The sequence below is a fragment of the Streptomyces sp. Ag109_O5-10 genome (assembly GCF_900105755.1).
Classification (GTDB): Bacteria; Actinomycetota; Actinomycetes; order Streptomycetales; family Streptomycetaceae; genus Streptomyces.
In genome coordinates this window covers 2,386,951-2,500,925 of record NZ_FNTQ01000001.1, presented here as the reverse complement: position 1 = coordinate 2,500,925, position 113,975 = coordinate 2,386,951, and the positions used below count along the sequence as shown (strand labels likewise).

The following is a 113,975-nucleotide window of genomic DNA, read 5'->3' as shown; positions in this document are numbered from 1 at the left end:
CACGTGCACGTGCAGCTCCTCCTTCGCCCGGCTCAGGCTCCCGCCGCAGTCGAAGTAGGCGCGCAGCGTGCGCACCAGATGGGTGCCGCGCTGGGCGTCGTACTCCAGCAGCGGTCCCAAAGTGGCCGTGACGAAGCCGTCCACGTCGTGCATGTCACCCAGCAACACGCCCAGAAAGCCCAGTTCGGTGACACTCGCCCCGTGCCCGTCGCGGCCGAGGACGTGCAGCGCCCGCAGGCAGCGCAGGGCCTCGGCGTGCCCGTCGGCGATGGCCCGCGGCCCGGCAGCCGGCCCGGCGCCGGCCACCGTGACCGGTGCGCCGGCCAGCTGGCCGAGCTGCCCGGCCGCGATGCGGGCCGCCTCACCCGGACCGGTACCGTCGCACGGGAGCAGCAGCACCACGTCGCCCTCGTGCTCCGCGCTGCCCCCGCCGCACCCGAACAGGTACTGCACGGCGGCGTCGGCGAGGCGTTCCCGGACCGCGTCGCCGGTCCGGGCGACGAGCAGCACGTGGGGCCGGTCGAGGTCGAAGCCGAGGCGGCGGCCGCGGGCCACCAGGCCGGCCGGGTCGCGGCCGGGCGCGGTGAGCAGATCGGTGATCAGATCGCCGCGTACGCGGTTCTCGGTCTCCGCGACCGAACGCCTCAGCAGGAGCAGCAGCGAGGTCACTACGCTGCTGCGCTCGAACAGGCGCCGGTCGGGACCGTCGAGATCCGGTCGCCCGGACAGCACCAGACAGCCCAGCAGTTCCTGCCCGGCCAGCACCGCGCAGACCCAGCGCCCGTCATGGAACACCGCGTGCGCGGCGGCGCGTGAGCTCTTCGCCGCCTCGACCAGCGCCGCCGCCTCCTCCTCCGTGGCACCGTCGTCCTCCGTACCCCTGGCGACCGCGCCACCTTGCTCGCCGACCGAGGCGAGCGGCCACCCGGAGCCGTCGTGGACCGCGACGTCCCCCTTCAGCAGACCGGCCACGGCGGCGGCCACGTCCGAGACGTCGCCGCCCCGCAGCACCAGATCGGTGAGCCGGTCATGTGATTCCTCGGCACGCTGCATGGCGGCGGAGTGCTCGCGGATCACGGCGTTGGCCTCGGCCAGTTCGGCCACCGCGACACGCGCGTCGGCCATGGCCTTGGCGGTGTCGATGGCGATGGCGGCGTGGTCGGCCAGCGAGCACAGCAGGGCGACCTCCTCCGGGGCGAACATGCGTGGTGTGCGATCTGCGGCGAAGAGCGCCCCGATGACCTGGCCGCCGCTTCCCGATCCCAGCAGCAGCGGCACGCCGAGGATCGCGACCAGGCCCTCGTCCAGGACCCCGGCGTCGATGCTGCCGGTGTGCAGGAAGCGGTCGTCGGTGCGGTAGTCGGGGGAGGCGTAGGGGCGTGCGGTCTGCGCGACCAGGCCGCCGAGTCCCTCCCCGAGCTCGAGGCGCAGGTTCTGGAACAGTTCCGACACCGAGCCGTCGGTGACCCGCATGTAGGTGTCGCCGGCCTCCTCGTCGGGCAGGGTGAGGTAGGCCGTGTCGGTGCCCAGGAGCATCCTGGCGCGCCGGACGATGGAGCGCAGCACAGCGTCGAGGTCGCGCAGGGCCGCCAGGTCGCCGGCGGTGTCGAAGAGCGCGGTCAGCTCCGCTTCCCGGCGCCGGTGCTGCCTGAGCGTGGTCTGGACGCGCAGCGCCGCTTCGGTGGCCTGTTCGACCTCCGAGAGGTCCTGGGCGGTGGCACCGCTGTGCCGGGCCTCGACGGCGACGGCTCCGAGGTCTTCGGCGGGGGCGCCCGCGGCGAGGAGTTCGAGCAGCCTGCGCAGGTGACGGGCGACGGGGGTGGGTGTGTGCGACATGGACGGGCAACCGTTGCGTAGGCGATGGGCACGGGAGGAGTCGGCGCACGGCCGGGGGACGAACGGCCGACGAGGGCCAGTGTCCTCCCCCGAACGGAAAGGACCCTGGCCCTCCGGCCGGGAAGCGGTGCCGGCCGTCAGGTGGACGCGGCGGTCTTCTGGTCCGCGAGGGTCTGCGTCGCGGAGCCGTCCGGCTCGATCGCGGCCAGGTTCCTGCCGCGCGTCTCCCGGGCGGCGACGACGGCGATCACGGTGATCAGGGCGGCCAGTCCCACGTACACCGAGATCGGGGTGGCGTTGCCGTAGGAGCTGAGCAGCGCCGTCGCGATCAGCGGGGCCGGGGCGCCGGCCGCCACCGACGAGAGCTGGGCTCCGATGGAGGCGCCGGTGTAGCGCATCCGGGTGGCGAACAGCTCGGAGAAGAACGCCGCCTGAGGCGCGTACATGGCGCTGTGGAAGACCAGGCCGACGGTGACGGCCAGGACCAGCGCGGGGAAGGACTTGGTGTCGAGCAGAGCGAAGAAGGCCCACGACCACAGGCCCACGCCGACCGCGCCCACCAGGTACACGGGCTTGCGCCCGACCCGGTCGGAGAGCGCGCCGAACAGCGGGATCAGGCAGAACTGCACGGCCGAGCCGATCAGCACCGCGTTCAGAGCCGTCTGCTTGTCGAGCTCGAGATGCTCGACGCAGTAGGTGAGGACGAAAGCGGTGATCACGTAGTACGAGATGTTCTCGGCCATGCGCGCGCCCATCGCGATCAGGATGTCCCGCCAGTGGTTGCGCACGACCGCGACGAACGGCGGCTGCTCGGCCCGCTGCTCCGCCTTGCGGCGCTCGGCCTTGGCCAGGGCCTCCTTGAACAACGGGGTCTCGTCGACGGACAGCCGGATCCACAGACCGATCATGACCAGTACGGCGGAGAGCAGGAACGGCACCCGCCAGCCCCAGGAGTTGAACGCGTCGTCGCTGAGCACGGTGGTCATCAAGGAGAGCACTCCGACGGCGACCAGGTTTCCGGCCGGTGCGCCGCCCTGAGGCCAGGACGCCCAGAAGCCGCGTCGCTCGGCATCGCCGTGTTCGGACACCAACAGCACCGCTCCGCCCCACTCGCCGCCGAGGGCGAAGCCCTGGACGAGGCGCAGGATGGTCAGCAGCACGGGAGCCGCGACACCGATCGTGCCGTAGCCGGGCACACAGCCGATCAGGGCGGTGGAGAGCCCCATCATCAGCAGACTGATCACCAGGAGCTTCTTGCGGCCGAGACGGTCGCCGAAGTGGCCGAAGACCACGGCGCCGATCGGGCGCGCGGCGAAGCCGATGGCGTAGGTGAGGAAGGACAGCAAGGTGCCGGTCAGCGGGTCCGACTCGGGGAAGAACACGCGGCCGAAGACCAGGGCGGCGGCCGAGCCGTAGAGGAAGTAGTCGTACCACTCGATGGTCGTGCCGATCAGGCTGGCAGCGACGATCTTGCGCAGACCGCCCGGTCTTCCCGAGGTGCCTGGGTCGTTCACGGCGTTGTGAGCGCTGGGCATGGTTGTCACCGTTTTCCGGAGTGAGGAGTGAGCGGAACCGCCGGACCCGGTCGCCGCTGTTGGACGAAGGGAAAGGGTCCGGGGGAGTCGGTCGGTGCGGTGCGCCGTGGGAGGCGGCGGGCCGGCGCCGTCTACGTCGGCCTCGGCCGGCCGGAGCCGGCACCCGCACGACGGGTGGGTGGACGGCCCCTCAGCGGGCCGTCCAGCCCCCGTCCAGGGGGATCGAACCGCCGGTGATGTAACCGCTGCGTTCGGTGCACAGCCACAGCGCCGCTTCGGCGACCTCGGCCGGCTCGATCAGGCGCTTGATCGCGGTGCGTTCCAGGAACACCTGGTCCATCACGTCGGCCGCGGGGATGCCGTGGGCGAGCGCCTGGTTGGCGATCTGCTCCTCGACCAGCGGCGTGCGGACGTAGCCGGGGTTAATGCAGTTGCTGGTCACGCCGTGCGCGGCGCCCTCCAGGGCGACCACCTTGCTCAGGCCCTCCAGCGCGTGCTTCGCCGTGACGTACGCCGACTTGTAGGCGCTGGCCCGAAGACCGTGCACCGAGGAGATGTTCACGACCCTGCCCCATGCCTGCGCGTACATGTGGGGCAGGGTGCGGCGGAGGATGCGGAAGGGCGCCTCCACCATGACCCGCTGGATCAGTGCGAAGCGCTCCGGGGGAAACTCGTGCACCGGGGCGATGTGCTGCAGACCCGCGTTGTTGACCACGATGTCGGCGTCGTCCGGCAACGCGTCCACCGCGTCGGCCTCGGAGAGGTCGGCCACGACGGCGATGCCGCCGGTCGACTCGGCCACCTCCTTGGCGGACTTGGCGGCCCGGTCCACCACGTAGACCTCGGCACCGGCCGCGGCGAAGCCCTCGGCGCAGGCCCGGCCGATCCCGCTGGCCGCACCGGTGACCAGAACCTTGCGGCCGGTGAGAAACCGGGTCGAGGCCAGGCCGGAGGCGGTGCTGTCACCGGGGCCGGAACGCTGGGGCAGGCCCTCGTCGGAGCTCTTTGTGCTGTCCATGGCCGAACACGGTAGGGAGGACCTAGGAGAGGAGACATGTGGGGCGTCAACATATTTGCGCGCCATGAGATAGGTGTCACCGCCATGTGCCGACGTCCCGTCGGTCGGCGGGTGTTCCGACAGGCCACGGATGCCGGGAACACCCGGTGTGCGTCGGTGGGCGTGGCCCCGTCACATGTCACAGCGGCACCACCGACACCATGGGTGCGCGAGCCACGCCGGGCACCGCAGTCCTGGTTGTCCCTCACATGTCATGGGCCGGCCGGCCGGTCGTACAGTCCGCTTCCAGCAAGCCGGTACGACAGCGGGCCGGGTGCGGTCAGGTGCCGTACCGGCCGACGCGACGGGCGCGGTCACAGCCGGGCGGGGTGGGACTGCCGGGCGCCGCGCCGCGCCCGCGCTCCCCCTCCCTCCCCACCTTCCAACGGAGTCGCACCATGCTTCACTCCACCTGGCGCGGGTTCCTCCGGCGCACCGCACTGGCTACCGCACTGGGCGCCTTCATCGCGGGCCTGACCGCCCTCACCCCCCTCGCGTCGAGCGCGGCGGCCGCCGGCACCCTCCAGCAGGTCACCAGCTTCGGCTCGAACCCCGGCAACCTGGCGATGTACGAGTACGCGCCCTCCGACCTGCCCGCCGACGCACCGCTGGTCGTCGCCCTGCACGGGTGCACGCAGTCGGCGAGCGACTATCACACGCACTCCGGCTGGCAGAAGTTCGCCGACCAGTGGGGCTTCGCCGTGGTCTACCCGCAGACCAGCTCGGCCAACAACAGCCTGTCCTGCTTCAGTTGGTTCGACTCGACCAAGGACACGCGGGGCAGGGGCGAGGCGGCCTCGATCATGCAGATGGTCGACACCGCCGCGGCGCAGTACGGCTCGGACCGCAGCCGTATCTTCGTCACCGGACTGTCCGCCGGGGGCGGCATGACCGCGGACCTGCTCGCCGACTACCCGGACGTGTTCGCCGGCGGCTCCGTCGACTCGGGCCTCCCCGCACAGTGCGCCACCACGCAGACCGCCGCCTCCGGCTGCCAGTACAGCAACCAGAACCTCACCCCGCAGCAGTGGGGCGACAAGGCTCGCAACTCCCATCCGGGGTACTCGGGCCCATGGCCGCGAGTCGCAGTCTGGCAGGGCAGCTCCGACACCACCGTCGCGCCGGTCAACGGCGCCGAGCTGCGCGATCAGTGGACCGACGTCTGGGGCGTCGGTCAGACGGCCTCCAGCACCCAGAGCCTGACCGGCGGCACCACCGAGAGCATCTACAACGACTCCGCCGGACAGCCCGCCGTCGCCCTGTTCTCGGTCTCCGGCATGGCGCACGGTCTGGCCGTGAACCCAGGTTCGGGCACCGACCAGTGCGGTAGCACGGGCACCTACTACCTCAACTACATCTGCTCCAGCTACTACACCGCGCAGTTCTGGGGTCTGGACGGCAGCGGCAGCCAGGGCGGCACCGGTTCCCTGCCCGCCCCGTCCGGCCTCACGGTGACCGGCACCACGGACACCGGTGCCTCGTTGTCGTGGAACTCCGTCAGCGGCGCCTCCTCGTACAACGTCTACCGCAACGGAACGAAGGTCGGCTCCGCGACGGGCACCACGTACACCGACACCGGCCTGTCCGTCAGCACCCCCTACAGCTACACCGTCGCCGCGGTCGACTCCTCCGGCGCCGTCGGCACGTCGTCCGCACCGGTCACGGCGACAACGACAGGCTCCGCACCCAAGTGCTACACCGACAACAACTACAACCAGGTACAGGCCGGACGCGCCCACCAGAGCGGCGGCTACACCTACGCCAACGGCTCCGGCCAGAACATGGGCCTGTACAACGTCGCCGTCATCCACACGCTGAAGGAGACTTCCGCGGGATACTTCGTCATCGCCGACTCCGGTTGCTGAACCGGCAGGAGCCACCTCGCCTGCGCCGCTCGGACCCAGCTCGGCGCGGGCGAGCCCGACGGCGGATCCGGCCCTCTGATCGAGGAGCACGGTGCCGAGGCCGCTCCGGAGACTCTGCGCCACGACCCGCTCCAGCACGTCAACGGCGCTCCCATGATGCACCCGGGTTTCGGACACCGCGGCCAGGTTGGCGGTGCGTCAGCAGACTCCTCAAGAGCCCAGGCACGTCAATGGGGCCGGCCCAGGGACGGGCCGATGCCACGCTGGGTGTCGGGAAAGTCCACCGACCTGCCGGCCCGTGAGCCGTCGAGGCGATCCTGTGGAAAGCGCGGATGGCGAAGACGTGGAACGAGGCTGCTGCACGGATGGCTCATGGCGTGGGCAAGTCGCTCACCGCCGCTGGACCCGTTGGGACGCGGACGGCACATGGGAGCGCGTGGTGGGGGCGCCGGCGGAGGTTCAGAGGGATTCAGACGGTTCCGGTGCCCGAGCCGTCGAAAGAGGCGCCGTTGCCTGAGATGCTGGTCGAGGGTGTGGTCGCCCCCCGTTTGTTCCAGACCGGCGATGGCGATGATGAGGACGGTGAAACCCGCGATGGAACCGTCGCGTCGAGTACCACCATGAGCTGACAGGCCGCAATCACGGTGAGGGCGATGCCGGGGCGCCCCTGCCGGCGGGCCGCACCTGGTTTCTGCTCCGATATCAGTTGAGAGGTTGTCACTATGGATCCCCCACGAAGGTGTTAGTGAACGCCAGCGTTCACTGTCGGGTCAACGGTAGTGAGTCCTCGGTAGAGAGCACAAGCGTTCACTTAATTGCGCGTCGCGTGCCGCGTCCCCCTTTGTCGTCACGTGTCGTGTCCTCCGCTCCGGAATGCCCGCTTCCCCTCGCTCGCTGGAGAAACATCAGATGGTTACCTCGCGCTGGACTGCCGCTGCCCCGCAGACGGCCTCCCCCCGTCGGCGCGGCGCGGTCCTCGAACGCGCGATCCTGGACGCCGCCCTGGAGCAGCTCAGCACCGTCGGCTGGAACGGCCTCACCATGGAGGGCGTCGCCGCCGGCGCCCAGACCGGCAAGGCGGCGGTCTACCGTCGCTGGCCCTCCAAGGAGGAGCTGGTGGCCGACGCGCTGCAGGCCGGCCTGCCACGTCTGGAGGAGGCCCCCGACCTCGGAAGCGTGCGCGACGACCTGCTGGCCCTGTGCCGCCAGGCCCGGGACGCGATGTTCTCCCGTCCCGGCTTCGCGCTCCGATCCGTCATTCACGAATGCGATCCGCTACAGGTCGAGCGGTTCCATGGCGTGATCTTCGACGGGGTGGTGGGGCCGACGATCCAGCTGATCGGTGACATCGTCACGCGTGGGATCGAGCGGGGAGAGGTGCGTGCTGATGCGGCCAACGGCTACGTCCTGGACGCCATTCCGGCGATGATGATGTACCGAAACAAGATTTCCGGAAGCGAATGGAACGACCAGGAGATCGAGGAGATGATCGACCGGTTCATGCTTCCGCTGCTGCTGTCGCGCGGGGCGTGAGCCGCGCCTTCGGCGGTCTCCGGGGCGGTCCGGGAGGCCGGGGTGTCGCTCGGGGATCAGTGCGGCGTACGCTAAGGGCGCCATGCCGTACGAACCGCCTACTCACACCGTCGAGCGCTCCCTTCGCGCCACGACCGGAGCCAAGGTCATTGCCGGTGTCGACGAGGTGGGGCGCGGTGCCTGGGCCGGGCCCGTCACCGTCTGTGCCGCGGTCACCGGACTTCGTCGACCGCCCGACGGCCTCACCGACTCCAAGCTGCTGACCATCAAGCGGCGTACGGCACTTGCGGAGGCGCTGCGGGGGTGGGTGACGGCCTACGCCCTGGGGCATGCCTCGCCGGAGGAGATCGACGGCCTCGGGATGACGGCCGCACTGCGACTCGCGGCGGTCCGGGCCCTGGAGGCCTTGCCGGTCCGTCCCGACGCGGTCATCCTCGACGGGAAGCACGACTACCTCGGTACTCCGTGGCGGGTGCGCACGGTCATCAAGGGTGACCGATCGTGTGTGGCTGTGGCCGCCGCCTCGGTGATCGCCAAAGTTCAGCGCGACAAAATGATGGCCGAACTGGGTATCGACCATGCAGACTTCGGATTTGCGGACAATGCCGGGTACCCGTCGCCCGTGCACAAGGCCGCACTGGAGGAGCGGGGACCCACCCCGTACCACCGGTTGTCGTGGGCGTATCTTGATGCGCTGCCCCAGTGGCGGCACCTCAAGAAGGTCCGCAGCTGGGCGGAGGGAAGCGTTCCGGAGATCGAGGGTCAGCTCGGCTTCGATTTCTGACGTTCCGGTCGCACAGTTGTGCCACCCGGTTCACGTGACCTGCACCTACGTTTGATAAATATCAGCTCATGCCTCTCATTCCCGAGGAGCCTCAGATTCACGAGAGTGCCCAGGGTCCCCGCGCCACTCCGGCCAGTGGCCGTACCGCGCCGACCCCTCGTCCCGTACCCGGCCCCCGCCCCGCGGCCCCGTCGCGTCCCGGTCGTCCCGGCCCTCTGCGGCCCACGCCGCCGGTGCAGCGCACGCCGCGTGACGCGGCCAAGCCAGGCCAGTCCGGCCCGGCCGTCCCCGCCGCGGCAGCGGCGGCCCCGCAGATCCAGCTGATCCCGGCCACGGCCGAGAGCGCTCTCGACGCGGCCGAGGAAGCAGTGGACCTGCTCCTCGAATCGGGTCGTGCCCCCGGCGACGTGCTGGTGATCACCACCGGCGCGCAGCATCCGTGGGCCGACCACGAGCTGTCCTTCGGCGAAGCCTCCTACTGGGCCCAGCACGACGCGGGCGACGACGTCTTCTACGCGGACGCCGCCGTCGCCTCCCGCGCCGCGACCCGGTCCGTGGTCGTCGTCGCCGTCAACGGCGGCCCCGACACCGCCGCCGCCACCGCGCTGCCACTGGCCCTCTCCCGGGCCGGCGCCCTGCTGATCGTCTGCGGCGACCCGCAGCGCATCAACTCGGTGCTGGGGGCAGGCGTCTGAGCTGCCTCCGGTACCTCCGGTCCTCGCAGGTACCGAAGGGGCCGCGGCGGTGATGCGCACAGTGGTGCCTTCGGCATGCCCGGACGAGGGGAGGGTGCCGCTGCCCGTCGCGGCTGTGGCCGTCGGGCGGGCGGAGGATCGGGCGCGCGGGCACCGGGGCGGTTCCCGCGGATGACCGGACGGCGGAACGTCCGCTCCGGCGCGGAGCGTGGCGTGACCGCCGCGCACCCCGTAGGGCGGGTTCAGGACGCCGTGCCCCCCGGCACATGCCGGGTCGGCGCTCCCGCGCGGGGGCCGCGGTTCAGCGGGCCGCAGCTCGGCGCAGTACTTCGGAGGCGGCGCCGCCGGTACGCGGCGACAGGGGCGGGGCCTCGGACAGGGCGAACGGCTGGGGAGGTGAGTCGGCGTTGGGACGCCGGCCGCCGCGACCCTCGCCGAGCACCTGCCAGCCGTCGTGCGTCAGCGTGATGTACGCCCCGCAGCGCAGTCCGTGGAGCGTGCACGCGTCCCGCAGTCCCCACATCCAGGCACCGTCCTCCTCCGTCCAACGCGCGTCCCCCTCGCGGCAGTAGAGCAGTACGGCGGTCCGCACCGGGGTGCGGCGGCGCAGGTCGTGCGGGATGACCCGGCGCAACTGCGCCAGCAGGGCGTTGCGGAACATCCAGCCGTCGGCCGGGGCCGAGCGCCGGTCGAAGGAGGCGCTGGCACACAGCCGCTCCTCCGGATCGAGAACGGCGACGACCGCGGTGCCCGGACGGGGGCGATGCCGGGTGTGCAGGCCGCTGACGACCTCACGGGGGTTACGCAGCAGCGGTATTCCGGCGTCGGCCCACTCCGCGGGCTCGAGCAGGCGACTCGCGGACACGGCGGACGCGGACGGCGACAACGATGCCGCGGAGGACGGAGCGAATCCGAAGGTCACGTTCCTCCCTTCGGCTACGCGCCCACACTGCGGGCGAGATCGGATTCGGGGCCGCGCGCACCGCAGCAAAGCCCAACCGGATCACGGACGAGCCGTGCGGGGAGCGGACCTCAATTCTTGCTGTCGAACTTGGATGCGGCAACGAGCAAATGGGGCCGCCGACTGTTATCTGGCGGTGCGTGGCTTATATCCCTACCCGTTGAGATGCCGAACGACCCCTGGAACGTTCGAGCACGGCACGCTCGTACGCCGCACCCGGCGCCGGATGCGAACAGCGGCGAGCCGGTCAGCCCTGAACGGCGAGGACCAGCGGCAAGACCCCCCGCACTCCGGACTTGCGGAGCAGGCGTGCCGCCACCGCCAGGGTCCAGCCGGTCTCGGTGAAGTCGTCCACCAGCAGGACCGGTCCCCGGACCTCGGCGAGGGCGGCGGCGAGGCCGGGCGGCACGGTCAGGGCGCCGTCGAGGGCCTTCAGGCGCTGGGCGCTGTTGCTGCGCGAGACCCGGAGCGCATCTCCCGCGTACTCGACGGAACCCAGCAGGGGCAGCCTGCCGACCTCCGCGATCCGTGCGCCCAGGGAGTGGACGAGCCGGGGCCTGGAACGCGAGGCGACGGTGACGACACCCACCGGCCGCGGTTGCGGGTCGGCCGCGTCCGGAGCCCAGCCGCCGGGTCCCTTCGCCCAGTCGGCCAGCACGGCCACCACGGCGCGGGCGACATCGTCCGGCACCGGCGCGTCCGGGGCCTGGGGAGCGAGCAGGGGTCGTAGCCGATTGCCCCAGCCGATGTCCGACAACCGCCCCACGGCCCGTCCCGCCGACGCCTGTTCACCGGCCGGAATGCGTCCCTTGAGATCGATTCCGATCGCCGGCAGCCCGGTCGGCCACATCCGGCGGGGCTCCACCTCGATGCCCGCTCGGCCCAGGTCGACCCGCGCGGCGTCCAGCGCGGCCGAGGTGGTGTCGGCGGTGAAGCGGGGCCGCGCGCAGTTGTCGCAGCGGCCGCACGGCTTGGCGCCCTCGTCGTCCAGTTGGCGCTGCAGAAACTCCATCCGGCACTCGGGCGTGGCCGCGTACTCGCGCATCGCCTGCTGCTCCGCCTCACGCTGCCTGGCCACCCAGGCGTACCGGTCCGCGTCGTACGTCCACGGCTGTCCGGTCGCGACCCAGCCGCCCTTGACCCGCCTGACCGCGCCGTCCACGTCGAGGACCTTGAGCATGGACTCCAGCCGGGATCGGCGCAGTTCCACCTGCGGCTCCAGCGCGGGCAGCGACACGGGGCCGCCGGCCCGGGAGAGAACGTCCAGGGTGCGGCGCACCAGCTCCTCCGACGGGAAGGCGAGCGAGGCGAAGTACTCCCAGATCGCCTCGTCCTCCCTGCCCGGCAGCAGCAGCACCTCGGCGTGCTCGACACCGCGGCCCGCACGGCCCACCTGCTGGTAGTAGGCGATGGGAGAGGAGGGTGAGCCGAGGTGCACCACGAACCCGAGGTCGGGCTTGTCGAAGCCCATACCGAGCGCGGAGGTGGCGATCAGCGCCTTGACCCGGTTGCCGAGCAGGTCGTCCTCGGCCTGCTGCCGGTCGGCGTTCTCCGTCTTCCCCGTGTACGACGCCACGGGGTGCCCGCGCTGCCGGAGGAACGCGGTGACCTCCTCGGCGGCGGCCACGGTGAGCGTGTAGACGATGCCCGAACCCGGCAGTTCGTCCAGGTGGTCCGCGAGCCAGGCCATCCGGTGCGCGGCGTCCGGCAGCCGCAGCACGTTCAGGCTGAGGCTCTCCCGGTCCAGCGGGCCGCGCAGCACGAGCGCGTCCGAGGCGCCGCCGGTGCCGAGCTGCTCGGCCACGTCGGCCGTCACCCGCGCGTTGGCCGTGGCGGTGGTCGCCAGCACCGGCACGCCCGGCGGCAGGTCGGCCAGCATGGTGCGCAGCCGCCGGTAGTCGGGCCGGAAGTCGTGGCCCCAGTCGGAGATGCAGTGGGCCTCGTCCACCACGAGCAGGCCGGTCGCCGCGGCGAGTCTGGGCAGGACCTGGTCGCGGAAGTCCGGGTTGTTGAGCCGCTCCGGGGACACGAGGAGGACATCGACCTCGCCTGCCGCGATCTCCGCCTGGATCGACTCCCATTCCTCCGTGTTGGAGGAGTTGATGGTGCGGGCGTGGATGCCGGCCCGGGCCGCGGCCTCCACCTGGTTGCGCATGAGCGCGAGCAGCGGGGAGACGATCACCGTCGGCCCCGCACCGGAGGCTCTCAGCAGCGAGGTCGCCACGAAGTACACCGCGGACTTGCCCCAGCCCGTGCGCTGGACGACCAGGGCCCGGCGCCGGTCCGCGACCAGCGCCTCGATCGCCCGCCACTGGTCCTCGCGCAGCCGGGCGGTGCCCGTGCCGTCCCCGACGAGACGGGCGAGGACGGCGTCCGCCCGGGTCCGCAGTTCCGCGTTGCTCGTGTGCTCCATGCGTCCCATACAACAGGACGGGACCGACAGCCGGGCGGGCCTGTGGATACCGGAGACGGCTTTGTCGTGTCCCTGATTCGACTTATCCACAGGTCAAACCGGAATCATGGGATCCGCGAGATCGTCTGCGCATGACGAATCACAGCGAAACCGCCGGACCCTCCGAAAACGGCGACATCTCCCGGGACGCGATCCCGCTCGGGCCGTCCGCTCACGACACCCAGGTCACCCTGCGCACCCCGGCCGAACTGGCCGATGCGCTGCCCTATCTGCTCGGTTACCGCCCCGAGGACAGCATGGTGCTGGTGGCCCTTCACGACCGCGCCGGCCGCGGCCGCTTCGGCGGACGCGCCCGGCTCGGCATCCCCGCCCACCAGGACGACTGGGAGTCGGCCGCACGCCAGCTCGCGCAGGGACTGGTGACCGGCGGCGAGCGCCGGGGAGCCCGGCCCGAGCAGATGGTCGCCTACGTCTGCCAGGAACCGGCGCCCGGCGAATCGGGCCGGGACGTGATGCGGCGCCTCGCACCGCTGACCCAGTTGCTGCGTGTGGAGTGCGGCCGGCTCGACGTGCCGGTGATCGAGGCACTGTGTGTCTCGGACGGCCGCTTCTGGTCGTACTGCTGCCCGACCGAAGAATGCTGTCCGCCCGAGGGCGCCCCCATGGGCCTGCCCGGCACCTCGGTGCTCGCGGCCGCTGCCACCTACGCCGGAATCCAGGTCCGAGGGAGCCTGCGCGAGCTGCGGGCCAGGCTGCTGCCCTGGGAGACCGGCGCCGTGCTGGACCAGGAGATCGCCCTGGACGGCGCCGGCATGGCACTGGTGCCCCGCATCCTCGACGACGCGTTCCGCGCGGACGTGGCCGAAGAGACCCTCGCCCTCGCCGGGCACGTCATCGAACGGTACGCCGTGGCCACCCCCGTGTCCGGGACCCACCAGTCGGATGCCCGCGACGACGCCCTGCTCTCCCACGAGGAGGCCGCGACGCTGATTCTCGGACTGCAGGACCGCGTGACCCGCGACCGCGCGGCCGCCTGGATGGAGGGCGACCAGGCGGGACCCGCCCTGCGGCTGTGGCGAGCCCTGGCCCGCCGCTGCGTCGGCCCCTACGGCGAACACGCCGCCGCTCCCCTCACGCTGGCGGGCTGGGTGGCCTGGTCGACCGGTGACGACCTGGAGGCACGGGAGGCCTTCGCGATGGCCCTGGGCGCGGACCCCGGCTACCTCTTCGCGAAGCTGCTCCACCAGGCCTGCAACGAGGGCATCGACCCGGAGTTGATCCGCCGCTGCCTGCGCCCGGAACGCACGGCACCGGCGGAGTGCGCGGAACCCACGGAGCAGACGGAGCACACGCAGCAGACGCAGCACGTGGAGCACGCGGAGCACACGCAGCACACGGAACGGCTGGAGCTCAAGGACCACGTCCGCCGCGGGCCGGCGCACGGCAACGCAGTCGTCGGCACCGCGGCGGCTGCGGACACAGCGGTCGCCGACGCCGGTCCGTCGCATCACGACGACGCCGGCTCGTCCGCCGCCGCTTCCGGCACCCGGCGCGGCCGTCCGCCACGCACCGGAGGGGCCGCCGACGACCGACGGCCGCGGCCGGCCGGTGCCCGGCCGCGACAAATGCGCTCGGCGCGCACCCGCCCCGGCGTCGCCGGTCCGGGCCGCACGCGCACGCGTGGCACGGATAAGGCGGAGCGGAGTGAGACGGGCGGCCGAGCCGCGCAGGAGGGCGGCCGACCTGCGACCGGCCGCAACGAGGGGGACGAATGAAACGAACGAATGAACAGCGAAGGGAAGAGCGAACGGGGGACTGTCATGGGCGGCAGCAGGCCGGATCTCGGCCGGTGATGTCGGCCGCTGCTCCAGGAGTCTCGCCGGAGGGACGCGGGGCTGCACCACGGCCGCCCGCTCTCCGGCAGACGCCCCGTCGGCCCGTCGGACCCGGGATGCGCGCGGCCACAGGCGCCGGCCGGCCGGAGTGAACCACGCGGCACCGCACCGACATCCGATCGGGTTCGGCAGCCGAAGGCGTGACCAGGAGGAGTCCGCCTCCGTTCACCTGAGTGGCGGAACGCCTGGACGGGCCGTGCCGCCGTCCGTCCCTCCGGAGCCCTCCGCCCGGCGCCCGGCACAGCACGGGCGCACAGCGCAAAGAAGAAGCCTCCCCATGCATCAGCCGACTCCGCCCGCCACCGCCACCGACAACCGCCGCCTGCGGGACGGTCCGCCCTGGCCGCCGTCGGCCGACGGCGGCCTCCTCGGCCCCGCACAGCCGCGCGGCCGGGCACCCCGGCCCACCCCCGCCCGCGCGGTTCCCCACGGCCCGGGGTGCGTCGGCGGCCTGCCGCCCACGCACAACGCCCTGATCTGTGTCGCGCTGCCCGGCCTCGCCATCTCCACTGAACACGGTCAGCTGACCGGCCAGGGGCTGGAAGGGTTCTACCGCGCGGGCCGGCGGCTGCTCGCGCGCTGCCAGGTCCGTGTGGCAGGCCGTGAACCGCTCGCCGTGCAGGCCCGGATGACGGGAGCGGACTCCGCCCGCTTCGTCGGCACGCTCCGCGCCTCCCCGGCGGCGGGCCCGGATCCGGACGTCGTCGTGGAACGGGTCCGGCACGCCGACGGCACCGAGCGCATCATCCTGCGCAACTGCGCACCCCACCCCCTCCGCCTGCCCCTGGAGGTGGCCCTCGGCACGGACCTGGCAGACCTGGGCGCCATCGCCTCCGGCGTCCCGGGACCCGAAGTCGCGGCCAGTGTCCACGACTCCGGCCTCCGCTGGACCACCGCCACCGGCAACGCCTCGGTCACGGCGGACCCGCCACCGTCCGACGCGCTGGCCTCGGCGGGACTGCTGCGCTGGGAGTTCGAGCTGCCGCCGGGCGGAACGGAGAGCGTGGAGCTGCGAGTGCGCCCGGACGGCGCGAGTCCCCTGCGCGCCGTGGGACGTGCCGCGACCAGCCCGCTGGCACCGGCCAGAGCGACGGGCGACGACCCGAGGGTCCCCGTCCTGCTGAGGGCGAGCATCGACGATCTCCAGGCGCTGCTGCTCCGCGATCCCGCGCACCCCACCGACAGTTGTCTCGCCGCAGGGGCGCCCTGGCGCTGTGGTCTGGCACCGGCCGAGGCGCTCGCCGCAGCCCGGATGGCGCTGCCCCTCGGTACCCGTCTCGCGGCCGGCACATTGCGCACCCTGGCCCGCACCCAGCTCCGCGGTCCGGGACCCCGGACCGGCATGATCCCCGGCCCGCGCCGCGACGCCGGAGCACATCTGCCACCGGGCTGCACGGGTACGGAGGCCACCCTGCTCTTCCCCGTCCTGCTGGCGGAGGCCCGCCGCTGGGGACTCCCGGACCAGGAGACACGGGAACTGCTGCCCGCCGCCGAGCGTTGCCTGGCCTGGCTGCGTACCACGGTGGGCGACCGGACCTACCTCCGCGACCCGGAGCCCGGCGGCCCCACGCGCGGCGAGACCCAGGCCCACGCCCACCGCGCCGCCCTGCTCGGTGCCGACCTCCTCGACGCCTGCGGGCGGCCCGGAAGCGGCGGGCTGCGGCAGTGGGCTGCGGAGCTGAGGAAGGCGTTCCGCGTGGACTTCTGGGTCGACGACCGGGGTGGCGGCCGTCCTGCCGCGGCCCTGACCCCGGACGGCCGTCCCCTGGCCCACCTGGGCTCCACCGCCGTGCACCTGCTCGACACCGGCCTGCTCGGCGGCGGCGAACTGGCCGCCGGCCTGCTCGACAAGGTGCAGACCGAGCAGCTCGCCCGGCTGCTCGGCGGACCGGCCATGGACTCGGGATGGGGCTTGCGTGGCCTGGGCGCGAAGGAGGCGGGGCACAGTCCGTTCGGGCATCGCTCCGGCGCCGTCCGGGTCCAGGAGACGGCACTCGCCGTCGCCGGGCTGGCTGCCACGGGCTACGAGAAGGAGGCGGGCGGACTGCTGCGCGGCCTGCTCGCGGCGGCCGAGCACTTCGGCCACCGGCTGCCGGAGATGTTCGCCGGAGAGCAGCGCCGCGAGGGAAGTGCTCCCCTTCCGCATCCCGCGGCCTGCCGTCCGGCGGCCACGGCCGCCGCGGCCGGGATCCTGCTCCTCACCACCCTCGCCGGCATCCGCCCCGACGCCCCGGCAGGAACCGTCACCCTCCGCCCGGTCCACAGCGCGCCCCTGGGCGAGCTCGGCCTGACCGGGCTGCGAGTGGCCGGTGCTCCCTTCTCGGTGCGGGTCAGCCGACTCGGTCAGGCCATGGTCGAGGAGGCCGCGGACGGCCTGCAGCTGGGGGTGTGAGCTCCTGTCGGGAGCAGCGCGACCAGGTACGGCGTCACGGCAGCGGCGACAGGACGACGGGGTCGCGCCCGCGTGCCGGAAGGAACGGAGGCGCACGACGGAGGCGCATACCGGAGCGAAGTGGATCAGCCGTCCGAGTGAGTACCGAAGGGAGTGTTTATCGTCAGGCAGACGACTATGATCACCGCATGCCCTACGACCCGTCAGCCTTTCCGCCGTTCGCCGTCACCGTGGACCTGGTCGTGCTGACCGTGCGCCGACATGCCCTGTGCGCGCTGGCGGTGCGCAGAGGCGAGTCGCCGTTCCAGGGGCGCTGGGCGCTGCCGGGCGGCTTCGTGCGGGCCGACGAGGACCTCTCGCAGGCGGCGGCGCGGGAACTCGCGGAGGAGACAGGGCTGCGGGCCCACGACCCCGACGCCCCCGCGCAGGAGGGCGGAGCCCATCTGGAGCAGCTGGCGACCTACGGTGACCCCAAGCGCGACCCGCGGATGCGTGTGGTCAGCGTCGCCCACCTCGCCCTCGCCCCCGACCTCCCCGCACCGCGCGCGGGCGGCGATGCCAGCAACGCTCGCTGGGCGCCGGTGGAGGAGTTGCTCGCGCAAGGCGGCTACGGCCGGGACGGCGAGCCCGTCGCGCCGCTCGCCTTCGACCACGCCCAGATCCTGTCCGACGGGGTGGAGCGGGCTCGGTCCAAGATCGAGTACTCGTCCCTGGCCACCGCGTTCTGCCCGCCCGAGTTCACGGTCGGCGAGCTGCGCCGGGTCTACGAGGCGGTGTGGGGAGTGGCGCTCGACCCGCGGAACTTCCACCGCAAGGTGACCGGAACCCCCGGCTTTCTCGTGCCCACCGGCGGTACGACCACTCGCCAGGGCGGCCGTCCGGCCCAGCTTTTCCGGGCCGGCGGGGCCACTCTGCTCAACCCGCCGATGCTCCGGCCCGAGGTGTGACCGTCCGACAGCGCGAACTTGGGCGAGGTTAAAACCTTCTATACCCGGAAAAACGGTCATTCCGCGCTATCTTCCCTAAGGTGATCCAGGCCTTCGGACTGACCAGCACCCCCCGCAAGGCGCACCCGCCCGCCGTCGACGACGTGACCTTCGAAGCGAGCGCGGGCCGCGTCACCGCGCTCCTGGGCGAGGCGGGCGCGGGCAAGACCACGACGCTCAGACTGATGCTCGAACTCCAACAGGGCCGCGGCCTGACCTACTTCAGGGGCCGCCCCCTGCACCGCATCGCCCACCCCGCGCGCGAGGTCGGCGTGGTCCTGGGCGATGTCCCCGGCCACCCGTCCCGTTCCGTCCGTGGTCATCTGCGCATGCTGTGCGCGGCGGCCGGGGTGCCCGCCCGCCGCGCCGACGAGGTGCTCGAAGCGGTCGGGCTCGTCAGTCTGCGCGAGGAGCGCCTCGGCACGCTGTCGCACGGCATGGACCGCCGACTCGGCCTGGCCTGCGCGCTCCTCGCCGACCCGCACACCCTCGTCCTGGACGAACCCGCGGACGGCCTCCCCACCCGCGAAGCCCACTGGCTGCACCGCATGCTCCGGGCGCACGCGGCACAGGGCGGCACGGTTCTGTTCACCACCGCCGACCCCAAGGAGGCCGCCCGCGCCGCCGACCGCGTCGTCACCCTGGAGGCCGGCAGGCTCGTCGCGGACCAGGAGGCCGGCGAGTTCGCCCGCACCCGGCTCCGCCCACGCGTGGCCGTCCGCAGCCCCCACGCCGCCCGGCTCGCCGCCGCCCTCAGCAAGGAGGCCCGCGCCGCCCACCGCTCGGTGGAGGTCGTACGGGAAGGCGCCAACCGCCTCTCCGTGTACGGCAGTTCGACCGCCGAGGTCGGCGAGACCGCCTTCCGTCACAGCATCCTGGTCCACCAACTCGCCGACGAGATCGGCGACATGGGGGCGGGCGCCGGGGCTGAGCCCCAGGCGGAGGAGGGTCCGGAGGCGGCAGCGACACCGCAGACGACGTGGCCGGAGCCGGATCCCGGTGAACCGGCCGCGGCTGAGGGGGGGCAGCCGACGGGCGAGCGGCGAGGTGCCGAGAGTGCGGGGGAGCGGGCCGCGGCGCACCATGCGCGGCCGGCGTACCCGCAGTCGGCCGAGGAAGCGACCGCCGCAGGTCGGCAGGACGCACCGGCCGCGGACCTGCGCAGGGATGCGGACGCACCCGCGGTCGCACCTCAGCCGAGGACGGAGCTGGGCGGCCCGCAGCCCGCCGTCCCGGGCCTCGCGCGGCAGCCCCGCACCACCGACCAGGAGCAGGGCCGGAGCCGGCCGACGGCCGCAACGGAGCCCTGCGACGCGGCTGAACCCCAGTCCCGCACCACCGTCGCGGGCTGCACCGGCCACCCGCCCGTCACCTCCCCGCCGACGACTGCGGACGCGGAGCAGGCCACCCGTATGCGCACCGCGGGCGAGTTGCGCGCTCCAGGGACAGCAGGGCCGTCGGCCGCTGCCTCGGCCACCCCCTTGCCCGGCAAGCCGTCGGCCCCTGTCGAGTCCGTCGCGGCCTCCGGGCACGCTGGGGCGACCCGGACACTGCCCGCCGTGCCCGTCGTGCCGGCTCAGCCACCGGCCGCCACGCCCGCCCAGCCGCCGAGCCGTCCGGTGTCCGTCCAGGCCCCGACCGCCCGGCCGTCGGCCCATGTCGTCGCCGCCGCGGCCCGGCCGAGGCCCTGCGTAGTGTCCGCCGATGCTCCTGCGGGCCCGCTCCCGGCGGACGCCATGTCCGGTGAGGCCGTCAGCGACGAGCTGTCGATTGGCGCCACATCCGTGCACGCTCCCGCGACCCGGCCCGCCGCCCCAGCGGGAGCCGGTGAAACCTCCGCCGTCCAACGGCCCGCCGGGCATCCGCAGCCGGAACCGGAACCCCGCAAGGCTCCGGCAACCGGAGAGGCGTCCGCCCCGCCGCCGGCCGCCCCCGCGCGCCTCGACTGCGTCGATGGCGAGCCGGACCCTCTCTCCCCGCTTCCGCCCCCCATCTCCGTCCGTCCCGCCCCCGGCCCCCTGCGCCCCCTGCGTTACGAGCTCCGCCGGGCCGCCGGCATCGGCACCGGCTTCCTCACCTGCGGTGTCGTGCTGCTGGTGTCTGCCCTCATCGCCGTCCTGCTGGCCCGGGTGGGACACACGCCGCAGGCCCGGCTGTTCGCCGCCTGGCCGCGGGAGCTGCCGCTGCCCCCGGCGGCGCTCGGTGCGGGACTGCTCGGGGCCCTGGCCTTCGGAGACGAGTTCCGTCACCCCGCGCTGGCTGCGGACCGTGGCACGGTGCCGCGCCGGCTCGGGCTGCTCACCGCGAAACTGCTGGTCTCCGGGGCGACCGCGGTACTGCTCTCGTTCCTCACCCTGGGCTGTGACGCCGAAGTGCTCTACCTCGTCTACGGACGGGAGCTCGCACAGGTTCCCGCCGACTGGATCTCCCTCACCGCGAGTTGGTTCGCGCTGGTCGTCGGCTGCGCCTGGGCCGGCGTACTGGCGGCCGGTGTCTTCCGGTCCACCACGGCCGGGCTCGCCGCGGTGCTCGCCGTGCCCGTGCTCGTCGTCCCCGTCGTACACAGGGCCGTGCACGGGACGGGAGTACGGATGGCCGCCGGGCTCCCGATGCGGATGCGGGAGACGTTCCTGCTGAAGTGGCCCTTCGGGGGAGAGCGGTATCTGGTCGGCGCGGTCCGGGTGCTGGCCCAACCCGTGGGCGCCGCAATGGCGTTGTCGCTGATGGCGCTGGTCTGCGCGTATCTGTTCAGCACCCTGCGGACCAGGGCCCGGTGACCACGGACCGGGCGCTTGCGATCCTCCCGTGTGCACAACTCCGCGCAGAACGGCCATTTCTTTCCGATAAGGCGTCAATTGCGATGGGGTGAGCGATCACCCTTTCGTGTGCTTTTCACCAAAGACCTCAAGGGAGTTGGAGGCAGCGCCGACAAAGGATCCGTGAGTACCCTTGCGCACACCATGATGACCGCCGCCCGCTCCGCAGACTCTGGTCTGGTCGGCCCGGGCGAACTCGACCGCTACCCCTACGCGGAGGTCCCCGCCGTCGATCGGGTCGGAACGCCCGCCTGGGAGGGCGCGGATCCGGAGCTGGGCCGTGTGGGCCGGCGCGCCGCGGGCAGCCGTGGCCGCGGACTGCACGGTCAACTCGTCCAACAGCTGGGTCAGATGATCGTCTCAGGCGACCTGGGCGCGGACCGCCCCCTGGTCCCCGAGGAGATCGGCCAGCGTTTCGAGGTCTCCCGCACCGTCGTCCGCGAGTCCCTCCGGGTCCTGGAGGCCAAGGGCCTGGTCAGTGCCCGCCCGAACGTCGGCACGCGGGTACGTCCCGTCAGCGACTGGAACCTCCTCGACCCGGACATCATCGAATGGCGGGCCTTCGGGCCGCAGCGCGACGACCAGCGTCGCGAGCTCAGCGAGCTGCGCTGGACGATCGAGCCGCTCGCCGCCCGCCTCGCCGCCGGGCACGGGCGGGAGGACGTCCAGCAGCGGCTCTGCGACATGGTGGAGATCATGAGCCACGCGATGGCGCAGGGCGACGCGCTGACCTTCTCGCGCGCAGACGCCGAGTTCCACTCGCTGCTCATCCAGATCGCGGGCAACCGCATGCTGGAGCACCTGTCCGGCATCGTGTCGGCGGCCCTCCAGGTGTCCGGCGGCCCGTTCACCGGCTGCGAGCGGCCGAACGAGACGTCCCTGGCCCAGCACGCGCGGATCGTCGACGCGCTCGGTACCGGCGACGGTACCGCGGCCGAGTCCGCGATGCGTCAGCTGCTGACCGTCCACCCCGAGGTGGAGCGCGTGGTGCCTGCTCCGCGCGAGCACTGACCCGCACCGAGGGCGGTGCGCTCGGTCAGCCCCGCGTTCTCGGGGCGCCGTCGGTTCGGAAACCCGCTTCCGCCGGCCGCCGCCGGACCCCGCCGGATCCTTCAGGGCTCCGGCGGGGCCCGGCGGTACGGCGGGGCTGGGCGCGGCCCGGGCGCGGTGGCCGTTGGCGCGACGGGTCCCGCGGCGCTCGTACGACCGGACCGGTTGTGCGGGGGCCCTGCGGAGGGCTGCGCGGGAGGGGCGTGCGGCGGGCTTCGAAGTGGTCCGAACGGCCCGGAGAGATCATCAACGACAACCTATGCCCATGTCTGACCGTTTTTGAGCACTTACGGGGTGTGACTCGGGCCACGTAGATTGGGCGTAACGCTCTTGCGGACAGCGCGATGACCTAAGAGGTGACAGTCGCGGAGGGAATACGGACGCCATAAGTGGCGCTGTGACTCTCCCCGGCCCCCGCCCGCGCCGTCGGCCCATCCCCAAGCCGGCGGTCGGCTCCAGTCCGTCCCGGACGGGGCCGGAAGCCGTTTTCCAACGTTCCGAGAGGTTGTTCGTGTCGGCCAGCACATCCCGTACGCTCCCGCCGGAGATCGCCGAGTCCGTCTCTGTCATGGCTCTCATTGAGCGGGGAAAGGCTGAGGGGCAGATCGCCGGCGACGATGTGCGTCGGGCCTTCGAAGCTGACCAGATTCCGGCCACTCAGTGGAAGAACGTACTGCGCAGCCTCAACCAGATCCTTGAGGAAGAGGGTGTGACGCTGATGGTCAGTGCCGCGGAGCCCAAGCGCACCCGTAAGAGCGTCGCAGCGAAGAGTCCGGCCAAGCGCACCGCCACCAAGACGGTCGCGGCCAAGACGGTGACCACCAGGAAGGCCACCGCCACGGCCGCCCCCGCCGTGGCGCCGACCGCCGTCGCCGACGACCCGGCCGAGGAGGCGGCGCCCGTGAAGAAGGCCGTTGCCAAGAAGGCCGCCCCCGCCGCCAAGAAGACGGTCGCGAAGAAGACCGCGACCGCCGCCGCCAAGAAGACGGTGGCCAAGAAGACCGCAGCCAAGAAGGACGACGCCGAGATCCTCGAGGACGAGGTCCTCGAGGAGGCCAAGGCGGGCGCCGAGGAGCCGGAGGGCACCGAGAGCGCGGGCTTCGTCCTGTCCGACGAGGACGAGGACGACGCGCCGGCGCAGCAGGTCGCCGCGGCCGGTGCCACCGCCGACCCGGTCAAGGACTACCTCAAGCAGATCGGCAAGGTCCCCCTGCTCAACGCCGAGCAGGAGGTCGAACTCGCCAAGCGCATCGAGGCCGGTCTGTTCGCCGAGGACAAGCTGGCCAACGCCGACAAGCTGGCCCCCAAGCTCAAGCGCGAGCTGGAGATCATCGCCGAGGACGGCCGCCGCGCCAAGAACCACCTCCTGGAGGCCAACCTCCGTCTGGTGGTCTCCCTGGCCAAGCGCTACACCGGCCGCGGCATGCTCTTCCTGGACCTCATCCAGGAGGGCAACCTCGGTCTGATCCGCGCGGTCGAGAAGTTCGACTACACCAAGGGCTACAAGTTCTCCACGTACGCCACCTGGTGGATCCGGCAGGCGATCACCCGCGCCATGGCCGACCAGGCCCGCACCATCCGTATCCCGGTGCACATGGTCGAGGTCATCAACAAGCTCGCGCGCGTGCAGCGCCAGATGCTCCAGGACCTGGGCCGCGAGCCCACCCCGGAGGAGCTGGCCAAGGAACTCGACATGACCCCGGAGAAGGTCATCGAGGTCCAGAAGTACGGCCGTGAGCCCATCTCCCTGCACACCCCGCTGGGCGAGGACGGCGACAGCGAGTTCGGCGACCTCATCGAGGACTCCGAGGCCGTCGTCCCCGCCGACGCCGTCAGCTTCACGCTCCTCCAGGAGCAGCTGCACTCGGTGCTGGACACCCTGTCCGAGCGCGAGGCCGGGGTCGTCTCCATGCGGTTCGGTCTCACCGACGGTCAGCCGAAGACCCTTGACGAGATCGGCAAGGTGTACGGCGTCACGCGTGAGCGCATCCGTCAGATCGAGTCGAAGACCATGTCGAAGCTGCGCCACCCGTCGCGGTCCCAGGTGCTGCGCGACTACCTCGACTAAATCGCCCCGTACGGCGTCGAAGGCCCGGCCTCCCACTGCGGAGGCCGGGTCTTCGTGCTGCGGGGTGCGGTGCGCTGGATGACTCTGGGTGTCCAAGTCCCACCCAGAGTGAGGAGCGTGCATGCGCCGTTCTGTTGCCCCGGCCCTGATCCGGCCGCTGATCCTGGCGGCCGTCAGCACGGCCATACCGCTGGCCACCACGTCTCCCGCCACCGCCGACAGCGTCGTGGTCGGCGGCTTCCCCGTCGACGTCTCCCAGGCCCCGTGGACGGTCGCGCTGTCCAGCCGTGACCGGTTCGGAGGTACGCGGGCCGGTCAGTTCTGCGGCGGGGTGGCGATCGGGCGGACCACCGTGCTGACCGCGGCCCACTGCCTTGCCGACGAGGTCATCGGCGGGCCGGACGACCCGGTCCGCGACCTCAAGGTCATCGCGGGACGCACGGATCTGCTCGCCCCACAGGGCAAGGAGATCCCGGTGACCGTGGCCCGGATCAATCCGGACTACGACCCCGACGCGAACACCGGTGACTTCGCCGTCCTCACCCTTGCCGAGCCCTTGCCGGCCCGCTCGGTCATCGCGATGGCCCCCCGGGGGGACACCGCCTACGCGCCCGGTACCAGTGCCCTGGTCTCCGGCTGGGGCGACGTCACCGGCGGCGGCGACTACTCGCGCCGGCTGTACGCGGCGCGGCTCCACGTGCTGCCGGACGGGACGTGCGAGCGGGCCTATCCCGGCGGCCCCGACGGCACCTACCGGTCGGACTCGATGGTGTGCGCGGGGGAGACCCGGGGTGGCCCTGACGCCTGCCAGGGAGACAGCGGCGGGCCGCTGGTCGCCAAGGGGAAGCTGATCGGGCTCGTGTCATGGGGGAGCGGCTGTGGGCGACCGGGCAGTCCCGGCGTCTACACGCGCGTCTCCGAGGTCGTACGCGCACTTGGTCCCGGAGGGGCGCTCAGCGGTGCGCGAGGGCCTCACGGGCGCTCCTGAGAGCTTTGCCGCGGATACGACGAGGGCGGCCGCTCCCTGAGGAGCGGCCGCCCTTCACCGGCCTGTGCCGGAGCTGGCTCGTCGTGGATGCGAGAGGTCAGCGCTCATCTTCCGAGGCGTTGGCCGGAACGGAGGTCAGCCGTTCCGTCTCGTCCTGTATCTCAGCGGCGATCTTCTTGAGTTCCGGCTCGAACTTGCGGCCGTGGTGGGCGCAGAAGAGCAGTTCTCCGCCGCTGAGCAGCACGACGCGCAGGTATGCCTGGGCGCCGCAGCGGTCGCAGCGATCGGCGGCCGTCAGGTGGCTCGCGGGGGTCAGAACAGTAGTCACGTCGCCTCTTCTCTAGCTCGACGAGCTGTCGTACCAGGGTCAACATCCAACCAGCCCGAAAACGTTCCCGCTCGGGGCTTCTCCTCGAAAAAAATCTTTCGAGGTGGCCGTCTGCTGCCGGTTGGCGGCGAATGTGCCGTATTGCGTCTTCTTAGGTGCTTACGGGTTCGCGCGATTCATCGGTCTCATCCTCCCGGCCGGGTTGCCGGTTGTTTGTGAGGACGTGCCCGGAGCCTAAATGGTTCATGCCTCGAAGGGAACGTGATATGTACTTCACTCCATCGAGGGATCGAACACGCATACGACACTGGACTAGTGTGAGTTCATGACGAGGGTGGCGTTACAACGGCTCTACCAGGCCTCGGTACCCTCTGAGCGGCGACCGAAGCCAGCCCCTTACCCCAAAGGGGCTCCATTGAAATTCAGCGAGGAGCGAACCGCGTGACCGCCGATACGTCCGTGCCGTCCACAGCGCTGCTGGCAGGAGCAGACCGGGACGGTTCCAACTACACCGCGCGGCACCTGCTCGTCCTTGAGGGCCTCGAAGCCGTGCGCAAACGCCCCGGCATGTACATCGGCTCGACCGACAGCCGCGGTCTGATGCACTGCCTGTGGGAGATCATCGACAACGCCGTGGACGAGGCCCTGGGCGGGTACTGCGACCACATCGACGTCGTCCTCCACGACGACGGCTCCGTCGAGGTCCGGGACAACGGCCGCGGCATCCCCGTGGACGTCGAGCCCAAGACCGGCCTGTCCGGCGTCGAGGTCGTCATGACCAAGCTGCACGCCGGCGGCAAGTTCGGCGGCGGCTCCTACGCGGCCTCCGGCGGTCTGCACGGTGTCGGCGCCTCCGTGGTCAACGCGCTGTCCGCGCGTCTCGACGTCGAGGTCGACCGCGGCGGCAGTGTGCACGCCATCAGCTTCCGCCGTGGCGTGCCGGGGGTCTTCGCCGGCGCGGGACCGGACGGCAAGTTCGAGGCCGGGAGCGGGCTGCGCAAGACCAAGCGCGTGCCCAAGACCCGCAGCGGCACGCGCGTGCGCTACTGGGCCGACCGTCAGATCTTCCTCAAGGACGCCAAGCTCTCCCTGGACACGCTGCACCAGCGAGCCCGCCAGACCGCGTTCCTGGTGCCCGGCCTGACCATCGTCGTCCGTGACGAACTCGGCCTCGGCGAGGGCGGCAGCAAGGGCGAGGAGTCGTTCCGCTTCGACGGCGGCATCAGCGAGTTCTGCGAGTACCTGGCCACCGACAAGCCGGTCTGCGACGTCCTCCGTTTCTCCGGACAGGGCACCTTCAAGGAGACCGTCCCGGTCCTGGACGAACACGGCCAGATGACCCCCACCGAGGTCACCCGCGAACTCGGCGTCGACGTGGCGCTGCGCTGGGGAACCGGCTACGACCAGAACCTCAAATCGTTCGTCAACATCATCGCCACGCCCAAGGGCGGCACCCACGTGGCCGGCTTCGAGCAGGCCGTCCGCGAGACCCTCAACGAGGCGCTACGGGCCAAGAAGCTGCTGCGCGTCGCAGAGGACGACATCGTCAAGGACGACGCTCTGGAGGGCCTCACCGCAGTCGTCACCGTCCGGCTCGCCGAGCCGCAGTTCGAGGGCCAGACCAAGGAGGTCCTCGGCACCTCGGCGGCCCGCCGGATCGTGAACACCGTGATCTCCAGGGAACTGAAGGCGTTCCTCACCTCCACCAAGCGCGACGCCGCCGCCCAGGCCCGCGTGGTCATGGAGAAGGTGGTCGCCGCCGCGCGGACCCGCATCGCGGCCCGCCAGCACAAGGACGCGCAGCGCCGCAAGACGGCCCTGGAGTCCTCGTCCCTGCCCGCCAAGCTCGCCGACTGCCGCAGCGACGACGTCGAGCGCAGCGAGCTGTTCATCGTCGAGGGCGACTCCGCGCTCGGTACGGCGAAGCTCGCCCGGAACTCCGAGTTCCAGGCCCTGCTGCCGATCCGCGGCAAGATCCTCAACGTCCAGCGGTCCTCGGTGACGGACATGCTGAAGAACGCCGAGTGCGGAGCGATCATCCAGGTCATAGGGGCGGGCTCAGGCCGCACCTTCGACATCGACGCAGCCCGCTACGGCAAGATCATCATGATGACCGACGCCGACGTCGACGGCTCGCACATCCGCTGCCTGCTGCTGACGCTGTTCCAGCGCTACATGCGGCCCATGGTCGAGGCCGGCCGGGTCTTCGCCGCGGTGCCGCCGCTGCACCGCATCGAGATCGTGCAGCCCAAGAAGGGGCAGGACAAGTACGTGTACACGTACTCGGACCGCGAGCTGCGCGACAAGCTCATGGAGTTGCAGAGCAAGGGCATCCGGTACAAGGACTCCATCCAGCGCTACAAGGGTCTCGGCGAGATGGACGCCGACCAGCTGGCCGAGACGACGATGGACCCCCGCCACCGCACTCTGCGCCGCATCAACCTTGCCGACCTGGAGGCGGCCGAACAGGTCTTCGACCTGCTGATGGGCAACGACGTGGCTCCCCGCAAGGAGTTCATCTCCGGCTCGGCGGCGACGCTGGACAGGTCGCGGATCGACGCGTGACCGCTGCGCTGGGCTGCAGCCGAAGAAGCGACCGGCGGGCCCTGACGCGGCGAGTCCTGATGCGGCGGGTCCTGATGCGGCGGGCCGGGATGCGCTGTGCCGGGGCGCGGTGGACCGGACGGCGGCGGGGTTCGCCGTCCGGCTGGCCTGTCCGGCCTGTCCGGTCCGGCAGGGACGGCGGCGTCGGTTGTCCGGTCGGAGTCCGGTCGGACGCCGAGCGGCGGCCTGCGCGGGTGACGGTCTGCGCGGGGTGGCTGCCGGGGTGCCTGCTGCGTCCCCCGGGGGCGACCGGCTGAAGAGTGTGGGGGCGCCCATCAGGCTTGGCGCGGCGTGCCCGGTGGGTGTCCTGCGGGGACCGCGGGCCCGTCGCTTTCGCGCTTCCCTGTTTCCGTGTTTCCGTTTCCGCGGGGAGCCTGTCGGCTGTGGTGTGCCGAGCCCGCCGGTTGCTCCGGGGAGGTGCCCGGCGCTTCGTGAAGCGCTCGGGGCCTACGTAACCGAAGCGCTCGCGGAGCGCTTGCCGACGCTTGTGGCGCTGGGCGTCAGTTGCGCGGCGCCATGCCTGGGGCAACCGGACGTCGCGTCGCGTTGAGGCGACTGGTGGTCGGCTGTTCTGCGTGTTGCCGGTGCCCGCCGGACGTTCCGCGGGAGTCCCTCGGCGGTCTTCCGTATCCGCTCGTCGGACGTCCACACCCGTTCGAGCCCCACCCACCGGTCCAGCCCGTCGCTCGCCTGCACCGCCGTCGGCCGCCCCTGTGGGCCCGCGTGGGGTTCTCCACCCGGGGGTGGAGGGATCCCGCTCGCTGGAATCCACCCGTGATCCACCCTCGCTCCGATCTGCTGACCTGCGCGTTTCCATAGCGTCGAAGGCGTCGGCAGCTCCCGCTCCCGGCGCCGCCCCTTCCCGCTCACGGAGGCTTTGATGTCCGGGCTCGTCAACGCGTTGCTGATCGTGGCCGTCGTCGTCGTGGTGATCGTGCGCCAGTTCCGCGCCCGTCCGATCGACACCGGCAGGCGCTGGTGGCTGGTCCCCGTGATCCTCGCGGTCGTCGCGCTGCGTGAACCGGGCATACTCGACACCCACCACCGCATCGCCTCAGTCGGGCTGCTCGGCACGGAGCTGCTGGTGGGACTGGTGATGGGTGCCGCCTGGGCCTGGACCACCCGGGTATGGCGGGAAGCCGACGGCGTCGTGTGGACCAAGAGCACCAAGGCCAGCGCGATCGTCTGGTTCGGCGGCATAGCCGTACGTCTAGGGCTCTACGCCCTCGGAGCCGTGGTCGGCGTCCACCAGGACAGTGCGGCCCTCATGCTCGGACTGGCGGTCACCCTGCTGGTGCGGGCCGGCATCCTCGTCTGGCGCGCACAGTCGCTCCCCTCCGCCGCCTCTGCCGCCTCCGCCGGCGGCCCCGCCGGGGCGTACCGTGACGGCATGGCCCGGGTCACCAGGAGGGAAGGCGTGTGACGGAGAACGCCTGGACACGCTGGCCCTCGCGAGAAGCGCTGAGCCGGGAGGGGCTCTCCCGGCCCCGGCAGTTCCTCGCCTGGGGCGTGAGGCTGCTCGTGCTCGTCCTGCTGCTGTGGAGCGCCTTCAGCCAGTCGCACGTCCGCGGCTGGGGAGCGGCCGCGGCCGTGGCGGTGGTCGTCGTGACCGCACTGGTCTCGTGGGGTTTCTTCCGGACCACCTATGCCCACAGGCTCGTGCCGTCCCTGGCGCTCGTCAGCGTCCTCCTCGCCATCGCGGTGGTGGCGGAGACCACCGGCTTCCGGGGACCGGCCCTCGTGATCTGGTGCGGCTGCGGCATCTCCGCCCTGGAGCGGCTGCCGGTCGCGATCGCGCTGCCCCTCACCGCGGTGGCCCTGGCCTCGTACTCCGCGTTCAACAACGACGTCTGGCTGACCACCGCGGCCACCGTCGTCGGAATGGTTCTCGCCGGCTATGTCATGCGACTCGACGCCGAGGCCCGGGGCAGCGCCCAGCGGCTGCTCGCCCAGGAGCGTGCCGCGAGAGCCGCGGAGGCCGAGTCGGCGGCGCTGGCGGAGCGGGCGAGGATCGCACGGGAGATCCACGACGTGCTGGCCCACAGCCTGTCGGCACAGATGGTGCACCTGGAGGCCGCGCGGTTGCTGATCGAGCGCGGAGCCGACCGGGAGCAGATCCTCGAACGGGTGGTGGCCGCCCGGGGAATGGCCCGCGACGGACTCGCGGAGACCCGCCAGGCCCTGTCCGCCCTGCGCGGTGAGCTCAGCCCGCTGGAGGACTTCCTGACCGAACTCGTCGGCTCGACCGACGGCGCCGAGGTCACCGTGACGGGTGAACGCAGATCTCTGCCCGTGGAGGCGTCGCAGACCGTACGGCGCGTCGCCCAGGAGGCGTTGACGAACGTGCGCAAGCACGCCCAGGGCGCCAAGGTCCAGGTGCGGCTGGACTACAGCGAGCACGAAGTGGCGCTGAACGTACGGGACTCGGGCGGTCGTCCCGGCGAGCTCAGCGGCGCCGGCGGCGGGTACGGTCTGCTGGGTATGCGGGAGCGGGCCGAGCTGCTGGGCGGGTCGCTGGAGGCAGGGCGTGACGAGGAGGGGTTCGAGGTGAGGTTGAGGGTGCCCGTATGAGGGAGACGGAAGGGGAGAAGAAGCCCGCGCGGGTCGTGGTCGCCGACGACCAGACGGTGGTCAGGGAGGGGATCGTGATGCTCCTCGGGCTGCTGCCCGGCGTGGAGGTCGTCGGAGCGGCCGGTGACGGCGAGGAGGCGGTCCGGCTGGTCGCGGAACTCTCCCCGGACGTGGTGCTGATGGACCTGAGGATGCCGCGCTGCGACGGCGTGGAGGCGACCCGGCGGATCAGGTCGGAGTACCCCGGGACCCAGGTAGTGGTGCTGACGACGTTCGCGGACGACGAGTCGCTGTTCCCGGCGCTGCGCGCCGGCGCCCGTGGCTACCTGACCAAGGACGCGGGCGGGGACGAGATCGTGCGAGCCGTGGAGAGCGTGCTGTCGGGGGACGCGGGGCTGTCGCCGAGCATCCAGCGGCGGCTGCTGGAGCGGCTGTCGCAGCCCGAACCGGAACCCGTGGCCGCCGAGGCGCCCGACGGGCTGACCGCGCGGGAGACCGAGGTCCTCGTGCTGATCGCGGACGGGTTCACCAACCAGGAGATCGCCCGGAAGCTGCATGTCTCCACCGCGACCGTGAAGACGCACATCAACAACCTGTTCGCCAAGACGGGACTCAAGGACCGGGCCCAGGCGGTGCGTTACGCCTACGGGAAGGGGCTGGTGCGGCCACCAGCGGATTGAGTCACCTGATGGGGTGAAGAGCCGGGGGAAGAAGAGTCGGGGATCTTCCCGATCTGTCCATCCTTGGGCATGCAGTCAAGCAACGGGCGTCGCCGCGACGGCGGAGACGGCTCCGAGAGTTCGGCCGGGCGGCACGAGGACCAGGGCGAGTACGGCACGGCCTCCCGGGAAGTCAGGTACGAGGATCCCTGGTACGACGCACTGGCCTCGGGCTGGGGTGAGCGGGACGGCACCGGGGAGCCGCCGCCGTCCGTACCCGGCGCGCGAACGGAGCGGGACGGGGCGGCTGTTCGCGCCCGTGACGTCTATCTGGAGGTGCAGCGCAGCGCCGCCTTCCAGGAGGTGCGCAGCCGGTACCGAAGATTCGTGGTGCCCGGGGTCGCCGTCTTCCTGACCTGGTACGTGGGGTACGTGGTGGCCGCGACGACGGCGCCCGGGCTGATGGCGCGGCCCGTCGCCGGCGCCGTGAACGTGGCGATGGTGGCGGGGCTCGGGCAGTTCCTCACCACGTTCCTGCTCACCTGGGCCTACGCCCGGCATGCGCGGTTGCGCAGGGACCGTGCCGCGCTGGAGCTGCGCTGGGACACCCAGGAGCTGACCCGGGGCGTCCAGGGTGGTGCGTCATGACGGGTCAGCACCAGACACTGGCGCTGCTGCTGTTCAGCGCGTTCGTCGCCGTGACGCTCGGGATCACGACGTGGGTGAGCCGGAAGCGGCATGGTTCGGCGGAGGAGTTCTATGCCGGCGGTCGTCTCTTCTCCCCGATGGAGAATGGTTTTGCCATCGCGGGTGACTACATGTCGGCGGCCTCCTTCCTCGGCGTGACTGGACTCATCGCGCTGTTCGGCTACGACGGGCTCCTGTACGTGGTCGGGTTCCTGGTCGCTTGGCTTGTCGTGCTGTTCCTGGTGGCCGAACTGGTGCGGAACTGTGGGAAGTTCACGCTGGCCGACGTGGTCGCGGCACGGATGAGCGAGCGGCCGGTGCGGATCGCGGTGGGGACGTCGTCGGTCACCGTGTCCGTTCTCTATTTGGTGGCGCAAATGGTCGGGGCGGGCAGTCTGGTGGCGCTGCTGCTGGGGCGGACCAGCGAGGCGGCGCAGGCGTGGACGGTCATCGGGGTCGGCGCACTGATGGTGATCTACGTGTCGCTGGGCGGAATGCGGGCCACCACCTGGATCCAGATCGTGAAGGCGGTGCTGCTGCTGAGCGGGACGGTGGCGCTGACCGTGCTGGTGCTGCTGCGCTTCCACGGCGACGTCGACCGGCTGCTGCTCACGGCCGCCGACCGCAGCGGGCACGGGAAGTCGTTCCTGGCGCCGGGGCTCAAGTACGGCGGGAACTGGAGCGCGCGGCTGGACTTCATCAGCCTGGGGCTGGCACTGGTCCTGGGCACGGGGGGCCTGCCGCACATCCTGTCCCGCTTCTACACGGTGCCGACCGCGCGGGCGGCGCGGCGTTCGGCGGTCTGGTCGATCGGGCTGATCGGGAGCTTCTACCTGATGACGATCGTGCTCGGCTTCGGGGCGGCGGCCCTGGTCGGGCCGGACGCGGTGCGCTCGTCGAACGCGTCGGGGAACACGGCGGTTCCGCTGCTGGCGCTCGACCTGGGCGGCGGCGCGGGTTCCACCGGCGGAACGGTTCTCTTCGCGGTTGTCGCCGCCGTTGCCTTCGCGACGATCCTCGCCGTGGTCGCGGGGATCACCCTCGCGTCCTCGGCGTCCGTCGCCCATGACCTCTACGCCTCCCTGCGCAGGCCGCACGCCAAGCAGCGCAGCGAGGTCACGGTGGCGCGCACGGCGGCGGTCGGCATCGGTGTCGTGGCGATCGCCCTCGGCCTGCTGGCCCGGGACATGAACGTCGCCTTCCTGGTCGGGCTCGCCTTCGCGGTGGCGGCCTCCGCGAACCTGCCGGCGCTGCTCTACTCGCTGTTCTGGCGGAACTTCACGACACGCGGCGCGGTGTGGGCCGTATACGGCGGGCTCGTGCCCGCGCTGGCGCTGGTCATGCTGTCGCCGGTGGTGTCCGGCAGCCCCGGGGCACTGTTCCCGGGGGTGGACTTCCAGTACTTCCCGTTGCAGAACCCGGGCATCGTCTCCATCCCCCTCGGCTTCCTGGCCGGCTGGCTCGGCACGGTCACCTCGGACGAGGTCCCGGACGAGGCCCGGCACGCGGAGACCGAAGTGCGGTCGCTGACGGGGGCGGGGGCCGTCTAGAACCGCCCAGAGCGGCTAGGGCGCCACCCAGGCGTAGCGGTGTTCCGGGCGGCCCGTGTCGCCGTACTTCAGTGAGAGGCGGAGGCGGCCGGCCTGTTCCAGGTGGCGGAGGTAGCGCTGGGCGGTGGAGCGGCTGAGGCCGGTCTCCGCGGCGACCTCGTGGGCGGAGAGCGGATGGCCGGCGCGGTGCAGGACGCCGCAGATGAGGTCCGTCGTCGGCTCGGACTGGCCGCTGGGCAGGCCGGGTGCGGACGGTGCCGGTGAGGTGCGCAGGGCGCCGAAGATCCGGTCGACCTGCTCCTGGCCCGTCACGCCCCGGCCGCCCACCCGGTCGACGGTGCGGCGCAGGGCCGCATAGGAGTCCAGGCGGGTGCGCAGGGCGGCGAAGGTGAACGGTTTGACCAGATAGTGCAGGGCGCCCAGACGCATCGCCTTCTGGACGGTCGTCACATCACTGGCCGCCGTGATCATGATGACGTCGGTGCCGTGGCCCTGCTCCCGCATCTGGTGGACGAGTTCGAGGCCGGTCCGGTCCGGCAGGTAGTGGTCCAGCAGGACCAGGTCGATGGTGCCGCGGTTCACGGCGGCCAGGGCCTGGGCAGCGCTGTGCGCGCGGGCGGCCACCCGGAATCCGGGAACCTTCCCCACGTACTTGGCGTTTATCTCAGCGACGCGGAAGTCGTCATCGACCACCAGGACGTCAATCATCAGGCCTCTCCTTCAAGGCCGGCGAGCGTTAAGCCCGTGTTTCGTCTGCGCAGTTGTAGCGCGAGCAAAAAGAGCACAACAGGTGCTTGCGAGCAAAAGAACGGCTTGCGCCCAGAAGACTGCTGCCGTGGTCCCGGTCACACCTACCGTCCCGGCCCATGAGCGCAGACACCAGCCCCGCCATCGAGCTGCGGGGCGCGAGCAAGATCTTCAAGACCCCGTCGGGGGGTCTGCACACGGCTGTCCGCGACCTCGACCTCACCGTCGGGCGCGGTGAGTTCGTGGCCGTGGTGGGGCCGACGGGCTGCGGCAAGTCCACCACGCTGACCCTGGTCAGCGGGCTGGAGGAGCCCAGTGAGGGCGAGGTGCTGGTGGCCGGTGCGCCGGTCGCCGGCGTCGGCGACAAGGTCGGCTTCGTCTTCCAGCAGGACGCCACCTTCCCCTGGCGGACCGTGCTCTCCAACGTGATGGCCGGGCCCCGCTTCCGGGGCGTGCCCAAGGCGGAAGCCAAGGAGAAGGCCCGCGCCTGGCTGGCCAAGGTCGGGCTCGCCGCGTTCGAGGACCGCTACCCGCACCAGCTCTCCGGCGGCCAGCGCAAGCGCGTGGCGCTCGCCGCGACCTTCGTCAACGACCCCGAGATCCTGCTCATGGACGAGCCGTTCTCCGCGCTCGACGTGCAGACCCGGGCCCTGATGTCGGACGAACTCCTTGAGCTGTGGGAGGGCACGGGGGCCTCCGTCGTCTTCGTCACGCACGACCTGGAGGAGTCCATCGCGCTTGCCGACAAGGTCGTCGTCATGACCGCCGGGCCCGCGACCGTCAAGCAGGTCTTCGACATCGACCTGCCCCGCCCCCGCAAGGTCGAGTCGGTGCGTCTGGAGCCGCGGTTCATCGAGATCTACCGCGAGATCTGGGAGTCCCTCGGCGAAGAGGTCCGCATCACCCGTGAGAGGGGTGCCGCTCATGTCGCCTGAGGTGCTCAGCACACCGGTCGTCGACACGGTCAAGGCCGGCCCGGACCGCGCCCGGTCCAGGGCCCAGGCCGCCCGCAGACGCAGGGCGATCGTGTTCGCCGTGCGCGTGCTGCTCCTGGTGGCCGTCCTCGGCCTGTGGGAGATCCTGTCCCGGGCCGAGGTCATCGACCCGTTCAACTTCTCGATGCCGTCGAAGATCTGGGACCAGATCTGGACCTGGATGACCCACGGCACCGCGCTCGGCTCCCTGGGCGAGCAGATCTGGTACACGCTCTACGAGGCGCTGCTCGGCTGGGTCATCGGTGTCGTCGCCGGTGTGGTCTTCGGCATCGCCCTCGGGCGGATCGCCTTCCTGGCCGATGTCCTTGGTCCATACATCAAGGTGCTCAACTCGATCCCCAGGATCGTGCTCGCCCCGATCTTCGTGATCTGGTTCGGCCTCGGCGCGTCCTCCAAGGTCGCCTCGGCCGTCGTGCTGGTGTTCTTTCCGGTGTTCTTCAACGCCTTCCAGGGCGCCCGTGAGGTCGACCGGAACCTGGTCGCCAACGCCAGGATCCTCGGCGCGAGCGACCGCAGGGTGACCCTCCAGGTCGTCATCCCGTCGGCCACCTCGTGGATCTTCACCAGCCTCCACGTCAGCTTCGGCTTCGCCCTCATCGGCGCCATCGTCGGCGAGTACATCGGTGCCACCAAGGGCATCGGCCTGCTCGTCGCGCAGTCGCAGGGCACCTTCAACGCGGCCGGTGTGTACGCCGCGATGGTCATCCTCGCCGTCGTCGCGCTCGCCGCCGAAGGGCTGCTCACCTTCGCCGAGCGCCGCATCTTCCGGTGGAAGCCGTCGGACTCCGACAGCTGACCGCCCACCTCCTGCCTCCTCCGCTTCTCCCCGCACCGCCCTCTCACAAGGACGTGAACCGCATGCGCAAGTCCGCCAGATACGGCACCCTGGCCGCCGCCGGCCTGCTCGCCCTCTCCTCCCTCACCGCCTGCGCCAACGACGCGGCGAGCACGGCCGCCACCGGCTCCGGCAAGGGCACGAAGGTCAAGATCATGGTCGGTGGCCTGGACAAGGTCATCTACCTGCCCGCCATGCTCACCCAGCGGCTGGGTTACTTCGACGCCGAGGGCCTGAACGTGGAACTGCTGACCGAGCCGGCCGGTGTACAGGCCGAGACGGCACTCGTGGCCGGGCAGGTGCAGGGGACCGTCGGCTTCTACGACCACACGCTGGACCTGCAGACCAAGGGCAAGGCGGTGGAGTCCGTGGTGCAGTTCTCGCACGCTCCCGGCGAGGTGGAGGTCGTCTCCACCAAGGCGGCCGGGGACATCACCTCGCCCAAGGACTTCAAGGGCAAGAAGCTCGGCATCACCAGCCTCGGGTCGTCGACCGACTTCCTCACCAAGTACCTCGCCGTCAAGAACGGGGTGAAGGTCAGCGACTTCTCACCGGTCGCCGTCGGAGCCGGCGCGACCTTCATCTCGGCGCTCCAGCAGGGCTCCATCGACGGCGGCATGACCACCGACCCGACCGTCGCGAACATCCTGGACAAGAAGGCGGGCAAGGTCCTGGTGGACATGCGGACGCCGGAAGGATCCCAGCAGGCGCTCGGCGGCCCGTACCCGTCGTCGAGCCTGTACATGCAGACGGACTGGGTCAACGGTCACAAGGACACCGTCCAGAAGCTGGTCAATGCATTCGTCAAGACGCTCAAGTGGATGTCCACGCACAGCGCCGCCGAGATCGCGGCCAAGATGCCCGCCGACTACGCCCAGGGCGACAAGGCCCTCTACACGCAGTCCATCAAGAGCACGCTGCCCATGTTCACCGACGACGGGGTGATGCCCGAGAACGGCCCGGAGACCGTGGAGAAGGTGCTCAAGGCGTTCAACACGAACATCCAGAACGCCGACATCGACCTGAGCAAGACGTACACCACGGAGTTCGTCGAGGCGGCCAAGTAGGCGGTCGAGCAGCACGCCTCAAGCACGCCTCAGCCGCGGGTCGCCCACACGTAACGGTGTTCGGGGCGGCCCGCGTCGCCGTACTTGAGGGTCAGCATGGCCCGTCCGGTGCGTTCCAGGAGCTTCAGATAGCGCTGGGCGGTCTGCCGGCTCACCCCCGTCCGCTCGGCGATCTCCTGGGCCGACAACGGGCCCTCCGCGCTCATCAGGGACTGGCGCACCAGCTCGGCGGTGGTGGGGGAGTGCCCCTTGGGCAGCCCTGGTTCGGACGGTGCGGACAGGGCGCCGAAGATGCGGTCCACCTCGGCCTGTTCGGCCTCGCCGCCGCCGTCCAGGGTGCGCCGCAGCCGCGCGTAGGCCTCCAGCTTGGCGCGCAGCCCGGCGAACGCGAACGGCTTGACCAGGTACTGCAGGGCGCCATGGCGCATCGCCGCCTGCACGGTCGACACGTCCCGGGCCGCGGTCACCATGATCACGTCGGTCTGGTGGCCGCGGCGGCGCATCTCCTGGACCACCGCGAGACCCGTGCCGTCGGGCAGGTAGTGGTCCATGAGGACCAGGTCGAGGCGGGGCAGCGTCCTCAACTGGCGCAGGGCCTCCGCCGCGTTGTGGGCCTCACCGGCCACATGGAAGCCGGGCACCTTGCCGACGTAGGCGGCGTTGACCCGGGCGACCCGGATGTCGTCGTCCACGACCAGGACCTCGATCATCGCGCCTCCTCCTCGACCGGGGTGAGCGTCGGCGCCGGCTCCAACGCCGGCTCGGTCAGTGCCTCGGGGAGGACGACCGTGAACTGCGCGCCCCCGCCCTCCGGTCCGCCCACGGACGCGGTGCCGCCCTGCCGTTCGGCGAGCCGGCGCACCAGGGACAGACCGATGCCGCGCTTGCCGTGCGCGGGCGGCTTCTTGGTGGACCAGCCCTCCGTGAACACCAGTTCCCGCTGCTCCGCCGGGATCCCGGGACCCGTGTCACGCACCCTGAGGACCACCGCACGGCCCTCCGCGCACAACTCGACCTCCACGCGCGCGTGCGGGGTGCCGGCGACCGCGTCCAGCGCGTTGTCCACCAGGTTGCCCACCACCGTGACCAGCCCCCTGGGGTCGATCAGCCGGTCCGGGAGCCGGGTACGGTCGGACACCCACAGGGCGACCCCGCGCTCGGCCGCGACGGTCGCCTTGCCGACCAGCAGGGCGGCCAGCAGCGGGTCCTGGATCTTCTCCGTGACCTGCTCGGCGGTGACCCGGTGGTCGCCGACCACCTCGCCGACGAACTCCACGGCGTCGTCGTACATCTCCAGCTCCAGCAGCCCGAGCAGGGTGTGCATGCGGTTGGCGTGCTCGTGGTCCTGGGCGCGCAGGGCGTCGATCAGGCCGCGCGTGGAGTCGAGTTCGCGGCCGAGCTGCTCCAGCTCGGTGCGGTCGCGCAGGGTGGCCACCGCACCGCCGTCGTCGGTGGGCATGCGGTTGGCGACCAGGACCCGCTGGCCGCGCACGGTGAGCAGGTCGGTGCCGGTGACCCGGCCGGCCAGAACGTCGGTCGTACGGCCGGTGCCGAGCGCCTCGTCGGGAGAGCGGCCGACGGCCTCGTCACCGATGCTCAGGAGACGCCGGGCCTCGTCGTTCAGCAGGCGGATGCGGCCGCCGCGGTCGAGGGCGACGACGCCCTCGCGGATGCCGTGCAGCATCGCCTCGCGCTCGGCGAGCAGCGCCGAGATGTCGGAGAAGGCCAGGTCGCGGGTCTGCCGCTGGACCCGCCGGGAGATCAGCCAGGCGGCCAGCGCGCCGGCCGCGAGGGCGCCGCCGGCGTAGGCGAACAGGCCGGGGATCGTGCTGAGCAGCCGGGCCCGCACGCTGTCGTACGCGATGCCGACGGAGACGGCCCCGATGATGCGGTGCCGCGCGTCGTACAGCGGCACCTTGCCGCGTGCGGAACGGCCGAGGGTGCCGTTGTCGATCTGCATGACCTCCTTGCCGTCCAGTGCCTCCTTGGGGGAGGTCGACACATGTCGGCCGACCTCCGAGGGAGTGGTGTGCGACCAGCGGAATCCGCCGAGGTCCATCACCACGATGTACTCGGCGTCGGTGGCCAGCCGGATCCGTTCCGCTTCCTTCTGCACCGGCCCGTTCACGGTGGGCGCGGTGGTCAGCACACCCTGGGCGATCTGCGGGTCCTGCGCCGTGGTCTGGGCGATGGCCAGGGCCCTGCGCATCGCCTCCTGGTCCAGCTGCTTGCTCAGGGGCGCCAGGAAGAGCCCGGTGGCGAGCACCGCGACCCCCGCGGCGATCGCCAGCTGCATCAACAGGACCTGGGAGAACACCTTCCGGGGCAGCCGGGGGCGCAGACGGCGCACGGGGGGTGTGGGGCTCATACCCACGACGGTACGTGCGCGGGTACGCCGTGCTAAGGGGGTTGTGGCGCGGATCTCTTGACCAGTTCTTGGGAAAGTCCGGGTCAGCGCGCCGGTGCCGTGGCCGTCCGCAGCTCCCGCACCGACACCACGTCCATCCGGGCCGGCGACCCCAGCACCGACACCCCGCAGCTCTCCGGGCGCGGCGGCAGCGAGGCACTCTGGGCCACGCCCACCCGCCAGCGGCGCCCGTCGGTGTGGGCGACCGTGACCTCCCAGCGTGAGGCCGTACCCTCGGTCCCCACGACGCTCAGCGCGCCGGCCGTGTACTCGCCCACCGTCTCGCGCACGGCCAGTTCGGCCGCCTGGCCGGGCCGTTCCCAGGCGGAGCAGCCCCGGCACCCGTCCAGCACCACACGGCCCTCGTGGATGCCGTGCAGGACCTCCTTGACGGCATGGGCCTCGGCACGGCCGTAGGCGTAGCCGTACGGCAGGACGAGCACCGTCGGGGAGAAGCGATGACCACCCAGATGGGTGACCTCCCAGATGCCCTCCACCCCGGACGCGGCCAGCTCGGCGGCGAGCGGGCGCCCCAGCAGGGCGCAGCAGCGGTCGCGCCTGCCGTTGGTGCAGACGAGCGCGAGCGGGCTGCCCGGGTGGGGCCGGCCGCCGAGGGCCGCGCCGAACGAACGGTGGTCGCCCGCGCCGAGCGCGGCGAGGTCGAGGTCGAGCAGGCGGGCCGGATCGCGGGTGGTGGCGCTGTGCAGCCAGACGTTGCCGGGGACCGTGTGGGCGACGTACACCTGGCGTACGGCGGGGACGCCCAGGTCGGCGTGGCGACCGGGACGGCGGATGAGCGCGACCCGTACGCCGGTTCCTTCGGCGGCCGCCTCCAGGGCGCGGCCCAGTGCGGGGTCCAGGTGGCTCGAAGTGAGCGCCTTGGGACCCCACGGCCCGGGTTGTTCCAGCAGCAGCCACGTCGTCGCGGTGGCCGCGGTGCCCGAAACGGGCTCGTCGAGCATCCGGGAGACGGTTGCGCACCTACTCACAGAGGTGAGCCTAACCTGACTTCACCCCGGATGTGACTTCCGGCCTCGCCCCCGCATTCCTCCGGTGAGGCTATTCCGGCAGGGGCTGTGGCGGTTTCGGGCCGACGTAGTGGCCGCTGGGGCGCATGCGCAGCGGGCGTTCCCCGTACTCCTCCAGGGCGTGGGCGATCCAGCCCGCCGTCCGGGCGACGGCGAAGATCGTCTCGCCCGCCGTGGCCGGCATCCCGCAGGAGGCCGTGAGCACGGCGAGCGCCAGGTCGACGTTGGCGTGCAGCGGGGCGTGCCGGGCGGTCGTCGCGACGATGTCCCGGGCCGCGAGCAGGGCGGGCTCCGCGCGGGGGACGTCCTCAAGGACTGCGAACAGCGCACGCGCGCGTGGGTCCTCGCCCTGGTAGAGGCGGTGGCCGAGGCCGGGGATGCGGCGGCCCGCGCGGAGTTCGTCCGCGATCACCGTGACCGCGGTGCCCTGGTCGAGGACGTCGAGCAGCATCCGGTGGGCGAGGCCGCTGGAGGCGCCGTGCAAGGGGCCCTCGAGCACGCCGAGCCCTGCCGACACGGCCGCGTACGCGTGCGCGCGGGCGGAGGCGGCGACCCGGACCGCGAGGGTGGAGGCGGCCAGGTCGTGGTCGACGAGCAGCGCGAGCGCGGTGTCCAGCACGCGCAGCTCGGCGTCGCCGGGTTCGATGCCGGACAGACGGCGCCACAGGCGGTGGGCCAGTGGGCCGTCGTCGTGCCGCGGCCGGCGCCGCACCGGGAGGGCGGCGACGAGCGTGGGGATCAGGACGCGCGCGGTGCCGAGAACGGACTCCTCGGACAGGTCGAAGCGCAGCGGGTCCTCGGCGGCCGCGGCGATCGTGGCCACCCGCAGCCGGTCGGTGGGCGAGGTGTGCTCGGGCAGCGCGTCGACGGCCCGGCGGGCGACCGCGACGGTGGCCTCCGGGGCGGTGAGGACCGTGCCCCGGATCATGCGGCCCGTCCACAGCCACTCGGCCACCTCCTCGTAGGAGTGGTGCGCGGCGAGCTCGGTGGCGTCGACACCCCGGAAGAAGTACCGGTCCTGGTCGATCAGCGTGATCCGGGTGCGCACCGACAGATCGCCGCCGGAGCCCGGACTCCCGGCGGCCTCCCGCCTGTTGCGCCGGGCGAGCGCCGCCACCTCCCCGGCGTCGAAGGTGCTGGCACGGCCCCCGGGCTCGCGTCTGCTGCTGAGCTGACCCCGGCTCACGTAGGCGTACACGGTCTCGGGCTTCACGCCGAGCAGTTCGGCGGTCTCCCTGGTGCTCAGCCGCCGCGCGGGACTGCCGGGAACGGGGTGTTGATCGTGCATGGGCGTCACCGTAGCCGCTTCGCCACGGGTTGACTCGATCAATGTTGACGGGGATCGAGTGGCCAGGGTTGACGGGGGCCCAGGGGCGCACCGGTGCCGGAGGCCGGCGGCGGTGTCGGCATGGGTGACGCGGACGACGTCCTGTTCGACGATCGGTCCGGTCGCGGAGCCTGCGCGCCGCCGCCGGTGACGGCGGCGGTCGCCGGGACCATAAGCTCACTGCATGACCGACCACACCCGTACCCTCTCCCTGGTCCTGGGTCTGATCAGGAGCGGAGCGGCCGTGACCAGGCCGGACCTCGGCCGGCAGACCGGGCTGGGCCGGACGATCATCACGCAGCGGGTGGACCACGCGCTCCGGGTCGGCCTGGTGGCCGAGGGCGAGCCGGCCCCCTCCACCGGCGGACGGCCCTCCCGCATCCTGCGGATCGCGTCCGGCCGCGGTGCCGTCCTCGGTGCGGTGTTCGGCGCCACCCATCTGCACGCCGCGGTGACCGACCTCGACGGGACCCTGCTCGCCGACCGGCGGGTGCCGTGGGACATCGAGTCGGGCCCCGAGGCCTCCCTGGCCACGCTCGTCGGGACGGCGGAGCGGCTGCTCAGCCCCGAACTGGGGGAGCGCCTGTGGGGGGTGTGCGTGGGCGTTCCGGGTCCGGTCGACTTCGCGCGCGGGATGCCGGTGCGGCCGCCCATCATGGCCGGCTGGCACGGCTTTCCGCTCCGGGACCGGCTCGAGGCGCACTACGACGTACCGGCCTGGGTCGACAACGACGCCAACCTGATGGCGCTGGGCGCCTGGAGCCGGACCCGGGCGACCGCCGGTGACAACATCCTGCTCGTCAAGGCGAGCACCGGCATCGGCCTGGGCCTGATGTCCAGGGGCCGGCTGCACCGGGGAGCGCGCGGCGCGGCCGGCGACCTCGGGCACACCATCGTCGCCGAGGAGTCCCGGCACCGGTGCCGGTGCGGCAAGTTCGGGTGCCTCGAAGCGTTCGCGGGCGGCTGGGCCCTCAGCCGTGACGCCCGCGCCGCGGCCCTGGAGGGACGCAGCCCCTTCCTGGCCGAGCGGCTGGAGCGCCTGGAGCGGCTGGAGCGCCGGGACGCGCCGCTGTCCGTCACCGACGTGCTCGACGGCTGCCGGTCCGGCGACCGGGTCAGCATCGAGCTCGTCACCAGGGCGGGCGAGCTGGTCGGCGGGCAACTGGCGACGCTCGTCAGCGTCTTCAACCCCTCGACGGTCTACCTCGCCGGAGTGCTGGCCCAGGCCGGCGACGTGTTCCGCGACCCCGTCGCCGAGGTCGTGGCCAGGCGTTCCCTGCCGCTGGCCACCGACGAACTCGTGATCGCCCGGGTCGACCTCGGCCGCGCCGAGGGGGTCGTTGGAGCGGCGACCCTGGCCATCGACGAGCTGCTGCACCCGGACCTGCTCGACCGGTGGCTCCGGGACGGCAGCCCGCGCGGGATCCGCGCCCGCACCGGCGACCTCACCGGGCCGCTTCCCCTCGAGGTGCCGCTGGCGGGGGCGCGGTAGCGACTTACCTGCCCGCGGCCGGTACGTCGACCCAGCCGCCGCCGCGCGCCGAGCCGACGACCGCCGCCGCGAGCTCCGCCGCGCGCAGTCCGTCGGCGAAGGACGGCATGCCGGTGACCTGTTCGCCGCGGATCGCCGCGTAGGCGTCGGCCACGAAGTCGGCGAAGGCCTCGTAGTAGCCCTGCGGATGCCCGGCCGGCAGACCGGCCGCCCGCCCCGTGGGGGCGCCGGGCCGGTTGGGGTCGCGCAACAGCACCTCGTTGGCGGTCCGGCCGCCGACCCACAGCGACTCGGGGGTCTCCTGGCGGAACGCGTAGCTGGCCTCCGGCCCGTCGAAGGAGAACGACAGCGCGTTCTTGTACCCGGCGGAGACCTGGCTGACCACCACCGATCCGATCGCCCCCGCGTCGGTTTCGAGGAGGACGACCGCGCCGTCCTCGGTCTCCACCGGGCGCGGGGTGCCGTCGGGCCCCGGTCGCGCCGGGACCGCGCGGGCGAAGGACGCGTTCACCCGGGTGATCCGCTGCCCGGTCACGAACTCGGCGAGGTCGCACCAGTGGACCCCGATATCCCCGAACGCGCGCGTGGCACCGCCGGCCGCCGGGTCGACCCGCCAGTTGGTGGCCTCGGTGTCGGCGAGCCAGTCCTGCAGATAGCTGCCGTGGATGAGCCACGGCGGCCGGTGCCCGGGCCGCCGGATCCGCTCGCGCGCCTCCCGTACGGACGCGTAGTAGCGGTAGACGAAGGGCACGGCGGTGACCAGCCCCCGCTCCGCCGCCAGTTCGGTCAGCTCGCGTGCGGTCGCGGCGTCGGTGGCCAGCGGCTTCTCGCAGACGACCGGCACCCCGGCCGTGAGGGCCGCACGGCAGAACTCGGCGTGCGTGGCGTTGGGCGTGCACACGTGCAGTACGTCGACTCCGTGCCGCAGCAGGTCCTCGACCGAGTCGAAACCCTGCCCGGCCCGGAGCTGCGCGGCAGCGCGCCGACCTTTCTCGGGCGTCGACCCGACCACGCCCACCACGTCGCCGCCGGCCACGAGCGCGGACCGGGTGTGCACGGCCCCCATGAAGCCGGTACCGATGACACCGACGCGCATGACACGCACCTCTTTCTCTCTCAAGAGCTAACGGAGCTACGGAGCTAACGGAGCTAACGGAGCTAACGCGTGAACAGATCGAAAAAACGGAGAGCAACGATTCCCGCAAGGTCGACTTTTGCTCACCGTAAGCTAAAGTGGCGGGAACGCCAAGGAGGCCGCACATGAACCAGAGCCAGGCACAGAGCCGGGAACCGGCCCGGCAGCCGGTCACCCTCTTCACCGGTCAGTGGGCGGATCTGCCGTTCGAGGAGGTGGCGCGGCTGGCGAGCGAGTGGGGCTACGACGGACTGGAGATCGCGGCCTCCGGCGACCACCTGGACCTGGCCCGTGCCGAGGCCGATCCCGACTACCTGCCCCACCGGCAGGCGATCCTCGAGCGCCACGGGCTGAAGGTCTGGGCGATCTCCCACCACCTCGGCGGCCAGGCCGTCTGTGACGACCCGATCGACTTCCGCCACCAGGCCATCCTGCGCCCGGAGATCTGGGGCGACGGCGACCCGGAGGGCGTCCGGCAGCGCGCGGCCGAGGACATGAAGCGCGCCGCCCGCGTCGCCCGCAGGCTCGGCGCCGACACCGTCGTCGGGTTCACCGGATCGAAGATCTGGAAGTACGTCGCGATGTTCCCACCGGTCTCCCAGGCGGTGATCGACGAGGGGTACGAGGACTTCGCGCGCCGCTGGAACCCGATCCTCGACGTCTTCGACGCCGAGGGCGTGCGCTTCGCCCACGAGGTCCACCCGTCCGAGATCGCCTACGACTACTGGACCAGCGAGCGCACCCTCGAAGCGATCGGCCGCCGCCCCGCTTTCGGCTTCAACTGGGACCCCTCGCACATGATCTGGCAGGGGGTCGACCCCGTCGGCTTCATCACGGACTTCGCCGACCGCATCTACCACGTCGACTGCAAGGACACCCGCCTGCGGCCGCCGTCGGGACGTGCCGGGATCCTCGGCTCCCACCTGCCCTGGGGCGACCCGCGCCGGCGCTGGGACTTCGTCTCCGTCGGCCACGGGGACATGCCCTGGGAGGACGCCTTCCGTGCCCTGGCCGCCATCGGCTACGAGGGCCCCGTCTCGGTGGAGTGGGAGGACGCGGGCATGGACCGACTGCACGGCGCGGCCGAGGCCGTCGGCCGGATCCGCTCCGCCCTGTGGCCGCTGCCCAAGGCGTCCTTCGACTCGGCCTTCAGCAACCAGTGAGCGCGCCGGGCGGGGGGCAGACGACCTTGGGGGAGCGAGCGTCACGCGGGCTTCGCCGGCTTCCCGGTCCGGTGTCTGGCTGAGGTGGAGGAGACCGGCTGCCCGGCCGAGCGCACGTGCGCCGCCGGGATCCTCGGCCTGCTCACCGCGTGGACCAGCAGCGGGAACAGGCCCAGGCCGCCCATCCGGACGCCGGGCTTGCCGTGGTCAACGGCATGGGCTGGGCGCTGCGCCGCCTCACAGCGCCGGGTGGAACACCCCCGGCTGGGAACAGGTAGTCGACGGCGGGTCTGTCCGTTCGCATGGCCGGGCCGCGCCACTGCTTCAGCTGGTCGATGCATCGCTCGACCGCGTTGCGTTGCCGATATGACTCGGCGTCGAAGGCCGGTGGGCGGCCGCCTGGCCTGCGGCCGCCGTCGCGGGCCGATCCTCCGCCGAACCGTCCGAGATCGACCGGGCCACCCGCCTCACTCGTTTGGCAACAGCCCAGCTCGACGCGTGGGCCCGGCCCCGGGTACGGGGAAGACCCACACCGCCAAACCGCGTCCTACGCCGCCAGTACGGCTACCCCGTTTGAGGAATCCAGCACTAGCGCTTGATGCCTACGCCCGCCAGCAGACTGATCTGGGCGTCCGTGGGCTCCGTACCGTCGGCCGGTTTGGCGGGCCGCCAGCGGTGGCAGCACACGATGCCGGGCTCGATCAGGTCGAGTCCGTCGAAGAAACGGCGTACGTCGCTGTGGGAACGGAATTGCACGGGTGCCCCGGACTTGGTGTAGACCTCCGCGACCTTGTTCCAGGTATCGGGATCGAAGTCAGGCGTGCAGTGGTTCATCGCGAGGGCGCTGCCGGCCGGAAGCGGGTCGAGCAGCCGGCGGATGATGGCGTACGGGTCGTGCGGGTCGGTGATGAAGTGCATGAGCGCGTTGAGGGAGAGCACGATGGGCTGGTCGAAGTCCAGGACGTCCGCGTCCTGTACGGCGGCCATCAGCGCGTCGGGGTCTCGGACGTCGGCCTCGACGTAGGCCGTACGTCCCTGCTTCGTGCTGCGCATGAGGCGTTCGGCGTACTTCAGGACGAGGGGGTCGTTGTCGGCGTACACGACGCGGGCGTCGGTCGCGACGGACTGGGCGACCTGGTGCAGGTTCGGTTCGGTCGGGATGCCCGTGCCGATGTCGAGCCACTGGCGGATGCCGTGCTCCTGCGCCAGGACGCGGGTGGCACGGTGCATGAACGCCCGGTTCTCGCGGGCTGTCACGTAGATGCCGGGGTGGGCGGTGGCGGCGACCAGGGCCGCTTCCTTGTCTATCTCGAAGTGGTCCTTCCCGCCCAGGAAGTAGTCGTACATCCGGGCCGAGTGCGCCTTGCTCGTGTCGAGTTCTCGGCCGGCCTGGCTGGTGGTCATGTTCTCCCCTTCGTGCGTGTATGTCTTCAGCCCGCAGGCCAGGAATGGGCCCCGCTGCACTCCCTGCCGTTCACCGCCCGTCACTTTGCGGCCACGGCGCAACGGTCGCCGACGAGCAGGCTCGTCGCGGTGGACGGCCCGCAGTCCGCTCCGCCGCACAAGCGCTTCGTATCCCCTGTCCCAGGCCAGACGACGCGAGCCGCACGCACCGCAGTCGACGTCCGCGCATCTCACGAACGGCCGCTGGTGCGTTGCTGCTGGAACGGGGATCAGTCACGCCCAACCTCCTGGGGAGCTGCCAACGACCCTACCCGCGTGACGACTTGACGTCGTCACCAAGGTGATAACCGCGTTGCTGAAATTATCAGGGCGAAGGCGCAGCCTGTCACTGCCCGGAACGGGTGCGAGACCGGCCGCGCCGAGAGGAACGGTGATGGTCGCCTTCCGCCAGCACCAGCTCGTTCGCGTCCTGTCGCTCTGACCCGCCACACCGCAGGACCGAGCACGCCTCAGGGGTGCCTGACGGCGGGGCGGAGGCCCGGATGCCGGGGCGCCGCTTTCGCAGCCGCCTGGAGGACACAGTCGGCCGGCCCCGCACGAGCGCGCCGCTCCGCTCATCTCCGACCACCCCGACGCCGTCCTCTCCCCGGTACGGCCTGCCGCGCTTCCCCGGCAGGCGCAGTACCAGAACGCTACGGCAGGCACGCGGGCCACGGCAGGTCGTGGCACGGCGGCAATCCCTACGGGTGAACCTGGGTTGACGAAAGCCTGGAGCCTGCCCGGAGGCCGCCTGTACGGGCGCCAACCGCCACCGGGCACGGGTGGGTTCCGGGACGGCCTCAGGCAACGGGCGCCGGCCCCTGGACGGCGAGGTACGAATCGCCGCCGAGGAGTCGGGCGCGGTTGCCCCCGTTGGACTCGTGCGGGACGCCGAGGAGCCGGGCGCGGTTGCCCTCGTTGAACTCGTGCGGGACGCCGAGGGGGACGGCACTGACTTCGGGCAGGCGGGTGTACTGCTCGTCGGTGAGCGCCACTTCGAGAGAGCCGAGGTAGTCGTCGAGGTGACGGGTGGTGCGGGGGCCTATGAGCGGAACGAACGGTGTGACGGAGAGCGCGCCGCGCTCCCGGATCCAGGCCATGGAGACCTCACCGAACGGATCATGTTCTTGCGGTTGTTGCCCGTCTTGGAGACGTCCGCCTGCTGTTCCGTGCCGACGCTGAACTTGCCGGCGAGGACGAAGTGGTTGCGGTCGGACGCGATGAACCCAAGTGCGCCCGGCGAGGCCAGGGTCTGGTGACCTGCCGGCGCACGATGCGGAAGCGCCGTTCGCCGGTGATCGCCGCCGCGCCGCGTCTCACACCGCCTGCGCCTGACGCCGCTCCCACTGCTCCTTCGTGATCTCGTACCGCACACCCCCGTGTTCGGAACCCTCAACCGCCATCATGTCGTCCGGCGTGGGGATGCTCCCCGCGAGCGTCATCCCGAGCTTCTCCATGACGTTGCGCGAAGGGCGGTTCACGGTCATCGTCTCGGCCCAGACCATGCGCATGCCGAGCTCGGCGAACCCCTTCGCCAGCAGCGCCCGCGAGACCTCCGTGGCGTAGCCCCGTCCCCAGGCCGCCCGGCGCAGGCGGTAGCCGAGCTCGGCCTCCTCACGCGGGCCGCTGCGCAGCGGGCGCAGGCAGAACCAGCCGACGAACGCGCCGCCGTCCTTCTCGTGCGCGGCGAACAGGCCGAGGTCGTGATCCCAACGCTCGTAGCCGGCGAGGATGCTGGGGATGACGAGGTCGCGGACCTCCTCCGGCGGGGTCGGAGCGCCGCCGGTCAGGTAGCGCATCACCGCCGGGTCGCTGTCCAGCTCGATCAGCAGGTCCGCGTCCGCGGCGGCGAAGGGGCGCAGGATCAGGCGCTCGGACTCCAGGTAGGTGATCACGTGAGGATCATGGCCGAGACGGGGCGGACGGTCCAGGGAGTTATCGGGCCGCGTCCGTCACCGGGCGGGGTGCCGGAGGAGCGGCGTGGCACGGCCGCCTTCACGGCCACCGCCGAGGACCCGAACCTCTCTCTCGCTCGCCTCGCCGTTGCTCCGCGACCGCCGACGCCGGTGTGCCGGCAGGCCTCGCCGTCGCGGTGACCACTGTGCCGACCACGCTGGGACGGCGTGTGCGCGCACGCATGCTCGCCTCGGTGATCGACGTTCTGCTGCGGCCGCACTCACTGTCCCGACGGCGACACCCTGTGCCGGCCGCCGCGGCGACCGGCATGGAACCGTCGGATTCCCGGCCTCGTCGTTCCGCGGTCGCGCTCCCGCAGCGAGTCGGGGAGCGGCGGTGATCGCAGACTGAGAGGGCGCGGGGCCCGGGATGGCGTCCAGACCGGTCAGCACCCCGGGTCGCGTTCGCCGCGGGCCATGGCCTGAAGCATGTCCAGGGCGGAATTACCGGCGATGTCGTGGTCAGGCCGCTGGTGCGAAGGCCGTGATGGCCTCGACAAGGTCGGACGGGGCTTCCAGCGGGATCAGGTGACCGGCGTGCGGGATCACCACGAAGTCGGCCTGGGAGAGGTAGGGCACCAGGTTGTCGCGGAGCACGTCGACGGGTTCGACCTGATCGTTCTCTCCGGCGACGACGAGGGCGGGAACGCTGACCAGGCGCGTCTGCTCGGTGATGTCCTGCGCGATGCCGCGCAGCGGCCACTCGGCGCGGGCGGCGTCGGTGACGGTCCGCGCATCGGTCACGATCTGCGCCTTGACCGATGCGGGCAGCTCGGTGGCGGTGAGGATGTGGTCCCGTGCCCCGGCTACGGAATCGGCGGAGTCGTAGGCGTGCGACAGGGCTTCCTGGTACTCGGGTGTGATCTGTGCGGCGGGCTTCGCCGGGCCGGAGCCGACCAGGACGATGCCACGCAGGCCGGCGGGCCGGGTGGCCGCGACCAGCTGTGCGACCTTGCCCCCCATCGAATGCCCCACCAGGACGTAGTCGGTGACCCCCGCGTCGCCGAGCACGGCGAGCGTGTCGTCGGCGAGCTGACCGAGCGTGTAGGGGCCGGGCAGAGCGCTCGACCGGCTCCACCCGCGGAAGTCGGCCGTGACCACGTCACGGCCCGCGAGGCGGTCGACAACGAGGTCCCAGGTACGGGCGGAACCACCCCAGTAGTGCAGGAACACCAGGGTCGGTCCGGTCCCCGTCCGGTGGTCGTAAACGGGCAGAAGCGTCTGCTGCGTCATGCTCATGCTGGTCTTGTCCCCATCGGTGTTCTGAGCGATTGTCCTTTGAGTCCATTAGAAGTTCCGCACCTTGACGGGGCATCGGCGTGACTGGTCGCCCGATGGTGAAAACTGGACACGTGACCGTGATCCGGCAGATGACCTACCAGCCCGCAGGGCGCCGTGCCGCCGCGGTCGAGACCATGACGTTCGACCGCCTTCGCGAGCTGAACGACGGCGGCACCCAGCGCGCCGACTTCCACGTCCTCGCCGTCATCGACGCCGGACGCGGCTCGGCCACGGTGGACTTCCTCCACCACCCGCTCACGGAGCGGTCCGCGGTGTGGATTCCACCCGGAGCGGTGCACCGGTGGGACGACATCGGCGATGTGGCGGGGCACCTCGTACTGTTCGTGCCGACAGCGCCGGTCACCCACGCCACCCGGCAGCTTGTCGCCTCCCCGGACCTGGCCGCGCACTGGAGCATCCCCGACGCCGACTGGCTGTTCGTCGACACCGCGCGCAACCATCTCCTCCTCGAAGCGTCCGCCCCACCCGAGGACTTCTCCACGGAGCTGCCCGAAATCCTGCTTTCCGCGCTCATCGCCCGGCTGCGGCCCCCGCACGCCGAAGCGCGGTTCGCACATCCGGTGTTCCGGTTGTTCCGCTCCAGCGTCGAGACGCACTTCCGTAACCATCACGACGCCGGCTACTACGCCCGTGCTCTGGGATACGCGCCCCGCACCCTCTCCCGAGCCGTGCAGCAGGCCACGGGCCGCACCGCGAAGGCGTACATCGTCGACCGGATCATCCTGGAGGCCAAACGGCTCCTCGCGCACGACCGCCTCACCGCGGCCGCCTGCGCCGCCACGCTCGGCTTCCCCGACGCATCCAACTTCTCGGTGTTCTTCCACAAGTCGACAGGCGTGCGCCCGGGCGCGTGGAAGGCGACGGCAGCCGTCGAGTGAGGCGGTGCACTCGAGAACGGCACTCCCGCCCACCATCACGGAGTGTCACAGCCATGATCGCCGACACTCCGTACCCGCCTCGCCGCCTCGCCACCTTGGCGCCGTCGGGCCGGTGGCACGGTACGTGGGACCGCAGCCGGAGGCGGCAGGCGCCGTCACCGCGTAGCCGGAACGGGGCGCGGTGCCGGTCCGGCGGGATTTCCTATCCTGGACCGGCCCGCCACCCGCACCCGCGCGAAAGAGGCCCCCCGTTGGAGCACCACCCCACCTCCCGGCAGATCCCGGTCGTCGTCCTCGCCGGATTCCTGGGGTCCGGGAAGACCACGCTCCTCAACCACCTGCTGCACCGCAGCGGAGGCAGCCGGATCGGGGCGATCGTCAACGACTTCGGGGCCATCGAGATCGACGCGATGGCCGTGGCCGGCGCCCTCGGCGACTCGACCGTCTCCCTCGGCAACGGGTGCCTGTGCTGCGCCGTCGACGCCAGTGAACTGGACGTCTACCTGGAGCGGCTCGCGGGCCCCGGCACCGGCGTCGACGTGATCGTCATCGAGGCCAGCGGTCTCGCCGAACCCCGGGAACTCGTCCGGATGCTGCTCGCCAGCGAGCACCCCGGCATCGTCTACGGCGGCCTCGTCGAGGTCGTCGACGCCGCCGAGTTCGACGACACCCGCGCCCGGCACCCCGAGATCGACCGGCACCTCGCCCTCGCCGACCTGGTCGTCGTCAACAAGCTCGACCGGGCCGCGGAGGGCGGCGAGCGCGTCCTCGGACTGGTGCGGTCGCTCAGCGACCGCGGGGCCGCCGTCGTCCCCGCGACCTACGGCCGTGTCGACCCCGAGTTCCTGTTCGACTGCCGGCCCAGGGAGGAGCGCATCGGGCAACTGTCCTTCGACGACCTGCACGACCATCACGACGGCGGCGCGGACGGCGGCGCGCACGGGGGGCATCTGCACACCGCCTACGACACCCTGTCCTTCGCCACCACGCTGCCCCTCGACCCCCGTCGGCTGATGGCCTTCCTCGACAGCCGTCCCGAGGGGCTCTACCGGATCAAGGGATACGTCGACTTCGGGCCGCACGACACCGGCAACCGGTACGCCGTGCATGCCGTGGGCCGGTTCCTGCGGTTCTATCCGGAGGCCTGGGGAGGCGGCGAGGAACGGCTCACGCAGCTCGTGCTCATCGGCTCCGGCATCGACGCGACCGCGCTCCGCAAGGAGCTGGAGGCGTGCACGAACGACGCCCCACACGCCGACGAACACGGCATGTGGGGCGTCCTGCGCTACGTCCAGGGCCTGGCGGACGGCCCCGACGGCGACGGGTACGAGGCCTAGACCGGGCCCGCCACCACCGACACCGTCTTCGCCAGCGACACGCCGGAGCCGTCGCGGCGCGGGTCGATCTCCGGGAGGTCGACCGGGGTGCCGTTCTTCTGCGCGGCCTTCGCCGGGACCGGGCCCGCCCAGGCGAAGGACAGGCAGTCCTCGCCCTTCAGGAACCGCTGGCAGCGCACGCCGCCGGTGGCCCGGCCCTTGCGGGGGTACTGGTCGAACGGCGTCAGCTTGGCCGTCGTCTGCACCGAGTCGTCGAGGGTGCCGCGCGAGCCGGCCACCGTGAAGACCACGGCGTCGGCGGCCGGGTCGACGGCCGTGAAGGAGATGACCTTCGCGCCCTCGGTGAGCTTGATGCCGGCCATGCCGCCCGCCGGACGGCCCTGCGGGCGCACCTGGGAGGCCTGGTAGCGCAGCAGCTGCGCGTCGTCGGTGATGAAGACCAGGTCCTCCTCGCCGGTGCGCAGCTCCATCGCGCCGACGATCCGGTCGCCCTCCTTGAGGGTGATGACCTCCAACTCGTCCTTGTTGGACGGGTAGTCGGGGACCACGCGCTTGACCACGCCCTGCTCGGTGCCGAGGGCGAGACCCGGCGAGGACTCGTCCAGGGTGGTCAGGCAGACCACCGACTCGCCGTCCTCCAGGGAGAGGAACTCGGAGAGCGGGGCGCCGCCGGCCAGGTTCGGCGCGGTCGCCGTCTCCGGGAGCTGGGGGAGGTCGACGACGTTGACGCGCAGCAGCCGGCCCGCCGAGGTGACCGCGCCGATCTCACCGCGCGCGGTCGCGGGGACCGCCGAGACGATGACGTCGTGCTTGGCGCGCCTGCCGTCGGAGTCCTCCGCGAACGGCTCGCCGTTCATGGTGCGGGCGAGCAGGCCCGTCGAGGACAGCAGCACCCGGCACGGGTCGTCGGCCACCTGGAGGTCCACCACGGCCGCCGGGGCGCCCGAGGCCTCCAGCAGGACGGTGCGCCGCTCGGTGCCGAACTTCTTGGACACCGCGGCCAGTTCGGCCGAGACCAGCTTGCGCAGCTCCGCGTCCGAGTCCAGGATCCGGGTCAGCTCGGCGATCTCCGCGGTGAGCCTCTCCTTCTCCGACTCCAGCTCGATGCGGTCGTACTTGGTCAGACGGCGCAGGGGCGTGTCCAGGATGTACTGCGTCTGGACGTCCGACAGCGAGAAGCGCTCGATCAGGCGCTCCTTGGCCTGCGCGCTGTTCTCGCTGGAGCGGATCAGCCGGATGACCTCGTCGATGTCGACGAGGGCGGTGAGCAGACCCTCCACCAGGTGCAGCCGGTCGCGGCGCTTGCCGCGGCGGAACTCGCTGCGCCGGCGGACCACGTCGAAGCGGTGGTCCAGGTAGACCTCGAGCAGCTCCTTGAGGCCGAGGGTGAGCGGCTGGCCGTCCACCAGGGCCACGTTGTTGATGCCGAAGGACTCCTCCATCGGCGTCAGCTTGTAGAGCTGCTCCAGGACCGCCTCCGGCACGAAGCCGTTCTTGATCTCGACGACCAGGCGCAGCCCGTGCTCGCGGTCGGTGAGGTCCTTGACGTCGGCGATGCCCTGCAGCTTCTTGGCGTTGACCAGATCCTTGATCTTGGCGATGACCTTCTCGGGGCCGACCGTGAAGGGCAGTTCGGTGATGACCAGGCCCTTGCGGCGGGCCGTCACCGTCTCCACCGCCACCGTCGCCCGGATCTTGAAGGTGCCGCGGCCCGTCTCGTAGGCGTCCCGGACGCCCTCGAGGCCGACGATCCGGCCGCCGGTGGGCAGGTCGGGGCCGGGGACGTGCTTCATCAGCGCGTCCAGGTCCGCGTTCGGGTAGCGGATCAGGTGCCGGGCGGCCGCGATCACCTCGCCGAGGTTGTGCGGCGGCATGTTCGTCGCCATGCCGACGGCGATCCCCGACGAGCCGTTCACCAGCAGGTTCGGGAACGCGGCGGGCAGCGCGACCGGCTCCTGCTCCTGGCCGTCGTAGTTGGGCGCGAAGTCGACCGTGTCCTCGTCGATCGACTCGGTCATCAGGCTGGTCGCCTCGGCCATCCGGCACTCGGTGTACCGCATGGCGGCCGGCGGGTCGTCGTTGCCCAGCGAGCCGAAGTTGCCGTGGCCGTCGACCAGCGGGACCCGCATCGAGAACGGCTGGGCCATGCGCACCAGCGCGTCGTAGATCGACGAGTCGCCGTGCGGGTGCAGCTTGCCCATCACCTCGCCGACCACGCGCGCGCACTTCACGTAGGCGCGGTCGGGGCGCACACCCATCTCGTTCATCTGGTAGACGATCCGGCGGTGCACCGGCTTGAGGCCGTCGCGGGCGTCCGGCAGGGCGCGCGAGTAGATGACCGAGTACGCGTACTCGAGGTAGGAGCCGCGCATCTCGTCCACGACGTCGATGTCGAGGATCCTCTCCTCGAACGAGTCGTCGGGCGGCGGGGTCTTCGTGCTGCGGCGGGCCATCGCTGCCGGCTCCTTGCTCATGCGTGAACGGGATCTGACGCGGACCATTGTGGACCGCGGCACTGACAACCCGGGCCAGGACCCGGTCTCCGCGGCCCGCCCCGGTACCGGTGGGCCGCCCGGAGCGCGGCCCGGAGACATTCGAGGCGGGTCGGACGCAGGCTACGCGATCCACTCGCGCGATCCGCTGTGGGCGTACGTCGTGCGGGAACTTCGCCCGGCTCCCGCACGCTTGCATACAGTGGCAGGACCGGTAGAAAAACCGCGGTTCGGGACCGCTTCCGCGAGCGAAGGGACGTACATGCCCATGGGTCACACGACCACGGCCGAGACAGGCTCCGGAGGCCTGGCAGCGACCGAGCACCGCTTGGCCAACGGTCTGCGCGTGGTGCTCTCCGAGGACCACCTGACCCCGGTCGCGGCGGTCTGCCTCTGGTACGACGTCGGTTCCCGGCACGAAGTCAAGGGGCGCACCGGCCTGGCTCACCTTTTCGAGCACCTGATGTTCCAGGGCTCCGCGCAGGTGAAGGGCAACGGCCACTTCGAGCTCGTCCAGGGCGCCGGCGGCTCGCTCAACGGCACCACGAGCTTCGAGCGCACCAACTACTTCGAGACCATGCCCGCCCACCAGCTGGAGCTCGCGCTCTGGCTGGAGGCCGACCGCATGGGCTCGCTGCTCGCCGCCCTGGACGACGAGTCGATGGAGAACCAGCGGGACGTCGTCAAGAACGAGCGCCGCCAGCGCTACGACAACGTCCCCTACGGCACGGCTTTCGAGAAGCTGACCGCGCTCGCCTATCCGGAGGGCCACCCCTACCACCACACGCCGATCGGCTCGATGGCGGACCTGGACGCGGCCACCCTGGAGGACGCGCGCGCGTTCTTCCGCACCTACTACGCGCCCAACAACGCGGTGCTCTCCGTGGTCGGCGACATCGACCCGGAGCAGACCCTCGCCTGGATCGAGAAGTACTTCGGTTCCATCCCGGCGCACGACGGCAAGCCCGCCCCGCGCGACGGCTCGCTGCCCGAGGTCATCGGCGAGCAGCTGCGCGAGGTCGTCGTCGAGGAGGTCCCCGCGCGGGCGCTGATGGCCGCCTACCGGCTCCCGGAGGACGGCACGCGCGCGTCCGACGCGGCCGACCTGGCCCTCACCGTCCTCGGCGGCGGCGAGTCCTCTCGCCTCTACAACCGCCTGGTACGGCGCGACCGTACCGCCGTAGCGGCCGGCTTCGGCCTGCTGCGGCTCGCCGGGGCGCCCTCGCTCGGCTGGCTGGACGTGAAGACCTCCGGTGACGTCGAGGTACCGGTCATTGAGGCCGCCATCGACGAGGAGCTCGCCCGGTTCGCCGAACAGGGCCCGACGCCCGAGGAGATGGAGCGCGCCCAGGCCCAGCTGGAGCGCGAGTGGCTGGACCGGCTGGGCACCGTCGCCGGCCGCGCGGACGAACTGTGCCGCTTCGCCGTCCTGTTCGGCGACCCGCAGCTCGCCCTGACCGCCGTCGAGCGCGTCCTCCAGATCACCCCGGAAGAGGTCCAGGAGGTCGCCAAGGCCCGTCTGCGGCCCGACAACCGCGCGGTACTCGTCTACGAACCGAAGTCCCCGGAGACGGTCGAGGACGCCGACGTACCCGAGGACCCCGAGGCCGAGGCCACGGTAGAAGCCGGCGACAACAACGAGGAGACGGCCAAGTGACCGAGCTCGCCACCATGGACTTCCACCCCCAGCCGCAGCCGGGCGAGGCAAAGCCCTGGGCCTTCCCGGCCCCCGAGCGCGGCACCCTGGACAACGGCCTGACCGTGCTGCGCTGCCACCGCCCCGGCCAGCAGGTCGTCGCCGTCGAGGTGCTCCTGGACGCGCCCCTGGACGCCGAGCCGGCCGGCCTGGACGGCGTCGCCACCATCATGGCGCGGGCCTTCTCCGAGGGCACCGACAAGCACTCCGCCGAGGAGTACGCCGCCGAGCTGGAGCGGGCCGGCGCCACCCTCGACGCGCACGCCGACCACCCCGGCGTCCGGATCAGCCTGGAGGTCCCAGCCTCCCGGCTCGCCAAGGGGCTCGGGCTGCTCTCCGACGCCCTGCGGGCGCCCGCCTTCGCCGAGAGCGAGGTCGAGCGGCTGGTCCGCAACCGCCTCGACGAGATCCCGCACGAGCTGGCCAACCCCAGCCGCCGCGCCGCCAAGGAGCTCTACAAGGAGCTGTTCCCGTCTACCGCACGGATGTCCCGGCCGCGCCAGGGCACCGAGGACACCGTCGAGAAGATCGACGCGGCCGCCGTCCGCGCCTTCTACGACCGGCACGTGCGTCCCGCCACGGCCACCGCGGTCGTCGTCGGCGACCTGACCGGCATCGACCTGGACGAGCTGCTCGGCGAGACCCTGGGCGCCTGGCGCGGCTCCACCGCGCAGCCCCGCCCGGTCCCGGCGGTGACGGCCGACGACACCGGCCGGGTCGTCATCGTGGACCGCCCCGGCGCCGTCCAGACCCAGCTGCTCATCGGCCGCGTCGGCCCCGACCGGCACGACCGGGTCTGGCCCGCCCAGGTGCTCGGCACCTACTGCCTGGGCGGCACCCTCACCTCCCGCCTGGACCGCGTCCTGCGCGAGGAGAAGGGCTACACCTACGGCGTCCGTTCCTTCGGGCAGGTCCTGCGGTCCGCCCCCGACGGCACCGGCGCCTCGATGCTCGCCATCAGCGGCTCCGTGGACACCCCGAACACCGGCCCGGCCCTGTCGGACCTGTGGACGGTGCTGCGCACGCTCGCGGCCGGGGGCCTCACGGACGCCGAGCGTGACGTGGCCGTGCAGAACCTCGTCGGGGTGGCGCCGCTCAAGTACGAGACGGCGGCGGCCGTCGCGGGCACCCTGGCCGACCAGGTCGAGCAGTACCTGCCCGACGACTTCCAGGCCACGCTGTACCGGCAACTGGCCGCTACCGGCACCGTGGAGGCCACCGCGGCGGTCGTGAACGCCTTCCCGGTGGACCGTCTGGTGACGGTCCTCGTCGGGGACGCGGCGCAGATCAAGGAGCCCGTGGAGGCGCTCGGGATCGGCGAAGTCACGGTCGTCGCCGCCGAGTAGCGGCACGCGCGCGTGCGGAGCCCTGGTGACCACCCGGTCACCAGGGCTCTGGAATGTCCGAATTGGGGCGGAGGTTGCCTGTCTGCCCTGTGGGATGCGCGACAAAAACGGTGATCCGTTTGAGCATTGAAGGCAGGCCCTCGTAGGTTCTTCCGGGCTGTCCGTCAGGCATCGCGCCGCGTCCGCGGCACCGGACAGCCATCGCCGAGTCCCCGTACGGCGCGAGCCAGGGGAGCCGGGGACCCACGCAGTCCCTGGGGTGAATCGGGCGCCCGCGCGTGTCGCGAGGGGGCCCGTAGGAGACCTTCCTGCTCCGAACCCGTCAGCTAACCCGGTAGGCGAGAGGGAAGGAAAGGACCAGCCTCTACATGGCGTTCATGTGCGCCTCCGGGAAGCACCGTCGTCCCGGCCGGGTGAAGCGCACCACCGCGCAGGCCGCCGGTATCGCGGCCCTCACCACCACGGGTGTCATCGGCACCGTCTCCGCCGCCCCGGCGCTCGCCGCCGAGAACTCCGTGGAGCAGACCGGCCTCACCCCGGTCATCACGATCAGCGACTCCGTCGCCGAGCAGATCGACGCCCAGGCCGCCGCCCAGAAGGCGGTCGCCGAGCGCAAGGCGGCCGAGGAGGCCGCCCGGAAGAAGGCCGCGGAGCAGGCCGAGAAGGAGCGCGCGGCCAAGGCACGCGCCGCCCGCGAGGCCGAGCGCAAGCGCCTCAACACCTTCGTCGCGCCGATCAGCGACTCCTACGTCTCCACCGGCTACAAGACCGGCGGCTCCCTGTGGTCCTCCGGCGCCCACACCGGTATCGACTTCCACGCCGCGAGCGGCACGGCCGTGCACGCGGTCGGCACCGGCACGGTCGTCTCCACCGGCTGGGGCGGGGCGTACGGCAACGAGATCGTCATCAAGATGGCCGACGGCATGTACACCCAGTACGGTCACCTCTCGTCCATCGGCGTCTCGGTGGGGCAGCAGGTCACCCCGGGCCAGCAGATCGGCCTCTCCGGTGCGACCGGCAACACGACCGGTCCCCACCTCCACTTCGAGGCCCGCACGACCCCCGAGTACGGCTCCGACGTCGACCCGGTCGCCTACCTCCGCAAGCACGGCGTCAGCGTCTGACGGAGGCGTCGCGCCGAGGCCGACGTGGTTGCGCCGTGTGCGAGGGGTACGGGTGCGTCGTGGGTGCTCGCGAGGGTCCCCGCGCCCCTTGCAGGGGCGTCACGCACAGCGCCCCTTCAGGGGCGCGGGGAACCGCGCGAGCAACCCCCCAGCGCGCCGGCAGTCGACCACCGAGGCGAACCGGGGAGAGCACTGCGGAAGCAACCCGTGAGATCTTCCGGAGCCCCGGCCATGTGCCGGGGCTTTCGTCGTTTTCGTGCCACTCCTGTCCAAAATATATCCCTGGATTCCGGCCCCCCTTCGGAAATTCCCGCTCATTGCAATAGAGTCACGGAACGGACGCCACTCGGCGGCGTTTCAGTGGGATTAAGGCGGAGGTCGGACATGCGTATTCCGGCGCACTCGGTATGCACGGCGATCCGGGACGACATCGTCGCGGGTGTCTACGAGCGGGGCAGCCGGCTCACCGAGGAACTCCTGGCCCGTCGTTACGGGGTCTCGCGCGTCCCCGTCCGTGAGGCCCTGCGCACCCTGGAGGCCGAGGGCTTCGTGGTGACGCGTCGGCACGCGGGCGCGTGCGTGGCCGAACCGACCGAGCAGGAGGCCGCCGACCTGCTGGAGATGCGCATGCTCCTGGAGCCGCTCGGCGCCTCCCGGGCCGCCCAGCGCCGCACCGAGGCCCACCTCAAGGTGCTGCGCGGGCTGGTCAGGCTGGGGCAGGAGCGGGCCCGGCGGGGCAACAGCGAGGACCTGCGCTCCCTCGGCGGCTGGTTCCACGAGACCCTCGCGCAGGCCTCCGGCAGCCACGCCCTGACCTCGACGCTCACCCAGCTGCGCCACAAGATCGCCTGGATGTACACCGTGGAGACGCCCGCCAACCCCGTGGAGTCCTGGGCCGAGCACGGCGCCATCGTGGACGCGGTGGCGCGGGGGGACGGCGACCGCGCCCGGGCGATCACGGCCCTGCACACCGAACGCTCGACGGTCTCCCACCGGCTGCGATTTCCCGGCGCCACCGAACGGGCGAACGGTGTGAGGACTTCGCAACATCCCGTAAACATGTCGGGCCTGCGGCATTAACACGCGCGCCGTATACAAAGAGGTGTTATTCGGCGGGGCGTATTTCCGCTGCCCGAATTCGAGCGTGCCGGAAATTCGCGGGCGCGCTCGTTCCGTATGCTCGCGGTAAAGTCGGGTGCCGGGTTTCCGTGAACTCCCGGGCGGGATCGTCGTAAATCCGGGTGCGGTTCCGTATGGGCGGCGGGGAAACGGCGGGGCCGCGCCGACCCCCCATGGGAGTGGCGCGGCCCCGGACGTGCGGGCGCGGGTCGCTCAGACGGTCTCGGGGAGCTCCTCGAGGCCCTCGGCGACCAGCTTGGCCAGGCGGTCGAGGGCGGCGTCCGCGCCCTCGGCGTCGGAGGCGAGGACGATCTCCTCGCCGCCCTGGGCGCCCAGCCCCAGGACAGCCAGCATGGAGGCCGCGTTGACGGGGTTGCCGTCGGCCTTGGCGATCGTCACCGGGATACCTGCGGCCGTGGCGGCCCGGACGAAGATGGAAGCGGGGCGGGCGTGGAGGCCCTCGGCCCAGCCGACGTTGACGCGGCGCTCAGCCATGTGATGCTGCCCTTCGGTGTTCAGGGTTGTCTAGACCAGTTTCCCATATCGTGAAGCATGCCCGGAGGGGGCGTGGGCCCCTTCGGGTGTGTCGTCGGACCGCGGCCTCGGTCCGACGTCCGTCCTCCACAGACTGCCTCGCGCCGTTGTCGGACGCGAGCCGTACTCTGGGGCCCATGCAGACCCCGGCGGACCCGCAGGACCGGCACGAGTACCCGTCCCACTGGGAGGCTGACGTGGTGCTGCGCGACGGGGGTACCGCGCGCGTCCGGCCCATCACCGTCGATGACGCCGAGCGCCTGGTCAGCTTCTACGAGCAGGTCTCGGACGAGTCGAAGTACTACCGCTTCTTCGCGCCCTACCCCAGGCTCTCCGCCAAGGACGTCCACCGCTTCACGCACCACGACTTTGTGGACAGGGTGGGACTCGCGGCCACCGTCGGCGGCGAGTTCATCGCAACCGTACGCTATGACCGCATTGGCGCCGACGGGACGCCCGCCTCCGCCCCCGCCGACGAGGCCGAAGTCGCCTTCCTCGTCCAGGACGCCCACCAGGGCCGGGGCGTCGCCTCCGCCCTCCTCGAGCACATCGCGGCCGTCGCGCGCGAGCGCGGGATCCGCCGCTTCGCCGCCGAGGTGCTGCCCGCCAACACCAAGATGATCAAGGTGTTCATGGACGCGGGCTACACCCAGAAGCGCAGCTTCGAGGACGGTGTCGTCCGCCTGGAGTTCGACCTGAAGCCCACCGACCGCTCCCTCGCCGTGCAGCGCGCCCGCGAGCAGCGCGCGGAGGCCCGTTCGGTACGACGGCTGCTGGCACCGGGGTCCGTGGCCGTGATCGGCGTCGGCCGCACACCCGGCGGGGTCGGCCGCAGCGTCCTGGGCAACGTGCGGGACGCCGGCTTCACCGGCCGCCTGCACGCCGTGAACCGGGCCTTCCCCGACGACCTCAAGGAGGTCGACGGGGTGCCGGCGCACCGCTCCGTGCGGGACATCGACGGGCCCGTCGACCTCGCGGTGGTCGCGGTTCCCGCCGAGCACGTCCCCGAGGTCGTCACCGAGTGCGGCGAGCACGGCGTCCAGGGACTCGTCGTCCTCGCCGCGGGCTACGCGGAGAGCGGCCCCGACGGCCGCGAGCGCCAGCGCGCGCTCGTCCGGCAGGCCCGCACCTACGGCATGCGCATCATCGGCCCCAACGCCTTCGGCATCATCAACACCGCGGACGGCGTCCGGCTGAACGCCTCTCTCGCACCCGAGATGCCCCGCCCCGGCCGCATCGGCCTGTTCGCCCAGTCCGGTGCCATCGGCATCGCCCTGCTCTCCCGGCTGCACCGGCGCGGCGGCGGCGTCACCGGCACCACCGGCGTCTCCACCTTCGTCTCCTCCGGCAACCGCGCGGACGTCTCCGGCAACGACGTCCTGCAGTACTGGTACGACGACCCCGAGACGGACGTCGTCCTCATGTACCTGGAGTCCATCGGCAACCCGCGCAAGTTCACCCGCCTCGCGCGGCGGACGGGGGCGGCGAAGCCGCTCGTCGTGGTGCAGGGCTCGGGGCAGGCGCCGCCGGGCCACGCGGTCCGGGCGACGCGGCTGCCGCGCGCCACGGTGTCCGCGCTGCTCAGGCAGGCCGGGGTGATCCGCGTCGACACGATCACCGAACTGGTCGACGCGGGGCTGCTGCTCGCCAGGCAGCCGCTGCCGGCGGGGCCGCGGGTGGCGATCCTCGGCAACTCCGAGTCGCTCGGGCTGCTGACGTACGACCGGTGCCTGGCCGAGGGGCTGCGGCCGGCCCGGCCGCTGGACCTGACGACGCGGGCGAGTGCCGCGGACTTCCACCGGGCGCTGTCGCGGGCGCTGGCCGACGACTCGTGCGACGCGGTGGTCGTCACGGCCATCCCGACGATCGGGGAGGGGGCGGTGGGGGACGCGGAGCTGGGGGAGGCGCTCAGGTCGGCGGCCGAAGAGGTTCCGGGCAAGCCGGTTCTCGTGGTGCACGTGGAACTCGGAGGGCTTGCGGAGGCGCTTTCGGCCGCGGGCCGTACCGCACCGCACGGGGGTGCACCGGCACCCGGCACTGGTGGGGGTGCACCGGCACCCGGCACTGGTGGCGGTGCCCACCCGTTCCGCCCTGCGGAACGCCTGCCCACCGCGGAGGCCGCGCAAGCGGTGCAGGCCGCGGAGCCCGCGGAGATCGCTGAAGCGGTGGAGATCGCGAAGACCACGGAGGCCGCGGAGCACGCGGGGATCGCGAAGGCCGGGGAGAGCGCACGGGCCGCGGAAGCGGTGGGGCCGTCGGTCGCGCCGCCGCGGTCTCCGAAGCCCTTCGCCCCCGAGATCCCCGAGACCTCCCGGACCCCCCGCCCCCATTCCCGGCTCATCCCCGCCTACCCCGCCGCCGAGCGGGCCGTTCGGGCGCTGGCCGAGGCGGTGAAGTACGCGCAGTGGCAGCGGGAGGCCGCCGATCCCGGGAAGGTGCCCGAGTACGACGACATCGACGAGCGGGGCGCCGCCGAGCTGATCGGAGGGCTGCTCGAACGCGGCCAGGGGCTCACCATCGGCGCCGAGGAGACCTGCCGGCTCCTCGGCAGGTACGGCATCGACGTGCACCGTGCCCTGGCCGCCCCCACTCCCGATGCCGCCGTCGACGCCGCCCGCGCCCTCGGCTACCCCGTCGCCCTCAAGGCGACCGCCCCCCACCTGCGGCACCGCGCCGACCTGGGCGGTGTGCGGCTCGACCTGGCGGACGAGGAGCAACTGCGCCGGGCGTACGACGAGTTGCGCGAGCTGTTCGGGCCGCCCGAGGAGCTGCGGCCGGTGGTGCAGCGGCTGGCGCCCCGGGGCGTGGACACCGTCGTACGGGCCGTGATCGACCCCGCCGCCGGAGCCGTGGTGTCCTTCGGCCTCGCCGGGGCCGCCTCGCAGCTGCTCGGGGACATGGCGCACCGGCTGGTTCCGGTCACCGACCGGGACGCCACCTCACTGGTGCGCTCGATCCGGACCGCGCCCCTGCTGTTCGGCTGGCGCGGCTCGGCCCCCGTCGACACGCCCGCCCTGGAGGAGCTGCTGCTCAGGGTCTCCCGGCTGGTGGACGACCACCCCGAGGTCGTCGCGGTCACCCTGGAACCGGTCGTGGTCGCCCGGCAGGGCGTGAGCGTGCTGGGCGCCACCGTGCGTCTCGCCCCACCGCCGGCCCGCGACGATCTGGGCCCGCGCACCCTGCCCGCCTACTGACCCGCCCGCCCGTCGGCACGAACGCCCGCACGCTCCGGCGCCGTTCGACGGCGCCGCGAGCGACCACGGTGGCGCCGGACGCGGCCGCGCACGACTGGCCCGGGTCCCCTTGCCCACGGATTAGGATGGACGCCATGGCCAAGACCAGTACGACGACCCAGGGGCTGCGTGTCGCGATCGAGCGCAGCGGCTACTACCCGGCCCTCGTGGCCGAGGCGGTGGAGGCCGCCATCGGCGGCGAGCCGATCCGGTCGTACCTGGTCCACCAGGAGACGACGTTCGACCAGAACGAGGTGCGGCGGCACGTGACCGTGCTCGTCCTCACGGGCAACCGCTTCATCGTCAGCCACACCGACGAGCAGGCCGCCGACAGCACCTCCCCGACGCCGTACGCGACCACCTCCACCGAGTCGGTCAAGCTCGGCCGGATCTCGTCCGTGGTGGTGAGCCGGGTCGTGGCTAACCCGGAGCAGTACACGCCGGGCACCCTGCCCCGCGAGATCGTGCTGACCATCGGCTGGGGCGCCGTCTCCCGCATCGACCTGGAGCCCGCCGCCTGCGGCGACCCCAACTGCGAGGCGGACCACGGCTACACCGGCAACTCCACGGCGGACGACCTCAGCCTGCGGGTCAGCGAGGCCGGGGACGGCCCGGAGACGGTGCGCCAGGCGCTCGCCTTCGCGCAGGCCATCTCCGAGGCGACCGCGGACGTCACCCGCTGATGGCGTACGCCGCCTGGGACCATCCCGAACCCCTCGCCCTCGGATCCGCCCCGCTGCCCCAGTACGGCAGCGGTTCCCTCGCCGACCTGCTGCCCACCCTGGCCGCGGGCATGGCCGTACCCGGAATGACCGCCTCGATCACGGAGCTGACGCCCGCCGACCGCAACTGCGTCTTCCTGATCGACGGTCTGGGATGGGAGCAGATCAAGGGGCACCCGGACGAGGCGCCCTTCCTCACCTCGCTGCTCGGCAGCTCGCGCGGCGGCACCGGACGGCCCCTCACCGCCGGCTACCCGGCGACCACCGCGACCTCCCTCGCCTCCGTCGGCACCGGCCTGCCGCCGGGCGCGCACGGCCTGCCCGGCTACACCGTCCGCAACCCGCAGACCCAGGAGCTGATGAACCAGCTCCGCTGGCAGCCCTGGACCGACCCGGTCGCCTGGCAGCCGTACCCCACCGTCTTCCAGCTGGCCCAGGACGCCGGCGTGCACGCCGCCCAGGTGTCCTCCCCGCACTTCGAGCACACCCCGCTCACCAAGGTCGCGCTCAGCGGCGGAACGTTTCACGGGCGGCTGACCGGCGAGGAGCGCATGGACCTCGCGGCGGAGCAGCTCGCCGCCGGAGACCGCTCCCTGGTCTACACGTACTACGCCGAACTGGACGGCGCCGGGCACCGCTACGGCGTGGACTCCGACACCTGGCGCGGCCAGCTCATGCACGTCGACCGGCTGGTGCAGCGGCTCGCCGAACAACTCCCGGCGCGCAGCGCTCTGTACGTCACCGCCGACCACGGCATGGTCGACATCCCGTTCGACGAACAGCACCGCATCGACTTCGACGAGGACTGGGAGCTCAGGGCGGGCGTCGCCCTGCTCGGCGGCGAGGGCAGGGCCCGGCACGTCTACGCGGTGCCCGGCGCCGCGAACGACGTCCTGACCTGCTGGCGCGAGGTGCTCGGCGAGCAGTTCTGGGTGGCCTCCCGGGACGAGGCGATCGCGGCCGGCTGGTTCGGCCCGCAGGACCGGTTCGCGGAGCGGGTGTACGCCCGGATCGGCGACGTGGTCGCGGCCGCACACGACGACGTCCTGATCATCGCCTCGGAGCGGGAGCCCAAGGAGTCGGCGATGGTCGGCAACCACGGCTCGATGACTCCCGCCGAGCAGCTCGTGCCGCTGCTCGAAGTACGCTCCTGACACCCTGCCCCCGCTGTCCCCACCACTGACCGAAAGGTGTTCAACTCCCCATGCCCGAGCTGGTGTTCTTCTCCGGAACGATGGACTGCGGGAAGTCGACGCTGGCGCTGCAGATCGCGCACAACCGGTCGGCGAGGGGGCTGCAGGGTCTGATCTTCACCCGGGACGACCGGGCGGGGGAGGGGAAGCTCTCGTCGCGGCTCGGGCTGGTGACCGACGCGGTCGAGGCGGTGCCGGGCATGGATCTGTACGCCCATGTCGTCGACCGGGTCTCGCAGGGCGGCAGGGTCGACTACCTGATCGTGGACGAGGCACAGTTCCTGGAGCCCGAGCAGATCGACCAACTGGCGCGGGTCGTGGACGACTTGGGCCTCGACGTCTTCTCCTTCGGCATCACCACCGACTTCCGCACGAAGCTCTTCCCCGGCTCGCGGCGGCTGATCGAGCTGGCGGACCGGCTGGAGACGCTCCAGGTGGAGGCGATGTGCTGGTGCGGGGCGCGTGCCACGCACAACGCCCGGACGGTAGGCGGCGAGATGGTGGTGGAGGGAGAGCAGGTCGTCGTCGGTGACGTGAGCAGTCCCGCGGCGGAGGTCGGCTACGAGGTGCTGTGCCGGCGCCACCACCGCCGCCGCATGACGAGCGCGACCGCCCATGCAGGCGCGCTCTCGCCGGACGTCCTGCCGGTGACCTCCGACTGACTACGGCCGACTGACTACGGCCGTCCGATGGCGGCCGGGTGCGAAGGAGTACCCCCATGACCGCCCGCTTCAAGGACAAGGTCGTCGTCGTCACCGGGGCCGGAGCCGGTATCGGCCGCGCCAGCGCCAGGGCCTTCGCCCGTGAGGGTGCCACCGTGGTCGCCGCCGGGGCCCGGCCGGAGTCCGTCGAGGAGACCGCGCGGCTCGTCGCAGCGGACGGCGGCACGGCCGCCGCCGTCGTCGCCGACGTCACCCGGCCCGAGGACATGGAACGCCTGGTGCGCACCACGGTGGAGCGCCATGGCGGCCTGCACGTCGCGCACAACAACGCGGGCGTCTTCGGCAGGCCCACCCCGGTCGCCGACCTGGACCTGTCGGCGTGGCGGTCCGTGCTGGACGTCAACCTGAACGGCGTCCTGCTCAGCATGCAGCAGGAGATCCGGCACATGCGGGCGCACGGCGGCGGTGTCATCGTCAACACCGCGTCCAACATCGGATACCACGGGCGCCGCCCCGGCATGGCCGCCTACGCCGCGTCCAAGGCCGCCGTGAGCACCCTCACCCGGGTCGCCGCCCTGGACCACATCAAGGACAACGTGCGCATCAACGCGGTGAGCCCCGGCGCCACGGACACCGGCATGTCGCTGCGCCCCGGCGAGACCGAAGCCGATCGCGCGGCCCGGCTGGCCACGACGGTTCCGATCGCCCGCGTCGCGACCACGGAGGAGATCGTCAACGCGGTGCTGTGGCTGGCGTCCGACGAATCGAGCTTCGTCGTCGGACACGACCTCGTCGTCGACGGCGGCGTCACCACCTGATCCGGCGGCCGATCACCCCTCCGTTTGATCCGGCGGCCGATCACCCCCCCTCCCGTGCGTCCGCGGTGTGGGACGGGCGGACGCGCGCCGTCCCACACCGGCGCCGGCTCAGCGCGGGCTCTGGACCACCGAGAAGACCGCGCCCTCCGGGTCCGCCACGACCGCGACCCGCCCGTGCGCGCTGTCCCGGGCCGGCCTCAGCACCTGCCCGCCCAGCTCGGCGACCTCCCGCACGGTGGCGTCCGCGTCGGCCACCTCGAAGTACGTCAGCCAGTGCGGCCCTTGGTCCCGGGGCAGCGAGAGGCCGACGCCGTGGATGCCCGCCACCGGGCGGCCCCCGACGTGCAGGGTCACGTAGTCGAACGCGGCGGCGACCACCGGCTCCTCCTCGTAACCGAACACCGCCTCGTAGAACTTGGCGACGCTCGACGTCTCGAAGGTGAGCAGCTCGTCCCAGACCGGTGTGCCCGGGACGCCGGTCAGAGTCGTGCCGAGATGGGCCGATCCCTGCCAGATGCCGAACACCGCGCCCGAGGGGTCGGAGGCGATGGCCATCCGCCCGGCCTCGGCCGCGTCCAGCGGGCCGACGCCCACCGTGCCGCCGCACAGCCGGGCCGTCTCGGCCGTCAGGTCCACGTCGTCCGAGGCGAAGTACGGCGTCCACGCGATCGGCAGATGCAGGTCCGGCGGCAGCTGCCCGATGCCCGCGACCTCCCGCCCGTCGAGCAGCGCCCGGACATAGGGGCCGAGCTGCTGCGGCCCGGGCTCGAACTCCCAGCCGAACAGGGCTCCGTAGAACTCCTCGGTCGCGGTCAAGCCGTGCACCATCAGACTCACCCAGCAGGGGGTGCCGGGCGCGCGCCGAGCGTGCGTGTCGCCGTTCGGGCCGGCCGCTCCCCGTACCTCGGTCATCGTCACTCTCTCCTCGGCCCCTCGCGGTGGCCGTGTCGCTTCCGCTCTCCGGACCGGCTGTGCCGCAGCCGCGGGCACGCCCCGTGCCGATGCTCGCACCCTCCGTGGCGTCCCGCGTCCACGGCCGTGGGGCGGCTCTGCCGCGAGGATGCCTGGTCTGCTGCTTCCCGCCCGTCTCCGGTCGACTGCCGTCGGGTGTCCATCAGCTGTACAGCACGTGCCCGATCCCGTACGCCCGGTGATCGAGCCCGTCCGGCCGAGCAGAGTAGTCGTACCTGGACGATGCGGCCACCCCTGGCGTAAGGATGGGGCCATGGAAGCCATCATCACCGCAAGCGAACTCGCCGACGCCCTGACCGGGCCGAACCCGCCCGTCCTGCTGGACGTCCGCTGGCAGCTGACTCCGCCGGGCACCCCGCCCTTCGACGGCCGGGCGGCCTACGCGGCCGGGCATCTGCCGGGTGCCGTCTACGTGCACCTGGACGGCGAACTCGCCTCCGCACCCGGCGAGAACGGCCGGCATCCGCTGCCCGACCTGGCCGTCTTCGGCGCGGCGATGCGCCGTGCGGGGGTGTCGGCGGGCCGGCCGGTCGTGGTGTACGACGGCGGGCAGGGCTGGGCGGCGGCACGCGCCTGGTGGCTGCTGCGCTGGACGGGTCACCCGGACGTGCGGGTCCTCGACGGCGGGTTGCCGTCCTGGACCGGCGCTCTTTCGGCTGACGTGCCCGAGCCGGCCGAGGGTGACTTCGAACCGGCCCCGGGGGCGGGGCAGTTGCTCGACGCGGACGGGGCGGCGGCGCTGGCCCGCTCGGGTGTGCTGTTCGACGCCCGCGCGGGCGAGCGGTACCGGGGTGACGTGGAGCCGATCGACCGGGTCGGCGGCCACATCCCGGGTGCCGTGTCGGCGCCGACCACCGACAACGTCGGCCCGGACGGCCGCTTCCTGCCCGCCGCCGAACTCCGGGACCGGTTCAAGAGCCTGGGCGCTTCGGCGGGGGCCGAGGTGGGCGTGTACTGCGGTTCGGGTGTCTCCGGCGCCCACGAGGTGCTGGCGCTGGCCGTCGCGGGCATCGAGGCGGCGCTGTACGTCGGTTCCTGGTCGGAGTGGTCCGCCGACCCGTCCCGCCCGGTGGCGGTCGGCCCCGACCCGCAGTAGCGGAACAGGAAGGAGGGGGCACGCGCGCGTGCCCCCTCCTTCCTGTCAGCCTCTCACTCCTGCTTCTTGCGCCGCGTCCCGAAGACGATCTCGTCCCAGCTCGGCACGGCGGCACGGCGGCCGGGGCGGACGCCGTCGGCCTCGGCCTGGCGGTCGGTGGCACCGATCAGCCGGTCCCGGTGGCTGCCGACGGAGCGCGGCATGAGGACGTCCGCGTAGGCGGAGCCGGCCGAGGCGGCGGGGGCCGGGGGCTCCTCCGCGGCCGGTTCCGGAGCGGGCTCCTCCGGGATCTCCGCCGGGCGCTCCGGGACCACCATGTCGCCCCGGAAGCTCGGTACCGCCTCCAGCAGGCTGGTCAGCGAGTCCCGTTCGCCGATCGTCTCCTCGACCGGGTCGGACGACTGCGCGGGCAGGGTCGGCCGCTCGCGGTCCCGGTCGCCGGAACGGTCCAACGGCCGGTCCCGCGGCAGCCGCGCGATGCGCGGCACGAACGGAAAGCTGGGCTCCGGTACGGCGAGGTCCTCGGACTCGCCGATCAGCGAGCGCGCCTCGTCGTCGACCGCCTGGACGAGCCGCCGCGGCGGGTCGTAGGTCCAGCTCGCCGAGTGCGGTTCGCCCGCGACCCGGTAGACGAGCAGGACCTCCCAGGTGCCGTCGTCGCGGCGCCAGGAGTCCCACTGCACGGTGTCCTTCTCGGCGCCGCGCAGCATGAGGCGCTCCTGCACGGCCTCGCCGAGCAGTGGCCCGGCGTTCTCGCCGGGCCGGCGGACCGGTGTCTTGCGGGCCCGCTCGGCCATGAAGGCGCGCTCGGCCAGTACCGGACCCTCGAAGCGCCGCACCCGGTCGACGGGGATCCCGGCGAGCTGCGCGACCTCTTCCGCCGTCGCGCCCGCTCGTATCCGCGCCTGGATGTCCCGTGGCCGGAGATGGCTCTCGACCTCGATCTCGATCTGGCCGAGCCGGGGCCGGTCGCCGCGTACGGCGGCGCGGAGCCGTTCGTCGATCGGAAGGGTGTACTCCGTTGAGTCGGCAGCCTTGAGCACCAGCCGTGTGCCGTCATTGGAGACGGCCACGACACGCAGTTCGGGCATGGGGACCTCCCGGGTGGTGCCTGCCGACGTCACGTGCGTCGCTGCTTCCGCTAGTCGAGTGTGGCCTGCCCGGGTGCAGCCTGCCACAACCTTGCCGAGTTGCCCGGCGTGTCGGGCACGGGCCCTGCACCGCCGTTATGGCACGGTTACCTATTCGCAACGCTAAGTGACCAACTCCGCCACCCTGTGCAACTAGCCCCCTCCCGGCGGTCCTGCAAGGCCTCGGACGCCCTGGCGGGAGACCGGACCCAGGGCTCGCAACAGTACTCCATTCGGGCCACCCGCGTGGATTGGCGCGCCGCCCAACTTCTGGCAACAGCCGCTCCCCGGCCGTTCTTTGCCCGTATCGGGCGATCTTGAACGTGGCGTACTTCACGCAATCCTCAGAAACGGAACTAATGGTTTCGTCCGTACGTCCCTTTCTCATGCAGTCGATCGAACAAGTGCGGGAAAGGCAGGCAAGGTTCGGTAATGCGTGAAAGGCCCGGTTCCGGTGACGAGACCAGTACGGGGGAGGAGGCGAAGGGAAGTTCGAAGCGGATCGACCTCAGCGTGCCCCAGGTCGCGGGCAGCGCGGTGGCCGCGGTGGTGGCCGCCAAACTCGCCTCCTACTTCGGGGTGTACGGGACGATCCTGGGCGCCGGAGTCGTCAGTGTGGTCGCCACCTGCGGCGGCTCGGTGTTCCAGCACTTCTTCCGGCGCACCGGTGAACAGTTCCGCGACGCGACGGCGACCGGACCCGGAGTTCCCCGCCCCCGGAAGCAAGCGCCCCTGGCGCCCGGCGAGTTCACGGCGGGCACCGTCTACCGCGCCCGGGTGCGGACCTGGCGCCGCCCGCTGGTCGCGGCCGCCCTGGTGTTCGGGGTGACCATGGCCGGCATCACGGCCTGTGAACTGGTCGCCGGCGCCAGCTTCAGCGGCGGCCACGGTACGACGGTCAGCGGCGCGGTCACCGGCGGCACCACGTCATCCGGGTCGGCCGGCACCTCCGGCGGCTCCGGCTCCTCCGACGCCACGCACCCGCCGGGTTCCGCGGGGTCTTCCGGCGCCGGCACCGGCTCCGGCGACGGAACGGCCGCCTCGCCCGCCCCGTCGCCGTCGTCCTCCTCGGCGGCGTCCCCCGCCCCGCGGGACACGGAGACCGCGGCACCGGTACCGAGCGGGTCCGCGAGCACGGAGCCGGGCACGGCCCCCACGCCCGACGACCCCGCCGGCGGCTCGCCGGCTACTGACCCAGGACCCTCCGCAGATAGTCGTTCTGGAACAGCCGGTCCGGATCGAGCCGGTCCCGCAGCGCGGTGAACTCGCCGAAGCGCGGGTAGACCCCGGCGAAGTAGTCCGCGTCCCGGGTGTGCACCTTGCCCCAGTGCGGACGGCCCTCGTGCGCGGTGAAGATGCGCTCGGCGGCGGTGAAGTACGCCTGGTACGGCGTGCCCCGGAACATGTGCACGGCGATGTAGGCGCTGTCCCGGGCCGAGGCGGTGGACAGGGCGATGTCGTCGGCGGGGGCGGTGCGGACCTCGATGGGGAAGTTCACCCTGAGACCGGAACGGTCGACCATCGTCCGGAGTTCCCGCACCGTGTCCACCAGCGCCTCGCGGGGCACCGCGTACTCCATCTCCACGAACCGCACCCGGCGCGGGGATGTGAAGACCTTGTAGGGAATGTCCGTGTACGACCGGGCGGACAGCGCAGTACTGGAGATCCGGGCGACCGTCGGGACGACGGCGGGCACCGCGCGGCCGAGCAACTGCGCGGCGTGGAAGACCCCGTTGGAGAGGAACTCGTCCTCGAACCAGCCGGCCAGCTGCCCCACCGGCTGCGGCGGGCCGGCGCTGCGGTTGTTGCGCTTTGTGTTGGTGTTGCCGGTGTGCGGGAACCAGTAGAACTCGAAGTGCTCGTTCTCGGTCCGGAGCTGGTCGAACTCGGCGAGCACGCGGTCCAGGGGCATCGGCTCCTCGCGCGCGGTGAGCAGGAAGACCGGCTCCACCGCGAACGTGATCGCGGTGACGATGCCCAGTGCGCCGAGCCCGACCCGCGCGGCCGCGAATATCTCCGGGTTCTCCTTCTCCGAGCAGGTCAGCACCGAGCCGTCCGCGGTGACCAGTTCCAGTTCCCTGATCTGCGCGGCCAGCGACGCCGACTCGCGTCCGGTGCCGTGGGTGCCGGTGCTGGTGGCCCCGGAGACCGTCTGCTCCATGATGTCGCCCATGTTGGTCAGCGACAGGCCCTCACGGGCCAGGGCCACGTTGAGTCTCTTGAGCGGGGTACCGGCCTCGACCGTGACGGTCATGGCCTTGCGGTCGATGTTGCGTATGCCGGTCAGCAGCTGAGGGCGGATCGAGACACCGTCGGTCGCGGCGATCGCGGTGAAGGAGTGGCCGCTGCCGACCGCCTTCACCTTCAGGCCGTCCTCCGCCGCCTGCCGTACGGCCGCCGCCAGTTCGTCCACGGAGGCGGGCAGGACCTCCCGCGCGGGGCGGACGGTGACATTGCCTCCCCAGTTACGCCACGTGCCGCTCTTCCCGTTCGCTGTACTGCTCAACGGTGCCTCCCCGACCCGTGACCGGCCTGCTGAGCCGGCGGTACCCGAGGAAACCGACCGCGACCGCGACGGCCCCGGACACGGCCGGAACCCCGTACCCGGCACGGGCGCCGGCCGCGTCGATCACCCAGCCGGCGACCGAGGAGCCGAGCGCCACCCCGACCGCGAGGCCGGTGCTCACCCAGGTCATGCCCTCGGTGAGCTTCGCGCGAGGTACGTGCTTTTCGATGAGGGACATCGTCGTGATCATCGTCGGTGCGATGGACAGGCCCGCAACGAACAGCGCCACGGCCAGAAGCGGCAGGTTTCCGACCAGTAGGAGGGGGATCATACTCACGGCCATCGCGCATATGCCCAGCAGCCACCTGCGTTCCGGCTTCCCCGCGAACCGCATGAGCCCGAAGGCCGCGCCGGCCACGCAGGAGCCCGCCGCGTACAGCGCCAGGACGACGCTGGAGGCGGCCTTGTGGCCCTGTTCGTCGGCGAAGGCGACGGTCACCACGTCGACCGCACCGAAGATCGCCCCGGTGGCCACGAAGGTCGCCACCAGCACCTGGAGGCCGGGCGCGCGCAGCGCCGAACCTCCGCCGTGGTGGTCCCGCGGGTGCGGCTCGGGTTCGGTGGCCCGCTGGGCGGTCAGCCAGAAGACGCCGGCGGCGAGGAAGCAGGCGGCCAGCAGCGGGCCCGCCTCCGGGAACCAGGTCGTGGACAGGCCGATCGAGAGGATCGGCCCGAAGATGAAGCACACCTCGTCGACGACGGATTCGAAGGAATACGCGGTATGGAGTTGCGGGGTGCCGCCGTAGAGGGCGGCCCAGCGGGCCCGGATCATCGCGCCCAGACTCGGCACCGCGCCGATCCCGGCGGCGCACACGAACAGCACCCAGTCAGGCCCCTCGTAGTGGGCGGCGAGCAGCAGCCCGGCCGCCGCGGCGAGCGCGAGCAGGGTCGCGGGGCGCAGGACGCGGCGCTGGCCGCGCCGGTCGACCAGCCGGGACACCTGCGGCCCGAGCGCGGCGGCGGACAGCGCCATGGTGGCCGACAGCGCGCCCGCGAGCCCGTACCGGCCGCTGAGCTGGGAGATCATCGTGACCACGCCGATGCCCATCATCGACAGCGGCATCCGGCCGACGAAGCCCGCGGCGGAGAAGCCCCTGCTGCCCGGGGCGGCGAACAGGGCGCGATAGGGGCTGGGCACGGGGCTCTCCGACAGATGTGCGAGTAAGGCGTGATGGCGGCTGATACAGCTTACGAGTGGGGCCGCGGTCCTGCACCCGTCCGGCACCGGGGATAAAACTCTCGAATCCGACTCTTCACGCTCCTGTTTCCGGGCCGTCAGTGCCGGGTGGCAGGATCGGCACATGTCAGACGCGCTCGATGCCACCCCCTACGACGCCCTGCTCCTGCTCTCCTTCGGCGGCCCCGAAGGCCCGGACGACGTGGTCCCGTTCCTGGAGAACGTGACGCGCGGGCGCGGTATCCCGACCGAACGTCTCAAGGAAGTCGGGCAGCACTACTTCCTGTTCGGCGGGGTCAGCCCGATCAACGACCAGAACCGCGCCCTGCTGGACGCCCTGCGCAAGGACTTCGCCGAGCACGGCCTGGACCTGCCGATCTACTGGGGCAACCGGAACTGGGCGCCGTACCTGACGGACACCCTGCGCGAGATGGTCGCCGACGGCCGCCGCCGCATCCTGGTGCTCGCCACCAGCGCCTACGCCTCCTACTCGGGCTGCCGCCAGTACCGCGAGAACCTGGCTGACTCGCTGGCCGCGCTGGCGGCCGAGGGCCTCGAACTCCCCAAGGTCGACAAGCTGCGGCACTACTTCAACCACCCCGGCTTCCTCGACCCGATGATCGACGGGGTGCTGGCATCCCTCGCCGACCTCCCCGAGGACGTCCGCGCGGGCGCCCACATCGCCTTCACCACCCACTCGATCCCGACCGCCTCCGCCGACACCTCCGGCCCGGTGGAGACGCACGGCGAGGGCGGAGCCTACGTCGAGGAGCACCTGGACGTGGCCGAGCTGATCGCCGACGCGGTCCGGGAGCGCACCGGCGTCGACCACCCCTGGCGGCTCGTCTACCAGTCCCGCTCCGGCGCCCCGCAGATCCCCTGGCTGGAGCCGGACATCTGCGACCACCTGGAGGAACTGCACGGCGCCGGCGTCCCGGCCGTCGTGATGGCCCCCATCGGCTTCGTCTCCGACCACATGGAGGTCCTCTACGACCTCGACACGGAGGCCACGGCCAAGGCCGCGGAACTGGGCCTGCCGGTACGCCGGTCCGCGACCGTCGGGGACGACCCGCGGTTCGCCGCCGCGATCCGCGACCTGGTCCTGGAGCGCGCCGCCGTGGAGAGCGGGCGGCAGGTCACGCCGTGCGCCCTGGGCGCGCTGGGCGCGAGCCACAACGTCTGCCCGGTCGGCTGCTGCCCGGCCCGCGCCCCCCGCCCGGCGGCGGCCGGTGCCGACAGCCCCTACGCGTGAGGAAGCCCGTGACCGACGCCCTGCACACCGACCTGCTGGACCTCGCCCAGGAGGCGGCCGCCCGCGCGGGCGAGCTGCTGCGGGACGGCCGCCCGGCCGACCTCGCCGTGGCCCGGACCAAGTCCAGCCCGATCGACGTCGTGACCGAGATGGACATCGCGGCGGAGAAACTGATCACCGACCTGATCGCCGGCCACCGCCCCGACGACGGCTTCCTCGGCGAGGAGGGCGCGTCGACGCAGGGCACGAGCGGCGTCCGCTGGGTGATCGACCCGCTCGACGGCACGGTGAACTACCTGTACGGGCTGCCGACCTGGGCGGTCTCCATCGCCGCCGAGCAGGACGGGGAGACCGTGGTCGGCGTCGTGGCGGCCCCGATGCGCGGCGAGACGTACCACGCGGTGCGCGGGGCAGGGGCGTGGGCGACGGGGGCGTGGGAGGGCGAGCGGGAGCTGCGCTGCCGCCCGGCGCCGCCGCTGGACCAGGCGCTGGTGTCGACCGGCTTCAACTACGTCACCGCCGTCCGCACCCACCAGGCCGAGGTCGCGGCCCGGCTGATCCCGCTCCTGCGCGACATCCGGCGCAGTGGGTCGGCCGCGATCGACCTGTGCGACCTGGCCTTCGGCCGGCTGGACGGCTACTACGAGCGCGGCCTCAACGCCTGGGACTGGGGCGCGGGTGACCTCATCGCCCGTGAGGCCGGCGCCCTGACCGGCGGCCGCCCCGGAGAACGCCCCGCACGCTCCCTGACGGTCGCCGGCACGCCCGGCGTCTTCGAGCCCCTCCAGCGCCTCCTGGAGGACTTCGGCGCCTGGCACGACTGAAGCCCGCCGCCGCGGCCGAGCGCCGGCGGCGGGAGAGGATTCCGGGCACCCGCCTTGCCGAGCGGGTCCGGCGAAGTCCGCCGCGTTGGTGCGCGCCCCGCAGGGGCGGGGAACTGCGCGATCAGCCACGACGGCGCCGCGGTCGGCCGAAGCGCGTCTCGCGGCACCTCCAGCGGAGCTCGGAGCTCTGGGCATCGGTCTCGCACGAGGCCGGGAGTCCAGAACGCCCGTGCCCGAGAGGTCCGGGCGCCCGGACAGCCGGTCCCGGGAAAAAAAGATCCCGTGCCGTGGCGGTCGGCAGGAGTCGAACGCCGATGCGGGGGAAGGGATCAGGCACGGGCAGGGCCCCGGCGCTGGATTCGCCGGGGCCCTGCTCTCGTGGTGCTGTGCTGCGGGACTGTCAGACGCTGGTCGCGCCGACCTCCACACCGTGTTCGGCTGCGAGGCGGCGCAGGTCGTCGAGCTCGGCCTGCTCCACTTCGACGAGGAAGTCGTCACCCTCGTCACGAGCCCGGGTGATGTCGGACTCGGTCGCCTTTATGCGCTGCAGAAGTCCTGCGGTGAATGCGTCCATGCTGCGCCCCCTCGTCCTGGGTCGTGGGTCGGTGGCACGGGGGTGTGCCGTTCGGAAGGGGCGATCACGTCTCTCGCGGGTGCCCAGCGCTGCCCTGCTGGGCGGCGACGGTGCCGGACACCCCCATCGTCCACTCTGCTGTAGCGGCGATGTACGTACCGCATGGTGCTGCGGCACATGCAGAGCGTGATCGCGGGGTGTACATGCCGTCCTCCCCCCGCTCCTCTCCGTGGAAACCTCAACCGCAGGAGAAAATCCCGCATTCCCGCCCGGCCGCCTCGGATCCGGCTGCCCAGGTCCCCGTCTTACTGCCGACTTATGGCCGAAAAGGGCAGGATGGAGGTCACACATCCCATGGAGACCCCTGCCCGGGTGCGCCGGTGCGCGCTGCGCGGGTGGACAGCGGAAGGACAAGCGACGTGCGCGTACTCGTCGTCGAGGACGAGCAACTGCTCGCCGATGCGGTGGCCACCGGACTGCGCCGGGAGGCCATGGCCGTCGACGTCGTGTACGACGGTGCGGCCGCCCTGGAGCGCATCGGCGTCAACGACTACGACGTGGTCGTCCTCGACCGCGACCTCCCCCTCGTGCACGGCGACGACGTCTGCCGCAAGATCGTCGAACTCGGCATGCCCACCCGCGTGCTGATGCTGACCGCCTCCGGTGACGTCAGCGACCGCGTCGAGGGTCTGGAGATCGGCGCCGACGACTACCTCCCCAAGCCCTTCGCCTTCAGTGAGCTCATCGCGCGCGTGCGCGCCCTCGGCCGCCGTACCAGCGTGCCGCTGCCCCCCGTCCTGGAGCGCGCCGGCATCAAGCTGGACCCGAACCGCCGCGAGGTCTTCCGCGACGGCAAGGAGGTCCAGCTCGCGCCGAAGGAGTTCGCGGTGCTCGAGGTGCTGATGCGCAGCGAGGGCGCGGTGGTCTCCGCCGAGCAGCTCCTGGAGAAGGCGTGGGACGAGAACACCGACCCCTTCACCAACGTCGTGCGCGTGACCGTGATGACCCTGCGCCGCAAGCTCGGCGAGCCCCCGGTGATCGTGACCGTCCCCGGCTCGGGTTACCGGATCTGATGACCGTGGCCACCACCCCCGCACCCCCACAGGCACCACCCAAGCCCACCTGGGACCCGAGAAGGCCACAGCCGGTCCTGCCGTGGCTGCGCCCGACCATCCGGATACGGCTCACCCTGCTGTACGGCGGCATGTTCCTGATCGCCGGCATCCTGCTGCTCTCGATCATCTACCTGCTGGCCGCCCAGGCCATCAGCACCGGCAACCAGCCATTCTTCAAGATCATCGACGGCACGAACATCCGGGTCTCCAGTGACAACTGCCCGGCGATCACCGGGACCAACAACCTGCCGATCTCGGACTTCAACGCCGCGATCGCCCAGTGCGTGGACCGCCAGCGCCAGGCGGCTCTGGACAACCTGCTCAGCCGCTCGCTCCTCGCCCTGCTGGGCCTGGCCGTGATCGCCTTCGCGTTCGGCTATGCGATGGCCGGCCGGGTGCTCTCGCCGCTCGGCCGGATCACCCGGACCGCCCGCGCGGTGGCCGGTTCGGACCTGTCCCGACGGATCGAGCTGGACGGCCCGGACGACGAGCTCAAGGAGCTCGCGGACACCTTCGACGACATGCTGGAGCGGCTGCAGCGGGCCTTCACCGCCCAGCAACGCTTCGTCGGCAACGCCTCTCACGAGCTGCGCACGCCCCTGGCGATCAACCGCACGCTCCTGGAGGTGCACCTCTCGGACCCCGGCGCGCCCGTGGAGCTCCAGCAGCTCGGCAAGACGCTGCTGGCCACCAACGAGCGCAGCGAGCAGCTCGTGGAGGGCCTGCTGCTGCTCGCCCGCAGCGACAACCAGATCGTCGAGCGCAAACCGGTCGACCTGGCGGAGGTGGCCTCCCAGGCCGTCGACCAGGTGCACGCCGAGGCCGAGGCCAAGGGCGTGACGATCCGGGGCGCTCGGAAACCGGCCGTGGTCCAGGGCAACGGCGTGCTCCTGGAGCGGATCGCCCTGAACCTGCTGCAGAACGCGGTGCGCTACAACGTGCCCGAGGAGGGCTGGGTGGAGGTCAACACCGACATCGAGCACGGCCAGGCGGTGCTGTACGTCGCGAACACCGGGCCGGTGGTCCCGGCGTACGAGATCGACAACCTCTTCGAGCCCTTCAGGCGGCTCCGTACCGAGCGGACGGGCAGCGACAAGGGGGTGGGCCTCGGCCTGTCCATCGTGCGGTCCGTGGCCCGGGCGCACGGCGGGCACATCGTGGCCCAGCCCCGGGAGGGCGGCGGACTCGTGATGCGGGTCACGCTGCCGGTCTGATGCTGTTACAAGATCGCGACACACGCGGGGGATGTTCGCTTTGCGCTGAAATTTCCAGCGGCGTGGCACGTTCCCCTCTGTGTGATCGATCACAAGGGCGGATTTCCGGCCATCTACTCTCCGTGATCATGGCCAGGGGAATAAAGCCGGGAAAATCCCTGTTTTCAGAGGTCTTGATCACGGGAAGTACAGGGTGAGGCGCCTTTGAAGTGCCTCGACGGGACCGTGTACGGTCCCCATCGCCATTCAACCCGATCGCTCTCGAGGGATCCGGTTGGGTGTCGATTGAGTAACAGACCTTGATGTGAGGCAAAATCTCCGCCTCGGGTCGGGCACAAGTCCGGCCTCTCACGCGTTACGTGCGCTGGAGACACCGCAGACACCCAGAGGGGGAGAGCGACATGGCAACCGATTACGACACTCCACGCAAGACCGACGATGACGTGGACTCGGACAGCCTTGAAGAGCTGAAGGCCAGGCGGAACGACAAGTCAACGTCCTCGGTGGACGTCGACGAGTTCGAGGCTGCCGAAGGCCTGGAGCTGCCCGGCGCGGACCTCTCGAACGAGGAGCTGGCCGTCCGGGTGCTGCCCAAGCAGCAGGACGAGTTCACCTGCATGAGCTGCTTCCTGGTGCACCACCGCAGCCAGCTGGCCCGGGAGAAGAACGGTCAGCCGATCTGCCGCGACTGCGACTGAGGGCGGGTCGGGCATGACTGGCTCGACCCCACCTCGGAAGCGCCGCTTCCCGCTCCCGGGAGCGGACTCTGGGCCGTCCGACGGCCCACGCGCGCGTGATGACGAGCGGGGCTCTCCCGACACGGGAGCCTCGCTCGAACCGGCGGCAGTCCGGGGTGACCTCCCGGCGCCGGCGGACAGCCCCGCGCCCGTCGCACGGCGACGGGCCGCGGCTATCCGGGACAAAGCCGTGGACATGGCCCGGGAAGGGGCCCGTAAGGGCGGCAGCCGGGCGAAAGCCGGGCTGGCGTACCTCGCGGACCGGATCATCGAGATCGCCCCTCGTGTCCCCGTACGTGACCTCGCGACCCTGCGCCGGCAGTTCCCCGGCCTGGGGCCCGAACGGCTCGCCGACAAGCTGGTGGCGGGCGCGGCGGGTGCGACCTCGGCGGTCGGGGCCGGTGTCGGGGCGGCGGCGATGCTGCCGGTGCCGCCGGCGATGCCGACCGAGCTGGCCGCGGAGATCACCGGGGTCGCGGCGATCGAGCTGAAGATGATCGCCGAGCTCCACGAGGTGTACGGCGTGCGGCCGCCGGGGAACCTGAAGGCCCGCAGCACCGCGTACCTGTCCTCCTGGTCGAGGGAGCGCGGGATCGACGTGATGAAACCGTCGACGATCAACAACGCCCTCGGCGGGCAGATGAAGCGCGAGCTGCGCCAGCAGATCATGAAGCGGATGGTGCGGGATCTGCCCAACCTGATGCCGTTCATGGTGGGCGCCGCGGTGGGGGCGGTCATGAACCGCCGGGACACCAGGAAGCTCGCGGAGCGGATCCGGAGGGACCTGAGAAAGATCCAGGTGCCCTGGGACGAGCTGCCGGAGCTGCCGCCGCTGGAGAAGCCGGCGGAGCCGCTGCCGATCGCCGAGCTGCCGGAGGATCTCGGCGGCTGACCCCGGTACCGCCGCGGCGGGAGAAGACAGAGCCGTTACGGCTGCCGGGGACGGACGGCGTCCCGTAGGGGCGCGGGGAACAGCACGACCAGCCACGACGGCGCCGCACTCGGGATCGCGGCATCCCAGCGGCGCGCCTACGCCTTCGTGCCGGCCTTCGCCGCCTCGATCGCCGCCGCCAGGGCCTCCGGCTCCCGGGTCGACAGGTACAGGTACGGGGTCGGGTCGTCCGGGTCCGTGACCTCCACCCGGAGGGCCCTCGGGATGTAGGAGCGCAGCAGCAGGAAGGCGCGCACATCCGCCTTGTACGTGCGCCAGGCGCGCGCCTCGTCCGGCTCCAGGATCTCCGCCTGGCCCAGGGCCGACACCGGGATCTTCGCCTCGCCCGCGATCAGCGAGTCGCCGACGACCCGGATCCGCAGGGAGCCGTACGAACTGGCCACCACCGCTGCCGCCGCGGTGCCGCCGACCAGGCCGCCCAGCATCGGCAGGGTGCCGAACGGCAGCAGGATCAGGGCGAACGAGACGCCGACCAGGAAGCTGATGAACCACCAGGACCGGGGGGCGGTGAGACGTTCTTCGTACGGGGTGGCGGAGAGCTGCATGGAGCCAAGCTTGGCACGGTGTCCGGATTCACTGGACGCGCGGGTAAGGTCTGCGGCTGTGAGTGGTAGTTCCGCAGCTCTTCAGCCTCCTGCCAGTGCCCGGAAACCGGAGCGGCACCCCGACGCGCCCGCGCCCGGCGAGCTCATCGGTGCACACTACGAACACTGTTTCGGGTGTGGGCGCGGGCAGTCCCACGGGCTGCACCTGGAGGTACGGGCCGGCGAGGGCGTGTCCCTGACCGCCGAGTTCACCGTACGCCCCGCCCACCAGGGCGCCCCCGGCCTCGCGCACGGCGGGGTGCTCGCCACCGCCCTGGACGAGACGCTGGGCTCGCTCAACTGGCTGTTGCGGAAGATCGCCGTGACGGGACGGCTGGAGACCGACTTCGTGCGGCCCGTCCCCGTGGGCACCACGCTCCACCTGGCGGCCGAGGTGGTCGCCGTGGCCGGCCGGAAGATCTACTCGACCGCCACCGGACGCGTGGACGGCCCCACGGGCCCTGTCGCCGTCCGCGCCGAAGCCCTCTTCGTCGAGGTTCCGGTCGAACACTTCGTCGACAACGGCCGCGAGGAAGAGATCCGGGCCGCCATGAAGGACCCGGACCAGGCCCGGCGCGCCCGCGCCTTCGAGGTGAATCCGTGAACCCTGCAGAATTCCCGAGCCCGGCCCGTTCGGCGGCCCCGCTCGGCGTCCTCGTCCGCCGCGTCGACCCCGACGTACCGCTTCCGGCGTACGAGCACCCGGGTGACGCGGGAGCCGATCTGCGTACCACCGAGGCGTGCGAGCTGAGGCCCGGGGAACGGGCCGTACTGCCCACGGGGGTGTCGATCGCCCTCCCGGAGGGGTACGCGGCCTTCGTACACCCCCGTTCGGGCCTCGCCGCCCGGTGCGGAGTGGCCCTCGTGAATGCCCCGGGGACGATTGATGCCGGGTACCGTGGGGAGATCAAGGTGATCGTGGTGAATCTCGACCCGCGCGAGGCGGTGCGGTTCGAGCGCTTCGACCGGATCGCCCAACTGGTCGTCCAGCAGGTCGAGAGGGTCCGCTTCCACGAGGTGGCGGAACTTCCCGGCTCGGCGCGGGCCGAGGGGGGCTTCGGGTCCACCGGCGGTCATGCCGCGGTGGGCGATGTGAGCGGCACAAGCGGTCAGGCCGCCGACGGCGGTCGGACGGGTGGGAATCGATACGCTTCGGTCGTATCCGACCGGGAAGGACAGTGACGTGTTCGGACGTCGCAAGAAGAAGGGTGCCGCCGAGGACGCGGCCGGCGAGGCCGAGCAGGTCGTCGACAGCGTCGACACCGAGGCGGACGAGGAAGTGGAGGGCGAGCGCGACCGCGTTCGTCTGGAGCCGGAGCCCCGGCCCGACGGGCCGTGGGACGACACCGAGGTGCGCGAGCCCGGCGAGGGCCGGGTGGACCTGGGCGGTCTGTTCGTGCCCGGCGTGGACGGCATGGAGCTCCGGGTCGAGGTCGCGGGCGACGCGATCGTCGCGGCGACCGTCGTACTGCGCGACAGCGCCATCCAGCTGCAGGCCTTCGCCGCGCCCAAGCGCGAGGGCATCTGGGGCGAGGTCCGCGAGGAGATCGCGACCGGCATCACCCAGCAGGGCGGCATCGTCGACGAGGTCGAGGGTCCGCTGGGCTGGGAGCTGCGCGCCCAGGTGCCGGTGCAGCTGCCGGACGGCACGGGCGGCTTCCAGGTCGTGCGGTTCGTCGGTGTGGACGGCCCCCGCTGGTTCCTGCGCGGGGTGATCTCCGGGCAGGGCGCGGTGCAGCCGCAGGCGGCAGGCCTCCTGGAGCAGATCTTCCGGGACACCGTCGTGGTCCGCGGCGAGGGCCCGATGGCGCCCCGCGACCCGATCGTCCTGAAGCTGCCCAACGACGCCCAGATGGTCCCCGAGGGGGTCCAGCAGGAGGAGTCCTCGCGCTTCTCCGGCGGCATGGGCCAGCTCCAGCGCGGCCCGGAGATCACCGAGGTCCGCTAGCAGAGCCGAGAGCGACAGGGCCGTACCCCGCACCCGGGGTGCGGCTCTTTCACATGCGCGGATGCCCCGGTGTGAACGGCTCCCCCTTACTTCACACCTTGACGGAAGTCTGGTCCGTACCTACGGTCTCGGGTCAACGCCTAAGTTCACAGAGGCGCTCCAAGTTCACATACGAGAACATGCGAGAACGGAGTCGCTGTGCGTCGCATCCCCCTGCTCGCGGCCGTGGGAGCCCTGCTCCTGGGCGTCTTCGCGGCCCCCGCCGCCCACTCCGCCCCGAGCACCTTCGTGCACCCCGGGGTCACTGTCTCCAAGGCCCAGCTGGACTTCGCCCGCGCCGAGGTGCTGGCCGGCGCCCAGCCCTGGAAGGCGGCCTACGACCAGATGATGGCGAGCAAGTACGCCGACCTGAACCGCACCCCCACACCCTGGGCCACGGTCGAGTGCGGCTCGTACTCGAACCCGAACTACGGCTGCACCGACGAGCGCGAGGACGCGATCGCCGCCTACACCGACGCCCTCGCCTGGTACGTCACCAAGGACGCCCGCTACGCCCAGAAGGCCATCCAGATCATGGACGCCTGGTCGGCCACCATCACCGGCCACACCAACAGCAACGCACCGCTGCAGACCGGCTGGGCGGGCTCCTCCTGGCCCAAGGCCGCCGAGATCATCAGGTACACGTACACCGGCACCTGGGCCAACGAGGCCCGCTTCGCCACCATGCTGCGCAACGTCTACCTCCCCACCGTCATCAAGGGCTCCAACTCCAACGGCAACTGGGAGCTGTCGATGATGGAGGCCGCCGTCGGCATCTCCGTCTTCCTGGAGGACAAGACCTCCTACGACACGGCCATGGCGAAGTTCCGCACCCGGACCGCCGCCTACGTCTACCTGGCCTCCGACGGGTCGGTGCCGAAGACCGTGCCCAGCCAGAACCTGGACACCACCGCCAAGATCGTCTCCTACTGGCAGGGTCAGTCCACCTTCGTCACCGGCCTCACCCAGGAGACCTGCCGGGACTTCACCCACACCGGGTACGGCATCTCCGCGATCTCGCACGTCGCCGAGACCAGCCGGATCCAGGGCCAGGACCTGTACGGCACGGACGTCGGCGAGCGGCTGCGGCAGGCGCTCGGCTTCCAGGCCAAGTACCAGCTGGGTACCGCCGTCCCCGGCTGGCTGTGCGGCGGCTCCCTGAACCTGGGACTCGGGCCCGTCACCGAGGTCGGCTACAACGCGCTCCACAACCGCCTCGGCATCGCCATGACCAACACCCAGACGCTCACCCAGAACAACCGCCCCGCCGGCACCAACAACCTCTTCGTGGCCTGGGAGACCCTCACCCACGGCGACAACCCCAACTGAGCCGCAGGTACGGGCGCCGGAGCCGCGGCACCGGCGCCCATCAGGGTTGCGTCAAAGATGCCCGCTGCCAGGGTTTCTGCACCGTTCGCCGGGATTGTTGGCCGTAAGGTCGACGCTGCGTTGACGGCAGTTGCAGGAAGACAATAGGACCATGGCACGCGGCAAGCTTCGGATCTATCTCGGTGCGGCACCGGGCGTGGGCAAGACCTACGCCATGCTCTCCGAGGCGCACCGGCGGGTGGAGCGGGGCACCGACTGCGTGGTCGCCTTCGTCGAGCACCACGACCGGCAGCGCACCGAGGTGATGCTGCACGGCCTGGAGCAGATCCGGCGCAAGGAACTGGACTACCGGGGCGCCGTGTTCACGGAGATGGACGTGGACGCCGTACTGCGCCGGGCCCCCGCGGTCGCCCTGGTGGACGAACTCGCCCACACCAACATCCCCGGCTCCCGCAACGCCAAGCGCTGGCAGGACGTGGAAGAACTGCTGGCCGCCGGGATCGACGTGATCTCGACCGTCAACATCCAGCACCTCGAATCGCTCGGCGACGTCGTCGAGTCCATCACCGGCGTGCGCCAGCGCGAGACGGTGCCCGACGAGGTGGTACGGCGCGCGGACCAGATAGAGCTGGTCGACATGTCGCCCCAGGCGCTGCGCCGGCGTATGGCACACGGCAACGTCTACAAGTCCGACAAGGTCGACGCGGCCCTGTCCAACTACTTCCGGCCGGGCAACCTGACCGCCCTGCGTGAGCTGGCGCTGCTCTGGGTGGCCGACCGGGTCGACGAGTACCTGAAGCAGTACCGCAACGAGCACCAGGTCTCGGCGATCTGGGGCTCGCGGGAGCGGATCGTCGTCGGGCTCACCGGCGGCCCGGAGGGGCGGACGCTGATCCGGCGGGCCGCACGGCTCGCCGAGAAGGGGGCGGGCGGCGAGGTGCTCGCCGTCTACATCTCCCGCAGCGACGGCCTGACGTCGGCCTCCCCGAAGGAACTCGCCGTCCAGCGCACCCTGGTCGAGGACCTCGGCGGCACCTTCCACCACGTCGTCGGCGAGGACATCCCCGCGGCCCTGCTCGACTTCGCGCGCGGCGTCAACGCCACCCAGATCGTCCTCGGCTCCTCCCGCCGCAAGGCCTGGCAGTACGTCCTCGGACCCGGCGTCGGCGCCACCGTCGCCCGCGAGTCCGGGCCCGACCTGGACGTCCACATCGTCACCCACGGCGAGGCCGGCAAGGGCCGCGGGCTGCCGGTGGCCCGGGGTGCCCGGCTCGGCCGGGGCCGGATCATCGCCGGCTGGCTGGTCGGACTGGCCGGCCCGGCCGTCATGGCGGTACTGCTCAACACCGTCGACCTCGGCCTCGCCAACGACATGCTGCTCTTCCTGACCCTCACGGTCGCGGCCGCGCTGCTCGGCGGGCTCTTCCCGGCGCTCGCCTCGGCGGCCTTCGGGTCGCTGCTGCTGAACTACTTCTACACCCCGCCCCTGCACCGGCTGACCATCGCCGACCCGAAGAACATCGTGGCCATCGTGATCTTCTTCGGGGTCGCGCTGTCCGTCGCCTCGGTCGTGGACCTCGCGGCCCGCCGCACCCATCAGGCGGCCCGGCTGCGCGCCGAGTCGCAGATCCTCTCCTTCCTCGCCGGCAACGTGCTGCGCGGCGAGACCAGCCTGGAGGAGCTGCTCGAACGGGTCCGGGAGACCTTCGGCATGGAGTCCGCCGCCCTCCTGGAGCGGGCGAGCGACGTCGAGCCGTGGAGCTGCGCCGGGCGGGCCGGCTTCGGCCCCGCCCTGGAGCGGCCCGAGGACGGCGACGTCGACATGCCGATAGGCGACCACATGGCCCTCGCGCTGACCGGCCGGGTGCTGCCCGCCGAGGACCGCCGGGTGCTGGCCGCCTTCGCCGCCCAGGCGGTCGTCGTCCTGGACCGAAGGCGCCTCCAGGAGGAGGCCGAACAGGCCCGCACCCTCGCCGAGGGCAACCGGATCCGCACCGCCCTGCTCGCCGCCGTCAGCCACGACCTGCGCACCCCGCTGGCCGGCATCAAGGCGGCGGTCACCTCGCTGCGCTCGGACGACGTGGAATGGTCCGAGGAGGACCGGGCCGAACTCCTCGAAGGCATCGAGGAGGGCGCCGACCGCCTGGACCACCTCGTCGGCAACCTGCTCGACATGTCCCGGCTGCAGACCGGCACCGTCACCCCGATCGTCCACGAGACCGACCTCGACGAGGTGGTCCCGATGGCGCTGGTCGGTGTGCCGGACGGCAGCGTGGACCTCGACGTCCCCGAGACCCTGCCGATGGTGGAGGCCGACGCCGGGCTCCTGGAGCGGTCGGTGGCCAACCTGGTCGAGAACGCGGTCAAGTACAGCCCCGCAGACCGGCCCGTGCTGGTCTCCGCCAGCGTCATCGCGGACCGGGTGGAGGTGCGGATCGTGGACCGCGGGCCCGGTGTGCCCGACGAGGCCAAGGAGCGCATATTCGAGCCCTTCCAGCGCTACGGTGACGCTCCGCGCGGCGCCGGGGTCGGGCTCGGGCTCGCGGTCGCCCGGGGCTTCGCGGAGGCGATGGGCGGCACCCTGAACGCGGAGGACACACCCGGCGGCGGGCTCACCATGGTCCTCAGCCTCCGCGCGGCAGGATCGGTCACCGAAGCGGCGCAGGCCGTGGCAGAACCCCTGGCAGAACCGGAAAGGCAGGCCTCATGACCCGTGTGCTCGTGGTCGACGACGAGCCGCAGATCGTGCGCGCCCTCGTGATCAACCTCAAGGCGCGCAAGTACGAGGTCGACGCGGCCCCCGACGGCCGTACCGCCCTGGAACTGGCCGCCTCCCGCCACCCCGACGTGGTCGTCCTCGACCTCGGCCTGCCCGACATGGACGGCGTCGAGGTGATCAAGGGACTGCGCGGCTGGACCCGGGTGCCGATCCTGGTCCTCTCCGCCCGGCACTCCTCCGACGAGAAGGTCGAGGCGCTCGACGCGGGCGCCGACGACTACGTCACCAAGCCCTTCGGCATGGACGAGCTGCTGGCCCGGCTGCGGGCCGCCGTACGCCGGGCCGAGCCCGTCACGGGGGGCGGCGAGGACGACGTCCTGGTGGAGACCGAGGGCTTCACCGTCGACCTGGCGGCGAAGAAGGTCAACCGGGCGGGCCGGGACGTGCGGCTCACCCCGACCGAGTGGCACCTCCTGGAGGTGCTGGTCCGCAACACCGGCCGGCTGGTCAGCCAGAAGCAGCTGCTGCAGGAGGTGTGGGGGCCGTCCTACGGGACGGAGACCAACTACCTGCGCGTGTACATGGCACAGCTGCGCCGGAAGCTGGAGGCGGACCCCTCGCACCCGAAGCACTTCATTACGGAGCCCGGCATGGGGTACCGGTTCGAGAGATAGGGCGGTTCGGGGCGGTTCGGAAAGTGAGGCGGGTCGCGAAGTGAGCTGGACTACGGCGGTGTCGGCGTGCCCCGGTAGGCTTCAGACATGAGTGCTGTTCCTCGTTCCGAGAAGCCGGCCGGCCGGTTCCGGCGCATGCTCGACCGGCTCTCCTCGTCCCAGGAGGACCTGGAGTCGGAGGAGCTGCGCGAGGACGCCGACACCGCGGGCTGCATCCGGATCGGCGACTGCCACGACCGGCAGATCGTCACCGTAACTGGTACCTTGCGCACGGTCACCCTGCGGCCGCGCGCCGGGGTCCCGGCCCTGGAGGCCGAGCTGTTCGACGGCTCGGCCGCGCTGGACGTGGTGTGGCTCGGCAGGCGTTCCATCGTCGGCATAGAACCGGGACGCAGGCTGATCGCATCGGGCCGGATCTCGCTGAGCCGGGGCCGCCGGGTGCTGTTCAATCCCAAGTACGAACTGAGACCCCTCGGTAGGGAGTAGCCGGTGACGTCGCTCGACAAGCCGACCGAAGACACGCAGGCGGAGGACGCCCCGCAGCAAGACGCGCGGGCGGTGACCGAGGCCGCGCTCTTCGAGGCGTTCGGCGGTGTCCGGGGCATGGTCGAGACGGTCCTGCCCGGCCTGCTCTTCGTCACGATCTTCACCATCAACAAGGACCTGCACTGGTCGGCGATCGCCGCCCTCGCGGTCTCCGTGGTGCTCGTCGTGGTCCGCCTCGCCATGCGGGACACCGTCAAGCACGCCTTCAGCGGTGTCTTCGGTGTCGCCTTCGGTGTCGTCTTCGCGATGATGACCGGCAACGCCAAGGACTTCTACCTCCCCGGCATGCTCTACACACTGGGCCTGGCGCTGGCGTACATCGTCACGACCCTGTGCGGGGTCCCGCTGATCGGACTGATCCTCGGCCCGGTCTTCAAGGAGAACCTCTCCTGGCGCACCCGCAACCCCGGCCGCAAGAAGGCGTACGCCAAGGCCAGCTGGGCGTGGGGCCTGATCCTGCTCGCCAAGTGCGCGATCCTCTTCCCGCTGTACTGGTGGGCCGACACCGCCCAGCTCGGCTGGGTGCTGGTCGCCCTCAAGATCCCGCCGTTCCTGCTCGCGGTCTGGCTCACCTGGGTCTTCCTGGCGAAGGCACCGGCGCCGATCGACGTGTTCGCGGAGATGGAGGCGGCGGAGCAGGCGGAGAAGGCCGAGGAGGAGCGCAGGGCGGCGCAGGCCGCGGAGAGCGGTGAGGCCGCCGCGGGCGGACGCCACCGCAAGTAGCCCCGTACGTGAGAAGGGCGCCCTCCGCGGTGGAGGGCGCCCTTCTCACGTCTGTGCCGTCAGCCGTCTTCCCGCCGTACCGACAGCAGGTCCTCCAGCTGCTCCTCGCGGGCCTGGGCCGCCACGAACAGCAGCTCGTCGCCGGCTTCCAGGGAGTCCTCCTTGGACGGGGTGAGGACCCGGGTGCCGCGGATGATCGTGACCAGCGAGGTGTCCTCGGGCCACTCCACGTCACCGACCTGGGTGCCGGCCAGGGCCGACTCCTCGGGCAGCGTCAGCTCCACCAGGTTGGCGTCGCCGTGGCTGAAGCGCAGCAGCCGGACCAGGTCGCCGACCGACACCGCCTCCTCCACCAGGGCCGACATCAGGCGCGGCGTCGAGACGGCGACGTCCACGCCCCAGGCCTCGTTGAACAGCCACTCGTTCTTCGGGTTGTTGACCCGGGCGACGACGCGCGGCACGCCGTACTCCGTCTTCGCGAGCAGCGAGACGACCAGGTTCACCTTGTCGTCGCCCGTCGCGGCGATCACGACGTTGCAGCGCTGCAACGCGGCCTCGTCGAGCGAGGTGATCTCGCAGGCGTCGGCCAGCAGCCACTCCGCCTGCGGGACCCGCTCCACCGAGATGGCGGTCGGGGCCTTGTCGATCAGCAGGACCTCGTGGCCGTTCTCCAACAGCTCGCCCGCGATCGAGCGGCCGACGGCACCGGCCCCGGCAATGGCGACCCTCATCAGTGACCGCCCTCCTCTTCCGGACCCCCGGCGAAGGCGGCCTCGACCTTGTCGACGTCGTCCGTCCGCATCATCACGTGCACCAGGTCGCCCTCCTGGAGGACCGTCTGCGAGGTCGGCAGCATCGCCTCGCCGAGCCGGGTCAGGAACGCGACCCGGACACCGGTCTCCTCCTGGAGCCTGCTGATCTTGTGGCCGACCCACTTCGGGGAGGCGTGCACCTCCGCGAGCTGGACCCCGCCGGTGGGGTCGCGCCACAGCGGCTCGGCGCCCGAGGGCAGCAGCCGGCGCAGCATCTGGTCGGCGGTCCAGCGGACCGTGGCGACGGTCGGGATGCCGAGGCGCTGGTAGACCTCGGCGCGCCGGGGGTCGTAGATCCGGGCGGCCACGTTCTCCACCCCGAACATCTCGCGGGCGACCCGCGCGGAGATGATGTTCGAGTTGTCACCGCTGGAGACGGCGGCGAAGGCGCCGGCCTCCTCGATGCCCGCCTCGCGCAGGGTGTCCTGGTCGAAGCCGACTCCGGTGACCCTGCGGCCCCCGAATCCGGGGCCCAGCCTGCGGAAGGCGGTGGGGTCGTGGTCGATCACGGCGACCGTGTGCCCCTGTTGCTCCAGGGTCTGGGCGAGAGCGGAACCCACTCTGCCGCAGCCCATGATGACGATGTGCACGACCGTCCTTCCGGTGTTCAAAAGTTACTGCTCAGCCCCATCAGGTTCTCAGACCGAGGCCCAAGCTACACACGCACCGTCCCGGCCGGGCACCCCTGTGCCGCGCTCATCGCCGAGTGATGCTGCGCACGCTCCAGGCGGTGAGGATTCCGAGGCCCACGAGGGTGACCGTGGCGCCGATCAGCTCTGCGGTCGCGGGCATAGGACCTCCGAGGTGCGAAGACAGGCGGGATCTGCCATCTAGGCACGGATCGGGCGTAAGCTGCGGAATCCGCAGTTCCAGCCGTCACCTTTTTCACTCGGGAGGCAGATCCCGCACTGCGGCTGGAGACCTGGCAGGTGGAAGGCCTACGATCCTCTCTCGTGTCCAAACTGACCGACGTGCCCAAACGGATTCTGATCGGGCGCGCTCTGCGCAGTGACCGGCTGGGCGAAACGCTCCTGCCGAAGCGCATCGCCCTCCCCGTCTTCGCATCCGACCCGCTGTCCTCCGTCGCCTACGCGCCGGGGGAGGTCCTGCTGGTCCTGTCCATCGCGGGCGTGTCGGCGTACCACTTCAGCCCCTGGATCGCGGTCGCGGTCGTCGTGCTGATGTTCACGGTGGTCGCCTCCTACCGGCAGAACGTGCACGCCTACCCGAGCGGCGGCGGCGACTACGAGGTCGCCACCACCAACCTCGGCCCCAAGGCGGGCCTGACCGTCGCGAGCGCGCTGCTGGTCGACTACGTTCTGACCGTCGCCGTCTCCATCGCCTCCGGCATCGAGAACCTCGGCTCCGCGATCCCCTTCGTGGTCGAGCACAAGGTGCTCTGCGCGGTCACCGTGATCGTGCTGCTGACGCTGATGAACCTGCGCGGCGTGAAGGAGTCCGGCAAGCTCTTCGCGATCCCGACGTACGTGTTCGTCGGCGGCGTCTTCATCATGATCGCGTGGGGTGCGTTCCGGGGCCTGGTCCTCGGGGACACGATGCGCGCCCCGACCGCGGACTACCACATCAGGGCGGAACACCAGGGCCTGGCCGGTTTCGCCCTCGTCTTCCTCCTCCTGCGGGCCTTCTCCTCCGGCTGTGCCGCGCTCACCGGCGTCGAGGCCATCTCCAACGGCGTCCCGGCGTTCCGCAAGCCGAAGTCGAAGAACGCGGCGACCACGCTGGCCATGATGGGCCTGCTGGCGGTCACCATGTTCTGCGGGATCATCGTGCTCGCCATGGTCACCAAGGTCCGGATGGCCGAGAACCCGGCCACCGACCTGCTCCACAACGGCGTCGCGATCGGCTCCGGCTACGTCCAGAACCCGGTGATCTCCCAGGTCGCCGAGGCCGTCTTCGGCAAGGGCAGCTTCCTGTTCGTCGTGCTCGCCGCGGCCACCGCCCTCGTCCTCTTCCTGGCCGCGAACACCGCGTACAACGGCTTCCCGCTCCTCGGCTCGATCCTCGCCCAGGACCGCTACCTGCCGCGCCAGCTGCACACCCGCGGCGACCGGCTGGCCTTCTCGAACGGCATCGTGCTCCTGGCCGGCGCCGCCGCCCTCCTGACGGTCATCTACGGCGCGGACTCGACCCGCCTGATCCAGCTGTACATCGTCGGGGTCTTCGTCTCCTTCACGCTCAGCCAGACCGGCATGGTCCGGCACTGGAACCGCCACCTGGCGGTGGAGAAGGACCCGGCCAAGCGCAGCCACATGATCCGCTCCCGCGCGATCAACACGTTCGGCGCCTTCTTCACCGGCCTGGTGCTGGTCGTCGTCCTGGTCACGAAGTTCACCCACGGCGCCTGGGTGGCGCTGCTCGGCATGTGCATCTTCTACGCCACGATGACCGCGATCCGTAAGCACTACGACCGCGTCTCCGAGGAGATCTCGGCCCCCGAGGAGCCCGACGACGACCTGGTCCGCCCCTCCCGCGTGCACTCGGTCGTCCTGATCTCCAAGATCCACCGCCCCACCCTGCGTGCCCTGGCCTACGCCAAACTGATGCGCTCGGACACCCTGGAGGCGCTCACCGTCAACGTCGACCCGGCCGAGACCAAGGCGCTGCGCGAGGAATGGGAGCGGCGCGGGATAGACGTACCGCTGAAGGTCCTCGACTCGCCGTACCGCGAGATCACCCGGCCGATCATCGAGTACGTCAAGGGCCTGCGCGCCCAGTCGCCGCGGGACGCGGTCTCCGTGATCATCCCGGAGTACGTCGTCGGCCACTGGTACGAGCACATCCTGCACAACCAGAGCGCGCTCAGGCTCAAGGGCCGGCTGCTGTTCACGCCCGGCGTGATGGTGACGTCGGTGCCCTACCAGCTGGCGTCCTCCGAGGCGGCCAAGATCCGGGCCCGCAGGCGCCAGGAGTGGAACGCACCGGGTGCGGTACGGCGCGGTCCGGCCGAGCACCGGCCCAAGGAGCACAGCGGAGGCTGAGCGGGGCCAGGGAGTGCCGGCGACCCCGTAGACTGGTGGGCTGTCGTCGGCCCCCGCCCGGGTCGTTTCCCTCCCCCTTGATCTGGAGTCACCCCGCCATGCAGGCAGAACCGAAGAAATCGCTGGTGGGGACTGAGTACGAGGTCGAGGTCGGCCCGGTCGCGCACGGCGGCCACTGCATCGCCAGGACCGCCGAGGGCCAGGTGCTGTTCGTCCGGCACGCGCTGCCCGGCGAGCGGGTCGTGGCCCGGGTGACCGAGGGCGAGGAAGGTGCCCGCTTCCTGCGCGCCGACGCGGTGGACATCCTGGACGCGTCCAAGGACCGCGTGCCGGCCCCCTGCCCCTACGCCGGCCCCGGCCGCTGCGGCGGCTGTGACTGGCAGCACGCCAAGCCGGGCGCCCAGCGCCGCCTCAAGGGCGAGGTGATCGCCGAGCAGCTCCAGCGGCTCGCGGGCCTCACTCCCGAGGAGGCCGGCTGGGACGGCACGGTGATGCCGGCCGAGGGCGACAAGCTGCCGGCCGGCGAGGTGCCGCAGTGGCGGACCCGGGTGCAGTACGCCGTCGACGCCGACGGCAACGCCGGACTGCGCCGGCACCGCTCGCACGAGGTGGAGCCGATCGAGCACTGCATGATCGCTGCGCCGGGCGTCAGAGAGCTGGGCATCGAGGAGCGGGACTGGTCGGGCATGGTCTCGGTCGACGCGATCGCCGCGACCGGCTCCCAGGACCGCATGGTCATCCTGGAGCCGCGCCCCGGCGCCCGCCTTCCCCTGGTCGAGCTCGACAAGCCCGTCTCGGTCTTGCGGGTCGACGAACACGACGGTGGGATCCACCGCGTCCACGGCCGCGCCTTCGTCCGTGAACGCGCCGACGGCCGCACCCACCGGGTCGGCAGCGGCGGCTTCTGGCAGGTCCACCCGAAGGCGGCGGACACCCTGGTCACCGCCGTCATGCAGGGCCTCCTCCCGCGCAAGGGCGAGATGGCGCTCGACCTCTACTGCGGCGTCGGCCTCTTCGCCGGCGCCCTCGCCGACCGCCTCGGCGAGAAGGGCGCGGTCCTCGGCATCGAGTCCGGCAAGCGTGCGGTGGAGGACGCACGTCACAACCTGGCCGACTTCCCCCAGGTCCGGGTCGAGCAGGGCAAGGTCGAGTCGGTCCTCCCGCGCACCGGCATCACCGAGGTCGACCTCATCGTCCTCGACCCGCCCCGCGCGGGCGCGGGCCGCCAGACGGTGGCCCACCTCTCCTCCCTCGGCGCCCGCCGCATCGCCTACGTCGCCTGCGACCCGGCGGCCCTCGCCCGCGACCTGGCGTACTTCCGGGACGGGGGGTACCGGGTACGGACGCTGCGGGCGTTCGATCTGTTTCCGATGACGCATCATGTGGAGTGCGTTGCGATCCTGGAACCCGCTGAGAAACGTTCTTGACCTGCAGTTTTCTGATTTCTTTCGTCGGCTCGACCTGTTCGGGATGTGGGAGCAGATGAAACCGCACGGCGTCCCGTGACCTGTGCTTTCGACTGAGGTGGCGGGTGCGCGGTGGGAGCCGGGCATCGTTCATTGTTGCTGAGTGACGCATGAAGGACGCATGGGCTGATATATCGTCAGGTGCCTACGAGTTCTGCACCGGCGGTGCTGCGAGGCAAGCGGCCCGGGGCGGAGAAACTGCCTCCGGCCCAGGCCGCTCGCTACACGCTTCGACTGACGCGGAAACGGGTTCGACGCCATGATCGATCGCGCGTAGGACCTGATCGTCTCGGAGATCACGGGAAACTCCGAGGGGCTTTCGGGCGCGCACTAGGGGAAATGCTCCCGGGAGCTTGGGGTGTCACCCTGTACGAGATCCAGCACCTCCCGGGTCTTGGGCGCACGGACTCCACTGGAATCCCAGCTGATCGTCCCGGTCTTCGAAGGAGTCGAAGGCGGCGGTCCGACGCCGGCCTTGGCAGTAGTGAAGTGAATGCTTGGGAGCTTCGGGTGCCGGTTGCCCGCGTGCCGCGCAAACCGAGAGTGGCCGAGGGGGCGATTGAGCCAAGGGTGAGCGATGGCGGGTCCAAAGGGGCTTCCGGTGCTGGTCTCTCGATTCCTTGGCGTCCCGCGGGGGCGGCGGCAACTCGCACAGTGCCAGCGGCAACGGCTTGCGGCGTAGCCTGTGGTCACGGCATGGATCGGGATCCGTGTCCGTCTGAAGCGCGGCCGCAACGGTGACGCACTCTCAAGGGGCCGGATTCCGTCCTCGAAACGAAACCTGACCTGCATGTTTCCCCGGGGCGCAAACTGCACGCCTTCCCGATGACGTCGCACCTGGAGTGCGTGGCGATTTTGGAGCTTGCTCATTAGCGCCTCTGACCTGCGCTTCCGTCGAGGTAGGTGGCCTTCAGGTCGCGTGCGTCGCCATTGACGGGGACGAGGTAGTCGGCGAGGTTCGCGTTGACGATGCGGCCGTCGCGGTGGTCGGTGACGGTGTGTTCGAGCTGGGCTGCGCCGATTCCGCCGTCCGCGGCACCGATGGCCTGGCTCTCGGCGAGCTTTGGGCTGATGATGCGCCCCGCGTCGAAGATGCCCAGCACGCGTCGCACCCGGACCATGCCGCGGCAGGCGTCGACCGCGACCTCGGCGACCACCGCGTCGTAGGCGTACATGCAATACCGAGACCGGCTCGGTGTAGGAGCTGAGCGTTCGGGCGTCCAGGTCATTGCGGGTGAGGAGCTGCCGGCATGCATCTCCGCGGGCGGGGTCGTCCTTCATGTGTAGCCGGTCGCCCCGGGCGACGATGTCGTCCGCGTCACCCTGTGGGGGCGTATGGCAACGCCGGAGTTGGCGGATCAGCAACACTGGTGCGAAAACTGCTGCTTCAGTGCAAAATTGACGGTCCGTCGTCTATGGAGGGGCGACTGGGGGTTAGTCACCTGGAGACGACATGTCGGTAGGGAAGCAGGCGCTGTTCGAGCGGCTGGACCGGGGTCCGTCCTTCTTGTTCCTGGGGCAGAGCTATCTATCTATCGAGACGGGGCACGACCCGCTGGTAGGACCTATAGCCAGGTCACTGGGTATGGACAACTTGCCTGAGACCGCCTATCAGGCAATCCTCGGCGCCGCTCCGGACAGTCGTGAGGCAGCTGCCGAGGCGCTCAGTGATGCTGGACGTGCACTGGTACTGCCGCCGTCATTGAAGACCACGCTGGAATTCCCATGGAACGGCGTGCTCTCCTCGGCTGTCGATCCCTCGTGGCGGCTGGGTCTCAAACAGGACTGGCGGACGGTCCAGGAGACTGTGCCCCAGCGCGACCGGACGCGCCTGTCGCGTGACATGGCCGACGTCCAGGCGCTCATGCTCTTCGGAGGCGTTGATCAGCCGGTCGACGAAAGACCGCCCGCGACAAAAATGGAGTTGTCGCGACGCAGAGCGTTGGCAGCCGAGGCTCTGTCGCGGATCGTTACGGACGGACTGACCCCGCGGGGTTTGCTGGTGGTGGAGGGGTGGTCTCTCAACGACTGGCTCGACCCCGAGACGCTCTACAGCCAGATCTGCGACGCGGTTGCGAACCAGGTGCACCTGTTCTCCACGACCGACGAAATCCTCGCGGACGAGTTCATACGTGAAGCGATCAATCTCAAGGTGCTTGTCCCGCATCGGGAGACATTCGCCTCCCTGGTGGAGGAGGCACGCAGCACTGGTCGTTTGAGCGACGGCGGCCCGACCACAACCTCAACCCACGCGGTACGCGTCGGCGACCGACGCCTGCCCATCGACCGGAGTCGCTGGCAGCGGATTCTGCCGCACGCCCGCCCGGTGGACGTGGACCTCCTGGACGATCCGCCTGCTGAGTCCAAGCATCGGCGCTTCCAGAAGTTCCGCGAGTTTCTCGGTGCGAGCGACGGCTCGCCGACCTGGTGGGCGCACGCCCGCGGACTCCCCTTCCAGCGCAACTTCGAGAAGATCTTGACGGACTTGGTCGAAGATGCAGCGGCATCCCCGGAACGACAGGGGCCGCTTCTGGTCGTCGGTCAGTCGGGGACGGGGAAGAGTGTCGCTCTGGCTCGACTGGCCTTCCAGATCGCCCGGACGGGGAGGCGAGTCGTCCTCCATATCCCGCGCAAGTCGACGCGCCCGGAGTTTCAGGCACTCGACGACTTCTGCCTGTGGGCGGAGGAACAGTCAGGGGCCAACACTCTGATCGTGTGGGACGGCATGCTGGAGCCTGAGGAGTACCAACGACTCTTCGACTATCTGCGTAGCCGGGGCCGTAAAGTGGTCATGGTTGGCAGTTGCTACTGGGACGCGGACCAATTCGGCGACGGCGGCGGCAGAAAGCGCGGGCGTGCTGACAAGCAGGTGAGGACGGCCTCCCGGTACCGGCGAGATAAGGATTTCGTTGAGGCACCGGCCACCATCGCCGGAAAAGAGCTTGAGCGCTTCACCCGCTACCTGGCGGACTTTGGCATCGTCCTCAAGGGCGCGGACGAGGCGATCGTGGCTCGCGATCGGTCGTTCCTGTCGGCTCTGTACCGTCTACTGCCCGACGCGCACGCTCCTCTGTCCCGCGGCTTGGTGCTCGAGCTGAGGCGTTCCGAGGAGCGCCTGGGCCATGCCGCACGTACGCGGGTCAACTACGAGCCGTCCACGATCATGGCGGCGGCCCTGGAGGAGGCCGGCCTGCTGCATGGCCTGGAAGCACTCCCGCGCACCTCGGAAGAGGGGGCGGCCGCCTGGCAGGACGACCCATACGAGCGCCTCCTCAGCTTGATCCTGCTGATTCACAGCCACGGTCTGCGCACGCCACTTGAACTTGCCCTGCGCACCATCGGCCGCGACGGCGTCCGGAATCTTCCGGACCTGCTGAGTGGCATAGACATAATCCGCTGGGACGAGGACGAACAGGGTAATTACACACTCGGAGGGCGCAACCAGTTGGAGGCAACCCTGCTGACCGGCGCCCGAAGATGGGGGGAGGAGCGGGAGGCGGCTCAGATTTCCGAAGTGATCGAGCTGGTCCGGCCTGATTCCCGAGCCCGTAATGGCGGCCCGGAGATCGAGTTCGTCATGGCTCTCCTCACCGCGATCGGTCCGCAGAAGAACCGGGAGCAGCGGAAGTACGGGGCCCATTACCTGCTGATTGCTGACTCCATCGCCAAGCTGAGAATGCTGGTGACCAACCCTGTGATTCACGCTCGGCTCACCCATAAAGAAGTGAACATGCGGCGTGAGTGGGCGGTGTGGGACCAGCGCCGACAGGGACCGGACGTCGACCTGCGGCGCCGTGCCTTGGAGGCAGCGCAGGAGGCGGTGGACGAGGCACTGCGGGAAGCGGAAGACCTGGGTCACCGGCGGGACATCCGCCTGAATCTTTACGTCGAGCAGGCCAGCGTCCGCGGCTCCCAACTGTACGAACTGCTCCACTCCGGACCCGGCGGCGGCATCCCTCAGACGTTGCCCAGCGAGGAGTACATCTCGGGCGAACTCCGGGAGCTCAAACGAAGCGTCCAGTCGGCTCTGGAGTGTGAGGCGACCAATTATTACCCGGTGGATGTGCTCTGCTGGGCTACCCGGGACACGTTCAAAGCGGGAGCGCTGTCCGACGAGACTGCAGCCACGCTGGTCGGTGACTGCCTGAGCGCCCTGACAGTGATCGACCCGGAGACTCTAGAGCCCGGACAGGCCGGCCTATACCACAGCAAGTTCGTGGATATCGCCTCGCTGGCGAGCGACCATTTCCTGGCAGGACAGCAGTTGAAAAAGCTCGAGGCGTACGACGAGCCGCTGGCCGCCTTCTTCTATGCCCTGAAAGTCAGTGGCTTCATCAACAATGAACCCAACCAGGAGGGAGTGCAGCGGGCTCTGGAGCATCTCAGGCGGAATCCCCTCCGGCTCCAAGACGAACGCTGCGTGCGCCTTGCCGTCGACCTGCTGTGGTTCGCGCGAACCGGTGAGCGCTTCCTCTCGGGTGAGCGACAGACCCTGCCGCTGGATCAGGCTGCCTGGCAGGAATGCCTCGAACTCACGGAACTTGCGTCAGCCTACGACGCGATGCCCTCGCTCAGGGTCCACTTCATGCGCGCGCTGGCGCTCTTCCACCTGGGCAGCATCGACCGGGCGATGGAGGCGTTCCGGGACCTGGACCGGCTCTCACTGGAGCAGAGGGATCGCCGCCGCGTGATCAATGTCTACGTGTCGAGCTGGGAAGACGGTGCTCCCCGAGTCTTCAGGGCCAGAGTCCTCCGGGTCGATGCGAACTTCCAAGGCGGTCGCTGTTGGGTAGAGGGGTACCAGCGGGAGCTCCCCTTTGACCCGTCCGGCTTCGGACCCGATCAGGCCGTCGAAGGCAGGACTCTTGATGCCTACATCTCGTTCAACATGATCGGACCGCGGCTGGAGCCTCCGCGGGAACCTGGAGAGCGTCGTGGGCCCACGCTTCTGGGTCCTGCCGCCCATCGGCAGAGCAAAGTGCGAGGTGCACGGTGACAACGACGCAGTCCACCCCGCCGGTCGCGCCCGCGGCCGCCTGGAATCGCATCACCGGCGTCCATCGCAATCTCGACCGGCTCGCCCGCCACCTGTTGAGGCGCTCAGCTGGCACGGACGTCAGTCTGCCTCCACCCGACTTCACCCACCCGCAGACCGCTTTCTTCTTCGCCACGATATGGATGCGGGCGTGGTACTCGGAGGCATGGGCGGCGTCCAGCAGGTGGCTCTACGAACAGGCCGCGGCCCTGGGACACACGCCGCCCGAGAAGGACTTTGCGGACACGATGCGCCGGCTGCGCGCGTTCCTGGTCCATCACATGGACGCTTCGGTGTCCGAGGGCGAGGATACCGAGCGCATTTGCAACGAGTGGTTCGAGCGGGCCTGCGGGTCCGTTGTGCCCCAGTCCACCGTTGAATGGCAGCACTGCTTGGCCAAGCTGCTCGAACAGAACGAGGCGTACGCCCACTTCATGCTGGCCATAGCCAAGTCCGTCGAGCGTAGTCCGGAGAAGTCCACGCTGGTGTTGCAGTGGCGTGCCGCTTTGGAGCGTCAGGACTATCCGCGCTACAGGCAAAGCCTTCAGGAGGCCGCGGGAGACCTGGGGCTTCAGCGGTTCAATGATCAGAAGCTGAACAGCATCCATGCTAGGTACCGGGTGCGGTGGGCGAAGGCACTCGAGAAGCTGGCACACGATGCCGACTTCGACCGTGAGATCCGCCTGCGCGCCGAGTGGGCACTTCTTGCTGATACGACCGGAGCTCTGATCGTCTCCGCCTCGGACGTCATGGAGGCGCTCGGCATTTCCCCTGGTCCCCAGGTGGCCAGCGCCCTTCGTCTCGTACAGGTCCTCCGGGAGTTCCACCCTGACGACTCGGCCGAGCAGCTTCTGCAGCGCCTTTCCGTGCAGTGGGTCGCTGTACGTCAGTAGCTGCACGCGTCGACAACGCCACGGGGTGGGCCACGGTCGCCGAAACGGACAGCGCACCGACCGTGATGGTGGCGGCGGCGATGGTGAGGGTCCTGGAACGCCACCGGTTTCTGCTGCGATGGGCTCCACCACCGTGGCCGTGACGCTCGTATGACACTCTAGGTGCCCGCAGGGGCGCTCAGAACACCGGGAACTAACCCTGACCTGCGTTTATGCCTTCCCCGCTTACAACCCCTAACGTAATGAGTGTTGGAGAACGGTAGGCTCGGTGGCCATGAGTCAGAGCGGTTCGCAGGCGGCGGCATTCTTCCGAGACGTCCGCCAGGGCAGCGTGGTCTGGCTTGTCCGGGATGACAACGGAAGCCCGACACACCTCTCTGCGGACGGCACGCGAAGTCTTCCCTTTTGGTCGACCTCACCCCGCGCCCAGAGGGCAGCAAAGATCTGGGGGGACGGACTCCGGGTTGAGTCCATGCCCTTGGACACCTGGCTCGATCGCGTACTGCCCGATGCCGCCCGGGATGGACTCATGATCGGCATCAACTGGAGCGGGGCGCGCCTGGTTGGCTGGAGCTTCACCCCCAACGAAGTTCTCAACCGGCTATCGGCGGCTCACACAATGCCCTGAGTTGTCGGTGGGTGATCAGGCAGCAGGCGAGTTTGAGGAATGCTTCGTGGATGTCGGCTCGCCGTTCCCAGCGGACGCGCAGGCGACGGAAGCCGTGCAGCCAGGCAAAACTCCTCTCCACGACCCAGCGGTAGGTGCCCAGGCCGGTGCCGCGCAGGGTGCCGCGGCGGGCGATCGTGGGCACGATGCCGCGGGCGCGGACCTGGTTACGGTAAAGGTCGTGGTCATACCCGCGATCGGCGAACAGCGGGTCCGGCTTCCGGCGAGGATGCCCGACCCGGCCGCGGACCGGCGGGATCGCGTCGAGCAGGGGCAGGAGCGGGGTGACGTCGTTGCGGTTGCCACCGGTCAGCAGGACCGCGAGCGGGGTGCCGTTTCCGTCGGTGATTAAGTGATGCTTGGAGCCGGCTCGTCCCCGGTCGACCGGCGACGGGCCCGTGTGCTGCCCCCTTTTTAGCGCCCTGACGTGCGAGGAGTCGACCACACAGCGGGACCAGTCCAGACGTGCGGCCGCGTTCAGTTCGGCCAGCAGGATCTCGTGCAACCGCTGCCAGACGCCGGCATCGTTCCAGTCCCGCAGCCTGCGCCAGCACGTTATGCCTGACCCGAAGCCCAGGGCTCTGGGCAGGTGCTCCCACTGGATCCCGGTGTGCAGCACGTACAAGATCCCGCACAGCACCGCCCGGTCCGGAAACGGCTTGCGACCTGGATACCGGAACCTGCGCTCACGCTGCGGCAGCAGCGGCTCCACACGGTCCCACAGCTCATCCGACACGATCCACGGCGACGTCCCCACACCGGACCGAACGCCCAACTCCCGTCCCAGACACGGCAACCAGGACTGATCCACCTCATTGTGTTAGCCGCTGTTAACGTGATTTGTTTCCGATGACGCATCATGTGGAGTGCGTGGCGATTCTGGAGCCCGCCGACAAGGGTGTCTGACCTGCGGTTGTGTGGACGGGTGGAGCGCTAGGCCTGTTTTTCTCCGTACGGCGGTCCGAGCGGGCGGCGCCGCTCGAAGCGGGAATCCCGGCCTGCCTGACCTCTCCGGCCCGGCCGCGCGGACAGGTTCCCTCGGAACGGGCGGTCTTGATACGGGTCCGGTGTCAAGACCGCACGCAGGTAGTGGAGTTGGCCTACCCGAAAACCCGCGACGGCCGGCCGGAGGGCATGCGGCCGGCCGTCCGCCGCGTGCGTCGAAGGCGATCTTCCGGGCGGTCGCACACGGCGTAGCGTCCTGGCGCTCAGGTAGGGGCTGACGACCCCGCTCATCTTTTGGAACGTTGCACTGCGAGGGAGTCAATATCTGTGTTCTTGAGGTGAGAGTTTGGCGGACCGCGCCGTGAGGGTTTGACGGACGACGCGGTGAGAGTTTTTGCGGCGACGAGCGGGGGGAATTAATTGGCCGACGCGGAGGCGTAGTGGTGTGCTACTGTCCATCTCAGTTGCAGTTGTGGTTCCCGAAACTTCAAGTGCCCCAGTCGGCTCCTGCCGGGTGGAGCGCTTTTGTATTTCCGGTCATTTTCCGGGCGGGGTAATCATCGCGGCGACATGGTGTCCGCACAGTGCGGATTCCGATGTACTGCCCCAAAGGAGACATGGCATGGCCACCGGTACCGTGAAGTGGTTCAACGCGGAAAAGGGCTTCGGCTTCATCGAGCAGGACGGTGGCGGCGCTGACGTGTTCGCCCACTACTCGAACATCGCCGCCCAGGGCTTCCGTGAGCTGCTCGAAGGCCAGAAGGTCAGCTTCGACATCGCGCAGGGCCAGAAGGGCCCGACGGCCGAGAACATCGTTCCGGCCTGACGCTGACGCACGATTTGTAGCTGGGGCCCGCATCCTTCGGGGTGCGGGCCCCAGCTGCACTCATTTCCCGCGGCGGTTCCACCCGCGGGACGGCTCGGAGAAACCCGCGGTCCCACCGCACGCTACTCCTCCTGCGGGGGTGCGGGCGCATCCTGAGAAGCTGCACCGCAGGCAACGCCCGGATTTGGCGTCCCCACTGCGTCACCTCTTTCAGTACCTCCGCCGGCGCGGATTACCGTCGGCCGGATTTCCTTTGACATCGGTCCATACTCGTAATTCCGTGCTGCTCGTCGCTTGCGGGAATTCCTTGATATGTGCCACATCGAGGAAGGCTCCCCATGAACCGCACACGTACGAACGGCCGCTCCGGCCGCGTCCGTGGGAGCGGTGCCGACGCGGGGAAGGGCGGCAGTCGCTTCGGCTCGCCTGCACGCGCCGTTCCGGTGCCCGGCCCGTTCCGGTGGCTACGGCCGTCGACCCGCCGCGGTGCGGAGGGAGTTCGCGCTTCCCGAGACGATCACCCCCGCACTGCCTGCCGTCGAGGGCTCCGTCGACCTGAGCCGGCGCAGCGGGTGACCGACGCGCTCACTCCGTACGCCCGACCGGTCAGACTGCGGCTGGCCACGGTGGTGGGCGGGACCTCGATCGGCAAGCAGGCCGGCACGCTGCGAGGCGGAGCCGAGATCGTCGTCGCGACCCCTGGTCGGCGCAAGGACCCTGTCGACCGCGGCGGCCGCCGGCTGAACCAGGTGGGCGTCTCGGTGCTGGACGAGGCCGACCAGATGGCTGACACGGGTTTCATGCCGCGGGTCACCGCGCTGCTCGACCAGGTGCGTCCGGAGGGGCGGCGGATGCTGTGCTCCGCCATGTGAACCGCCTCACCCTGGCCGGACCGCTCTCTCCTTCTCCCTGTGAGGTCACATGCGCTGCGTCATCGCCCGCTTCCCCTTCGAGCTCACCAAGAACGGCGTGCTGGAATCGATGAAGGGCATCAAGCCCGAACCCGGCACCGGCGCATCCGTGATCATCGGCCGCCGCCACTACCCCGTCAAGCAAGTCGGCCAGGTCATCACTCGGCAGGACCGCCGTGACTTCAGCGCCGCCGAAGTCCTCCGGGCCATGACTCAGCTCGGCTTCACGTGCCGCACCCTCCCCACGGCCGCGCCCGTACGCATCCTCAGCTCGCTCCAGCAAGCCTCCGCGATGCTCGGTGCCCCCGAGTCCGTCTGACGAGCCGACGCCTGAACAGCGGTGTGGGCCCGACCGGCGCTCGCCGGTCGGGCCCACACCGCCTGCGACGGGGTTCGCCGCAGTGGGCGCTCACTGGTCGGAATAGCTGAAGTCGCCCACGGTCCAGGCGTTGACGTCGGCGATCGCCACACGGTACATCCCGCCTGTCTCCGGGATGCCGACCGTGCCCTGCAGGATCCGGGCGACGTGGAAGTGCAGATGAGCGGGCGGCCCGTCCTTCTTCGCGGGGGTGTCGAAGACGGCCGAGAACTCTCCCAAGCGGGCGGAATCCGCCAACACGTCCGACACCCTCTGCCTCCACACCGCTTCGGGCGCCAGCCGGCCGGTGATGACAGCACCACCGGTGACCACGGTCAGGGACATCTGGTTGCTCTGCCCGGACTCCACAAGGGCGGCGATATCAACGAGCAGTTCGTCAGGCTTCGACATGCGGCAGATTATATTTACCGGCCTTCCAGCTCTCCGCACGATGGCGACAGCGGGCGCGAAGGGCGTTCACGGACCTGGCGCGGAAAGCCCAGATGGTGGCCGGCGGGCAGCGCCACCAGGCCGTCGACAGGCGTGCCGCTCGCGCCGGAGGCGGCGGCCTCCCGGACGGCGGCCCGGTCCGCGAGCAGTTCGGTGGTGGTGACCGCCTTGGTCCCGATGTGGACGGCGCGCTCGCTTCGGACACCCCCCCCAACCGTCGGGGCTGCGCGGCAGGTTGGTGCTGCCCATGAGCTCATCGCTTTCATCAGGCCCAGCAGGTGTGCGGAGGCGAGTCCGTGGTCGTCGCGCAAGGCGGTCATGACCTCGCGGAGCTGGGCGGGGGAGGGGTTGGGAACAGGAAGTCGCGGGTGACGGGCGGGCCCGACTGGGCGGGCGGCAGCCGCAATGCGCCTACGGGCTGGGGTCGCGGGAGGAAGCGGCCTGCACGTCCCGGACGGTCTGCCCTCTGCGCACGCGGCGCACGGGCACTTGGCGGCTGGACGCACGGCGAGGGGCACCACTGCGAGGGACACGGTGGTCACCAAGACGACGACTGTCACCGCCCGCTCCACGCCTTCGGCCGGGGTCTCCCGCGCGCCCGCTCGGTGGCACAGAGGTGCGGCACCCTTGCAGGTGTCCTCACGGGAGAACTTCCCGCCTGAGCCACGGAGAAAATCTGTCGTGTCTGAGGTAGACATTCGCCATTCACAGGGATACCGTTTCTCTTGTACTCAGGAAGTCGAAGTGGGCACGGCAGACACGAACTGCCGTGCATGCAGGTCAAGCAGGACGCGACCCGAAGGGGCCGCGAGCAGCACCCGCGTTATCCAGCAGTACAACCGAGTAGCCGAGGTAAGGAGCAGAACGCCATCAGGATCGCCCGGGCGAGGAGAAAGTCCGCCCGGGTACCGCAAGGCCCCGGATTGGAAGGTGGTCCCCGGTCACGCATCCGCGATCCCCGCAGCCCAGCCCTCCCAGGCGGGCCTGCGGAAAAAGAAGGCCGACGCAGTCGGCCGGTAGATGGTGTTGAAAGCTCGGGGCCCGGGTGCCAGTACGGCACCCGGGCCCCCCGACGCATCCCCCGAAAGAAGAGGTCTATGCCCCCTCGCAGTACCCGGCCCGCCGACTCCCTCGACGATGACGACTACCCCGCCTACACCATGGGCCGGGCCGCCGAGATGCTCGGCACCACCCCATCCTTCCTCCGCGCCCTCGGCGAACACCGCCTGATCACACCCTTGCGCTCCGAAGGCGGCCACCGCCGCTACTCCCGGTACCAGCTGCGCATCGCCGCCCGCGCCCGCGAACTCGTCGACCAGGGCACCGCCGTAGAAGCCGCGTGCCGCATCGTCATCCTCGAAGACCAGCTCGAAGAAGCTCAGCGCATCAACGAGCAACTGCGCGCCCAAGGCGGCCAGTCGCAGTCGGAAACCCCGGCCTGACAAGGACGCCGGGTGCGGCCCCGACGCCGACCGACCGGCACCACACCAAGGACCCCGACGCGCCGGCCGGGGTCCTTGGCCATTCAAGTCCAGCTGCCCAGTTGCATCCGCTTCGGTGGTGCCGACGGCGAGATGCCCTACGAGGTCGGACCCGGGTCGATCCGGTCCGCGCAGGGCTGAGCCTCTCAAGCCACGTTGATGGACCGCGCAGGCGCGGCTCGCTCGTCCCGTCGGTGGCCATGCCTGGATACGTCTGTCTGGCGACGGCGTACGACCTGGAGCCCCCCTGCCGAACGACTCCGGCCGCGACTTCTTCCCCACCGACGGGGCGGGCCGCAACCGGTAAGTCTCATGCAGTGCCCCGAGTTTCCCTCCATAAACAAGGCAACATCCACGAATGAACGGACGACCGCAGGGCAATCGGGGCGCAGGAGGTTGATAACCATGGTTCCCTTGCTTCTAGTTCTTCTTCTGGCACTCATTCTGTTCGGCGCGGGCTTCGCCCTGAAGGTCCTCTGGTGGGTCGCGGTCGTCGTTCTGGTCGTGTGGCTCCTCGGCTTCGTGATGAGGTCCACCACCACGGGGGGTGGCCGGGGTCGCTGGTACCGATGGTGACCACCTGACCACCTGACCCGGCTCTCGCACGTCGCCGAAGGACCCGTCCGGAACCCGGACGGGTCCTTCGCGTCCTTCGCGCGTGTCGCCTGCGCTGGGCCGCAACCGAGGGCATCGGGCGCGAGACCGTCGGCGGGGTGAACAAACCGAGGGTCTCGGTCGTCGGTCGGCCAGAATGCCCGGTCGCGGGGACGCCTGGAGCGACGGGGCAGATCAGGGAGGTGTGAGGGTGTCGAGCTGTGCCGCGAGGTCGGGGTGGGCGCCGGCCAGGTGGGGACGCGTGTCGCCGAGGGGGCGGATGAGCTCGGCGGGGTCGTCCTGGGCGAGGGCGGCGTGGAGCCGGCTGAGCGGTTGGCGGGCCGCGCCGGGCAGGTCGGTGAGGGCGGTGATCTGGCCGGCGATGCGGCGCAGGTCGGCCGCGTTGCGGCGGGCCCAGGTGGCGGTGGTGCGTTCGGCGGCGCGGCGTTCACGAGTGGCCTGGACGCGCTGTTCGCCGGTGGTTCCGGCCGGGCCGGGACGGCCGCGCAGGTAGCGGCGTTCGGCGGCCTGGCGGCTGGCGACGCCCAGCGGTTGGGCGAGGTCGGCCCAGCTTGCTCCGGCGTCGCGGGCGGTCTCGATCAGGCCGGTTTCCCATCCGGCGAGCCGCTCGCGGACCTGCCGTAGCAGAAGGAGGGACGCGAGGGCCTGGTCCGTGCCGACCTCGGGAGCGCCGGGAGCGTGGGGGTCCTCGTGCTGGGCGGTACTCAGGGCTTCGTCTATGGCCTCCAGAGCCGCCGCGGCGGCGAGGAACGACGCCGGGCTGTGCGCGTAGGCGCGGGGTGAAGCCGGCTGATCGGCCGGGGTCATGGGCACCTCCCTCGTTTTGTCGTCCTTCGGACGACGTCATGTTTGTCATCCATTGGATGACATGCTACAACGGTTTCCGTGAGGCGCATTGGCAGTCACTGCCCGAACCTTCTGGAGGTGTATTCCGATGTTGATGCGCACCGACCCCTTCCGTGAGCTCGACCGGCTGGCGCAGCAGCTGATGGGCCCGGGCACCTGGTCGCGGCCGTCGCCGATGCCGATGGACGCCTACCGCGAGGGTGACCAGTACGTGGTGGCCTTCGACGTCCCCGGCGTCACTGCGGACGCGATCGACATCGACGTCGAGCGGAACATGCTGACCGTCAAGGCCGAGCGCCGGCCGGTGGCGAAGGCCGACGACGTGCAGATGGAACTGTCGGAGCGGCCGCTGGGTGTCTTCTCCCGCCAGCTGGTGCTGGCCGACACGCTGGACACCGAGCACATCAAGGCCGACTACGACGCGGGCGTGCTCACCCTGCGCATCCCGATCGCCGAGCGTGCCAAGCCCCGCAAGGTCGCCATCGGCGTGGGGCCCGGCCGCAAGGAGATCTCCGGCTGAGCCGGACCGGCAAGGGCTCTGCAGCGGCGGAGGACGGGTACCTGTTCGCCCTTCTTGCCCGTCCTCCGCGCCCTCCTGGGACCGAGGAAGGCCGGCGACTGGCGTGACGGTGCGACGAGATGCGTTCCTCGGCAGGGTGAGGGAGCGCGGCGAGCACGGCACCGTGCGCGAAGGCCGAACGCGTGGCCCGTGTGGTGCTCCCCCTGCTGGGCGCACACTGGAGTCGGCGGCGCCTCCGCCGATCGGCTTCGCCCTGATCCTGGTCAATCCGCTGCAGAGCGCCGCGCCGTCGCCCCCCGGAGCGGTTGCTGCGCGCGAGCGCGGCCCGGAGGCCCGCATTGAGGGCGTCGCCGAGCAGACCGCAGCCCAGGACGTCAGCGCCGTCCTCGGTCCCGCCGACGACGCCGTCGGCGACCACCTGCTGAACCAGGTCCCGCTCCAGCTCCTCCTCCGGCCACGACCTGCTCCTCGGACCGCCCCAGGCCCGACCGACCACCCACCCACCGGTGACCGCACGCCGGCCACCACGACCCTGGTGACAGAAAGGCAACCACCGCAGTGATGTCCGACCGACCCGCACCGTTCCCGCAGCCCACCGACAGGGCGTACGAGCAGATGCTGGAGAAGGTCCGCTACGACGGCGCCTACCCCACCCGCGAGAAGGCCGAGGAAGCCGTCCGCCTGGTTCTGGCAGGGCTGGGACGCCAGTTGACCGGCGACGAACGCGTCGAACTGGCCGCCCGCCTGCCCTTCGAGGCCGCACGCATCCTCACCGCCCAGATCCCCGACACCCGGCCGCTCACCGGCTGGGCGTTCGTCAAGGACCTCGCCACCCGTGCCGGCGCCTCGCAGGCCACGACCCGCTGGGACACCGGATCCGTCTTCGCCGCCGTCGCCGCCTGTGCGGGCCCCGACCTGCTGACCCGCATCCTGCGCCGACTCCCGTCCGGCTACGCGCTGTTGTTCGGGCGTGCCGAACTCACTCCCGCCGCGTAATCAGCAACCAGCGTGCTCGGGGCGGACAGCTTCGACCGCCGTCTCTGGCCGCCCCGCGCCCGGGCTCGCCCCCGGCCCACCGCAGGAACGACGTGCCGCGTCAAGCAAGAGAGAACGCGCTGACCAGAGAGGGCAGGCCCCCGGGACGGCCTGCCAGGAGAGGAACATGACGGACCACGACCAGGAGGACCCGTCACCGTTCGACGCCGACGCCGACGCCCTCGGGGCGGAAGAGCTCGCTCGGAAGATCGGGCAGTTGCAGCGGGAAATCGGCCAGCTGCAGGAAGCCGTGATCTCGCATGCGGTGATCGACCAGGCCATCGGCGTGGTCATATCCCTTGGTGGCCTTCACCCCGACCAAGGCTTCGGAGTGTTGCGGACGGTCTCCCAGAAAACGAACATCAAACTCCGGGAGGTCGCGGAACAGATTGTCGCCTGGCCCGCCGACCAGGAGCTGTCCCCGGACATCCGACAGGCGCTGGAGACCGCTCTGTCCCAGACTGGGTCCGTCTGAGCGCGTACACGGGCATCTCCGTTCGCCGCAGCCGGGTCCGCGACCAGCGGGCGGCCGGAGAGCGTGGGGGTGGGGAGACGCGGCAACGCGCGGAGCGCCGCCTGGTCGGCCGGCCGTTCCCGGCCTGGCGTGCCCATGCTGCTGGGTGCGCTGCGGTACATCCGTGGGGCCGAGGCCGCCATGGCCTACGCCGAGTCGCGGGGCAGGGCGTTCGGCTCGTACGACCTGGCTCCGCTCAACCACGGAATCCGTCAGGTCCGTTATGGACGTGGGGATGTCCACGTCCGGTACCGTGCCACCCTGGCTGGGCTCGGCTCATGACGGAGGGGGAGGACCGCGAAGCGGCTCGATCCGCTGGGCGGACCAGACGGCAGGAGTGAACGCGAGTTGGCGGGGTACGCGCACGGTCGGCGGGCCGTTCCGGCAGGCCGGCAGTGGTTTTATCGATCGTGGGAGGAGAGTCAGCATGGCACCCAGCACGCTGGCAACGCAGACGCGGACGGCCGAGTTGCCGGAGGTCGCCGATCCTTCCCGGGTGGCACCGAAGGACGCTCGCGAGTTGTCGAAGCTGTTCTTCCGGCAGCTGGCCGTCCTGGAGGAGGGCACGCCGGAGTACAGCTACGCCCGCAACACGCTGATCGAGATGAACATGTCCCTGGTCCGCTACGCGGCCGGCCGGTTCCGTAGCCGCGGGCCGGAGGAGATGGAGGACATCGTCCAGGTGGGCATGATCGGCCTGATCAAGGCGATCGACCGGTTCGAGCTGTCCCGGGAGGCGGAGTTCACCTCCTTCGCCATCCCCTACATCGTCGGCGAGATCAAGCGCTTCTTCCGCGACACGACCTGGGCCGTGCATGTGCCGCGGCGGCTCCAGGAGGCCCGCGTCCAGCTCGCCCAGGCCACGGAGGAGTTGCGTACCCGGCTCGACCGTGACCCGACCGTCAAGGAACTGTCAGAGCTGATGAGCCTGTCCGAAGAGGAGGTCGTGGAGGCCCGCTTGGCCTCCAACGGCTACAACTCCTCCTCCCTGGACGCTGCGATCAACGGCAGCGAGGACGGCGAAAGCGCCCTGCAGGACTTCATCGGTACCGAGGACGCGGCGCTGGAACTGGTGGAGGACTGCCACGCCCTCGCCCCCATGATCGCCGGACTCGACGAGCGCGACCGGAGTCTCCTTCACATGCGGTTCGTGGAGGAGCTCACCCAGGCCCAGATCGGCGAGCGCCTGGGCGTGTCGCAGATGCACGTCTCCCGGCTGCTGTCCCGGTGCCTGGCCCGGCTGCGTGAGGGCATGCTCACGACCAGCTGACCCTCTACGAGGTGCCGTTCTGATGCCCGCCGCGGTTGTGGCGGGCATCAGCCACGTCCGGTCCGCCCGACTGCCGGGGGCAGGCGTCAAGGGCGTCGCGAAGGGTGGGATGGCAGGGGACGACCTCGGTGAGGCCGACGATGCCGAAGATCTCGGAGACGGAGGGGCTCGGAGCCGCGAGTCGCAGTTGGCCGCCATGGTGCTGTGCGGCGTGATGAGCGGCGATGAGGGCATTGATGCCGCTGGAGTCCATGAAGGTGACGCCGCTGAGATCCACCACCGTCACCGGAGCGGCAGCGCCATCGGCGGTCAGGGCGTCCAGGAGCTGTGGGGCGCTGTCGAGATCGATCTCGCCGCAGGCCGTGATTACCCTGACGCCACCGGTTCGGCGGCATGCGATCGAAAGGTGCCAATTGTCGTTGTCCGTCACAGCTCCTCAGCATGTGTCGGTGCCGCCCTGCAGCACTTCCTCGACGAGGATCTGCTCCCGCATGGTACTGGTAGTACCCCCGGATGGCCCTGCCACAGGTACACGTTGCGAGGGACGACCGCCCGGGAGGACGGCGTGCGCGACTGAGGCGGGAGTGGCAGGACGGATGGGCGGGGACCCGGAGCGGGAGTGTTGCCAGGGGCCGAATTCAACGGGGGTCGAGGAGACCATCGCCCTGTCGGGGGAAGGTTCCTGCATCGTCGAGGCCCGTCACCGGACTGCCGCCTTTCTCACCCGGGCCGCAGCCGCCGGCTTTGGTTCGACGGTGTCGGAGCGCGTCCTGGGTCTCGCTCAGCTCGTGGTGAGCGAGTTGGTCACCAACGCCTGCAAGCACGCACCCGGCCCCGTTCTGTTGCGGCTGCGCCGGGCGGAGGCGGCGGTGGAGGTGGAGGTGTGGGACAGCCATCCGGAAATTCCGGTGGCCGAGCGGGCGGACCCGTACCGGGTGGGCCGGCACGGCCTGGAGATCGTGCAGGCTGTTGCGGCCGAGTTCACTGTTCTGCCCGACGCGGCCGGCAAACGGGTCACCGCCCGGATTGATCTGCGCCCATCGGCCTGACGTCTGCTTCACGTTCACGCCCGACGCTCCTGCGCTCGGCGCCGTCGGCCCTGGTGCGCCGTACATGCTGACGGCTCCCGTCCGGTGAACCGGGACGGGAGCCATCAGGGGCGGCGGCGTGTGCCTTCGGCGGTTCAGGCGTGGCGGCGCGCGTGCCGGTTACCGGTGACCAGGCGGTACAGGGCGAGGAGGATGAGGGAGCCGACGATCGCGGCGATCCAGGTGGAGAGGTCGAAGAACCCGTCGATGGAGTCGACACCGAAGATCACCTTGCCGAGCCAGCCGCCGAGCAGACCACCGACGATGCCGATGAGCATGGTGACGATGATGCCGCCGGGATCCTTGCCCGGCATCAGGGCCTTGGCGATGGCGCCGGCGAGCAGGCCGATGATGATCCACGCGATGATTCCCATGGTGCGTCTCCGCTTCCTCGGACAAGGGCTGGGTCAGCTCATCGTGTGCTCCGATCGGATACGAACAAACGTCTCGTCCAGGTCTCGGCGCCGCCGGCTCCTGACCGGGCGGGTGGCGCCGGAGCTTTCGGCGTGGGTCAGTGCCGGTGTCCTTCAACGGCGGTGTGGCGGCGTTGGTTGTAGGCGCGGGCGGCGCGGTCGTTCAGCGCGCTGCCCACGGAGCGCAGGCGTTCCCCGAGTGTGCGGGGGACTGCCGGTTCGATGTCGAGGCCGGGACGCAGCTCCGGTTCGTCCGCGGCGGCCGGCAGCAGCGCGGCCGCCGCGTGGCTGAGCCGTGCGGTGAGCGCCGGGGCGAGGCCGTGGGCCTTGTCGGCGACGCGGGCGGCGGGGGTGAGCACGAGGCGGAGACGGCGCCGCTGGACGGCCGTGACGATGCGGCCGGCCGCGCGGTGTGCGTCCATCGACAGCAGCGGGGTGCCGGCGAGAGCGGAGAACCAGGCGAACTCGCGTCGTCGGTCACCGCCGAACACGGCGTGCAGATGCGAGCCGGTGCGCATCAGACCCGGATGTACCGCGGTCACGGAAACGCCGTCGCGCGCCGCCTCCACGTACAGTCCTTCGGCCAGGGCTCCCACGGCGGCTTTGGCGCACGAGTACGGCAGGAGGTGCGGCACGGCGAGCAGACCGCCCACCGAGCCGATCAGGGCCAGCCTCCCCCCGGCGCGGCTCTCGCGCAGGTAGGGCAGTGCTTCGAGGCTGGTGTTGAGCGCGCCCTGGAAGACGGTGCCCATCGCGTCGTCGAATCCGGCCGCGCCGACGGTCTCGGCAGGCGCGACCTGGATGATGCCGGCATTGGCGACGACCACGTCCACGCCCCCGCAGACCGCCGCCGTCCGGTGGAAGAGATCGGCGAGGGCCTTCTTCTCCCGCACGTCGGCCACTTCGGTGCGGACGGAGCCGTGCGGATGCCGCTGCCGGAGCAGCCCGTCGGCCCGCTCCAGTTCGGCGGCGTCCCGCGCGACGAGCGTGACGTGGCAGCCGCGGTCCATCAACTCGTCGGCGATGAGCAGGCCCAGACCTCGGGAGCCACCGGTGACCACGGCGGACAGGCCGTGAAGGGATTCAGGTGTCCGGGATATCACTGGTGTCGGCATGGAAGTGCCTCTCTGTCCTCACAGGGCGCTGCTGGCACGCCCGTGCGATGTTCCGTCGCTGCGAACGGCGAGCCCCCGAGGCCTGGCCCTCTTCCGGCGGCCCGCAGCCGGATTCCCGGCCTGCATGATCATGGCGGCCCACCTTCTCCCGGGCCCGGCACGTCTGCCGGTCTGTGCCTTTCCGTTCCTTCCGCTGTGGCGAGTGTCCGCTCGGTATGACGG

At 71.1% G+C, this 113,975-nt stretch carries 99 protein-coding genes, 1 pseudogene and 1 riboswitch (1 of these 101 running past the window's edge); of the genes and pseudogenes, 66 read left to right on the top strand and 34 right to left on the bottom strand.

Annotated features, from left to right (window positions below; all coding sequences use genetic code 11):
- The 3 genes from BLW82_RS11435 to BLW82_RS11425 form a co-directional block, all read right to left on the bottom strand.
- On the bottom strand, window positions 1-1,836 hold the 5' portion of the coding sequence (locus BLW82_RS11435) for a helix-turn-helix domain-containing protein (protein WP_093498688.1). The gene continues 120 nt to the left of window position 1, outside the view; 1,836 of the gene's 1,956 nt are visible here — the first part of the coding sequence; it begins with the start codon at window positions 1,834-1,836; its stop codon lies off the left edge, out of view.
- A gap of 137 nt (window positions 1,837-1,973) precedes the next feature.
- On the bottom strand, window positions 1,974-3,371 hold the full coding sequence (locus BLW82_RS11430) for an MFS transporter (protein WP_177232916.1): 1,398 nt from the start codon (window positions 3,369-3,371) through the stop codon (window positions 1,974-1,976).
- Between the two features lie 190 nt (window positions 3,372-3,561).
- Entirely contained in the window at window positions 3,562-4,389 is an 828-nt protein-coding gene (locus BLW82_RS11425) for a 3-hydroxybutyrate dehydrogenase (RefSeq protein ID WP_093498687.1), read from the bottom strand.
- Window positions 4,390-4,826: 437 nt separating this feature from the next.
- Here BLW82_RS11425 and BLW82_RS11420 point away from each other — a divergent pair, with 437 nt between their 5' ends.
- From BLW82_RS11420 to BLW82_RS11400, 5 genes are all read left to right on the top strand, one after another.
- The gene (locus BLW82_RS11420; RefSeq protein ID WP_093498686.1) at window positions 4,827-6,293 is read left to right on the top strand and encodes an extracellular catalytic domain type 1 short-chain-length polyhydroxyalkanoate depolymerase; all 1,467 of its coding nucleotides are present in this window, start codon (window positions 4,827-4,829) and stop codon (window positions 6,291-6,293) included.
- Window positions 6,294-6,775: 482 nt separating this feature from the next.
- Complete coding sequence (locus BLW82_RS44380) at window positions 6,776-6,922, top strand: hypothetical protein (RefSeq protein ID WP_177232915.1); 147 nt, start codon at window positions 6,776-6,778, stop codon at window positions 6,920-6,922.
- Between the two features lie 280 nt (window positions 6,923-7,202).
- On the top strand, window positions 7,203-7,826 hold the full coding sequence (locus BLW82_RS11410) for a TetR/AcrR family transcriptional regulator (RefSeq protein ID WP_093498685.1): 624 nt from the start codon (window positions 7,203-7,205) through the stop codon (window positions 7,824-7,826).
- 82 nt (window positions 7,827-7,908) lie between these two features.
- Window positions 7,909-8,610 carry a ribonuclease HII gene (locus BLW82_RS11405; RefSeq protein WP_093498684.1) on the top strand — a complete coding sequence of 234 codons (702 nt, stop codon included), beginning with the start codon at window positions 7,909-7,911 and terminating at the stop codon, window positions 8,608-8,610.
- Between the two features lie 68 nt (window positions 8,611-8,678).
- On the top strand, window positions 8,679-9,305 hold the full coding sequence (locus BLW82_RS11400; protein WP_093498683.1) for a hypothetical protein: 627 nt from the start codon (window positions 8,679-8,681) through the stop codon (window positions 9,303-9,305).
- A gap of 301 nt (window positions 9,306-9,606) precedes the next feature.
- On the opposite strand, the gene BLW82_RS11395 is transcribed toward BLW82_RS11400, so the two are convergent.
- Both BLW82_RS11395 and BLW82_RS11390 read right to left on the bottom strand, forming a co-directional pair.
- Window positions 9,607-10,227, bottom strand: a complete 621-nt coding sequence (locus BLW82_RS11395) for a hypothetical protein (protein WP_093498682.1) — start codon at window positions 10,225-10,227, stop codon at window positions 9,607-9,609.
- Between the two features lie 286 nt (window positions 10,228-10,513).
- The gene (locus tag BLW82_RS11390) at window positions 10,514-12,679 is read right to left on the bottom strand and encodes a RecQ family ATP-dependent DNA helicase (protein ID WP_093498681.1); all 2,166 of its coding nucleotides are present in this window, start codon (window positions 12,677-12,679) and stop codon (window positions 10,514-10,516) included.
- 131 nt (window positions 12,680-12,810) lie between these two features.
- Between BLW82_RS11390 and BLW82_RS11385 the strand changes: the two genes are divergently transcribed.
- The 7 genes from BLW82_RS11385 (at window position 12,811) to BLW82_RS11355 (ending at window position 24,874) form a co-directional block, all read left to right on the top strand.
- The gene (locus tag BLW82_RS11385) at window positions 12,811-14,454 is read left to right on the top strand and encodes a DUF4192 domain-containing protein (RefSeq protein WP_093498680.1); all 1,644 of its coding nucleotides are present in this window, start codon (window positions 12,811-12,813) and stop codon (window positions 14,452-14,454) included.
- A 397-nt stretch (window positions 14,455-14,851) separates the two neighbouring features.
- Entirely contained in the window at window positions 14,852-16,966 is a 2,115-nt protein-coding gene (locus BLW82_RS11380; RefSeq protein ID WP_093498679.1) for a glycogen debranching N-terminal domain-containing protein, read from the top strand.
- A 188-nt stretch (window positions 16,967-17,154) separates the two neighbouring features.
- The gene (locus BLW82_RS11375; RefSeq protein ID WP_093498678.1) at window positions 17,155-17,913 is read left to right on the top strand and encodes an NUDIX hydrolase; all 759 of its coding nucleotides are present in this window, start codon (window positions 17,155-17,157) and stop codon (window positions 17,911-17,913) included.
- A gap of 80 nt (window positions 17,914-17,993) precedes the next feature.
- Entirely contained in the window at window positions 17,994-20,729 is a 2,736-nt protein-coding gene (locus BLW82_RS11370) for an ABC transporter ATP-binding protein (protein ID WP_093498677.1), read from the top strand.
- A gap of 162 nt (window positions 20,730-20,891) precedes the next feature.
- Window positions 20,892-21,779, top strand: coding sequence for a FadR/GntR family transcriptional regulator (locus BLW82_RS11365; protein ID WP_093498676.1), 888 nt, complete (start codon window positions 20,892-20,894; stop codon window positions 21,777-21,779).
- A gap of 550 nt (window positions 21,780-22,329) precedes the next feature.
- The gene (locus tag BLW82_RS11360; protein WP_093507996.1) at window positions 22,330-23,886 is read left to right on the top strand and encodes an RNA polymerase sigma factor; all 1,557 of its coding nucleotides are present in this window, start codon (window positions 22,330-22,332) and stop codon (window positions 23,884-23,886) included.
- Between the two features lie 121 nt (window positions 23,887-24,007).
- Entirely contained in the window at window positions 24,008-24,874 is an 867-nt protein-coding gene (locus tag BLW82_RS11355) for a serine protease (RefSeq protein ID WP_093498675.1), read from the top strand.
- A 97-nt stretch (window positions 24,875-24,971) separates the two neighbouring features.
- Here BLW82_RS11355 and BLW82_RS11350 read toward each other — a convergent pair whose 3' ends face one another.
- Complete coding sequence (locus BLW82_RS11350; protein ID WP_093498674.1) at window positions 24,972-25,202, bottom strand: DUF7455 domain-containing protein; 231 nt, start codon at window positions 25,200-25,202, stop codon at window positions 24,972-24,974.
- 441 nt (window positions 25,203-25,643) lie between these two features.
- Here BLW82_RS11350 and BLW82_RS11345 point away from each other — a divergent pair, with 441 nt between their 5' ends.
- The 6 genes from BLW82_RS11345 to BLW82_RS11320 all read left to right on the top strand — a co-directional run bounded on the left by BLW82_RS11345 (window position 25,644) and on the right by BLW82_RS11320 (window position 33,273).
- Entirely contained in the window at window positions 25,644-27,767 is a 2,124-nt protein-coding gene (locus BLW82_RS11345; RefSeq protein WP_093498673.1) for a DNA gyrase/topoisomerase IV subunit B, read from the top strand.
- 919 nt (window positions 27,768-28,686) lie between these two features.
- On the top strand, window positions 28,687-29,229 hold the full coding sequence (locus tag BLW82_RS11340; protein WP_093498672.1) for a CcdC protein domain-containing protein: 543 nt from the start codon (window positions 28,687-28,689) through the stop codon (window positions 29,227-29,229).
- Window positions 29,226-30,377 carry a sensor histidine kinase gene (locus BLW82_RS11335; RefSeq protein WP_093498671.1) on the top strand — a complete coding sequence of 384 codons (1,152 nt, stop codon included), beginning with the start codon at window positions 29,226-29,228 and terminating at the stop codon, window positions 30,375-30,377. The genes BLW82_RS11340 and BLW82_RS11335 overlap by 4 nt, the downstream gene beginning before the upstream one ends.
- A complete protein-coding gene (locus BLW82_RS11330; RefSeq protein ID WP_093498670.1) occupies window positions 30,374-31,057 on the top strand; it encodes a response regulator transcription factor in 684 nt (227 codons plus the stop codon). The genes BLW82_RS11335 and BLW82_RS11330 overlap by 4 nt, the downstream gene beginning before the upstream one ends.
- A 69-nt stretch (window positions 31,058-31,126) precedes the next feature.
- Window positions 31,127-31,684: a DUF485 domain-containing protein gene (locus BLW82_RS11325; protein ID WP_093498669.1), complete on the top strand. Its 558-nt coding sequence runs from the start codon at window positions 31,127-31,129 to the stop codon at window positions 31,682-31,684.
- Entirely contained in the window at window positions 31,681-33,273 is a 1,593-nt protein-coding gene (locus tag BLW82_RS11320; RefSeq protein ID WP_093498668.1) for a solute symporter family protein, read from the top strand. The genes BLW82_RS11325 and BLW82_RS11320 overlap by 4 nt, the downstream gene beginning before the upstream one ends.
- Window positions 33,274-33,288: 15 nt before the next feature.
- Here BLW82_RS11320 and BLW82_RS11315 read toward each other — a convergent pair whose 3' ends face one another.
- Window positions 33,289-33,981 (bottom strand): response regulator, encoded by a 693-nt coding sequence (locus tag BLW82_RS11315; protein WP_093498667.1) that lies wholly within the window; start codon window positions 33,979-33,981, stop codon window positions 33,289-33,291.
- Between the two features lie 158 nt (window positions 33,982-34,139).
- Here BLW82_RS11315 and BLW82_RS11310 point away from each other — a divergent pair, with 158 nt between their 5' ends.
- The 3 genes from BLW82_RS11310 to BLW82_RS11300 all read left to right on the top strand — a co-directional run bounded on the left by BLW82_RS11310 (window position 34,140) and on the right by BLW82_RS11300 (window position 36,917).
- Window positions 34,140-34,955 carry an ABC transporter ATP-binding protein gene (locus BLW82_RS11310; RefSeq protein ID WP_093498666.1) on the top strand — a complete coding sequence of 272 codons (816 nt, stop codon included), beginning with the start codon at window positions 34,140-34,142 and terminating at the stop codon, window positions 34,953-34,955.
- Window positions 34,945-35,811, top strand: coding sequence for an ABC transporter permease (locus BLW82_RS11305; protein ID WP_093507995.1), 867 nt, complete (start codon window positions 34,945-34,947; stop codon window positions 35,809-35,811). The genes BLW82_RS11310 and BLW82_RS11305 overlap by 11 nt, the downstream gene beginning before the upstream one ends.
- A 62-nt stretch (window positions 35,812-35,873) precedes the next feature.
- The gene (locus BLW82_RS11300; RefSeq protein WP_093498665.1) at window positions 35,874-36,917 is read left to right on the top strand and encodes an ABC transporter substrate-binding protein; all 1,044 of its coding nucleotides are present in this window, start codon (window positions 35,874-35,876) and stop codon (window positions 36,915-36,917) included.
- Window positions 36,918-36,946: 29 nt separating this feature from the next.
- On the opposite strand, the gene BLW82_RS11295 is transcribed toward BLW82_RS11300, so the two are convergent.
- From BLW82_RS11295 to BLW82_RS11280, 4 genes are all read right to left on the bottom strand, one after another.
- Window positions 36,947-37,627, bottom strand: coding sequence for a response regulator (locus BLW82_RS11295; RefSeq protein WP_093498664.1), 681 nt, complete (start codon window positions 37,625-37,627; stop codon window positions 36,947-36,949).
- Window positions 37,624-39,285 (bottom strand): ATP-binding protein, encoded by a 1,662-nt coding sequence (locus BLW82_RS11290; protein ID WP_093498663.1) that lies wholly within the window; start codon window positions 39,283-39,285, stop codon window positions 37,624-37,626. The genes BLW82_RS11295 and BLW82_RS11290 overlap by 4 nt, the downstream gene beginning before the upstream one ends.
- 83 nt (window positions 39,286-39,368) lie before the next feature.
- Window positions 39,369-40,313 (bottom strand): sucrase ferredoxin, encoded by a 945-nt coding sequence (locus tag BLW82_RS11285; protein WP_093498662.1) that lies wholly within the window; start codon window positions 40,311-40,313, stop codon window positions 39,369-39,371.
- A gap of 70 nt (window positions 40,314-40,383) precedes the next feature.
- On the bottom strand, window positions 40,384-41,640 hold the full coding sequence (locus BLW82_RS11280; protein WP_093498661.1) for a citrate synthase: 1,257 nt from the start codon (window positions 41,638-41,640) through the stop codon (window positions 40,384-40,386).
- A 223-nt stretch (window positions 41,641-41,863) separates the two neighbouring features.
- Here BLW82_RS11280 and BLW82_RS11275 point away from each other — a divergent pair, with 223 nt between their 5' ends.
- Complete coding sequence (locus BLW82_RS11275; protein WP_093498660.1) at window positions 41,864-43,171, top strand: ROK family protein; 1,308 nt, start codon at window positions 41,864-41,866, stop codon at window positions 43,169-43,171.
- Between the two features lie 4 nt (window positions 43,172-43,175).
- Here the strand turns inward: BLW82_RS11275 and BLW82_RS11270 are convergent, their stop codons facing one another.
- Window positions 43,176-44,267, bottom strand: a complete 1,092-nt coding sequence (locus tag BLW82_RS11270) for a Gfo/Idh/MocA family protein (protein ID WP_093498659.1) — start codon at window positions 44,265-44,267, stop codon at window positions 43,176-43,178.
- A gap of 164 nt (window positions 44,268-44,431) precedes the next feature.
- Here BLW82_RS11270 and BLW82_RS11265 point away from each other — a divergent pair, with 164 nt between their 5' ends.
- A complete protein-coding gene (locus BLW82_RS11265; RefSeq protein ID WP_093498658.1) occupies window positions 44,432-45,469 on the top strand; it encodes a sugar phosphate isomerase/epimerase family protein in 1,038 nt (345 codons plus the stop codon).
- A 588-nt stretch (window positions 45,470-46,057) separates the two neighbouring features.
- Here the strand turns inward: BLW82_RS11265 and BLW82_RS11260 are convergent.
- The 4 genes from BLW82_RS11260 to BLW82_RS11245 form a co-directional block, all read right to left on the bottom strand.
- The gene (locus BLW82_RS11260; protein WP_093498657.1) at window positions 46,058-46,873 is read right to left on the bottom strand and encodes an SAM-dependent methyltransferase; all 816 of its coding nucleotides are present in this window, start codon (window positions 46,871-46,873) and stop codon (window positions 46,058-46,060) included.
- Window positions 46,874-47,712: 839 nt separating this feature from the next.
- Entirely contained in the window at window positions 47,713-48,012 is a 300-nt protein-coding gene (locus BLW82_RS11255) for a hypothetical protein (RefSeq protein ID WP_093498656.1), read from the bottom strand.
- Window positions 48,013-48,228: 216 nt separating this feature from the next.
- A complete protein-coding gene (locus tag BLW82_RS11250; RefSeq protein ID WP_093498655.1) occupies window positions 48,229-48,807 on the bottom strand; it encodes a GNAT family N-acetyltransferase in 579 nt (192 codons plus the stop codon).
- A 522-nt stretch (window positions 48,808-49,329) separates the two neighbouring features.
- Window positions 49,330-50,106, bottom strand: coding sequence for an alpha/beta fold hydrolase (locus BLW82_RS11245; RefSeq protein ID WP_093498654.1), 777 nt, complete (start codon window positions 50,104-50,106; stop codon window positions 49,330-49,332).
- Between the two features lie 113 nt (window positions 50,107-50,219).
- On the opposite strand from BLW82_RS11245, the gene BLW82_RS11240 reads away from it, so the two are divergent.
- Both BLW82_RS11240 and BLW82_RS11235 read left to right on the top strand, forming a co-directional pair.
- Complete coding sequence (locus BLW82_RS11240) at window positions 50,220-51,047, top strand: helix-turn-helix domain-containing protein (RefSeq protein ID WP_256215755.1); 828 nt, start codon at window positions 50,220-50,222, stop codon at window positions 51,045-51,047.
- Window positions 51,048-51,298: 251 nt separating this feature from the next.
- Window positions 51,299-52,384, top strand: a complete 1,086-nt coding sequence (locus BLW82_RS11235; protein ID WP_093498652.1) for a CobW family GTP-binding protein — start codon at window positions 51,299-51,301, stop codon at window positions 52,382-52,384.
- Here the strand turns inward: BLW82_RS11235 and BLW82_RS11230 are convergent.
- Window positions 52,381-54,837 (bottom strand): DNA gyrase/topoisomerase IV subunit A, encoded by a 2,457-nt coding sequence (locus BLW82_RS11230; protein ID WP_093498651.1) that lies wholly within the window; start codon window positions 54,835-54,837, stop codon window positions 52,381-52,383. The genes BLW82_RS11235 and BLW82_RS11230 overlap by 4 nt on opposite strands.
- A gap of 301 nt (window positions 54,838-55,138) precedes the next feature.
- On the opposite strand from BLW82_RS11230, the gene BLW82_RS11225 reads away from it, so the two are divergent.
- The 4 genes from BLW82_RS11225 (at window position 55,139) to BLW82_RS11210 (ending at window position 60,122) form a co-directional block, all read left to right on the top strand.
- On the top strand, window positions 55,139-56,533 hold the full coding sequence (locus BLW82_RS11225; RefSeq protein WP_093498650.1) for a M16 family metallopeptidase: 1,395 nt from the start codon (window positions 55,139-55,141) through the stop codon (window positions 56,531-56,533).
- The gene (locus tag BLW82_RS11220; protein ID WP_093498649.1) at window positions 56,530-57,918 is read left to right on the top strand and encodes a M16 family metallopeptidase; all 1,389 of its coding nucleotides are present in this window, start codon (window positions 56,530-56,532) and stop codon (window positions 57,916-57,918) included. Before BLW82_RS11225 ends, BLW82_RS11220 begins: the two co-directional genes overlap by 4 nt.
- Window positions 57,919-58,110: 192 nt before the next feature.
- A riboswitch (cyclic di-AMP (ydaO/yuaA leader) is annotated at window positions 58,111-58,274 on the top strand.
- Window positions 58,275-58,286: 12 nt separating this feature from the next.
- Window positions 58,287-59,042 carry a M23 family metallopeptidase gene (locus tag BLW82_RS11215; protein WP_093498648.1) on the top strand — a complete coding sequence of 252 codons (756 nt, stop codon included), beginning with the start codon at window positions 58,287-58,289 and terminating at the stop codon, window positions 59,040-59,042.
- 384 nt (window positions 59,043-59,426) lie between these two features.
- Window positions 59,427-60,122 carry a GntR family transcriptional regulator gene (locus BLW82_RS11210; RefSeq protein ID WP_093498647.1) on the top strand — a complete coding sequence of 232 codons (696 nt, stop codon included), beginning with the start codon at window positions 59,427-59,429 and terminating at the stop codon, window positions 60,120-60,122.
- A 252-nt stretch (window positions 60,123-60,374) separates the two neighbouring features.
- Here the strand turns inward: BLW82_RS11210 and BLW82_RS11205 are convergent, their stop codons facing one another.
- Window positions 60,375-60,656 (bottom strand): HPr family phosphocarrier protein, encoded by a 282-nt coding sequence (locus tag BLW82_RS11205; RefSeq protein ID WP_007385204.1) that lies wholly within the window; start codon window positions 60,654-60,656, stop codon window positions 60,375-60,377.
- A 176-nt stretch (window positions 60,657-60,832) separates the two neighbouring features.
- On the opposite strand from BLW82_RS11205, the gene BLW82_RS11195 reads away from it, so the two are divergent.
- From BLW82_RS11195 to BLW82_RS11175, 5 genes are all read left to right on the top strand, one after another.
- The gene (locus BLW82_RS11195) at window positions 60,833-63,889 is read left to right on the top strand and encodes a bifunctional acetate--CoA ligase family protein/GNAT family N-acetyltransferase (RefSeq protein WP_093498646.1); all 3,057 of its coding nucleotides are present in this window, start codon (window positions 60,833-60,835) and stop codon (window positions 63,887-63,889) included.
- 125 nt (window positions 63,890-64,014) lie between these two features.
- The gene (locus tag BLW82_RS11190; protein ID WP_093498645.1) at window positions 64,015-64,611 is read left to right on the top strand and encodes a DUF5998 family protein; all 597 of its coding nucleotides are present in this window, start codon (window positions 64,015-64,017) and stop codon (window positions 64,609-64,611) included.
- Window positions 64,611-65,804: an alkaline phosphatase family protein gene (locus tag BLW82_RS11185; RefSeq protein WP_256215753.1), complete on the top strand. Its 1,194-nt coding sequence runs from the start codon at window positions 64,611-64,613 to the stop codon at window positions 65,802-65,804. The genes BLW82_RS11190 and BLW82_RS11185 overlap by 1 nt, the downstream gene beginning before the upstream one ends.
- Window positions 65,805-65,854: 50 nt before the next feature.
- Window positions 65,855-66,505 (top strand): thymidine kinase, encoded by a 651-nt coding sequence (locus tag BLW82_RS11180; protein ID WP_093498643.1) that lies wholly within the window; start codon window positions 65,855-65,857, stop codon window positions 66,503-66,505.
- Window positions 66,506-66,561: 56 nt separating this feature from the next.
- On the top strand, window positions 66,562-67,323 hold the full coding sequence (locus BLW82_RS11175) for an SDR family NAD(P)-dependent oxidoreductase (protein WP_093498642.1): 762 nt from the start codon (window positions 66,562-66,564) through the stop codon (window positions 67,321-67,323).
- A 108-nt stretch (window positions 67,324-67,431) separates the two neighbouring features.
- Here the strand turns inward: BLW82_RS11175 and BLW82_RS11170 are convergent, their stop codons facing one another.
- A complete protein-coding gene (locus BLW82_RS11170; RefSeq protein WP_093498641.1) occupies window positions 67,432-68,235 on the bottom strand; it encodes a VOC family protein in 804 nt (267 codons plus the stop codon).
- A 313-nt stretch (window positions 68,236-68,548) separates the two neighbouring features.
- Between BLW82_RS11170 and BLW82_RS11165 the strand changes: the two genes are divergently transcribed.
- A complete protein-coding gene (locus BLW82_RS11165; protein ID WP_093498640.1) occupies window positions 68,549-69,391 on the top strand; it encodes a sulfurtransferase in 843 nt (280 codons plus the stop codon).
- 53 nt (window positions 69,392-69,444) lie between these two features.
- Here BLW82_RS11165 and sepH read toward each other — a convergent pair whose 3' ends face one another.
- Window positions 69,445-70,482, bottom strand: coding sequence for a septation protein SepH (gene sepH / locus BLW82_RS11160; RefSeq protein ID WP_093498639.1), 1,038 nt, complete (start codon window positions 70,480-70,482; stop codon window positions 69,445-69,447).
- Window positions 70,483-70,953: 471 nt separating this feature from the next.
- Between sepH and BLW82_RS11155 the strand changes: the two genes are divergently transcribed.
- Window positions 70,954-71,784 (top strand): hypothetical protein, encoded by an 831-nt coding sequence (locus BLW82_RS11155; RefSeq protein ID WP_093498638.1) that lies wholly within the window; start codon window positions 70,954-70,956, stop codon window positions 71,782-71,784.
- Here BLW82_RS11155 and BLW82_RS11150 read toward each other — a convergent pair.
- Entirely contained in the window at window positions 71,708-73,027 is a 1,320-nt protein-coding gene (locus BLW82_RS11150) for a D-arabinono-1,4-lactone oxidase (RefSeq protein ID WP_093498637.1), read from the bottom strand. The genes BLW82_RS11155 and BLW82_RS11150 overlap by 77 nt on opposite strands.
- Window positions 72,987-74,225, bottom strand: coding sequence for an MFS transporter (locus tag BLW82_RS11145; RefSeq protein WP_093498636.1), 1,239 nt, complete (start codon window positions 74,223-74,225; stop codon window positions 72,987-72,989). The genes BLW82_RS11150 and BLW82_RS11145 overlap by 41 nt, the downstream gene beginning before the upstream one ends.
- A 163-nt stretch (window positions 74,226-74,388) precedes the next feature.
- On the opposite strand from BLW82_RS11145, the gene BLW82_RS11140 reads away from it, so the two are divergent.
- Both BLW82_RS11140 and BLW82_RS11135 read left to right on the top strand, forming a co-directional pair.
- The gene (locus BLW82_RS11140) at window positions 74,389-75,516 is read left to right on the top strand and encodes a ferrochelatase (protein WP_093498635.1); all 1,128 of its coding nucleotides are present in this window, start codon (window positions 74,389-74,391) and stop codon (window positions 75,514-75,516) included.
- An 8-nt stretch (window positions 75,517-75,524) separates the two neighbouring features.
- A complete protein-coding gene (locus tag BLW82_RS11135; protein WP_093498634.1) occupies window positions 75,525-76,340 on the top strand; it encodes an inositol monophosphatase family protein in 816 nt (271 codons plus the stop codon).
- A 400-nt stretch (window positions 76,341-76,740) separates the two neighbouring features.
- On the opposite strand, the gene BLW82_RS44375 is transcribed toward BLW82_RS11135, so the two are convergent.
- Entirely contained in the window at window positions 76,741-76,914 is a 174-nt protein-coding gene (locus BLW82_RS44375) for a hypothetical protein (RefSeq protein WP_167450044.1), read from the bottom strand.
- A 419-nt stretch (window positions 76,915-77,333) separates the two neighbouring features.
- On the opposite strand from BLW82_RS44375, the gene BLW82_RS11130 reads away from it, so the two are divergent.
- The 4 genes from BLW82_RS11130 to BLW82_RS11115 all read left to right on the top strand — a co-directional run bounded on the left by BLW82_RS11130 (window position 77,334) and on the right by BLW82_RS11115 (window position 80,872).
- On the top strand, window positions 77,334-77,987 hold the full coding sequence (locus tag BLW82_RS11130) for a response regulator transcription factor (protein ID WP_003993508.1): 654 nt from the start codon (window positions 77,334-77,336) through the stop codon (window positions 77,985-77,987).
- A gap of 5 nt (window positions 77,988-77,992) precedes the next feature.
- Window positions 77,993-79,243 (top strand): sensor histidine kinase, encoded by a 1,251-nt coding sequence (locus BLW82_RS11125; RefSeq protein ID WP_093507994.1) that lies wholly within the window; start codon window positions 77,993-77,995, stop codon window positions 79,241-79,243.
- 401 nt (window positions 79,244-79,644) lie between these two features.
- The gene (locus BLW82_RS11120; RefSeq protein ID WP_003997302.1) at window positions 79,645-79,941 is read left to right on the top strand and encodes a DUF4193 domain-containing protein; all 297 of its coding nucleotides are present in this window, start codon (window positions 79,645-79,647) and stop codon (window positions 79,939-79,941) included.
- Window positions 79,942-79,954: 13 nt separating this feature from the next.
- Window positions 79,955-80,872, top strand: a complete 918-nt coding sequence (locus BLW82_RS11115) for a hypothetical protein (RefSeq protein ID WP_093498633.1) — start codon at window positions 79,955-79,957, stop codon at window positions 80,870-80,872.
- 137 nt (window positions 80,873-81,009) lie between these two features.
- On the opposite strand, the gene BLW82_RS11110 is transcribed toward BLW82_RS11115, so the two are convergent.
- Window positions 81,010-81,477: a DUF3093 domain-containing protein gene (locus BLW82_RS11110; RefSeq protein WP_093498632.1), complete on the bottom strand. Its 468-nt coding sequence runs from the start codon at window positions 81,475-81,477 to the stop codon at window positions 81,010-81,012.
- A 58-nt stretch (window positions 81,478-81,535) separates the two neighbouring features.
- Here BLW82_RS11110 and BLW82_RS11105 point away from each other — a divergent pair, with 58 nt between their 5' ends.
- From BLW82_RS11105 to BLW82_RS11070, 8 genes are all read left to right on the top strand, one after another.
- A complete protein-coding gene (locus BLW82_RS11105) occupies window positions 81,536-82,120 on the top strand; it encodes a PaaI family thioesterase (RefSeq protein ID WP_093498631.1) in 585 nt (194 codons plus the stop codon).
- Window positions 82,117-82,698 carry a dUTP diphosphatase gene (gene dut, locus BLW82_RS11100; RefSeq protein ID WP_093498630.1) on the top strand — a complete coding sequence of 194 codons (582 nt, stop codon included), beginning with the start codon at window positions 82,117-82,119 and terminating at the stop codon, window positions 82,696-82,698. Before BLW82_RS11105 ends, dut begins: the two co-directional genes overlap by 4 nt.
- Window position 82,699: 1 nt before the next feature.
- Window positions 82,700-83,464, top strand: a complete 765-nt coding sequence (locus tag BLW82_RS11095) for a DUF3710 domain-containing protein (protein ID WP_093498629.1) — start codon at window positions 82,700-82,702, stop codon at window positions 83,462-83,464.
- A gap of 198 nt (window positions 83,465-83,662) precedes the next feature.
- Window positions 83,663-84,832 carry an alginate lyase family protein gene (locus BLW82_RS11090; RefSeq protein ID WP_093498628.1) on the top strand — a complete coding sequence of 390 codons (1,170 nt, stop codon included), beginning with the start codon at window positions 83,663-83,665 and terminating at the stop codon, window positions 84,830-84,832.
- Between the two features lie 151 nt (window positions 84,833-84,983).
- Window positions 84,984-87,542 carry a sensor histidine kinase gene (locus BLW82_RS11085; RefSeq protein ID WP_093498627.1) on the top strand — a complete coding sequence of 853 codons (2,559 nt, stop codon included), beginning with the start codon at window positions 84,984-84,986 and terminating at the stop codon, window positions 87,540-87,542.
- Window positions 87,539-88,225: a response regulator gene (locus tag BLW82_RS11080; protein ID WP_093498626.1), complete on the top strand. Its 687-nt coding sequence runs from the start codon at window positions 87,539-87,541 to the stop codon at window positions 88,223-88,225. The genes BLW82_RS11085 and BLW82_RS11080 overlap by 4 nt, the downstream gene beginning before the upstream one ends.
- 87 nt (window positions 88,226-88,312) lie before the next feature.
- Window positions 88,313-88,711 (top strand): OB-fold nucleic acid binding domain-containing protein, encoded by a 399-nt coding sequence (locus BLW82_RS11075; RefSeq protein ID WP_093498625.1) that lies wholly within the window; start codon window positions 88,313-88,315, stop codon window positions 88,709-88,711.
- Window positions 88,712-88,714: 3 nt separating this feature from the next.
- Window positions 88,715-89,494 (top strand): DUF3159 domain-containing protein, encoded by a 780-nt coding sequence (locus BLW82_RS11070; RefSeq protein ID WP_093498624.1) that lies wholly within the window; start codon window positions 88,715-88,717, stop codon window positions 89,492-89,494.
- Window positions 89,495-89,553: 59 nt separating this feature from the next.
- On the opposite strand, the gene BLW82_RS11065 is transcribed toward BLW82_RS11070, so the two are convergent.
- Together BLW82_RS11065 and BLW82_RS11060 are read right to left on the bottom strand one after the other, a co-directional pair.
- Window positions 89,554-90,225, bottom strand: coding sequence for a potassium channel family protein (locus BLW82_RS11065; protein WP_093498623.1), 672 nt, complete (start codon window positions 90,223-90,225; stop codon window positions 89,554-89,556).
- Window positions 90,225-90,896, bottom strand: coding sequence for a potassium channel family protein (locus tag BLW82_RS11060; RefSeq protein ID WP_093498622.1), 672 nt, complete (start codon window positions 90,894-90,896; stop codon window positions 90,225-90,227). Before BLW82_RS11060 ends, BLW82_RS11065 begins: the two co-directional genes overlap by 1 nt.
- Before the next feature lie 363 nt (window positions 90,897-91,259).
- Between BLW82_RS11060 and BLW82_RS11055 the strand changes: the two genes are divergently transcribed.
- Window positions 91,260-93,305 (top strand): APC family permease, encoded by a 2,046-nt coding sequence (locus BLW82_RS11055; protein ID WP_093498621.1) that lies wholly within the window; start codon window positions 91,260-91,262, stop codon window positions 93,303-93,305.
- 98 nt (window positions 93,306-93,403) lie between these two features.
- A complete protein-coding gene (locus tag BLW82_RS11050) occupies window positions 93,404-94,732 on the top strand; it encodes a class I SAM-dependent RNA methyltransferase (RefSeq protein WP_093498620.1) in 1,329 nt (442 codons plus the stop codon).
- Window positions 94,733-95,640: 908 nt separating this feature from the next.
- Here the strand turns inward: BLW82_RS11050 and BLW82_RS11045 are convergent.
- Entirely contained in the window at window positions 95,641-95,946 is a 306-nt protein-coding gene (locus tag BLW82_RS11045) for a molybdopterin cofactor-binding domain-containing protein (RefSeq protein WP_371131328.1), read from the bottom strand.
- 278 nt (window positions 95,947-96,224) lie between these two features.
- Between BLW82_RS11045 and BLW82_RS11040 the strand changes: the two genes are divergently transcribed.
- The 3 genes from BLW82_RS11040 to BLW82_RS11030 all read left to right on the top strand — a co-directional run bounded on the left by BLW82_RS11040 (window position 96,225) and on the right by BLW82_RS11030 (window position 101,327).
- Window positions 96,225-99,767 (top strand): P-loop NTPase, encoded by a 3,543-nt coding sequence (locus tag BLW82_RS11040; RefSeq protein WP_093498619.1) that lies wholly within the window; start codon window positions 96,225-96,227, stop codon window positions 99,765-99,767.
- Complete coding sequence (locus BLW82_RS11035; protein ID WP_093498618.1) at window positions 99,764-100,699, top strand: hypothetical protein; 936 nt, start codon at window positions 99,764-99,766, stop codon at window positions 100,697-100,699. The genes BLW82_RS11040 and BLW82_RS11035 overlap by 4 nt, the downstream gene beginning before the upstream one ends.
- Before the next feature lie 274 nt (window positions 100,700-100,973).
- A complete protein-coding gene (locus BLW82_RS11030; RefSeq protein WP_093507993.1) occupies window positions 100,974-101,327 on the top strand; it encodes a DUF2750 domain-containing protein in 354 nt (117 codons plus the stop codon).
- On the opposite strand, the gene BLW82_RS11025 is transcribed toward BLW82_RS11030, so the two are convergent.
- Window positions 101,293-102,162 carry an IS5 family transposase gene (locus tag BLW82_RS11025; RefSeq protein ID WP_093507992.1) on the bottom strand — a complete coding sequence of 290 codons (870 nt, stop codon included), beginning with the start codon at window positions 102,160-102,162 and terminating at the stop codon, window positions 101,293-101,295. The two genes, BLW82_RS11030 and BLW82_RS11025, sit on opposite strands and share 35 nt — an antisense overlap.
- 771 nt (window positions 102,163-102,933) lie before the next feature.
- Here BLW82_RS11025 and BLW82_RS11020 point away from each other — a divergent pair.
- The 3 genes and pseudogenes from BLW82_RS11020 to BLW82_RS11010 all read left to right on the top strand — a co-directional run bounded on the left by BLW82_RS11020 (window position 102,934) and on the right by BLW82_RS11010 (window position 104,367).
- On the top strand, window positions 102,934-103,137 hold the full coding sequence (locus BLW82_RS11020; protein ID WP_004986771.1) for a cold-shock protein: 204 nt from the start codon (window positions 102,934-102,936) through the stop codon (window positions 103,135-103,137).
- Window positions 103,138-103,475: 338 nt separating this feature from the next.
- Window positions 103,476-104,003 (top strand): annotated as a pseudogene (locus tag BLW82_RS11015) (DEAD/DEAH box helicase); the annotation flags it as partial.
- A gap of 55 nt (window positions 104,004-104,058) precedes the next feature.
- On the top strand, window positions 104,059-104,367 hold the full coding sequence (locus BLW82_RS11010; protein WP_093498617.1) for an SCO5918 family protein: 309 nt from the start codon (window positions 104,059-104,061) through the stop codon (window positions 104,365-104,367).
- A gap of 90 nt (window positions 104,368-104,457) precedes the next feature.
- Here the strand turns inward: BLW82_RS11010 and BLW82_RS11005 are convergent, their stop codons facing one another.
- Together BLW82_RS11005 and BLW82_RS46265 are read right to left on the bottom strand one after the other, a co-directional pair.
- Window positions 104,458-104,817, bottom strand: a complete 360-nt coding sequence (locus tag BLW82_RS11005; protein WP_093498616.1) for a hypothetical protein — start codon at window positions 104,815-104,817, stop codon at window positions 104,458-104,460.
- A 14-nt stretch (window positions 104,818-104,831) separates the two neighbouring features.
- The gene (locus BLW82_RS46265) at window positions 104,832-105,176 is read right to left on the bottom strand and encodes a hypothetical protein (RefSeq protein WP_093498615.1); all 345 of its coding nucleotides are present in this window, start codon (window positions 105,174-105,176) and stop codon (window positions 104,832-104,834) included.
- Between the two features lie 777 nt (window positions 105,177-105,953).
- On the opposite strand from BLW82_RS46265, the gene BLW82_RS10995 reads away from it, so the two are divergent.
- Entirely contained in the window at window positions 105,954-106,298 is a 345-nt protein-coding gene (locus BLW82_RS10995; protein WP_093498614.1) for a MerR family transcriptional regulator, read from the top strand.
- Between the two features lie 444 nt (window positions 106,299-106,742).
- Window positions 106,743-106,913 (top strand): hydrophobic protein, encoded by a 171-nt coding sequence (locus tag BLW82_RS10990; RefSeq protein ID WP_093498613.1) that lies wholly within the window; start codon window positions 106,743-106,745, stop codon window positions 106,911-106,913.
- A gap of 213 nt (window positions 106,914-107,126) precedes the next feature.
- Here BLW82_RS10990 and BLW82_RS10985 read toward each other — a convergent pair whose 3' ends face one another.
- Entirely contained in the window at window positions 107,127-107,759 is a 633-nt protein-coding gene (locus BLW82_RS10985; RefSeq protein WP_093498612.1) for a type III effector protein, read from the bottom strand.
- Window positions 107,760-107,886: 127 nt separating this feature from the next.
- Between BLW82_RS10985 and BLW82_RS10980 the strand changes: the two genes are divergently transcribed.
- The 5 genes from BLW82_RS10980 (at window position 107,887) to BLW82_RS10955 (ending at window position 111,137) form a co-directional block, all read left to right on the top strand.
- A complete protein-coding gene (locus BLW82_RS10980; protein WP_093498611.1) occupies window positions 107,887-108,318 on the top strand; it encodes an Hsp20/alpha crystallin family protein in 432 nt (143 codons plus the stop codon).
- A gap of 103 nt (window positions 108,319-108,421) precedes the next feature.
- Window positions 108,422-108,880: a DUF2267 domain-containing protein gene (locus BLW82_RS10975; protein WP_371131327.1), complete on the top strand. Its 459-nt coding sequence runs from the start codon at window positions 108,422-108,424 to the stop codon at window positions 108,878-108,880.
- On the top strand, window positions 108,880-109,314 hold the full coding sequence (locus BLW82_RS10970) for a DUF2267 domain-containing protein (RefSeq protein ID WP_093498610.1): 435 nt from the start codon (window positions 108,880-108,882) through the stop codon (window positions 109,312-109,314). The genes BLW82_RS10975 and BLW82_RS10970 overlap by 1 nt, the downstream gene beginning before the upstream one ends.
- A 166-nt stretch (window positions 109,315-109,480) precedes the next feature.
- Window positions 109,481-109,828: an ANTAR domain-containing protein gene (locus BLW82_RS10965; RefSeq protein WP_093498609.1), complete on the top strand. Its 348-nt coding sequence runs from the start codon at window positions 109,481-109,483 to the stop codon at window positions 109,826-109,828.
- A gap of 466 nt (window positions 109,829-110,294) precedes the next feature.
- Window positions 110,295-111,137: an RNA polymerase sigma factor SigF gene (locus tag BLW82_RS10955; protein ID WP_093498607.1), complete on the top strand. Its 843-nt coding sequence runs from the start codon at window positions 110,295-110,297 to the stop codon at window positions 111,135-111,137.
- 4 nt (window positions 111,138-111,141) lie between these two features.
- On the opposite strand, the gene BLW82_RS10950 is transcribed toward BLW82_RS10955, so the two are convergent.
- Window positions 111,142-111,567, bottom strand: coding sequence for an STAS domain-containing protein (locus BLW82_RS10950; RefSeq protein WP_256215751.1), 426 nt, complete (start codon window positions 111,565-111,567; stop codon window positions 111,142-111,144).
- A gap of 166 nt (window positions 111,568-111,733) precedes the next feature.
- On the opposite strand from BLW82_RS10950, the gene BLW82_RS10945 reads away from it, so the two are divergent.
- Window positions 111,734-112,186 carry an ATP-binding protein gene (locus BLW82_RS10945; protein WP_093498606.1) on the top strand — a complete coding sequence of 151 codons (453 nt, stop codon included), beginning with the start codon at window positions 111,734-111,736 and terminating at the stop codon, window positions 112,184-112,186.
- Between the two features lie 134 nt (window positions 112,187-112,320).
- Here the strand turns inward: BLW82_RS10945 and BLW82_RS10940 are convergent, their stop codons facing one another.
- Complete coding sequence (locus tag BLW82_RS10940) at window positions 112,321-112,599, bottom strand: GlsB/YeaQ/YmgE family stress response membrane protein (RefSeq protein WP_093498605.1); 279 nt, start codon at window positions 112,597-112,599, stop codon at window positions 112,321-112,323.
- A 137-nt stretch (window positions 112,600-112,736) separates the two neighbouring features.
- Window positions 112,737-113,753: an SDR family NAD(P)-dependent oxidoreductase gene (locus tag BLW82_RS10935; RefSeq protein WP_093498604.1), complete on the bottom strand. Its 1,017-nt coding sequence runs from the start codon at window positions 113,751-113,753 to the stop codon at window positions 112,737-112,739.
- Window positions 113,754-113,975: the final 222 nt, after the last annotated feature.

Excerpts from the sequence above, each read along its gene's own strand:
- BLW82_RS11430 (WP_177232916.1), bottom strand. The coding sequence starts at position 3,371 with ATGCCCAGCGCTCACAACGCCGTGAACGACCCAGGCACCTCGGGAAGA.
- BLW82_RS11425 (WP_093498687.1), bottom strand. The coding sequence starts at position 4,389 with ATGGACAGCACAAAGAGCTCCGACGAGGGCCTGCCCCAGCGTTCCGGC.
- BLW82_RS11420 (WP_093498686.1), top strand. The coding sequence starts at position 4,827 with ATGCTTCACTCCACCTGGCGCGGGTTCCTCCGGCGCACCGCACTGGCT.
- BLW82_RS11410 (WP_093498685.1), top strand. The coding sequence starts at position 7,203 with ATGGTTACCTCGCGCTGGACTGCCGCTGCCCCGCAGACGGCCTCCCCC.
- BLW82_RS11405 (WP_093498684.1), top strand. The coding sequence starts at position 7,909 with ATGCCGTACGAACCGCCTACTCACACCGTCGAGCGCTCCCTTCGCGCC.
- BLW82_RS11400 (WP_093498683.1), top strand. The coding sequence starts at position 8,679 with ATGCCTCTCATTCCCGAGGAGCCTCAGATTCACGAGAGTGCCCAGGGT.
- BLW82_RS11390 (WP_093498681.1), bottom strand. The coding sequence starts at position 12,679 with ATGGAGCACACGAGCAACGCGGAACTGCGGACCCGGGCGGACGCCGTC.
- BLW82_RS11385 (WP_093498680.1), top strand. The coding sequence starts at position 12,811 with ATGACGAATCACAGCGAAACCGCCGGACCCTCCGAAAACGGCGACATC.
- BLW82_RS11380 (WP_093498679.1), top strand. The coding sequence starts at position 14,852 with ATGCATCAGCCGACTCCGCCCGCCACCGCCACCGACAACCGCCGCCTG.
- BLW82_RS11375 (WP_093498678.1), top strand. The coding sequence starts at position 17,155 with ATGCCCTACGACCCGTCAGCCTTTCCGCCGTTCGCCGTCACCGTGGAC.
- BLW82_RS11355 (WP_093498675.1), top strand. The coding sequence starts at position 24,008 with ATGCGCCGTTCTGTTGCCCCGGCCCTGATCCGGCCGCTGATCCTGGCG.
- BLW82_RS11340 (WP_093498672.1), top strand. The coding sequence starts at position 28,687 with ATGTCCGGGCTCGTCAACGCGTTGCTGATCGTGGCCGTCGTCGTCGTG.
- BLW82_RS11330 (WP_093498670.1), top strand. The coding sequence starts at position 30,374 with ATGAGGGAGACGGAAGGGGAGAAGAAGCCCGCGCGGGTCGTGGTCGCC.
- BLW82_RS11325 (WP_093498669.1), top strand. The coding sequence starts at position 31,127 with ATGCAGTCAAGCAACGGGCGTCGCCGCGACGGCGGAGACGGCTCCGAG.
- BLW82_RS11320 (WP_093498668.1), top strand. The coding sequence starts at position 31,681 with ATGACGGGTCAGCACCAGACACTGGCGCTGCTGCTGTTCAGCGCGTTC.
- BLW82_RS11315 (WP_093498667.1), bottom strand. The coding sequence starts at position 33,981 with ATGATTGACGTCCTGGTGGTCGATGACGACTTCCGCGTCGCTGAGATA.
- BLW82_RS11310 (WP_093498666.1), top strand. The coding sequence starts at position 34,140 with ATGAGCGCAGACACCAGCCCCGCCATCGAGCTGCGGGGCGCGAGCAAG.
- BLW82_RS11305 (WP_093507995.1), top strand. The coding sequence starts at position 34,945 with ATGTCGCCTGAGGTGCTCAGCACACCGGTCGTCGACACGGTCAAGGCC.
- BLW82_RS11300 (WP_093498665.1), top strand. The coding sequence starts at position 35,874 with ATGCGCAAGTCCGCCAGATACGGCACCCTGGCCGCCGCCGGCCTGCTC.
- BLW82_RS11295 (WP_093498664.1), bottom strand. The coding sequence starts at position 37,627 with ATGATCGAGGTCCTGGTCGTGGACGACGACATCCGGGTCGCCCGGGTC.
- BLW82_RS11290 (WP_093498663.1), bottom strand. The coding sequence starts at position 39,285 with ATGAGCCCCACACCCCCCGTGCGCCGTCTGCGCCCCCGGCTGCCCCGG.
- BLW82_RS11280 (WP_093498661.1), bottom strand. The coding sequence starts at position 41,640 with ATGCACGATCAACACCCCGTTCCCGGCAGTCCCGCGCGGCGGCTGAGC.
- BLW82_RS11275 (WP_093498660.1), top strand. The coding sequence starts at position 41,864 with ATGACCGACCACACCCGTACCCTCTCCCTGGTCCTGGGTCTGATCAGG.
- BLW82_RS11270 (WP_093498659.1), bottom strand. The coding sequence starts at position 44,267 with ATGCGCGTCGGTGTCATCGGTACCGGCTTCATGGGGGCCGTGCACACC.
- BLW82_RS11265 (WP_093498658.1), top strand. The coding sequence starts at position 44,432 with ATGAACCAGAGCCAGGCACAGAGCCGGGAACCGGCCCGGCAGCCGGTC.
- BLW82_RS11260 (WP_093498657.1), bottom strand. The coding sequence starts at position 46,873 with ATGACCACCAGCCAGGCCGGCCGAGAACTCGACACGAGCAAGGCGCAC.
- BLW82_RS11255 (WP_093498656.1), bottom strand. The coding sequence starts at position 48,012 with ATGGCCTGGATCCGGGAGCGCGGCGCGCTCTCCGTCACACCGTTCGTT.
- BLW82_RS11245 (WP_093498654.1), bottom strand. The coding sequence starts at position 50,106 with ATGAGCATGACGCAGCAGACGCTTCTGCCCGTTTACGACCACCGGACG.
- BLW82_RS11230 (WP_093498651.1), bottom strand. The coding sequence starts at position 54,837 with ATGGCCCGCCGCAGCACGAAGACCCCGCCGCCCGACGACTCGTTCGAG.
- BLW82_RS11225 (WP_093498650.1), top strand. The coding sequence starts at position 55,139 with ATGCCCATGGGTCACACGACCACGGCCGAGACAGGCTCCGGAGGCCTG.
- BLW82_RS11215 (WP_093498648.1), top strand. The coding sequence starts at position 58,287 with ATGGCGTTCATGTGCGCCTCCGGGAAGCACCGTCGTCCCGGCCGGGTG.
- BLW82_RS11210 (WP_093498647.1), top strand. The coding sequence starts at position 59,427 with ATGCGTATTCCGGCGCACTCGGTATGCACGGCGATCCGGGACGACATC.
- BLW82_RS11205 (WP_007385204.1), bottom strand. The coding sequence starts at position 60,656 with ATGGCTGAGCGCCGCGTCAACGTCGGCTGGGCCGAGGGCCTCCACGCC.
- BLW82_RS11195 (WP_093498646.1), top strand. The coding sequence starts at position 60,833 with ATGCAGACCCCGGCGGACCCGCAGGACCGGCACGAGTACCCGTCCCAC.
- BLW82_RS11190 (WP_093498645.1), top strand. The coding sequence starts at position 64,015 with ATGGACGCCATGGCCAAGACCAGTACGACGACCCAGGGGCTGCGTGTC.
- BLW82_RS11185 (WP_256215753.1), top strand. The coding sequence starts at position 64,611 with ATGGCGTACGCCGCCTGGGACCATCCCGAACCCCTCGCCCTCGGATCC.
- BLW82_RS11180 (WP_093498643.1), top strand. The coding sequence starts at position 65,855 with ATGCCCGAGCTGGTGTTCTTCTCCGGAACGATGGACTGCGGGAAGTCG.
- BLW82_RS11175 (WP_093498642.1), top strand. The coding sequence starts at position 66,562 with ATGACCGCCCGCTTCAAGGACAAGGTCGTCGTCGTCACCGGGGCCGGA.
- BLW82_RS11170 (WP_093498641.1), bottom strand. The coding sequence starts at position 68,235 with ATGACCGAGGTACGGGGAGCGGCCGGCCCGAACGGCGACACGCACGCT.
- BLW82_RS11165 (WP_093498640.1), top strand. The coding sequence starts at position 68,549 with ATGGAAGCCATCATCACCGCAAGCGAACTCGCCGACGCCCTGACCGGG.
- sepH (WP_093498639.1), bottom strand. The coding sequence starts at position 70,482 with ATGCCCGAACTGCGTGTCGTGGCCGTCTCCAATGACGGCACACGGCTG.
- BLW82_RS11155 (WP_093498638.1), top strand. The coding sequence starts at position 70,954 with ATGCGTGAAAGGCCCGGTTCCGGTGACGAGACCAGTACGGGGGAGGAG.
- BLW82_RS11140 (WP_093498635.1), top strand. The coding sequence starts at position 74,389 with ATGTCAGACGCGCTCGATGCCACCCCCTACGACGCCCTGCTCCTGCTC.
- BLW82_RS44375 (WP_167450044.1), bottom strand. The coding sequence starts at position 76,914 with ATGGACGCATTCACCGCAGGACTTCTGCAGCGCATAAAGGCGACCGAG.
- BLW82_RS11120 (WP_003997302.1), top strand. The coding sequence starts at position 79,645 with ATGGCAACCGATTACGACACTCCACGCAAGACCGACGATGACGTGGAC.
- BLW82_RS11115 (WP_093498633.1), top strand. The coding sequence starts at position 79,955 with ATGACTGGCTCGACCCCACCTCGGAAGCGCCGCTTCCCGCTCCCGGGA.
- BLW82_RS11110 (WP_093498632.1), bottom strand. The coding sequence starts at position 81,477 with ATGCAGCTCTCCGCCACCCCGTACGAAGAACGTCTCACCGCCCCCCGG.
- BLW82_RS11085 (WP_093498627.1), top strand. The coding sequence starts at position 84,984 with ATGGCACGCGGCAAGCTTCGGATCTATCTCGGTGCGGCACCGGGCGTG.
- BLW82_RS11080 (WP_093498626.1), top strand. The coding sequence starts at position 87,539 with ATGACCCGTGTGCTCGTGGTCGACGACGAGCCGCAGATCGTGCGCGCC.
- BLW82_RS11075 (WP_093498625.1), top strand. The coding sequence starts at position 88,313 with ATGAGTGCTGTTCCTCGTTCCGAGAAGCCGGCCGGCCGGTTCCGGCGC.
- BLW82_RS11065 (WP_093498623.1), bottom strand. The coding sequence starts at position 90,225 with ATGAGGGTCGCCATTGCCGGGGCCGGTGCCGTCGGCCGCTCGATCGCG.
- BLW82_RS11050 (WP_093498620.1), top strand. The coding sequence starts at position 93,404 with ATGCAGGCAGAACCGAAGAAATCGCTGGTGGGGACTGAGTACGAGGTC.
- BLW82_RS11045 (WP_371131328.1), bottom strand. The coding sequence starts at position 95,946 with ATGTACGCCTACGACGCGGTGGTCGCCGAGGTCGCGGTCGACGCCTGC.
- BLW82_RS11040 (WP_093498619.1), top strand. The coding sequence starts at position 96,225 with ATGTCGGTAGGGAAGCAGGCGCTGTTCGAGCGGCTGGACCGGGGTCCG.
- BLW82_RS11030 (WP_093507993.1), top strand. The coding sequence starts at position 100,974 with ATGAGTCAGAGCGGTTCGCAGGCGGCGGCATTCTTCCGAGACGTCCGC.
- BLW82_RS11020 (WP_004986771.1), top strand. The coding sequence starts at position 102,934 with ATGGCCACCGGTACCGTGAAGTGGTTCAACGCGGAAAAGGGCTTCGGC.
- BLW82_RS11010 (WP_093498617.1), top strand. The coding sequence starts at position 104,059 with ATGCGCTGCGTCATCGCCCGCTTCCCCTTCGAGCTCACCAAGAACGGC.
- BLW82_RS11005 (WP_093498616.1), bottom strand. The coding sequence starts at position 104,817 with ATGTCGAAGCCTGACGAACTGCTCGTTGATATCGCCGCCCTTGTGGAG.
- BLW82_RS46265 (WP_093498615.1), bottom strand. The coding sequence starts at position 105,176 with ATGACCGCCTTGCGCGACGACCACGGACTCGCCTCCGCACACCTGCTG.
- BLW82_RS10995 (WP_093498614.1), top strand. The coding sequence starts at position 105,954 with ATGCCCCCTCGCAGTACCCGGCCCGCCGACTCCCTCGACGATGACGAC.
- BLW82_RS10990 (WP_093498613.1), top strand. The coding sequence starts at position 106,743 with ATGGTTCCCTTGCTTCTAGTTCTTCTTCTGGCACTCATTCTGTTCGGC.
- BLW82_RS10985 (WP_093498612.1), bottom strand. The coding sequence starts at position 107,759 with ATGACCCCGGCCGATCAGCCGGCTTCACCCCGCGCCTACGCGCACAGC.
- BLW82_RS10980 (WP_093498611.1), top strand. The coding sequence starts at position 107,887 with ATGTTGATGCGCACCGACCCCTTCCGTGAGCTCGACCGGCTGGCGCAG.
- BLW82_RS10970 (WP_093498610.1), top strand. The coding sequence starts at position 108,880 with ATGTCCGACCGACCCGCACCGTTCCCGCAGCCCACCGACAGGGCGTAC.
- BLW82_RS10965 (WP_093498609.1), top strand. The coding sequence starts at position 109,481 with ATGACGGACCACGACCAGGAGGACCCGTCACCGTTCGACGCCGACGCC.
- BLW82_RS10955 (WP_093498607.1), top strand. The coding sequence starts at position 110,295 with ATGGCACCCAGCACGCTGGCAACGCAGACGCGGACGGCCGAGTTGCCG.
- BLW82_RS10945 (WP_093498606.1), top strand. The coding sequence starts at position 111,734 with ATGGGCGGGGACCCGGAGCGGGAGTGTTGCCAGGGGCCGAATTCAACG.
- BLW82_RS10940 (WP_093498605.1), bottom strand. The coding sequence starts at position 112,599 with ATGGGAATCATCGCGTGGATCATCATCGGCCTGCTCGCCGGCGCCATC.
- BLW82_RS10935 (WP_093498604.1), bottom strand. The coding sequence starts at position 113,753 with ATGCCGACACCAGTGATATCCCGGACACCTGAATCCCTTCACGGCCTG.